The sequence below is a fragment of the Streptomyces sp. NPDC060035 genome (genome assembly GCF_042736635.1).
Taxonomy (GTDB): domain Bacteria; phylum Actinomycetota; class Actinomycetes; order Streptomycetales; family Streptomycetaceae; genus Streptomyces.
The window spans coordinates 196,468-307,918 of record NZ_JBHWVO010000002.1; the positions used below are offsets into that span (position 1 = coordinate 196,468).

The following is a 111,451-nucleotide window of genomic DNA, read 5'->3' on the forward strand; positions in this document are numbered from 1 at the left end:
GCCTGGCCGAGCGCTGACCCTGGCCGAGCGCTGCGGGCCGCCGCCCGACTCGGGGTTGACGGCGTCGCGCGGAAACCCCCATACGCCAGACACCGGCGCCGTCGCCGCGTAACCCCCCGCGGCGACGGCGTCGGCGCGCGCGCCCGGGACCGGTCCCGGGGCTCCCCGGCGCGGATGCCCCGGGGACTGATGGTTTCGGTTCCGATGGGCGACCCCACACGCCTCACCTGCCCCACAGGCACCGGGGTGACCGCCGAGCGCCCCCCAGGGCCGCCAGGAAGACGTCACAGGCTCCGGCGACACGCCCGACCGCCAAAGGTCCTCCCGCTCGCCGGCAAGCCCGTACCGGGCCCGTGGCGCCTTCGCCGAGCCAGTAGAGTCACCCGGCATCGGCGGGCGCCCGCCCGCCGGAGGCCAGGGAGCGAAGCGTGCTGATCCCACACGACACCCGGATCGCCCTCGACACGGTGGTCGATCTGGTGAACACCGCGCCGGAGAGCGAGCCGGCCGACGGGCTCCCCGACGTCGATGCGCTCTACGACTTCGCGGAGCGCCATCTCATCAGCGGCGTGGGCGAGCTCGGCGAGAAGGACCTGCGCGCCGTGCAGGACGTACGGAGCCGGTTCGCCGAGATATTCGCGGCGCCCGATGCCCGTACCGCGGCCGATCTCGTCAACCGGCTGGTGGCCGCCGCGGGCACCACCCCGCAGCTCACGAACCACGACGGCTACGACTGGCACGTCCACTACTTCGCGCCGGACGCCTCCGTCTCGGACCATCTCGCGGCCGACTGCGGCATGGCGCTGGCCTTCATCGTCGTGGCGGGCGAACAGGAGCGGCTGCGTCGGTGCGAGGCGCCGGACTGTCGGCGCGCGTTCGTCGATCTGTCCCGCAACCGCTCCCGTCGCTACTGCTCCAGCCGCACCTGCGGCAATCGGCTCCATGTCGCCGCGTACCGGGCCCGGCGCAGGGAAGCGGCGCGCTGACGATCGCCTCGCACGCCGGACGGGCCGCCTTCGCACCGAGCCCCTCCGGACCGGCCGTCGACAGGACGGCCCTCCGCAGGGGACGGCCCTTTGCAGGGTCGGCCCTTTGCAGGATGGCGGGCGGAGCGGCGGGCCCGGGGCCGATGCCCGCTCACAGCAGAAAAAGATCATGCAGCGCGGCCATCAGCAGCAGGCTGCCGATCACCGTCAGAAAGATCATCAGGGGTGGCTGGGACAGCGCGAAGAGGCAGCCACGCGGCTCTTCGGCAGGGGGTGCAGGGGCCTCGCCCCGGAATGTGTCCACCATCTCGAAGCGATCATGACGCAGAGGCACCCCTGTTGGCGATCAACACGCTTTTTCGCGCGGGGAGTTCACCCCCCACCCACTGGGGGGATTCGCTCCCGCGTCCGATCCGCCGTCACACATTCGCACCGGCCGGCCACGGCCCGTAGACCCCGCTCCGGGCGCGGTGCGGGGGTCAGCGCGGAGCGGCGCTGGAAGCGCGTACGACGAGCTCCGGCTGGAGCACCACACTGCGGTGCCGGTGACTGCCGTCCCCGTCGTCCGCCTCCTCGAGGAGGAGCTCCGCCGCCATCCTGCCCATGACCACGGCGGGCTGCCTGACCGAGGTCAGCGGCACGGCGGCGGCTGCGGCGAACTCGATGTCGTCGTAACCGACGATGGCGACATCCTGCGGCACCCGGACACCCGCTGCGTAGAGCGACTGAAGGACACCGAGCGCCAGCAGGTCGTTGGCGCAGAAGACGGCGGTCGGCCGCGGCACGAGACCGAGCAGCCGGGCTCCGGCATCCCGGCCCGCCGCCACGTCCAGTCGGTCGGACGGGATCTCGACGAGCGCCTCGGGGCCGAGTCCGGCCTCGGCCAGGGCGGAGAGGGCTCCCTCGCGGCGGTCCCTGATCTGGTGCAGGTCGCCGGGGCCGCTGACATAGGCGACGGAGCGGTGTCCCGCGGAGACGAGGTGCCCGACGGCAAGCTTGCCGCCGCGTACGTCGTCGACGGAGACGGCGCAGGTCTCCGCGCCCGGAGCCACCCGGTCCACGAGCACGTACGGAATCCGGTGGCGGGCGAACGCCTCGAGGTTGCCGCCGGTGGCGTCGGCCGGGGTGACGAGCACCCCGCAGACGCGCTGTTCGGCGAAGAGCCCGAGGTACTCGGCCTCCTCCTCCGGGCTCTGGCCGCTGTTGCACACCATCACGCCGAGGCCGGCGTCCCGGGCCGCGCGTTCCGCACCGCGGGCGATGTCGACGAAGAAGGGGTTGCCCATGTCGAGGACGAGCAGGGCCATGATCCGGCTGCGGCCGGCCCTCAGTTGCCTGGCCGACTCACTGCGTACGTAGCCGAGCTCCTCGATCGCCGCCAGCACCCGGGCGCGGGTGTCCGGAAGCACCGCCTCGGGGCGGTTGATCACATTGGAGACCGTACCCACCGAGACTCCGGCCTGCCGGGCCACATCCTTGATCCCTGCCACACGCCCCACTTGCCCTGCCCCACTGATGCGTCCGGCCGCCGCGCATCGGCGCGGCGTATCCCTGTCCTGCCGACGGCAACCGGCGTGTTCCGCCGGCCTGTCGTCCTTACCCTGCGGCCCAGGAATGAATTGTTTCAATCCGTCCGGGACGCTAGCTCCATCCGCCACATACCGTCAAGATCGGATCGAAGCAACCCCGAATATACCGACGCCCGAGTCCGGCACGAGCGGCTCGCGTACGGTTCCCGCGCATGAATCGATTCATATTGCAGCCATCTCACCGCGCCCGGCACGCCCTGTCAGATGCCGTGCTTCTTCAGGATCGCCTCGATATCGCTGAAGTCCTCACCGGGCGCGGCGGACGGCTGGGGCTTCTTCGGCCGGTCCTGCGGCTGCGGGCGGGCAGTCGTATGCGCGGACGTCAGCGAGGGCGTCGACGCGGCCGGGGACACGGCGTCGCCCCGCGACGCAGCCCGCGCAGCCTTGCGTTCCTTGCGGGTGGATCCACCACGGCGCTCCACGGACCGCGTGGTCATGAAGAGCAGCCACGCCAGCGCGAGCAGTGCGAAGCCGATCCAGACGCTGGGCTTGAACACGATGTCGGACACCCACTCGACGACACCGGTCATCACGAGGCCGACAGGCACCAGCGAATAGGCGGCGATCCTGGTCGCCGCGAGGAATCGCTTGCGGTACGCGGTGATCGCGGCGATGCCCAGGCCTGCCGCCGACACCGCGGAACAGATGGTCTCGGCAAGCATCGGTGCCTCCAGCGCATCGGGAAACGTCCCTTCCATCCTGCACCGGTCACCGGCTGCGGGGCCACGGCCCCGGGCCACATCAGGGACTTTTCAGGGCTGCGGTCCTCCCCAGGTCCCGATTGGGAAGCGCGGGTCCGGCCTGAAAGACTGATCCCATGAGCGATTCCACCCCCGCAGCCCCGGTCGTCCTGGACATCTGGTGCGAGCTCGAGTGCCCCGACTGCCATCAGGCCCTCTCCGACGTCCGTGCCCTTCGCGCCCGCTACGGCGACCGGCTGGAGATCCGGCTGCGCCACTTCCCGCTGGAGAAGCACAAGCACGCGTACGCCGCGGCGCAGGCTGCCGAGGAGGCCGTCGAGCAGGGCGAGGGATGGCCCTACATCGAGGCCGTATTGGCCCGTACCGCTGATCTCGCCCGCGCCGGTGAGCCCCTGTTGCTCGACGTGGCACGCGAACTGGGACTGGACGCCGAGGAGTTCGACACGGCACTGATCGACGGCCGGCACATGCTGATCGTCGACGCGGACCAGGCCGAGGGCAAGGCGATCGGAGTCACCGGGACCCCGACGTATGTGATCGCTGACGAGCGGCTGGACGGCGGCAGGAGCCAGGAAGGGCTGCGCGAGCGGATCGAGGAGATCGCCGACCGCCTGCTCGCCGACCGCGACTGACCACAGAGGTCGCGATGGCCGCGAGTGACCACAAGGGTCGCGATGGCCGGAAGCGACCGGCCTACAACGCCTTGGCCAGGTTGTACTGGGTCGGCTCGTAGCCGAGCGACTCGTACAGCCGCAACGCGGGCGTGTTGGACGCGAAGACATGCAGGCCGAGCCTGCCGAGCCCCACGTCGAACGTGATGCTTTCGGCACGGTGCATCAGCGCACGGCCGTATCCGTGTCCGCGGTGCTCCCCTTTGACCTCGACATCGAAGACGTAACCGATCGCCTCGCCCTGCGGCGTCTCGCGCCGCGCCACCCAGACATAGCCGATGACGTCGCCGCCGCGGACGAGGACGTGGAAGTGCGTGCCCTCGGTGGCCAGGCCGTCCGGCAGGATCGTGGCGATGTCGGTCTCCGACTTCCGCCGGGCCTGCTCCGCCGGGACGCCCCGCTCGATCCAGTCCTGCGCATACGTCTCGACGCTGGTGCCCGCCCACTCGGCGAATTCCTGGTCGCTCATGGGGCGTCCGGTGACCCCGTCCGGGAGTGAGGGTGCGGTCCGCCGGAGCTCCTTGATCATGTTCCGGCTGCGCTCGGTGTAACCGAGTACGGTCGCGAGCCCCCGGGCGGCCTCGTTGTCCGCGGGAGCCACCAGACGGACCTGGGTGCAGCCCCAGCTGCGCAGCACCTCCTCCGCGGCGAGGGCCGCGATGGTGCCCCGGCCCCGCCTGCGGTGCGGCTCTTCGATGCGCAGCGAATGGACGATGCCGGCCGACGCGCCGAACGCCGGATCGGTGGTGATCGCGACGGAACCGACGGGACGCCCGTTGTCGCACACGTCGTAGTTGCGTGCCCGTGCGCCGTCGGCGCCTTGCTGGATCGGCCCGGTCGGCCGGAGGGTCGTGGTCATCAGGGGTGTTCTATCCGCTGCGCCGCGGTCCGTCACCTGTTTTTGCCGGCCGGGCTCAGGGATCGAGGTCGTCCCCCGCGCGCTCGTCGAAGATCCGCATCGCCTTCGCGGTCACCGGTCCCGGCGCGCCCGGCAGCTCCCGTCCGTCCACCCGGTGAACGGCCTGGATGTCGCGGAGCGTGGAGGTCAGGAAGACCTCCTCGGCCTGCTCGAGGATGTCCAGCGGCAGGTCGGTCTCCTGCGCACCGGTCCACTCCACGGCCAGTGCGCGGGTGATGCCGGCCAGGCATCCGGAGGTGACGGGAGGGGTGTGGATATGGCCGTCGAGCACGACGAAGACATTGGATCCGGTGCCCTCGCAGAGCTGCCCGACCGTGTTGGCGAAGAGCGCCTCGGAGGCGCCCTGCTCGTGGGCGCGCGCGAGGGCGACGACGTTCTCGGCGTACGAGGTGGTCTTGAGACCGGTCACCGCGCTGCGTTCGTTGCGCGTCCAGGGGACGGTGATCACGGCCGTGCTGTCGGGACGGCGCGCGGTCTCGCCCAGCGCGACGATGAGGCTCGGACCCGCGTCGCCACGTTCGGAGCCGAGAGGCGAGAGGCCGCCGGTGTACGTGATCCGCAGCCGGCCGAGCGTCATGGGATTGGCCGCGATGACGGCCTCCGAGGCCCGGCGGACCTCGTCCGGGTCGGGGTCGGGCAGGCCGAGACCCCGTGCCGAGCGTGTCAGCCGGTCGAGATGCCGGGTGACGGCGAAGGGGCGGCCTCCGGCGACCCTGACCGTCTCGAAGATGCCGTCCCCCACGGTCAGCCCGTGATCGAACACGGACACCCGTGCGTCATCGGCGTCCCGGAGTTCACCGTTGACCCAAATTCTCATGACGCGGTCCTTCCTGTCTCCTCGTAGGCGCCCGACGCTACAGCGAGCAGCCGGGACGCCTTCAGCTCGGTCTCCGCCCATTCACGCTGCGGGTCGGATCCCCAGGTGATGCCGGCTCCGGTACCGAAGCGCAGCAAGGGTGCGCTGCCCGTGCGGTCGATCCAGAAGGTCCGTATGCCGACGGCCAGTCCTGCGGTTCTCCGGTCCGCGTCGACCCAGCCGATTCCTCCGCAGTACGGGCCGCGCGGCGATGTCTCCAGGGCGTCGATGATCCGCAGCGCACTGGACTTGGGGGCACCGGTGACGGACCCGGGCGGGAACGCGGCGGCGAGCAGCTCCGGCCAGCCTGCGCCTTCGGCCAGCCGGCAGCGCACCGTGGAGACGAGGTGGACGAGTCCGGGGTGCTTCTCCACGACGCAGAGATCGGGGACGCTCACGCTGCCGGTCGCGCAGACCCGGCCCAGGTCGTTGCGGACCAGGTCGACGATCATCACGTTCTCCGCGTGGTCCTTCTCCAGCAGGTCGCCCTCGGTTCGCCCGGTTCCCTTGATCGGCCCGGACTCGACGATCCGGCCCTCGCGCCTCAGGAAGAGTTCCGGAGAGGCCGTGGCGATCTCCACGCCCTGGGCCGGCAGCCGGATCGTGCCCGCGTAGGGGGCGGGGTTGCCGCGGGCCAGCAGGGCGGTGAGGGCATCGACGTCGGCGGCGGGGTCGGGTAGTCGTGCGGACAGGACCCGGCAGAGGTTGGCCTGGTAGACCTCGCCCGCCGCGATGTGTTCACGGATCCGCCGTACGCCGGCCAGGTAGGCGTCCTCGTCGAGCGATGAGGTCCAGTCCCGGGGTGCCGGCCCACGCCAGGCCCCGGGTACGGGAAGGGGTACCTGCTCGGTCCGTACGGTGGAGAAGCGGGCGCAGACGAGACGGCCTTCAAAATCAGCACATACAGCCCAGAAACCGGATGATTCGAGAGCCGCAGGATCGCTGGTCACATCCTGCAGGCCTGAGGCGATGAGGCCGCCGAAGCGGGCCATGGGGGCTAGGTCGTGCACTCTGGTGAGTCTAGAACGGTGCGCGGTCACCCGCGGCGGGGCGGAGGCACCGCAGCACGCTGCGCAAACGCGTTTTTGTGCTGGCCCGGGAATCCGCTAGAGTTCAACACGTCACCGGGACGCGCAAGCCGACCGGGAATGACAAGCGGACGTAGCTCAGTTGGTAGAGCGCAACCTTGCCAAGGTTGAGGTCGCCAGTTCGAACCTGGTCGTCCGCTCGCAGAAGGTGGGGGATTTTTCCCGAACCCCCATCCCTGGTGGAGTGGCCGAGAGGCGAGGCAACGGCCTGCAAAGCCGTCTACACGGGTTCAAATCCCGTCTCCACCTCCAAGGACGATTAGCTCAGCGGGAGAGCACTTCCCTGACACGGAAGGGGTCACTGGTTCAATCCCAGTATCGTCCACCGGTCCGCAAGGACCCCCGCGCGATTAGCTCAGCGGGAGAGCACTTCCCTGACACGGAAGGGGTCACTGGTTCAATCCCAGTATCGCGCACGCAGTACACGCAGGGTCACCCTGCGCGATTAGCTCAGCGGGAGAGCGCTTCCCTGACACGGAAGAGGTCACTGGTTCAATCCCAGTATCGCGCACCGTTCGAAGCCCCCGGTCGTCTCGACGACCGGGGGCTTTGTCGTGGTCCTGTGGGTCAGCCGGTGAAGAGCTGGGTGGCCTTGCGGGCCAGTTCGTACAGCCCGTAGCCGAACGGCACGGCGACCCAGAGCCAGACCAAGACCATGAGCGGCTTACGACTCCTGGTGTACACGGGGGCTCCCTTCCGGTGTCTCGTGGAAGCGCGAATGGACGGGGCGTATGCACTCGTTGGCGACGAAGCCGACGATCAGCAGCCCGATCATGATGGCCAGGGAGGTCGCGTAGAGGCTGGGACCGCTGTGGCCTGCGCGCTCCCCCGCGTCGGCGACCCTGTTGACGATCAGCGGACCGAGCACGCCCGCCGTGGACCAGGCGGTCAGCAGTCTGCCGTGGATGGCTCCCACCTGATACGTACCGAAGAGGTCCCTCAGGTAGGCGGGGGCGGTCGCGAACCCTCCTCCGTAGAAGGACAGGATCACCAGCGCGCAGCAGATGAAGAGCGGTTTGGAGTCGTTGCCGAGCTGGGCGATCATCACGTACATCAGCGCGCCGACACCGAGATAGACGCGGTACATGTTCTTGCGGCCGATCAGGTCCGAGGTGGAGGACCACAGGATGCGGCCGCCCATGTTGGCCAGCGAGAGCAGGGCGACGAAGCCGGCTGCCGCGGAGACCGAGACCGGGGTGGAGGTGTCCGCGAAGAAGTCCTGGATCATGGGCACGGCCTTCTCGAGGATGCCGATGCCCGCGGTGACATTCATGCAGAGGACCACCCACAGACACCAGAACTGCGGTGTCCGCAGGGCGTTGCGGGCGGAGACCTGGGCGCTGGTGACGAGTCTGCGGGTTTCCTGCTTCGGCTCCCAGCCGTCGGGGAGCCAGCCGTCCGGCGGTACCCGCACCAGGAGGACGCCGAGCGACATGAACGCCGCGTAGACGACGCCGTGGACGAGGAAGGCGGTCGCGATGCCCGAGCGGTCCGTACCGAAGCTCTCGAGCATGCCCGTGGACCAGGGCGAGGCGATGAGTGCGCCGCCGCCGAAGCCCATGATGGCGATGCCGGTGGCCATACCGGGGCGGTCGGGGAACCACTTGATGAGAGTGGAGACCGGAGAGATGTAACCGATGCCGAGCCCGATCCCGCCGATGAAGCCGTAGCCGAGAACGACGAGCCAGTACTGGCCGGTGGACGCACCGAGGGCGGCGACGAGGAAGCCGGAGGAGAAACAGACGAGGGAGACGAACATGGCCCAGCGGGGGCCGTTGCGTTCGACGAGCGTTCCGCCGAAGGCGGCGGAGAGGCCCAGCATCACGATGCCCAGCTGGAACGGGAGGGCACTTCCGGTGCCCGACAGCCCGAGAGCGGATTCGAGTGGGGGCTTGAACACGCTCCAGGCGTAGGCCTGTCCGATGGAGAGGTGCACGGCGAGCGCGGCGGGTGGCACGAGCCAGCGGCTCCAGCCCGGGGGTGCGACAGTTCGTGACCTGTCGAGGAAGTTCATGGCCCCGCACTCTAGGCAGCGATCATGGCCATGACTAGATCATGAACCGAACTTCGTCGACGGTATGCAATGCGGCACGCGACGGGCCCGGACGCAACGCGCCCGGGCCCCGCAGGTGTTCAGGACGAGAAGAGCATCCGGCCGAAGCTCTTCTGGCGGTGGTGTCCGTGGTGCCCGCCCTGGTGCGGCGCACCCCACGCGGGAGCCGGAGCCGCGGGATAGGCCTGCGGGGCGGCGGGATAAGCCTGGGGGGCGGGCGGGGCCTGCTGCGACCACTGCGACTCGAGGCGGGTGAGCGACTCCAGCTCGCCGTAGTCGAGGAAGATGCCCCGGCAGCCGCTGCACTGCTCGATCTGGACGCCGTTGCGGTTGTACGTGTTCATCTGGGCGTGACACTTGGGGCACTGGATCATCGGATCGGCTCCTCACCGTCGTTTCGATGTCGCCGGAATGCATGCCCGGCGGCAGTCGGTTCACCCTACGACGTGGTCTCGGCAGTCAACTCGGGCGGGAGGGACGCAATTCGGACACACGCGTCGATCATCAGCTGTTCCACCTCATCCGGACTTCGGCCCTCCGCGGCGGACTTGGCGAAGGCGAGCGCCGCCGTCTGCACCGTGAGTGCGCGCGCGGCGACGTCCAGCTCCGGCCACGGGTCCCCCTCGGCGCACACGGCGGGGCCGCCCTCGCTCCGGTAGGCGTCCAGGAAGCGCAGCCAGACCTCGGGCGGCAGCAGTCCGGCCGCGTACCAGGCAGCCGGGCGTGCCAGATCCCATGTGGGGTCGCCGAGGCCCGCGTCGTCGACGTCGATCAGCAGCCAGGGACCGTGCGGGGCCGGGTGGCGGACGAGCTGGCCGAGGTGCAGATCTCCGTGACAGACGAATCGGGCCCGGGGTCCGGTGGCCGGGGCCTCGTCCCGGGCCCAGGCAGGCAGGCTGCGCCAGGCGGCGAGCACCGGAGCGATGTCCGGGTCGCCCGCCCGGGCCGCGCACATCCGCGCGACGGCCCGGGCGGCCTTGGCAGGCCCGCGCATGGGCGGCAGCGGATGGGGCGGGGCAGTGCGGTGCAATCGGGCCAGGAGAACGCCTGCTTCCTCCCAGGGGGCGGCATCGGGGTCCGCGGGATCGACGGGTTCGCCGTGCGGCCAGAGGCTGACGGGACGGCCGTCGGGCGTCACCCCGGACAGGACGGCCGAGGGCACGCCCGCCGTGCGGCTCGACGCGGGGTGCGCTGCGGGGTGCGCTGCGGGGTGCGCTGCGGGGTCCGGCGCCCCGCGGGGTGCGGGGACCGGCAAGGGCGGGAGCAGGATGCCCGTGAGGAGCGGTGCCGCGGCCAGGGCGAGGCGGGCCGCCAGGCCCGGAGGGTCGGTGTCCGGGGCGTGCGCCTTGGCCACCACCGGCCCGCTACGGACCACCGTCCCGTCGGGCCGGTCCGCGAGCACCCGGGGCGGGGCGCAGTCGCACGCGGCGGCCCACGCATGACTGCCGGCATGGGCGAGGTCGCCCAGTACGCGAACGACAGGGGTGGTGGTGGTCATCGGTTCGGCTCCCCCGGCGGTGATCGGCCGGCCCAGTGGCAGGTCCCTGCGACGAGCGTACGGGGCACGGACCGAGAGGCTGCCGGGTGACCTCGGGGCAGTGGCCGCCCGGCAGTTCCAAGAGGCCCCGGACAGCGCGATGTCCGGCCAGCTCCCCAGCTGGCCGGACAAACGCTGCCGTCCGCCGCACCCCCGTCCCCACGGGGTTGTTGGCCGGATGTCCTGGCCCGGACCGCTCTTCCGGACCCGGGACGCCGCTCAGCGCCCCAGCATCACGCCCACGGACGACGCCTGTGTGACCACTGCGTCCCAGCCGCCGAAGACGACTACGAGCAGGGCCGCCAGAGGAAGAACCATGGCTGTCGCCACCAGGGGGTGGCGCGTACCGGACGGGCGTGCACCGAACGAGGCGTATGCCCTGCGTCCCTGTGCGCGGATCATGGTCCGCGTTGCCGTGTCCGCCATGGTTCCTCTCCTGACCTGATTCGGAGCGGCGGGCGTTTGACCTCGGGGGACGAGTTCTGCGCCCGCCGCTTGACTTCAACATTAGGGAGACGGGAGGCCTCGGGCGTCATGCCCGCGTACTGATTACCGGGCCTCCCGGAGGATGAGCCGTCGGCATTCGGTGTACTCCCCTGGGTGGAGATCCGGCGCTAAGCCTTGGGGTCATCCCGGAGGGGGCGCTCGGAGGCGTCCTCCCTGGGGACCGGTTGTTCGACCAGGGCGAGCACCCTGGTCGCCATGAAACGGGCGGTACGGACAACTGATCCACTTCGGGTGACTTCACTCACTTCCACCACCCCCCGACGGACTGCTGTCTCCACCCGGCGGCCTGCCCTGGAGGCCACCACCTCGTACGTCCGAGTCGTGTCTCCCGCGTCCACGACTATCTCCACGCGATCGCCCTTCATTGATCCAATCCCCCTTCTGCGACGGTCCTTTGAGATCTCGCACGGGTCACAGGGCCTGGATCTCCGGCTCCCTGACCACTCCTCAATTCTCCCACCGGGCACTGACAATCGATGGGCGGAGGAGGGCGCGGCCTCTGAGCGCGCCGCGCCACGGGTACGTAAGCTGTGCCTCGTCAGGCGGACCAGGCAGCGGGGATGGGCAGACGATGGCGATGATGCGGCTCCGGCGCGAGGACCCGCGTGTCGTCGGCTCGTTCAGGCTTCACCGACGGCTCGGTGCGGGCGGCATGGGTGTGGTCTATCTGGGTTCCGACCGCAGGGGCCAGCGGGTTGCCCTCAAGGTGATTCGGCCGGATCTGGCGGAGGACCAGGAGTTCCGTTCGCGTTTCGCGCGCGAGGTGTCCGCCGCACGCCGGATCCGCGGCGGCTGTACGGCGCGTCTGGTGGCCGCTGATCTGGAGGCGGACCGCCCGTGGTTCGCGACGCAGTACGTCCCTGGACCTTCGCTGCACGACAAGGTCGTCGAGGAGGGACCGCTGTCGGCGGCCGAGGTGGCCTCGATCGGTGCGGCCCTGTCCGAGGGCCTGGTGGCGGTGCACGAGGCCGGGGTCGTACACCGTGATCTGAAGCCGTCGAACATCCTCCTCTCCCCCAAGGGCCCCCGGATCATCGACTTCGGTATCGCCTGGGCGACCGGGGCGAGCACGCTCACCCATGTCGGAACGGCCGTCGGCTCGCCGGGCTTCCTGGCGCCCGAGCAGGTGCGCGGAGCGGCGGTGACGCCCGCCACGGACGTGTTCTCGCTGGGGGCCACCCTGGCGTACGCGGCGATGGCCGATTCGCCCTTCGGGCACGGCAGTTCCGAGGTGATGCTCTACCGCGTGGTGCACGAGGAACCGCATCTTTCCGATGTGCACGATGCGCTCGCTCCGCTGGTGCGCGCCTGCCTGGCGAAGGACCCCGAGGAGCGGCCCAGCACTTTGCAGCTCTCGATGCGGCTCAAGGAGATCGCCGCGCGCGAGGCGCAGGGTCTGCAGGAGCGCAGGCCGCCCGCGCAGCGGGCCGAGCAGGAGCTGGACAGGCCGACCGGCCTCCTTGACGGCCCGTACACCGAGCAGCACACCCGGCGCGCGGCGGCCGGCCCCACTCCGGCGCCCCGTCCTGCTGCCGGGCGCCCTTCGTCGTCGCGCTCGGCAGCGCCCCGTACCGGCGGCTCACGCCCCCAGACTGCGCGCGGCGCCGCCCACCCCGGGAAGCGTCCGCAGGGAACCAACGGAACGAACGGCCGTCCGGGCACCCGCCCCGGGGTCCGGACGACCTCCACCGGGAAGAGCGGCAAGCGACGGCCTGCAAATCCGCGGCTGCTGCGCCAGCGGCTCGTCGTCTTCGTCGTCGTCACCCTGCTCGTGGCGCTGGGGATCGCGGCCGCGCAGGGCTGCCAGGGCCCCGCGCAAGGGCTGGGCAGTACGCCGTCACGGACTCACGACGCGTACCGGGCCGTGGATCAGCAGGTGGCGCGGGCCGGTCAGGCGGAAACGGCGCGCGTCGCGTAGAAGGCGACGGCCGAGGCCGCGGCGACGTTGAGCGAGTCGACTCCGGCGTCCATGGGGATGCGGACGTGCTCGTCCGCCGCGGCGAGCGCCTCGGGCGTGAGCCCGTCCCCCTCCGTACCGAAGACGAGCGCCAGCTTCTCGTACTCACGTGCGGCCAGCGCGTCCAGGGTGATCGACTGCTCGCTGAGGCAGAGCGCTGCGGTGGTGAAGCCGGCCGAGCGGAGCAGCTCGACGTCCTTGGGCCATGACCCGAGCCTGGTCCACGGGACCAGGAAGACGGATCCCATCGACACCTTCACCGCCCGCCGGTACAGGGGGTCGGCGCAGCGCGGGGTGAGGAGGACGGCGTCGACGCCGAGTGCTGCCGCGTTACGGAAGGCCGCCCCGAGGTTGGCGTGGTCGACGATGTCCTCGAAGACGGCCACCCGGCGGACGTTCCCGGACTCCGGGACCACGAGGGAGCCGACGTCGGGCAGCGGCTTGCGCTGCATGGAGGCGAGGGCTCCGCGGTGCACGTGATAGCCGGTGACGCGTTCGGCGAGGTCCGGGGTGACCACGTACACCGGGGCCCGGGACCCGTCGATGACATCGCGCATCACGTCGACCCACTTGGCGGAGAGCAGCATGGACCGCATCTCGTACCCGGCGTGGCCGGCTCGCCTGATGACCTTCTCGCCCTCGGCGATGAAGAGGCCTTCGGCGGGCTCGCGGCGGCGCCGGAGTTCGACGTCCGTCAGGCCGGTGTAGTCACTCAGACGCGGGTCGTCGGGGTCGTCGAGGGTGATGAGTTCAGCCACGGGGCGAAGCTTCCTCACCGGTGACCGGGCCGGGGCCGACGGCGACGACGGCTCCGATGACGATCACGGCCGGCGGACGCACGTCCTCCGCGACGACCCGCTCCCCGACGTCTCCGAGGGTCGCGTCGACCCTGCGCTGAGCGGCCGTGGTGCCCTCCTGGACCAGGGCGACCGGGGTGTCGGGGGACTTCCCGTGGGAGATGAGCGCACGGGCGATGGCGCCGATCTTGTCGACGGCCATCAGGAGGACGAGGGTGCCGCGCAGCTGTGCGAGGGCCTCCCAGTCGACGAGCGAGCGCGGGTCGTCGGGGGCCACATGCCCGCTGACCACGGTGAACTCATGGGCGACGCCGCGGTGGGTGACGGGAATGCCGGCCGCCCCCGGTACGGAGATCGAGCTGGAGATGCCGGGGACGACGGTGCACGCGATGCCTTCGGCGGCCAGCGCCTGGGCCTCCTCCATACCGCGGCCGAAGACGAAGGGGTCGCCGCCCTTGAGGCGGACGACGGCCTTGCCCGCCTTGGCGTGGTCGATCAGCGCCTGGTTGATCGCCTCCTGCGCCATGTAGCGGCCGTACGGGATCTTCGCGGCGTCGATCACCTCGACGTGCGGCGGGAGTTCGTCGAGCAGGTCGCGGGGACCGAGCCGGTCGGCGATGACCACATCGGCCTCGGCCAGGAGGCGCCGGCCCCGGACCGTGATCAGGTCGGGGTCGCCCGGGCCGCCGCCGACCAGCGCGACGCCGGGGGCACGGGTGCGGTGGTGCGGGGCGGCGAGGGTGCCGTCGCGCAGGCCCTCGACGATCGCGTCGCGGACGGCGGCGGAGTGGCGGGGGTCCCGGCCCTGCGAGGTGGTGGTGAGGACGGCGACCGTGATGCCCTCGCTGCGGCCGGTGGCCGGTGTCCAGGCAGTTGCCGCCTCCGCGTCGTCACTGCGGACGCACCAGGTGCGGGTGCGCTCCGCCTCTGCGGACGCGGCGTCGTTGGCTGCGGCGTCGGTGGACGCGACCAGGGCGTACCAGGTGTCCGCGAGGTCACCGTCCTCGTACCGGCGGCGCTCCCAGCGGATCTCACCGGCGTCGGCCATCGCCTCGACGGACGGGGTGGCGGACGGGGAGACCAGGGTGATGTCGGCGCCGGCCGCGATGAGGGCGGGCAGCCGGCGCTGCGCGACCTGGCCGCCGCCGACGACGACGACGCGGCGCCCGCTCAGGCGCAGTCCGACGGGGTAGGCAGGGTGATCGTCGTGCTCGGCCATGGCGGTGCGGGCTCCTCGTGCAGGGGTGCAGGGTGCGGTGTGCTGCGGGCCGCTGCGGCGGTGGAGCGGCTGTGACGTGCGGCTGTGGCGTGCGGGACCACGATACGGGGTGGGTGGGGGCGGGGGTGGGGTGGCTGTGCGGGTGCGGGGCGGGAGCCTGCGGCGGTTCTGCCCCCTGCCCGCCGCGCGTGGGGCGCCTGCGGCGGGTCTGTTCCCCTGCCCGCCCGTTCCCGTGACCGGGGCTCCGTCCCGGACGCCGGACAGGCCGAGACACTCCCCCACAGGCGGCTCCGGTCCCACACGGGTGGGACCGGTCCTCCTGCGGTTCGGTGCCCGCTACTTCTCCGTCACTCCCGCCGAGTCGAAGGTCGCCACCTCGTGCATCGCGCGCGCCGCGCTCTGCACGATGGGCAGCGCGAGCAGCGCACCCGTGCCCTCGCCGAGCCTGAGGTCCAGGTCGATCAGCGGGCGCAGGCCCAGCTTGTTGAGGGCGGCGACATGGCCGGGTTCCGCGCTGCGGTGTCCTGCGATGCAGGCGGCGAGCGCCTCGGGGGCGATCGCCCGGGCGACCAGAGCAGCCGCGCCGGCACTCACACCGTCGAGGATGACGGGTGTACGGAGCGACGCGCCGCCCAGCAGGAATCCCGCCATCGCGGCGTGCTCGAGGCCGCCGACGGCGGCCAGTACGCCGATGGGATCGGCCGGGTCGGGCCGGTGCAGCTCCAGGCCACGCCGGACCACATCGACCTTGCGGGCGTGCATCTCGTCGTTGATCCCGGTGCCCCGACCGGTCACCTCGGCCGGGTCCATGCCCGTGTACACGCAGATCAGGGCCGCCGACGCGGTGGTGTTGGCGATGCCCATCTCTCCGGTGAGCAGGCCCTTGTTGCCCGCCGCCACCAGGTCCCGCGCGGTCTCGATACCGACCTCGATCGCCGCGAGGACCTCCTCGCGGGTGAGCGCGGGGCCCGTCGTGAAGTCGGCCGTTCCGGGGCGGACCTTCCGGGGAAGAAGGCCGGGTGTCGCGGGCAGATCGGAGGCGACTCCGACATCGACCACGCAGACCTCGGCGCCGACCTGGGCCGCGAAGGCATTGCAGACGGCCCCGCCGCCGAGGAAGTTGGCGACCATCTGGCCCGTGACCTCCTGCGGCCACGCGGTGACTCCCTGGGCATGCACCCCGTGGTCACCGGCGAAGATCGCGACTGCCGCGGGCTCCGGGACCGGCGGCGGACAGACCCGCGAGAGTCCGGACAGCTGGGCGGAGATGATCTCCAGCATGCCGAGCGCACCTGCGGGCTTCGTCATCCGCTTCTGGCGTTCCCAGGACTCACCGAGCGCCTTCGCGTCCAGCGGGCGGATGCTCGCGATCGTGTCCTGGAGCAGGTCGTGCGGCTCCTCGCCGGGCAGGGCACGACGGCCGTACGTCTCCTCGTGGACGACCCACGACAACGGGCGGCGCTTGGACCAGCCCGCCTGCATCAGCTCGGGCTCCTCGGGGAACTCGTCGACGTAGCCGACGCAGAGGTAGGCGACGACTTCGAGGTGATCGGGCAGGCCCAGTTCACGGACCATCTCCCGTTCGTCGAAGAAGCTGACCCAGCCGACTCCGAGGCCCTCGGCGCGGGCGGCGAGCCACAGGTTCTCGACGGCGAGCGCCGAGGAATAGGGGGCCATCTGCGGCTGGGTGTGGCGGCCGAGGGTGTGGCGGCCGCCGCGGGTCGGGTCTGCGGTGACGACGATGTTCACCGGGGTGTCGAGGATGGCCTCGATCTTCAGTTCCTTGAACTGCTTGGCCCGGGCCTTGGGGAGCGACTTGGCGTACGCCTCGCGCTGGCGCTGGGCCAGTTCGTGCATGGAACGACGGGTCTCCGCGGAACGGATGACGACGAAGTCCCACGGCTGTGAGTGGCCGACGCTCGGTGCGGTGTGCGCGGCTTCGAGTACGCGGAGCAGGACCTCGTGCGGGATGGGGTCGCTGCGGAATCCGTTGCGGATGTCGCGGCGCTCGCGGATGACCTTGAGGACGGCTTCGCGCTCGATGTCGTCGTACGCGGGGGCGGGCGGGGACGCGGGTGCCGGTTCGGTGGCCTCGGCAGGAGCGGTTTCGGTGGAGACGGCCTCGGCAGGAGCCGCTTCGACGGGAACTGCTTCGGCGAAGTCTTCCTCGGCAGGCGTCGTTTCGGCGAAGACCGCTTCGGCGGGAGCCGCTTGCGCGGAGACCACTTCGGCCTCGTGGTTCTCCATGTCCGTCGACGTCACGGTTTCGGGCGCCGCACTGTCCGGGAGCTCGGTGGGCTGCGTCCCGACGGCCGGGATCTCGAGGGCCGGAGTCTCGATGATCTCCGGTCCGGTGCCGGGTTCGGCCTCGATCGCTACGGGGAGGTCGGCCTGCGGTACGGGGACGGGCTCGGACACGGAGGCGGGCACCGCGACCGGCTCGGGCTCCGCCACAGGTGCCGACGTGTCGAGCGCGACGGGCTCGGGCTCCACCACGGGTACGGGCTCGGCAAGCGCGACGGGCTCTGCCACGGGCGCCGGTTCGGCAACCGCGACCGGCTCGGGCTCCGCCACAGGGTCCGGCTCCGCAACCGGCTCCGGGGCCTCCACCGGCACCAAAACGTCCGCCACCACAGGGGCAACGGGCTCCGGCGCAGTCGGCGCCACGGCTTCCGGGGCAGCCGGAGCCGCCTCGGGCGCGAACGTGAAGGGATCAGCCGGGGCGACCGCAAAGGGCTCCGGCTCGGCGGCCGGGGCCACGGGCGTCGGGGCGAGGTGCGGAGTCGTCGGCACGGAGCCTTCCACGGGCACGAACTGCCCCATGGTGGGCTCGGCTGCGGCAGCCTCGACCGGCACGTCGAGAGGCGTCGCGTCGGGAATCCCGTCAGGAATCCCGGCCGGGGCATCTGCCGGGGCCTCCGCCACCGCCTCGGCCACCGGTTCCGGGACGACCGTTTCTGCGGGGATCGCGGGGATCGCCGGGGCGGGTTCGGGCCGCAGAGCCTGCTCGGCCCACGGGTCGGCGGCCTGGTGCGGGATCTCGCCCAGCTGGGGGCCGGGCAGCGGGGCCTGGTCGTCGGCCGGGATGTCGAAGTACTCGGGACCGGTCGTCGGCGGCCCGGCATGCCGTGCGGGCATCGGGTTCTGCGGGGCGCCGGCCGGGCCCCGGTCGGCGAGTGAGCGCACGACGCCCCCGCTCGGCGTCCCTCCGTAGGAGGGCGCGTCGGCCGCGGAGGGCCCGCGGTGGAGCGGGCGGCGAGTAGGGGTGGCGGCCTGGGCAGCAACGGGAACCTGATGGGGATTCTGCGCAGGGGCGGGGGCCGGGATCCGTACCCCGTTGAGGTCGACAGAGCCGGAGTCACGGCCTCCGGACTCGTGTGTGCCGGTCCCGGCCGTCTGCGCCTCGGCAGCGTAAGCGGGACGGCCCTGCGCCGGAATGTGCGCGTAGGGCTGCGGCTGGAGGGCGGGCTGCTGTCCCGCCGTCTGCTCGGGCAGGCCCGACGGTGCGGGTGCCGGGGCGGCCGGTGCGTCGCTCCACGCGCCCTGGGGCGCGGGCATCAGCAGAAGATCTTCGTCCTCGGGTACGTGCTCGGAGGGGTCGAGGAAGGTGTACGCGTCCTGGGCGGGGATGCCCGGCTGCTCCACCATGCCTGCGTTCTCCGGCAGTCCCTCGCCCGGGATCTGGCCGGTGTCAGTCATGCGTACCCCTCGCCCATCGTCAGTGCTCCTACGGCCCTTCGCCCGGGATGCCCGAACCACGGCACGCCGGTGCTCGTCAACAAGAACGAGCGGGCTCGCCGCGCGGCACGAAACGCGCGCGGAGCTATACATTCTCGCGGTCGTTCGCCGCCGCGACAGGCAGTTCTGCCACGGCTTGCTGTGGACTGCGCCACGTTGCGCGTCCCCCGGCGGTGCCGTACCACATCGCGGACCAAAACGGGCCACTTTTCCGGACATTGACGAACGAAGCGACGAACGGCCGGGCGCGGTACAACAATCGGTCAGCCTACCTCGCGCTCCGTCGCGAGCAGGTCAGGGGGCGAGGTCGGAGCGAAGCGCGGAGAGCAGGAACACAACGGATCGTTCGCGCTCGACCCAGGCGGAGGTGTCCAGTTCGACGGACTGGAGCAGGGCACACTCGACGGTGTAGCCGTTCTCGGAGAGTGCTGCCCCGAGGGCCTCGGCCTCGTCCCGGTTCGAGGCATGGGTGACGATGCGTTCCGGCCGCCGGGCGGCGACGGCGGTGACCACAGGAACGCCGCCGCCCCCTATCCGTACGACATCGGGCTCGGGCAGGCGTTCGAGAACATGCGGGGCCCGGCCCCGGACGACCTGGACCGGGACCTGGAAGGTCCGGGCCGCCGCTGTCGTACGGGTACAGGCGTCCGGGTCGCTGTCCACGGCCAGTACCGCCGCGCCGAAGCGGGCCGCCTCCACCGCGAGGGCGCCGCTGCCACAGCCGATGTCCCAGACCAGGTCGCCGGTGCGCGGGCCGAGGCGGGCCAGCTGGGCGGCCCGCAGGCCGGGCGACTCGCCCTCGCCGGGCTCCGCCGCAACGGGTCCGTAGGTGCCTGCCGGCAGGGCCCAGCCGCGGGCTCCCCGGGGGTGGACCGGCTCGCGGCCGGCGATCCAGGCGCCGGTGGCGGCGGTCTCGGGCCCGCCGCCGATGACGATGACGACGTTCGGGTCGCGCCAGGTGTGGTCGGCGGTCTTGTCGGAGGTGAGGACGGTGACCCGTTCGCGTTCGGTGCCGAGCTCCTCGCAGATCACGAAGGTGCGGTGGACGCCTTCCATGAGCAGGGCGAGCTCGGCGGGTCCCGCGCCCGGGGAGGTGAGGACAGCGACCTTGTGGTGGGCCCGGCATACGTTGACCGCGCGGCGCAGGGTGCGCGGGTGGGCCACGACGACCTGGGCGTCGTCCCACGGCATTCCCGCGCGGGCGAAGGCGGCAGCGACCGAGGAGACCGCGGGGACGACTTCGACCTCGAGACCGTGCTCGGGTGCGTGCAGGGTGCGTACGACCCCGAAGAAGCCGGGGTCTCCGTCGGCGAGGACCACGGCGCTGCCGCGGTGGCCGGCGATCCTGCGGGCGGCCAGGTCGATACTGCCGAGGCGGATGCGTTCGGCGGCCTGGGGGACTTCGGGGAGCGCCAGGTGATGGGCGGCTCCGGCGACGAGCGTGGCGGCCGAGAGCGCGGCGGTGGCCGCTCTGGTCAGTGGCGAGCCGTCCCAGCCGATCACCGTGACCCGGTCGGCCATCGTCGTCAGTCTCCTGGTGTGTCGCAGGCGTGGGCTCTGCGCGGGAATGGCGGAGCAAGGGTGAGCGTATCCGGTCCGTACCAGGGTCCGACCAGCGGCTTCCTGGAGCACGGAGGAGGCAGTCAGTTCCAGTCGTTGTAGGTCCCGTAGCCGCCCGCGTCGGCCAGCTGCTCGGCGACGCCTTCGAGGTCCTCCGGGAGGAGGCCCCAGACGATCAGGTCGGTCCTGATGTCGGTCCAGCCGCCGACCGTGCCGTTCTCGGTCCGGGTGCGCGCTATCCGTGCGTTGCGCAGCACTCCTTCGCTGATGCAGCCCAGTTTCTGGGCGACCTGCTGGGAGGCGGTGTTGTCGGCGGCCGTGCGCAGCTCGATGCGCTCGAAACCCTGGTCGCGGAAGAGCCACTCGGCGAGGGCCAGCACGGATTCGGTGGCGTATCCCTCACCCCGCGCCCAGGGGGCGGTGATGTAGCCGACCTCGGTCGCCAGGTTCCGCCAGTCGGTGTTGAGGAGCCGGACGGAGCCGACGAGGCGCTGGGTGAGGAATTCGGTGACGGCGAAGACGATGCCGTTGCCCTGGGTGCGCTCGGCGGGAGCGATCCTGCGGACCCACCGTTCCGCGTCGACCTGGGTGTAGGGGTGCGGTGCATCGGTCCAGGCGGTGACCAGCTCGTCGTTCATCATCTCGATGTACGCGGGGATGTCCGCCATGTCGAAGGGGCGCAGCACCAACCTGTCCGTGCTGATGGAGATGGACGGGAAGGTGGTATTCATGCGCAGCTCCATGCCGAAGACCGTGTAAAGGCACAGCATGCAGCATCGGGCCGTTGATGTGCATGGCCGGGTCCGCACGGCGGAGCCCCGCACACCCGGGTGGGGCGTGCGGGGCTCGTCGTGCAAGTGGCCCGGGAGCGTCAGGACTTGGCGGGCACTCCGAAGGCGGTGACGATCGAGCCCTGGTAGGTGTCCTCGATGAACTTCTTGACCTCGTCGGAGTTGAGGAGCTTGACGAGCTTCTGGACGCGGGCGTCCTTCTCGTTGCCTTCCTTGACGGCGAGGAAGTTGGCGTACGGGTTGTTGTCGGCGCTCTCCAGCGCCAGCGAGTCCTTGCCCGGCTTCAGGTCGGCCTCGATGGCGTAGTTGCCGTTGATGACGGCGGCGTCGACGTCGTCCAGGGCGCGGGGCACGGTTGCGGCCTCCAGCTCCTTGAACTCCAGGCCCTTCTTGTCCGTGATGTCGCTGAGCTTGGCGTTGGTGCCGACGCCGTCCTTGACGGTGATCAGCCCGTTCTCGGCGAGCAGCTGGAGCGCGCGGCCCTCGTTGGTGGTGTCGTTGGGCACGGCGATGGTCTGGCCGGCCTTGATGTCCTTGAGGTCCTTGACCTTCTTGGAGTAGAGGCCGAGGGGCTCGAGGTGAACGTTGACGACCGGGACGATGTGGGTGTTGTTCTTCTTGTTGAAGTCGTCAAGGTACGGCTTGTGCTGGAAGAAGTTGGCGTCGACCTGACCGTTCTCGGTCGCGGTGTTCGGCAGGACGTAGTCCGTGAACTCCTTGACCTCCAGCTTGAGGCCCACCTTGTCCGCCAGGTTCTTCTTGACGAAGTTCAGGATGTCGGCGTGCGGCGTCGGGGACGCGGCGACGACGAGGGCCTTGGCGGTGTCCGCCTCGGCGCCGGTCCCGCTCTTGGCGGCCGGGTCGGAGTCCGTCCCGCAGGCGGTGAGGCCGAAGGCGAGGGCGGCGGTGGCGGCGGCTGCAGCGGTGATCTTGATGTTCTTACGCACGAAGAGTGCCTCTTTCAGGTGGTGATGGTGGTGCGCCCGGACAAGGAGTTCGGGCTTCTTGGGGGAGAAGAAAGTCAGGAGGTGGTGCGGCCCCGGCGGGCCAGCAGGCGTACGGCTCCGTCGCCGACCAGCTGGATCAGGGTCACCATGACGATCAGCAGCGCGACGGTGATGAGCATGAACTGGTTGTCGAAGCGCTGGAATCCGTAGGTGACGGCCTTGGAGCCGAGCCCCTCGCCGCCGACCGCGCCGGCCATCGCGGAGTAGCCGATGAGCACGATGACGGTGGTGGTCACACCGGAGACGATCGAGGGCAGCGCCTGCGGAAGCAGGACCTTGCGGACGATCGTGGGGATCGATCCCCCCATCGACTGGACGGCCTCGACGAGCCCGTGGTCGACCTCGCGGATCGCCGTCTCGACGAGGCGGGCGAAGAACGGAATGGCGCCGATGGCGAGCGGCACGATCATCGCGGACGGGCCGATGAAGGTACCGACGACCCAGGTGGTGAACGGGATCAGTGCGATCAGGAGGATGATGAACGGCAGCGAGCGGCCGATGTTCACGATCACGCCGATGACCTTGTTGACCACGGTGTTCTGGAGCAGGCCGCCCTTGTCGGTGAGGACCAGCAGAACACCGAGCGGCAGTCCGCCGAGAACGGTGACGACCGCGGACCACAGCACCATGTAGAGGGTGTCGATGGTTCCCTGGGTGAGCAGTGGCTGCATTTCGGACCAGGTCACTTCGCCACCTCCTTGGTGAGCGGGGCGGGGGTCTGTGCGGGGATGTCCGCGGGACTGCTGTCCACGATCTCGGCCTGGAGGCCCTGCTCGCGCAGGAAGCCGATCGGTACGACGTTCTCCTCGAACCGGCCGGGCAGTTCGATGCGCATCCGGCCGATCTGCCTGCCGCCGACGGTGTCCATCGCGGCGCCCAGGATCGAGATGTCGACGTTGTACGTACGGGAGAGCTGCGAGATGAGCGGCCGGGCAGCGGCCTCGCCGTGGAAGGTGACGTCGACGACCGTACGGTCGGGACCGGAGGCCGTGCCCCCTACGGGGAAGAGCTCGTGGGCCAGTTCGGAACCGGGCGTGGCCAGCAGCGTGCCGACCGTGCCGGACTCGACGATGCGGCCCTTCTTCATCAGCGCGGCCGAGTCGCAGATCGTCTTGACGACGTCCATCTCGTGCGTGATGAGCAGGACGGTGAGGCCGAGCTCCCGATTGAGGTCGCGCAGCAGCTGCAGGATGGAGCGGGTGGTCTCGGGGTCGAGCGCGGAGGTCGCCTCGTCGGAGAGCAGCACCTTCGGGTCGCCGGCCAGGGCGCGGGCGATGCCGACGCGCTGTTTCTGACCGCCGGAGAGCTGGCCCGGGTAGGCCTTCGCCTTGTCGGCGAGTCCGACGAGGTCGAGGAGCTCGCGCGCCTTGCGGGTGCGTGCCTGGCCGGAGACACCGAGGATCTCCAGGGGCAGCTCGACGTTGCCCAGAACGGTGCGTGAGGCCAGCAGGTTGAAGTGCTGGAAGACCATGCCGATGCGACTGCGCGCCTCGCGGAGTTCCTTGCCTGCCCGGCGGCCCCGGCCCGCGAGGGCGGTGAGGTCCTGGCCGGCGACTGTCACGGTGCCGGTGGTGGGGCGTTCCAGCAGGTTGACGCAGCGGATGAGAGAGGACTTTCCGGCGCCGCTCTGTCCGATGACGCCGTAGACCTCGCCTTCGCGGACATGGAGGTCCACGCCGTCCAGGGCGGTGACCTCACGGCCGCGTGACTGGTAGACCTTCGTGAGGCCCGAAGTGGTGATCACAGGGGGTTTCCGTCACTGTCGAGTGCACGACGCGGTGTCCGCCGGGCACGGGGCATTCGTCTGATGAGACTGTTCTCGGTGGTCTCGTGGTCGACCGGTGGGAGTCTCGGCAAGGCTGGGCCCGTCGGTGGACCGGGGCGCAGCACATGCCCGGGCGGGCTCGATCCGTTGGGAACGGACGGCGCGGGCTCGGTCTCGCTTCGGGGCGCGAGGCTCAGGCGGGGGCCCTCAGAAGGCGCGCATTCGACACATACAACGAGCACCGGGCGTGGTGATCGCCTCGGTCGCAGGGGTGCGGTAGCTCGTCGTGGTCATGGGCCCCAGTAAAACAGACGTAACGTTCCGGCAGATCCAGCTGTCCGCATAGCGGACAGCCGTGGATGGTCGCTCGATGTCGGCCGCCCTCCTGCTCCGTCTCCTTCGCGCACCGCCCTGACCTGCGACGATACCGGCCGGTTCACACCGCCTCCGCCGCACCGGGTCCCTTCGCGGTGGGCGCGCTTCTGTGGTCAAGGCCACGATGCCCGGACGCCCGGCCGGTCCGTACCCCGGTGCCCGGCCGGGGCCGGGCCCGCACGCAGCGGGTCCTCGGGGCCGTAATACCCTCACTGCATGCTTGACGCCCTGACGGTCGCGGTCGCCGTGACCGCGCTCGCCCTCGCCGCCTGGTGCGGATACGCCGCCTACCGGGACCAGCCCACGAAGGACTGGCACTTCATCGGGATGGCCGTCGTCTCCGTGCTGGCGCTGGCCCAGCTGCTCGTGGGAATCGTGCAGCTGGCCCGGGGCGAGCGGCCCGACCAGGGCATGACGATCTTCATCGCCTATCTGATCGGCGCCTTCGCGGCCGTGCCCGCGGCGGGCTTCCTGTCGCTGAGCGAGCGGACCCGCTGGGGTTCGGTGACGGTGGCGGCGGGCGCGGTCGTGCTGGCCGTGCTCGAAGTGCGGCTCTACGACATCTGGGGAAACTGACCGTGACCGACACCGACCGCACCGAGGACTCCGGCATTTCCCCCTCGCCCGCAGGCCCGAAGCAGCAGTTCGAACTCGGCACCGGGCCCGGGCGCGTACTGGTCTGGTTCTACGGGGTGTTCACCGTGGCCGCCGCGTCCCGCTCCCTCGTCGAGATGATCCTGGACTTCGACAAGGCGCCGCTGGCCTACGTGTTGTCCGCCGCTGCCGCCCTCGTATACGGCTTCATCACGTACTCGCTGGTGCGGGGCGGAGAGAAAGCGCGCAGGGCGGCGCTGGTGTGCTGCGCCGCCGAGCTCGCCGGGGTGCTGGTCATCGGCACCTGGACCCTGGTGGAACCGTCCGCGTTCCCCGATGCCACGGTGTGGTCGGACTTCGGCATGGGCTACCTGTTCATCCCGGTGATCCTGCCGGTCACCGGGATGATCTGGCTGCGCCGCGCGCGGAACGCATGATTCTCAGGCCTGCTGCGGCCCTTCAGGCACTGGCCACATAGGCGGGTGCGACAGCGTCCTTCTCCAGCAGGATCAGACGGACGCCGTCCTCGCCGGTGGTGTCGCCCACCCTGGAGTAACCGGCCTTGCGGTAGAGCCGCAGGTTCGCCTCGCTGCGCTCTCCTGTGTGCAGCCGGAAGCGCTGGGCCGAACGCCCGTCGGCCAGACCCGATTCCGCGGCGCGCAGCAGCCGTGCGCCGAGGCCGTGCCCCTGGAGCCGGGGGTGGACGCAGAGTTTGCCGATGAGGCCGGTGCCGTCCCCGTCGGTGAAGCCGCGCACCGAGCCGACGACTTCCTCACCGAGCCGGGCCACGAACACCAGGTCCGTGGCGACTTCGCCGCGTACCGATTCGAGGGTCTGGATGAGTGGGTCGATCCGGTAGTTGTCGTAGAGCTCTGCCTCGCTCTGGAAACAGAGGTACTGAAGCTTGAAGATCTGCTCGACGTCCTGTGCTGTCGCCGCCGAGATGGTCACGCTCATGCCCATGTGTGCATGCCTCCCGCTCACCTGGTCCGCCGGTTGTCTACCCCTCCTATCCCCGCACTTCAGGAGCTACAACCTCCGCCGCGAGCATTCTGCGCAGACATCCAAGGCATCGGGAACGCATCGGGCCCAAACTGCCCTGTGACATACCCAACTCCCCTGCGATTTCCCGGTAGGTCGGATCGTGGGGAGCGAGCATCGCCGCCAGCAGCCGGGGGCACCGCCCGGGCAGCCGGTCCACTGCCGCACGCAGCGACCGACGTTCGTCCGCACCCAGAGCCAGGCGCTCCGGGCAGCCGCTCCAGTCTCCCGGGGGTTCGCCCGCGGGGTACGCGCACTCGCGCCGGGCTCTGCGGCGGGCGCGGCGCACTTCCGCCCGTACGGCAGCGCGGACCCAGCGGGCCGGATCGGCGGGCGCTCCGTGCTCTGCCGGTCGCTCCAGCAGCCGCAGCCACACGGCCTGTTCCAGGTCCGCGGGATCGATCGCGGCGGCCGGGGCCTCGGCCGCCGCCTCCGCACGCACCAGCGGGAGCAGGGCCCGGACGACAGCGGCCGGGGCGAGCGGGCCCCGGGCCGCGGGAGCATGATCGAGGAGCGTCATGCCCCGTCAACGCTCCCCGCCCGCAGCCGGTTGCCGTGCACGGGGAGCTCCACCCGACCGGGGCATCCCGGCCGGGCTGCTGACGGCAGTTCCTCAGTGGCCGGCGGCGTCCTCGGCGAAGTCGGCCGCCGCGAGCAGCGCGGTGTCCGGGTTGTCCGAGAAGACCCCGTCGATACCGGCCGCGAAGTACGCACGGAAGGCGCCGAAGGCATCGCCGTACGCGTTCGGGTCCGTACCGCGCCGGAAGTCCGCCGGCAGGAAGGTGTTCTCGTTGCGCATCGTGTACGGGTGCAGGATCAGGCCGCGCGCGTGCGCGTCCCGGACCAGAGTGGTCGGCGTGGTGAGCCGGCCCGCCCCGTCCTTGGGGATGACCAGGTCCAGCGTCGGACCGATGCCCTGCGCGAAGGACGCGATCCACTTCAGCCCGGCGGGCTTCACGAGATCGGCGACGGTGCGCGGGTCACCCGTCTCCACGAAGTCCCAGGGCCGCTCCTTCGGCCCGGACAGCAGGACGACGCGCGGGGTGGCGACGAGCTTCGACAGCCGCTGCATGGAGGTCGGCTCGAAGGACTGCAGGATCAGCGGAGAGTGTGCGCGGTGCCGGTTGTAGCGGCGCAGCAGCCGTGCCAGTGGCTCCTCGAGACCGAGCCCGAGGCCCCGGAAGTACGAGGGGTGCTTGGTCTCGACGTACAGCCAGACAGGCTTGTTGCGCCTGCGTCCTTCCTGGTCCGCCCAGCGCAGGACCTCCTCGAAGGTGGGTATCTCCCAGCGGCCGTCGTACAGGGTGTTCTCCTGGCGGTTGCCGGCGATCCGCTCCTTGGCGCGCAGTGTCTTCAGTTCGGCGAGGGTGAAGTCCTCGGTGAACCAGCCGGTGAGCGGGACCCCGTCGACCGTCCTAGTGGTTCTGCGGCCCGCGAACTCGGGGTGGTCCGCGACGTCCGTCGTGCCGGTGATGTCGTTCTCGTGGCGGCAGACGAGGTGGCCGTCCTTGGTCGGCACCAGGTCCTGCTCGACGATGTGCGCTCCCATGTCCAGGGCGAGCTGGTAGGAGCCGAGGGTGTGCTCGGGCCGGTAGCCGCTGGCGCCGCGGTGGCCGATGACGGTCGGCACGGGCAGGTCCCGGTAGGAGCCGTGGCCGCTGCTCCGTCCGCCCTTCCCGTGCTCGGCCGCGTTCGCCGTACCGATCGGTCCGAGGGCCGCCGTGCCGAGGACGGCCGCCCCCAGCAGGGCCCGCCGGCCGGGACCCGTCTGCGCACGCTCTGTCATGAATACTCCTCGCATGTGATGTCTGGCACCTGTCGAGCCGGGGTCTTCCGTTTGGATCAGGCCGGATCGGGGACAGAGTCCGGTGCCGTGGATCGCAGGGCGGAGGAGCTGCCCGACGACAAGGAGGCGAGGTACCGGGCACGCGAGCCCGGCCCGATCCGGACGAGAGGCTCCAGTGGCTTGATCGTAGGCAGCTACGCCATCGGTGGGGCGGCCCGTGGACGAACATGGCGGAAACACACGTCAACACTGCGTATCCGCTCCGTGAACCCGATGTGCGATCTGGCGGTACCCGCGAGTATCGTCCTCACCTGCACAGACCCTTAGAATTCCTGACCCGGCCGGCCCGGCCACGACACCGGAGGATGCGTTGTCCCGACTCACGGTCATCAAGGCAGTGCTCGGACCGATCCTGCGCCTGATGTTCCGCCCCCAGGTGGAAGGCGCCAAGAACATTCCGGGGACCGGGCCGGTGATTCTCGCGGGCAACCATCTGACGTTCATCGACTCGATGATCATGCCGATCTGCTGCGACCGGCCGGTGTTCTACATCGGCAAGGACGAGTACGTCACCGGCAAGGGCCTCAAGGGGCGGCTGATGGCCTGGTTCTTCACGGGCTGCGGAATGATCCCGGTCGACCGGGACGGGGGCCGCGGAGGCGTCGCCGCCCTCATGACGGGCCGCCGGGTGCTGGACGAGGGCAACGCCTTCGCCATCTACCCCGAAGGCACCCGCTCCCCCGACGGCCGGCTGTACCGGGGCCGTACGGGCATCGCGAGGCTGACGCTGATGACGGGTGCGCCGGTGGTGCCGTTCGCGATGATCGGCACGGACAAGCTGCAGCCGGGCGGCGCCGGGCTGCCCCGTCCGGGCAAGGTCACGGTCCGGTTCGGTGAGCCGATGGAGTTCTCGCGCTACGAGGGCATGGACCGCGACCGCTATGTGCTGCGGGCGGTGACGGACTCGGTGATGGCCGAGGTGATGCGGCTGTCCGGCCAGGAGTACGTCGACATGTACGCAACGAAGGCCAAGGCCGCCTGATCCGGCCACGCTCGGCGTGAAAGGGCCCGTACCCCCGGATGGCGGGGCACGGGCCCTTTCGTGTGTCCGCCGCTCGGGTGGACCCTGCGTCACGCCCTTAGTCCTCCACAATGCCTTCCTCCAGCTTCTGGCCGCGCAGCAGGAACCACGCGGCGAGGGCGGTCGCCAGCAGCACTCCGGCGCCGACGCCCGCGGCGACCCTCAGCCCGTTGACGAACGCCTCCTGCGCGGCCCAGACCAGCGCGTCCGCCTGCTCGGCGGGGAGCGCGTCGGCCGATTCCACGGCACCGCCGAGTGATTCGTGGGCCGCCTCGGAAGTGGCCGCCGGGACTCCCTCCGGGGTGGCGAAGCCCTGGTAGACGCTGGTGACGATGGAGCCGAGCAGCGCGATACCGAGGGCCGCGCCGAGCTCGTACGCCGTCTCGGAGACGGCGGACGCGGAGCCGGCGTGCTCCTTGGGGACGCTGCCGAGGATCACGTCGGCGGTGACGGTGAAGGAGAATCCGGCGCCGACGCCGACCACCAGGAGCACCGCTCCGAGCAGCGGATACGCGGTTTCCTTGTGGATGAGGGTGACCACCGCGAGCGCCAGCCCGATCGCCCCCAGCCCGCCCGCGACAACGGACCGCACCGAGAAGCGCCGGGCCGCCCTGCCCGCCAGCAGCCCCGCGGTCACCGCGCCGATCGCCGCAGGCAGTTCGGCGAGCCCGGCCTCCAGCGGACTGCGCCCCTGGACGAGCTGCAGGAACTGCGAGAGGAAGAAGACCAGGCCGGAGAGGCCGAGGATGGTCAGCAGGTCGGCGAGGACCGCGCCCGAGAAGCCCCGGTGGTGGAAGAGCCGCATGTCCAGCAGGGGCGCGGGGAGCCGGAACTGCCGACGTACGAACCAGACGAGCGCGAGCGCACCGCCGACGGCCGCGAGGGCGACGGCCCAGCTGGCCCCGTGCGCCGCCAATTCCTTGACGGCGTACACGACGCCGACCATGCCGATGAGGGAGAGCCCCACGCTGGGCAGGTCCCAGGGCCCCGGCGCGGGGTTCTTCGACTCCGGGATCATCTTGATGCCCACGGCCACGAGGACCGCCATGACCGGCAGGTTGATCAGGAAGACCGAGCCCCACCAGAAGTGCTCGAGGAGGACACCGCCGATGACGGGGCCGACCGCCGCGCCCGCGGACGCCATGGCACCCCAGATGCCGATCGCGAAGCTTCGCTCACGCGGATCGTGGAAGAGGTTCCGGATCAGGGCGAGCGTGGACGGCATCAGGGTGGCGCCCGCGACACCCAGCAGCGCCCGGGCCAGGATCATCATCTCGGGACTGTTCGCATAGGCGTTGAGCACGGAGACCGCGCCGAACGCGACGGCTCCGGTCAGCAGGAGTTTCTTGCGGCCGATGCGGTCGCCGAGGCTGCCCATGGAGACGAGGAGTCCGGCGATGACGAAGGAGTAGACGTCACCGATCCAGAGCAGCTGGGTCCCGGTCGGTTCGAGGTCCTCAGTGAGGAACGGGGTCGCGAGGCCGAGGACGGTGGCGTCGACGGCCACCAGCAGGACGGCGAGGACGAGGACCGCCAGGGCGATCCACCGCCCCGGATGGTACCGGCCGTTCGAGGTGCCGGGGCGGTGCTCGGTGCTGGTCATTTCTCCACGCTCCGGCGTGCTCCGCCGAGCAGCAACTCGACGATCATGTACTGGAAGTCCTGTCCGGCGACCCGCCCGGCCTGTACGGCCCATGCGCCGGTGCCGATGAGCCCGTACAGGGCTTCGGTCAGCCAGGCCGGTGTGAGGTCGATCCGGAATTCGCCGCGCTCCTGGCCGCGCCGGAAGAAGGCGGACACCCGGGCGTCGAGCCGGTTCCACCCCTCGTTCACCTGATCGCCCTCGAAGAGCTGGTTCTCGTTGACGAGGAAGGACAGCAGTCCGGCAGCGGGCTCGACGGCGGCGACGAGGCGCCGCAGGCCTTCCTCGGCGGTTCCCTCGTCGAGCTCGGCGGCGTCCAGTGCGGCCTCGAATTCCTGGATACCCAGGTTTTCCAACGCCCTGACCAGCGCATCCCGCCCGGCGAAGTGGCGGTGCAGGGTGGCGCGGCCGATGCCCGCGGCCTTGGCGACCTCGTCCATGGTGGCGGTCGATCTACGGGTCAGCAGTGCGGCGGCGCTGCGCAGCACCTGCTCGCGGTCGAGAGTCATGAGACGACACTAACCCATATGAGACACGAATGTCTCATTCTGAGGGCTGGGCGCGTCGCAACCCACGACCGTGCCGTGCATCATGAAGAAATTCTCGAATCCGTCGCCGCATCCGTAGGCTAACGGGAGACCCTCCTGGGCCGACGGCACCGGCGTACGCGGCGCACCGCGGATTCGCGAGGGTGGTCCGTCCGGAGCGGACGGACCAGGAAAAGAGGAGTATCCACTCCTTTCCGCTCTCAACGTATAGCGCATGGGGGGACTTGCGGCAAGGCCCCCGTCATGCCGCAGAATCATCCGCCGAAGCCAGTACCTGCGGAAATGGGGGAGCCACGACGTGCGCGTGCTGTCGTCTGCCTGCGGATCGTGCGGGGATGCCGAACCGCCGGCGGTACCCCGGCCGCCGGGCCGGCCGTACTGGGCCGGACGGGTGGCCACCGAGGGGCCGCCCGGTTCCGCGTGAGCCACGCGGACACGGGCGGCCCAGGAGCCCGGAACACAAGACCTCAACACCCCCGGTGGCCGTTGCCCGCGACGGCCACCAGATTCTTCACGCCGGTCCAGACACCTTGCTGCGCGCAATGGTTGCAGGCGACCTCAGATCGGAGCCAACGCCGTGAACCCGCTGACCACCAGCGCCTTTGACCTTCCCGACCGCCTCTCTCCCAAGGCCGACCCGGCACTGATCGCCGGCGACGAGCAGCACTTCGCGGCCATCGCGGAGTGCCTCGAGCAGTCGATCGCCGACCTGTCCGACCGCCTCGCCGCCGAGCGCAGGACTCCCGGCGGGGTGGGCCGGCAGGCCATGGACCGGGACTCCGAGATCCACCGGCTGACCGCCCGTCTGCGCACACTCCGTCGCTTCGGCATGGACCTGTGCCTCGGGCACATGGTCGGTGCGGACACCTCCGAGCCGGTGTACGTCGGACGCCTGGGCCTGACGGACAGCTCGGGCCGCCGGCTGCTCCTCGACTGGCGCTCCCCCGCGGCCGAGCCGTTCTTCGGGGCCACCCACGCCAACCCGATGGGGCTGGCAAGCCGCCGCAGGTATCGCTGGACCCGCGGCCGGATCAGCGACTACTGGGACGAGGTGTTCACCTCGGAGGGGTTTGCCGGGCACGCCGCGCTCGACGACCAGTCCGCCTTCATCGCAAGCCTGGGCAGCAACCGGTCCCCACGGATGCGGGACGTGCTCGGCACCATCCAGGCCGACCAGGACGCCATCATCCGCGCGGGTTCCCGCGGTGCTCTCGTCGTCGACGGCGGTCCGGGTACGGGGAAGACCGTTGTCGCGCTGCACCGCTCCGCCTACCTCCTCTATTCCGACCCCCGTCTCGGTCACCGCCGGGGCGGCGTGCTGTTCGTCGGTCCGCACCAGCCCTACCTCGGCTACGTCGCCGACGTCCTGCCCAGCCTCGGGGAGGAGGGCGTGCAGACCTGCACCCTGCGGGATCTCGTCACCGAGGGAGCCGCGGCAGCCGTGGAGACCGACCCGGAGGTTGCCCGCCTGAAGTCGTCCGCGAACCTGGTGAAGGCGGTGGAGGCGGCCGTCAGCTTCTACGAGGAGCCGCCGACCGCGGGGATGACGGTCACGACCCAGTGGTCCGACATCCGGCTGAGCGCCGCCGACTGGGCCGTGGCGTTCGAAGCGGCAGGACCCGGTGCCCCGCACAACGAGGCTCGGGACCAGGTCTGGGAGGAACTGCTCACGATCCTGATGGACAAGTACGACGGCGAAGGCTCGGAGTACCTGCTGCGCAGGTCGCTGCTGAGGAACAGGGAGCTGCTCACGGCCTTCGACCGGGCGTGGCCGCTGCTCGAAGCGGCCGACCTCGTCGGAGACCTGTGGTCGGTACCCGCCTACCTGCGCAAGTGCGCTCCCTGGCTCGGCCCCGATGACATCAAGCAGTTGCAGCGCAGGGACGCCCAGGCCTGGACCGTGTCCGACCTGCCGATCCTGGACGCGGCACGGCAGCGGGTCGGGGACCCCGAGGCGGCGCGGCGCAGGCGTCGGAACGAGGCCGCTGTCGCCGACGAACGTGAGCGCAGGGCCGAGTCCATCACCAGCCTGCTGCAGAACATGGTGATCGACGAGAGCCAGGGCGCACTGGCGATGCTGCACGGACGGGACCTGCAGGACACCCTGATCGACGGGAGTGCACTGCCGGGCACCGAACCGGACCTGCTCGCCGGCCCGTTCGCACACGTCGTCGTGGACGAGGCCCAGGAACTGACCGACGCGGAGTGGCAGATGCTGCTGCTCCGGTGCCCGTCCCGGAGTTTCACCATCGTCGGGGACCGTGCCCAGGCCAGGCACGGGTTCACGGAGTCGTGGCAGGAGCGGCTCGAGCGGATCGGACTCGACCGGATCAACCTGGCTTCCCTGAGCATCAACTACCGGACGCCGGAAGAGATCATGGCGGAAGCAGAGCCGGCCATCCGGGCCGTGCTCCCGGACGCCAACGTGCCGGTCTCCATCCGCAGCAGCGGCGTCCCCGTCGTACACGGATCTGCTGCGGACCTGAGCTCGGTCCTCGACACCTGGCTCGCCGCACATGCCGACGGGATCGCCTGCGTCATCGGCGATCCCACGTTCAGGTCGACGTCCCGCGTCCGGTCGCTGACCCCTGAGCTGTCGAAGGGGCTCGAGTTCGACCTGGTCGTCGTCATCGACCCGGAGGAGTTCGGCAAGGGCATCGAAGGAGCGGTCGACCGCTATGTCGCGATGACCCGGGCGACCCAGCAACTCGTCGTCCTCACGAGCTCCTGACATCGGCCGGACGGGAGGAACCGACGCCACCCCGCCCTGCCGGACGGTGGCAGCGGGCACCATGAGGCGATGAAGCCGCTGCTGCTGATCGACATCGACGGCCCGCTCAATCCGTACGTGGCGCTGTCCCTCCGCAGGACGCCGAAGGGCTACCGGCGGCACCGCATGCGGCCGACGGGGTGGGCGGTGGGGCCGCCGCTTCCGGTACTGCTCAACCCGGAGCACGGCGACGAGCTGCTGGCCCTCACCGACCGGTACGAACTCGTCTGGGCGACCACCTGGAAGAACGAGGCAAATGAGTGGATCGGCCCGCACCTGGGGCTGCCGCCCCTGCCGTACATCGACTGGCCGGCGATGCACGGCGCGACCGGGGACGGGACGTACTGGAAGACGCGGTACGTCGTCGAGTACGCGGCCGGGAGGCCGTTCGCCTGGGTCGACGACGAGATCACGGATCTCGATACGGACTGGGTGGCGGGGCACCACCCGGGGCGGGCGCTGCTGCGTCCGGTCGACCCCCGGGTGGGGCTGGTGCGGGCGGACTTCGACACACTCGCCGCCTGGGCCTGACCCGGGCTCAGCTCCAGGGCAGCGAGGAGCGGTGCCTCCAGTACGCCTCCGGCTCCTCCACCAGGGCGTCCAGCCGGTCCAGCCGGTCCGCGTCCAGGTCGAGGAGGGGGGCGTGCAGGTTACCGGCGAGCTGGGTGACGGTGGCCGCTCCTGACAGCACGACGCCCGCCCACGGCCGGTGGAGCACGAACGCCAGGGCGACCGCATCCGCACCCAGTTCGGCCTCGGCCGCGATCTCCTGGACGACAGCGGGTGATTCGGTCCCGGCAAGCCGCCCGTTGGCCATGGCCTCCTTGACGATCACGGTGAGCCCCGCGTCGTGCGCCTCGGCGAGTGCCGGTCCCGCCGAGGTCTCCAGCGCGTTGTAGGTGGCCTGGACGGTACGGAAGAGGGGCTCGCCGTCCACCGTGACGGCGAGGGCGGCCCGGATGGCGTCGGCCTGGGCGGGGCCGCTGGTGGAGAGCCCGACGGTGGTGCCCTCCGCGGCCAGTGCGGCGAGGCGCGCGTGCAGGTCCTTGTCGCTCAGCACCGGGCTGTCGGCGGTCACCGAGTGGATCTGGTAGAGGTCGAGCCGTTCGCCGAGCAGTGCGGCCGTTTCGGCGCGCTGGCGTTCGAACGTGGCGAGGCTGTGGTCCTTCACCTCGTGCGCCTCGGCGGCGACGCGCCAGTCGGCGGTGTAGGTGTAGCCCCATTTGCTGCCGATGACCACGTCCGTCACGTCGGGGCGGGCGGTCAGCCAGTCCGCGAGGAACTCCTCGGAACGGCCGTAGGAGCGGGCCGCGTCGAAGTAGCGGACGCCCTGCGCGTAGGCCGCGTCCAGGAGTTCATGGGTGCGGGCGCGCAGCGCGTCCGCACTGCGGTCGGCGGGAAGGTCCCGGTCGCGGTGCAGATTGATGTAGCCGGGCCTGCCTACGGCGGCCAGGCCCAGCCCGATGTGGGCGGTCGGGGTAGTCGCTCGGTTCAGGCGGGCGAAGGGCATCGCGGGCTCCTCTGGGTCGGTTCCGAACGCCTTCCCGTCAACGTAGCCCGCGATGCCTGCGAATCACCCGCGCGCGGTCGCCCAGGCGTGCTGCGTCACCAGGTCGGCCTTCACCTCGGCCAGCTGGACGGCGACGGCCGAGGGGGCGGTGCCGCCGCGGCCGTTGCGGGAGGCGAGCGCACCGGGCACGTTGAGTACCGTGCGCACCTCGGGCGTGAGGTGCTCGGAGATCTTGGCGAACTGCTCGTCCGTCAGTTCGTCGAGCTCGATGCCCTGCTGCTCACAGACCTTGACGCACTCGCCCGCGACCTCGTGCGCGACCCGGAACGGGACGCCCTGCTTGACCAGCCACTCGGCGATGTCCGTGGCGAGCGAGAAGCCGGCCGGGGCCAGCTCCTCCATGCGCTCCCGGTGGACGGTGAGCGTGGCCATCATGCCGGTGAAGGCGGGGAGCAGGACCTCCAGCTGGTCGCAGGAGTCGAAAACGGGCTCCTTGTCCTCCTGCAGGTCGCGGTTGTACGCGAGCGGGAGGGCCTTGAGCGTCGCCATCAGGCCCGTCAGATTGCCGATGAGGCGGCCGGACTTGCCGCGGGCCAGCTCGGCGATGTCCGGGTTCTTCTTCTGCGGCATGATCGAGGACCCGGTGGAGAAGGCGTCGTGCAGGGTGACGAAGGAGAACTCCTTCGTGTTCCAGATGATGATCTCCTCCGCGATCCGGGAGAGGTTGATGCCGATCATCGCGGTGATGAACGCGAACTCGGCGACGAAGTCCCGGGACGCGGTTCCGTCGATGGAGTTGGCGACGGAGCCGTGCTCGAAGCCGAGGTCGGCGGCGACCGCCTCCGGGTCGAGCCCGAGGGACGATCCGGCCAGCGCGCCGGAGCCGTACGGGGACACCGCGGTCCGCTCGTCCCACTGCCGCAGCCGCTCGGCGTCCCGGATGAGGGGCTGCACATGGGCCAGGATGTGGTGGGCGAACAGGACGGGCTGGGCGTGCTGGAGGTGTGTGCGGCCCGGCATGGCCACGTCCGCGTGCGCCTCGGCGAGCCCCACGAGGGCGTCCTGGAGCTCGGCGATCAGCCCGCCGATGATCCGGGCGTGGTCGCGCAGGTACATCCGGAACAGTGTGGCGACCTGGTCGTTGCGGGACCGGCCGGCCCGCAGCTTGCCGCCGAGGTCCGGACCGAGACGCTCGATGAGGCCGCGCTCCAGCGCGGAGTGGACGTCCTCGTCGGCGACGGTGCCGGTGAACGAGCCGTCGGCGACGGCGGCTTCGAGCAGGTCGAGGCCGGCGATCATGCGATCGAGCTCGTCCTCGGTGAGCAGACCCGCCTTGTTGAGCACACGCGCGTGGGCACGCGAGCCGGCGATGTCGTACGGGGCGAGCCGCCAGTCGAAGTGGACGGAGGCGGACAGCCTGGCCAGGGCCTCGGCGGGGCCGTCGGCGAAACGTCCGCCCCAGAGGCGTACGTCGCTGTTGCCGGTGCCGTTGCTCACTGCGTGCTCCTCGGGAGTGCAAGGGTTGGATGTGCGACCGCCTCCGCGCACGCGTACGCAGGAGGCGGCGGTGACGCTGGGGACAAGGTCGCGCTCTTCGAGGAAGGACCGAAGATCCGACGAAGCATAACTATGCAGTCCACCGTATGTTTTGTCAAAGCTGCTGGTGGGAGGCGCGCGCAATCCCTAGGCTGAACGTATGCGTCACCTGATCCCCCTGTCCCCCACGCTGTACCTCCCTCCGCGGGACCGACTCCTGCTGGGCAAGCCCTTGGCCGCAGCCCTGGACACGGCCGATCCGGAGGCGTGGGTCGACCTCGACCGGCGGATACCGTCGGCGACCGCGTGGCGGATCGGGGTCCGGTCGCTCCGGTCCCTGCTGCGGGAACAACATGCCGACGGACACGGATCGGTCGACTGGGCCGCCGCTCCCCGCTGGGACGAGGAGGCCCGGGACGTCACCTGGTCGCAGTTCCCGCCCTCCGAGGCGGAGATCGCACTCGTCCTCTGCCACGACCGGTGGCAGGCACGGGAGGCAGCGCTGGCCTTCACTCAGGGCCGGCCGGCCCTCCTGCCACTGCTCCTGGTGCGCTGCGCCGACCGTCGGACGCAGGTACGGGAGCGGGCCCGCCTCATGATGGGTGCGGCCCTGCACGGGCCGGAGGCGGAGCCCTCGGAGCTGGTGCCCCTGGCCCTGCGCCTGAGCCTGCGCCCGCACGGCGGCTGGGCCCTGGAACGGATCCTGGCCGCCGCGGAACCCCTGCCGGCCGCACTGCCGTCCCGGCTCTGCGCGAGCCCGCTGGCCCGGGTCCGGATCCTCGGGGCGCGGCTGTCGCTGGAGCGGGGGCTCCTCACACCCGCCGGGCTCACGGAGCTCGCCCTCACCGCCCGGGACCGGGCCGTACGCCATCTGTGCACCGGCGCGCTGCTGGCCCGGGTCTCCGCCGGTGACCCGGAGCGGCTCCTGGACCCCCTGCTCACCGCTTCCTCGGCCGTGGCACGCTCCTCCGCGGTGACGGCACTGCACCGGGCGGGCCGTGGCCCGGAGGCCGCATTCCACCTGGCGGATCCGTCGGCCAGGGTGCGTTCCGCCGCCCGCCTGGTCCTGCGGATGGAGGGCCGGGATCCGCAGGAGCTCTACCGCGCACTGTGCGCCGACCCCGTCGCGCCCGGCCTTGCGCCGGGGGCACTGTTCGGCCTGGCCGAGTCCGGAGAGCCCGGTGCGACGACCCTGCTGCGACCGCTGACGGCACACCCGGAAGGCCGGGTGCGCGCCGCGGCAATCGCCGCGCTGCGCATGCTGGACGCGATCTCCCCCGATGAGCTCATGGCCGCCATGGACGACCCGCATCCGCCGGTGGTGCGCACCGCCTGCAAGGCGCTCGTGCCGTACGTCCTGCTCGTCCCGGAGGCGTGGCTGGCCTCCCTGGTGGCCCCGGGCCGCCCCCGCCACGTGCGGCGGTCCGGCCTCCGCCTGCTCTGCGCGCACAGCCTCGCCCTGCGCAAACGCGTGCTGGCCGCGCTGGAGGAGGACGAGGACCCCGAGGTCGCCCACGAGGCGCAGCGCGCCCGCTACGAACCGCTGCCGCCCGCCGGTTCCGGTGGATGAAACACGCTACGCGCAACGGCATTCGGCGACGGATACTTCACCCCATGGGAAAAACGTATGAGCGCATCGACGGACGGTTGCGCACCTTCATCGAAGAGCAGCACATCTTCTTCACCGCCACCTCCCCGCTGGACGCCGATGGCACGGTGAACCTCTCCCCCAAGGGCGTCAGCGGTTCGTTCGCCGTCGTCGACGAACGGACCGTGGCCTACCTCGACTTCGCGGGGAGCACCGCCGAGACCGTCGCCCACCTGCGCGAGAACGGGCGCATCACGCTGATGTGGTGCGCCTTCCAGGGGCCGCCGAACATCGTCCGGGTGCACGGCCGCGGTGAACCCGTCTTCCGCGACGATCCACGGTTCCCCGACCTGCTCGGCCACTTCCCCTCGGTCGACCCGACTGCGCACGGTCTGCGCGCCGTCATCGTGGTGACGGCCGAACTGATCCGGGACTCGTGCGGATACGGCGTGCCCTTCATGGCATACGACGAGGACCGGTCCCTGCACGCCGACCGCTTCCGGCGCGAGGACGACGCCAGTCTCAGCGCGTACTTCGAGAAGAAGCCGGACATCGCGACGAGCATCGACGGGCTGCCGGGACTTCCCCTGCCGCTGCCCGCCCTGCCGGTGCCGCCCGCGGGGTGAGGCGCTGGGCCGTACGGAGCAGGCCCGGTGGGGCCGTGCCGCCGCGGGTCGTACGGTCCGTAGCATGCGCAGATCCCTGGTGACCATGTCGGTTCTGCTGGCGCTGGCGTCGCTCGCGGCACGGCCGGCAGAACCGCCGCCCCTTCCGGAACGGCTGGCCGACACGGGCGGCGGCAGCCAGCTGATCACTGCCGAGGCTCCCGGCACGGACGCCACCACGGGCACGGTCACCTGGTGGGACCGGCGGTCGGGGAAATGGGTCGAGGCCGGTTCGGCGCCGGCCCGCTTCGGCGCGAACGGCCTGACCGAGGGCGCCACGCGTACACAGGGCACGAACACCACACCCACCGGCCTGTACGACCTGCCGTACGCCTTCGGCGTCGCTGCCGCCCCCGCCGGGACCCGCTATCCCTACCGCCGGGTCAACGACCGCTCGTGGTGGTGCCAGGACAACGCGTCACGCGCGTACAACCGCTGGGTGGAGCCGCTGTCCGCGGACTGCCGGGCGGACGAGGCCGAGCATCTGGTGACGTACGGCACGCAGTACGCGCGTGCGCTCGTGATCGGCTTCAACTACCGCCGGCCGGTGCAGGGCCGGGGTGCCGGCATCTTCCTCCACGTCAACGGCAAGGGTGCGACCGCCGGTTGCGTCTCCGTACCGGCCGCCGCCATGGACCGGATCCTGGCCTGGGCGGACCCGGCCCGGCGTCCGCACATCGCGGTCGGGACCGAGTCCGGCCCGACCGCGATCACCCGCTACTGACGGGCAGCCGCTCAGCGCTCGTTCTGTGCGAGCCGCAGCAGGTGGTCGGCCAGCGCCTGGCCGCCGTTCGGGTCGCGGCTGATCAGCATCAGCGTGTCGTCACCCGCGATCGTGCCGAGGATCGCCTGGAGTTCGGCCTGGTCGATGGCCGAGGCGAGGAACTGGGCGGCACCCGGCGGCGTACGCAGCACCACGAGGTTGGCCGAAGCCTCCGCGGAGATGAGCAGCTCGGAGGAGAGCCTGCGCATCCGCTCCTCCTTCGCGGACCCGCCGAGCGGCGCCTGCGGGGTACGGAAACCGCCCTCGCTGGGCACCGCGTAGATCAGCTCGCCGCCGGTGTTGCGGATCTTCACCGCGCCGAGCTCGTCCAGGTCCCGGGAGAGCGTCGCCTGGGTGACGCTCAGCCCGTCGTCGGCCAGGAGCTTGGCCAGCTGGCTCTGTGAGCGCACCGGCTGCCGGTTCAGGATGTCCACGATCCGGCGGTGGCGTGCGGTGCGGGTCTGTGGAACCGACGGCCCGCCGTGCTCGGGTTCCTGCGCCTCGGTCATCGTCGTCGCCTCATTCTCCGGTTCGTCACTCTCCGGATCGTCCGTCCCCGTAGGCCGCGTCGAGAGCTCCCGGCAGAATCCGCAGGAACGCGTCCACCTCGGCGTCACCGATGATCAGCGGCGGCATGAGCCGTACGACATCGGGGGCGGGCGCGTTCACCAGGAGTCCGGCTCCCTGAGCCGCCTGCTGCACCTTCGGTGCGAGGGGCCCGGTGAGCACGATACCCAGCAGCAGGCCGGAGCCGCGGACGTGGGAGACCAGCGGGTGCCCCAGGCCCTCGACACCGTCCCTGATCTTCTCGCCGAGCCGCTTCACGTTGTCCAGGGCGCCGTCGGCGGCAAGGGTGTCCAGAACGGCGAGACCGGCGGCGCAGGCGACCGGGTTGCCGCCGAACGTCGTGCCGTGGTGGCCCGGCTCCAGCAGGTCGGCGGCCGCACCGAACGCGACGGTGGCGCCGATCGGCAGTCCGCCACCGAGGCCCTTGGCCAGCGTGATGAGGTCGGGCTCGACACCCTGGTGGGCCTGGTGCTCGAACCAGTGGCCGCACCGGCCGATCCCGGTCTGCACCTCGTCCAGGACCAGCAGCGTGCCGGTGGCCCGGGTGATCTCCCGGGCGGCCTCCAGATAGCCCTTGGGCGGCACGACGACGCCGTTCTCACCCTGGACGGGCTCGATGATCAGCAGTGCCGTGTCGGTCGTCACCGCGGCCCGGAGCGCCTCGGCGTCGCCGTACGGCACGTGCGTGACATCGCCGGGCAGCGGCAGGAAGGCCTCGCGCTTCTTGGGCTGGCCGGTCAGGGCGAGCGCGCCCATGGTCCGGCCGTGGAAACCGCCGTCGGTCGCGACCATGTGGCTGCGCCCGGTGAGCCGGCCGATCTTGAAGGCGGCCTCGTTGGCCTCGGCGCCGGAGTTGGAGAAGTAGACCCTGCCCGTCCGGCCGGAGAGCTGCAGCAGCCGCTCCGCGAGCGCGATGGGCGGTTCGGCGATGAAGAGGTTGGAGACATGGCCGAGGGAGGCGATCTGGGCGGAGACGGCCTCGACGACGGCGGGGTGCGCGTGACCGAGCGCGTTGACCGCGATACCGCCGACGAAGTCGAGGTACTCGGTGCCGTCGGCGTCCCACACGCGGGCGCCGGCGCCGCGGACCAGGGGCAGTTGCGGGGTCCCGTAGTTGTCCATCAGCGCACCCTGCCAGCGCTGCAGGTACTCCTCGTTGCTCATGACTCCCCCTGTGCGTGCGGCTGTGTCTCGGTCTGTGCGTCGGGCACGACCATCGTGCCGATTCCCTCGTCGGTGAAGATCTCCAGCAGGATCGAGTGCTGGACCCGGCCGTCGATGACCCGGGCGGTCTCGACGCCGTTGCGTACGGCGTGCAGGCAGCCCTGCATCTTGGGCACCATGCCGCTGGAGAGGTCGGGCAGCAGCTTCTCCAGCTCGGTGGCGGTGAGCCGACTGATCACGTCGTCGCTGTGGGGCCAGTCCTCGTAGAGGCCCTCGACATCGGTGAGGACCATCAGCGTCTCGGCGTTGAGCGCGGCCGCGAGGGCCGCGGCGGCGGTGTCGGCATTGACGTTGTAGACGTGGTTGTCCTCGGCGGAGCGCGCGATGGAGGAGATGACCGGGATCCGGCCGTCGTCCAGCAGCGCCTGGATGGCTCCGGTGTCTATGGCGGTGATCTCGCCGACCCTGCCGATGTCGACGAGCTCGCCGTCGATCATCGGGCGGTGCTGGGTGGCGGTGATGGTGTGGGCGTCCTCGCCGGTCATGCCGACGGCGAGCGGGCCGTGCTGGTTGAGCAGGCCGACGAGCTCGCGCTGGACCTGGCCGGCCAGCACCATGCGTACGACGTCCATGGCCTCGGGTGTGGTGACCCGGAGGCCGGCCTTGAACTCGCTGACCAGGCCCTGTTTGTCGAGCTGGGCACTGATCTGCGGCCCGCCGCCGTGCACGACGACGGGCTTGAGACCGGCGTGCCGCAGGAAGACGACGTCCTGGGCGAACGCGGCTTTCAGCTCCTCGTCGATCATGGCGTTTCCGCCGAACTTGATGACGACGGTCTTGCCGTTGTGCCGGGTCAGCCAGGGCAGCGCCTCGATGAGGATCTGCGCCTTCGGCAGCGCGGTGTGCTTCCTCGCGGCACTCATGAGCTGTACGCGCTGTTCTCGTGGACGTACTCGGCGGTGAGGTCGTTGGCCCAGATGACGGCCGTCTCGGCGCCGGCGGCGAGGTCGGCGGTGATCTTGACCTCCCGGTAGCGCATGTCGACGAGGTCGCGGTCCTCGCCGACGCCGCCGTTCCTGCAGACCCAGACGTCGTTGATGGCGACGTTCAGCTGATCGGGGTCGAAGGCGGCCTTCGTGGTGCCGATGGCGGACAGGACACGGCCCCAGTTGGGGTCCTCGCCGTGGATGGCGCACTTGAGGAGGTTGTTACGGGCGATACTGCGGCCCACCTCGACGGCGTCGTCCTCGGTCGCGGCGTTGACGACCTCGATCCGGATGTCCTTGGACGCGCCTTCGGCGTCACCGATCAGCTGACGTGCGAGGTCGGCGCAGACGGTCTGCACGACCGCCGCGAACTCGGCCTGCCCGGGGGAGATTCCGCTGGCGCCCGAGGAGAGCAGCAGCACGGTGTCGTTGGTCGACATGCAGCCGTCGGAGTCGACCCGGTCGAAGGTGGTCCGGGTCGCGTCGCGCAGCGCGGCGTCGAGACCCGCGGCGTCCACATCGGCGTCGGTGGTCAGGACGACCAGCATGGTGGCCAGGCCGGGGGCGAGCATGCCCGCGCCCTTGGCCATCCCGCCGACGGTCCAGCCCTCGCCGCCCGCGACCGCGGTCTTGTGCACGGTGTCGGTCGTCTTGATGGCGATGGCGGCCTTCTCACCGCCGTGCTCACTCAGGGCCGCTGCGGCCTTCTCGATGCCGGGCAGCACCTTGCCCATGGGGAGCAGCAGGCCGATCAGTCCGGTCGACGCGACCGCGATCTCGCCCGCACTGTGACCGGTGAGGACCTCGGCGGCCTTCTCGGCGGTCGCGTGGGTGTCCTGGAAGCCCTGGGGGCCCGTACAGGCGTTGGCACCACCGGAGTTGAGGACGACGACGGTCACTTCGCCGCCCTTGAGCACCTGCTCCGACCAGAGGACGGGGGCGGCCTTGACGCGGTTGGAGGTGAAGACGCCCGCAGCGGCGCGACCGGGCCCGTTGTTGACCACGAGGGCCAGGTCCGGACCACCGCTCTCCTTGATTCCGGCGGCGATGCCCGCCGCCGTGAATCCCTTGGCTGCCGTGACGCTCACGGTGCGACTCCGATCGTGGAAAGACCTGTGTCCTCGGGCAGTCCGAGGGCGATGTTCATGCTCTGCAGAGCGCCCGACGCGGTACCCTTGGCGAGGTTGTCGATGGCGCTGATCACGACGATCCGGCCGGCCGCCTCGTCGTACGCGACCTGGATCTGGACGGCGTTGGATCCGTACACGGCCGCGGTGGCGGGCCACTGCCCCTCGGGCAGCAGATCGACGAACGGCTCGTCCGCGAAGGCCTTCTCGTAGGCGGTACGGAGCGACTGGGCGCTCACGCCCGGCTTCGCCTTCGCGCTGCAGGTGGCGAGGATGCCGCGGGGCATGGGCGCGAGGGTCGGTGTGAAGGACACGGTGACCGGCTCACCGGCTGCGGCGCTGAGGTTCTGGATCATCTCGGGCGTGTGCCGGTGGACACCGCCGACGCCGTACGGGGACATGTTGCCCATGACCTCGGAGCCCAGGAGGTGCGGCTTGGCCGCCTTCCCCGCCCCCGAGGTACCGGAGGCGGCGACGATGACGGCCTCGGGTTCGGCGAGCTGGGCCGCGTACGCCGGGAAGAGCGCCAGGGAGACGGCGGTCGGGTAGCAGCCGGGCACCGCGATGCGCTTGGACCCCTCCAGCGCACTGCGGGCTCCGGGCAGCTCGGGCAGGCCGTAGGGCCAGGTGCCCGCGTGCGGTGAGCTGTAGAATTTCTCCCAGTCGGCGGCGTCCTTCAGCCGGAAGTCGGCGCCCATGTCGACGACGAGCACCTCGTCGCCGAGCTGTTCGGCGACGGCGGCCGACTGCCCGTGCGGCAGGGCCAGGAAGACGACCTCGTGCCCGGCGAGCACCTCGGCCGTGGTCGGCTGGAGCACCCGGTCGGCCAGCGGCCTCAGATGGGGCTGCAGGGCGCCGAGCTTCTGCCCGGCGTTGGAGTGGCCGGTGAGGGCGCCGATCTCGACCTGTGGGTGGGTGAGGAGCAGGCGGAGCAGTTCCCCGCCGGCATATCCGCTCGCCCCTGCCACTGCCGCACGTACCACCATCGAATTCCTCCTAGTCGATGGCATGACTATACGCTGGCCTGCACTTTTATGCAAAGATCTTTGCTGATTGAGCCCTGTCCTATGGTGACCGAGTTCTTGAGGTGGCCCGTGAGCGGTTGAGCCGGCCGGCAGGTGGGCCGAGACCCCTCGGCGGACCTGCCCGGCTTTCGGGACCGGGCCGATGCGCCCCCGCGTACCCTCTTCCCCGTGCCTGCCCCCTCCCCGCATCACGTCGCCGTCCTCGTGCTCGAGGGTGCGAAGCCTCTCGATGTCGGTATTCCCGCGCAGGTGTTCACGACCCGCGCGAGCATGCCGTACGAGGTGCGGGTGTGCGGCGCGGAATCCGGTCTCGTGACCGGCGGTGACGGCCTGTCGTACTACGTCGCCCACGGCCTCCACGCACTTGAGTGGGCCGACATCGTCTTCGTCCCCGGCTACCGGTTCCCGGACCGCGACGACCCGCCGCAGGCCGTCGTCGATGCGCTGATCGGCGCCCACGATCGGGGCGCGCGGCTCGCCGCCATCTCGACGGGCGCCTTCGCGCTCGCTGCCACGGGCCTGCTCGACGGCAAGCGCGCCACAACGCACTGGCATTACACGCGGGCACTCGCGGCGAAGCATCCGCTCGTCTCGGTCGACGAGAACGTTCTGTTCGTCGACGAGGGCAGCGTGCTGACGTCGGCCGGCGCCGCCTCGGGCATCGACCTGTGCCTGCACATTCTGCGCGGCGATCTCGGGGTGGCCGCGTCGAACCACGCGGCCAGGCGCCTGGTGGCGGCCCCCTACCGCAGCGGCGGTCAGGCGCAGTACGTGCCGCGCAGCGTGCCCGAGCCGCTCGGCGAGCGGTTCGCCGCCACCCGGGAGTGGGCGCTGCACCGGCTCGGCGAGGCCCTGACCCTTGAAGCGCTCGCCCGGCATGCGGCGGTGTCGCCGCGCACGTTCTCGCGACGCTTCGTCGAGGACACGGGGTACACGCCGATGCAGTGGGTCATGCGCGCCCGCATCGACGTGGCCCGCGAACTGCTCGAGCGTTCGCAGCGGAGCGTCGAGCAGATCGCCGCCGACGTCGGTCTCGGCACCGGTACGAATCTGCGGCTGCACTTCCATCGCATCCTCGGCACCACGCCGAGCGAGTACCGGCGCACCTTCGCCCAGGGCGAGTAGCCCGCCACCACCACGTGGCGCGATCCTTTCGGACCGTGGCGATCACGCCGCTGTCACCGGCGGACGCCGCACGCGAACCTGATGGCGAACCCGAAGGGACACCACTCATGACTCGCATCGCCATCAACGGATTCGGCCGCATCGGACGCAATGTGCTGCGCGCGCTGCTCGAACGCGACAGCGACCTCGAGGTCGTCGCCGTCAACGACCTCACCGAGCCCGCCACCCTCGCGCGGCTGCTCGCCTACGACACGACGGCGGGCCGGCTCGGTCGCCCGGTGACCGTCGACGGGGACGCCCTCGTCGTCGACGGCCGTCGCATCACGGTGCTCGCCGAGCGCGAACCGGCGCAGTTGCCGTGGGCCGAGCTCGGCGTCGACATCGTGCTCGAGGCGACCGGCCGCTTCACGTCGGCCACGGCCGCCCGCGCCCACCTCGGCGCAGGCGCGAAGAAGGTGCTCGTCGGTGCGCCGTCGGACGGCGCCGACGTCACGCTCGCGTTCGGGGTCAACAACGACGCGTACGACCCGGCGGTGCACACGATTGTCTCGAACGCCTCGTGCACGACCAACGCGCTTGCGCCGCTGGCCGCGGTGCTCGACGATCTTGCCGGCATCGAGCACGGCTTCATGACGACGGTGCACGCCTACACGCAGGAGCAGAACCTGCAGGACGGCCCGCACCGCGACGCCCGCCGCGCCCGCGCCGCCGCTGTCAACATCGTGCCGACCACGACGGGCGCCGCCAAGGCGATCGGCCTCGTGCTGCCGAACCTCGAAGGCAAGCTGACGGGCGACTCGATCCGCGTACCGGTTCCGGTGGGCTCGATCGTCGAACTCAACACGACTGTCGCCCGCGACGTGACGCGCGACGACGTGCTGGCGGCGTACCGCGCCGCGGCGGAGGGGCCGCTCGCCGGCGTCCTCGAGTACTCGGACGACCCGCTCGTGTCCTCCGACATCACGGGCAATCCGGCCTCGTCGATCTTCGACTCGGCCCTCACCCGCGTCGACGGCCGCCACATCAAGGTGGTCGCCTGGTACGACAACGAGTGGGGCTTCTCGAACCGCGTGATCGATACGCTCCAGCTCCTCGCCACCAGCTGACCGGACGCCGGGGCGGCCCTGCTTCGGAGGCCTCGCCGCCCAGCACCTCCTGTGAGCGCTCCGGTTGGCCGGCCGGACCAACCGGAGCACTCAGCCACACCCGGTGCTGCGCCTGCTCCGGCCGGCCCGCCCCCGGCTGACGCTCCGGTGGGTTCGAGCGTTCCCGCTTGCCGGGGCCGGCGCCGGTCCGGCTGCTCCGTGACCGACACCGGTCCGCCCCACGCTGAGCGTTGTTTGCCCAGAGGTGCCAGGCAGGGCGCTCAGTCGCACGTATGCGGGCTAGCGATCCGTCGTGTCGTCAGGCCAGATTCCTATGTGGTCGGGTTCCAGTTCCAGCATCACCCGGTCACGCATGCCCAGGGCATCGGTGTACTCCGCGGGCAGCTGAAGGCGGCCTGCGCGGTCCAGCATCGCGTACTCCCTGGCCACCACCGATTCCTGGCCCGTCGTCGCGTCGACCTCCGTACGCCGCAAGGTTTCCGTGGAGGTGCGGCCGTCGCGGATGGCCACCGTGCGGCGGACCTCGTCGGCCACCGACTGGTCGTGGGTGACGATGAGGGTCGTCGTGCCGAGTTCCTCGTTCGCCGTACGCAGCGCAGCGAAGACCTGCTCGGCCGTCTGGGAGTCCAGCTCGCCCGTCGGCTCGTCGGCGAGCAGCACCGACGGCTCGTTCGCCAGCGCCACGGCGATGGCAACGCGTTGCTGCTGGCCGCCGGACATCTGGTGCGGGCGGCGGTCGCGGCAGTCGGCGACGTCCAGCAGGGAGAGCAGCGATTCGGCCCGCTCGGCCCTCCCCTTCGTACGGCCGCGCAGCTGCATCGGCAGCGTCACGTTCTGCACGGCGCTCAGATACGGCAGCAGATTGCGTGCCGTCTGCTGCCAGACGAAGCCCACCACCTCGCGCCGGTAGCGCAGCCGGTCCTTCGCGCCCATGGTCAGCAGATCGCAGCCGGCCACCTTCGCAGCGCCCGCCGTCGGTTCGTCCAGGCCGGCCAGGATGTTCATCAGGGTCGATTTTCCGCTGCCGGACGCGCCGACCAGGGCCATCAACTCGCCCTCGCGGACCAGCAGATCGAGCCCCTGCAGCGCCTGCACCTCGACTCCGTCCGCGGAGAAGATACGGACCAGCCGGTCGCAGGTGATCAGCGCGTCGTGGCCGTACTCGGGCCGGTCACGCCGGGCCGCCGCCCGGCGCTCCAGCTCGCCGAGGGTGATCCCTGTGGAGGACTCGGTCGTGGAGGACTCGGTCATCGCGTGTCTCCTGCCCTGAGTTCGGTCGTTGTCGTACGCCGGGTGGTCACCCAGGCCTGTGCCGCGGCCACCGCCGACGCGATCACCACCACGGCGAGCGCGGGCAGCAGCAGACTCACCGGGTCGGCACGCAGCTGTACCGGGCCGAGCGAGGCGAAGCGTCCCTGCGAGGCCAGGGCAAGGCGGCCGAGATCTATTCCGGGAGCGAGCAGCAAAATCGCCACCCAGCCGACCAGCGCACCACCCACGGCGGCCAGCAACGCCTGCGGGAGGTTCTCCAGGATCAGCAGACTGCGCCCCTGACGGCGGGTCAGACCCATGGTGCGCAGCCGGCCCAGCAGCGCGGCCCGCTCGGGGGCGGTCTGCAGCAGTGTGAGTACCAGCGCGAGGACGGCGTATCCGGCGCCTGCAGCTGCGGCCACCCCGTAGATCCGTTCGGCGCCGCTCTGCACGGGTGACTCCGTGAAGCTGTCCCGTTCGGCGGAGCGCAGCGTCACGGTGGCGGAGCCCGCCGTGCGGGCGGCTGCCTCGAGATCGGCGCCGGCCACCGAAGGGCCGGAGATCAGCAGCGTGGTGGCGGGGCGGCCGCCCGGCAGGCCCGCCGCATCGACCACCAGGAAGTCGCCTTCGGCCACGGCAGGGGTGGCGCTGCGCACGACGTCCACGCGGACCGTGAACAGGCCGCCCGCCGGGCCGATCGCGGTCGTCCGGCCGCGCAGCCGCTCGGCGACGGCGGGGGAGGCGAGCGCGGGCAGCACTCCGGAGGACTTCCGCAGCCCGTCGGCCCGGAAGGCGCCGAGGCCGGTGCGGCGGGCGAGACGCGCGTACGAGTCGGGTTCGACGGCGAGCAGCGTGACCCTCTCGGTGCCGGCGTCCCGCAGGTCCAGGTCGAACTCGCTGTGGACGGGCACGACATCGCGTACCCCGGCCACCTTCCGTATCTTTCCGGCCAGCGCGCCCGGCAGCGCCTCGGCCGAATCGATCCGGGCATCGGCGCCGACCGCGACCAGGGACGCCCGGTCCCGGGCGTCGGCGACACCGGAGAGTACCGAGCCGCCGTACGCCGCCGTCGTCAGAGCCACGAGCAGCGCCAGCAGCGGAAGCGCGGCGGTGGCCGGGGAGCGGCCCGCACGGGCCAGTGACAGAAAGCCGATCGCACCACGCCGACGCGCCACCGGCAGCGCAGCGAGCCGCAGTGGCAGCGGATACAGCCGTACGAGCAGCAGTGCGGCGACCACCCCCACCAGCACCGGGGCGGCGCTGACCAGTTCGTCCACGTCGCCGTCCGAGGTACCCCGGCGGCGCAGTGCGGCGACCGCTGCCACGGTCAGCACCAGCAGTGTCAGTTCGGCCACGGTCCGACGGCGCGACGGTCTGGCCCGTACGAGATCGTCCCGTTCGCCGTGCAGCCGCGGCCGCCGGTGCAGGAACGCGGCCCTCAGCGGCAGCGCGGCACAGGCGACCAGCGCGACCGCCGCCGAGGCCAGCAGCGGCGGCAGCATCCGGCCCTCGGGGACGATGACGAACGCGAGAGCGCAGCCGACGGCCGCGGCGGGCAGCGCGGGAACGGCGACCTCGGCCAGCAGCCGCCCCGCGATACCGCGGACCGAACCGCCGCGCGAGCGCAGCAGGGACAGCTCGGCGTGCCTGCGGGCGGCGGCCAGGCCGCCGGCCATCAGCAGGACGACGCCCGCGACGCTGCCGACACCGAAGGCCGCGACCGCGACCACAGGGCTGATGGCGGAGAGGATGACGTCGAAGTCGATGAGGACGTCGTCCAGACCGGAGTCGGTCTGCAGCTGGGGCGAGACCGTGGTGCGCAACGTGCTCTGCAGCGGGCCGTGTTCGAGGGAGGCTATCGTTTGCGTGATCCGTGGCAGATCACCGACGCCGACACCGGCCGGGTCGGGGGCGATACGCCAGTAGGCCTCGGTCTCCACGGTCACGGACAGCAGCGCCGGTGCCGCTTCGGGGGCCAGCAGCAGTGCGCCGTGCCAGTACGGCTGAGGGATGGTCTGCGCCGTGTAGAGCCGCGTCGGCGTACGCAGGACGGGATCGACGGACCAGTAGCTCAGCCGTGGCCGCAGAGGTTCGACGATGCCGGTGACGTGGATGGCGGCGAGGGCCACGCCGCCGGGCTGCGGCGGCACGTGGATGGTCGAACCGACCTTGATGTGGAGGGACTTGGCAGTGGCCGAGGTGACCGCGGCCTCCACGGCAACGGCGGCCGGGGTGACGGAGTCCGCGGTGGCTCTGGGCAGCCGTCCCGAGGTCAGTGTGGAGTGCTCGGCGATTCCGGCCTGGGCGAAGAGCGTGAACACCGGGCTCCCGCCGTCCAGTTGGGGCAGCCACTCGTCGGTGGCCGCCACGGGCTTGAGGATGCGTGCTCCGTAGGCGGACTGTCCGGTGTCGGCGCGCAGCGGATTCGGCAGGGCAGCCAGGATCTGTCGGTAGTGCTCGGTCAGCCGACGGAACTGCAGCGAATCGGCCCAGTCGCTCGGGCCGCTGTCGTCGTGCTGCAACGGTTCGTCGGTCAGCTGGATGGCGCTTCGCTCCGGCGAGGCGCCGCTCATCTCATGGCGCAGGCCCTGGCTCCCGTACGTGTCCACTGCGCGCGGGAAGGCCGCGGCGAGGAACGAGGTGACCAGGACGAGCAGCAGCAGTGCGACGGCGGGCCCGGGCGCTGTACGCAGCCGGGTGCGGACCCAGGGGGCGGCGGCCTTCATGTCACTCGCCTCCCTGGACGCGCAGCGCCGTCGCAGGATCGCCCCGGCGCAGCGCCAGCGCCGCCACGATGAGCACGGGCGCGGCGGCAACTCCCGCGATCAGCAGGGCGACGCGGCCGGCCGGCAGCTCCACCAGCACACCCGGAACAGGCAGTGTGGCCTGTCCGGTCAGCACGATCAGCGGTACGACGGCACGGGTGAGCACCGCGCCGAGGGCAAGCCCGATCAGCAGCGCGAGCCCGATCAGCAGCGATTGTTCGGCGGCAAGCAGCCGGGCCAGCTGGCGCCGCGGGGCACCGAGCGCCCGGAGCACCGCGAACTCCGCCGAGCGTTCCCGCAGCGCTCCCACCGTGCTCACCGCGAAGCCGACCGCGGCCAGCGCCGCCGCGACGAGAGCCACCGCGAGCAGCGCCGACTGCGGTCCCGCGCCGAGCGGATCGTCGTGCAGGCCCTCGGCGATCTCGTCACGCACCTGGACCTGGGTCGGGTCGATCTCGGCCCTGTCCCGCAGGGCCGCAGCGACCCGATCCGCCGTGCCGGGCTCGGTGAACAGCCACCATTCGGTGGGCGGGAACGCCGAGTCGGGGCGGGCGGCGAGCACCCGGTTGACGGCCCGCAGATCGAGCAGCAGCGCGCCGCCGTCGGTCGCGGGGGTGGCGGCCGGATCGGGTCCGCCCGCACCGGGCCCGGTGGTCGGGATGCCACGGAGGACGCCCGCGATCTTCACCTTGACGGGGCCGCCGGGCATCGGGATGTCGATCACGGAGCCGGGCTTCGCGCCGCTGGACTCGAGGAAGCGATCGGTCGCCAGCGCGGCCGGCAGGGCCGGGTCGGCACGCCGGGCCGCGACCCGGACGGTGACCGTGCGCTCGGCACCCCACTCGCTGTCGAACACCGCTCTGCCCGTCTGGTACGAGACGTCGAGGGGCGTCCGGGCCGACGAGCCCACGGCGGTGACCGCGGGCGCACGCTCGTTCCTGGACGGGTCGGGTTCGGCACTCACCGTTGCCTCCGCCTCCCAGACCAGCCCCTTCGGCACGGTGACCCGCCGGGTGGCGCCATCGGCGGTGATCGGGCGCATCCCGCCGATCGTGAGCCGCTTGGACGCGATCCGGTCCGGATAGCCCGCCTCGTCGAATTCCACCGCGGTCAGCGCCAGCGGACCCGCCGGCCTCCCCACCGGGGCATCGGCCGCCCCGGCGAGGTCCACGGTCATCGCGTGCGGCTTGCCGTCCGGCGCAAGTGTGTCCAACTGCAGCCGGTACGGCACTCCGTAGCGGTCCTCGAAGGTAAGGGTGATGATCGTGCCCGCTTCGTTGTACGGGCCGTCCTCGGCGGCGCGCAGGGTGACGTCGAGAACAAGGCGCGCGGTGTCGTCGGGCAGCAGCACCCCGGTGCGTGCGGTCTCCTGCGGGCGCAGGGCCGCCAGCAGCCTCTCGGGGCCGGCGTCCGCCAGATCGTCCCGCAGCTGCAGTTCCGTGCCGGCGAGTCGGGTGTCGAGCGCCAGTACGGTGGCCTGGCGTCCGCCCGAGAGACCGAGACCGGTACGGGCGGCCGGCACCGCTGCCCGTACGCCCGGCATCCCGTCGTACACCCCGCCCTGGCCGAACTGGACGGTGCCGCTGCCCAGTACGCGTACCGGGGCACCGGAACGGAAGTCCGCCTGGTCGTCCTGCGAGCGGTCCCAGGACGCGCCCTGGCCGATCGCCAGCATGCCCATCGCGACCGCGAGCACCAGCAGCAGCACCGGGCCCGCGCCGCGCAGCGGTCTGCGGCTGAGCTGCCAGCCGGCGAGCGAGACGGTCAGACCCCGGCCCGCGGCCGCGCGCCTCTCGGCGAGCTTTGCGGTCGGCGGCAGCAGCCGCAGGGTGAGCACGGTCCCGGCCAGCAGCGCCAGCGCGGGCGCCACGACGAGCAGCGGATCGATGCCCAACTGCCCCTCGCGGTCACCGCTGAGCGCACCGCCGCCCGAGGTGCGCCGGTCCAGCTGCCAGTACGCGACGGCGGCGACGACAAGGAGTCCGACATCGGCGCCGGCCCGTAGCGGGGCGGGCAGCGTACGGGCGCGGCCGCGTACCGCCGCGGCCGCGGTGAGCGCCGGGGCCACCACGGCCGCGGCGCAGGCCAGCGCCGCCACCGCGCCGACCAGCCAGACCTCTGCGGTCAGGCCGGTGTCGATGTGCAGCCCGATCCTGGCCAGCAGTCCCTGCCCGGCCAGCAGCCGGGTGAGCGGACCGGCGAGCAGCGGTGCGCACACGGCGGCAGGCAGCGCGAGCAGCAGCGCCTCCAGGGCGGAGAGCGCGGCAAGACGGCCCCGCGATGCGCCGCGGGCCCGCAGCACCTGGGTCTCGCCCGCGCGTTCCGTGCTCAGCAGCCGGGCCACCAGCAGCAGCGCGTACGCGGCAAGCAGCACCAGCTGCAACGAGACGATCAGCAGCGTCGCTCTGGACACCAGCAGTGCCCGCTCCAGCTGGCCGAGGACGTCGGGCAGCGAGGTGCGGGCCATGACGCCGCCCTTCAGCCCGGGTTGTGCGGCGAGGAACTTCTGGCTGTTCTTCGCGGCCGTGCGCAGAGGGCCGATCCGATCGGCGCCGAACGTGCCGAAATCAGCGGTCGCCAGCCAGGACAGACCGTCCTGAGTGATACGGCCGGATCCGAAGGTCGCGGGGTCGGTGAGCAGCGGCCCGTACGTCATGAACGAGTCCTTGCGCACACCGCGCCCGCCCAGCTCGTCCAACTGCCAGTACGGATCGTTCCGGTCGACGGGACGGTAGGTGCCGGTGACGCGTATCCGCACCGCGGGACCACCGAGCCGGTCGGCGAGGGTCAGCACCCGCGGACCCGGGACGAGCTTCAGCTGCTTCGCGGCGGCCTCGGGCACGGCGACCCCGATCACGTCGCCCGGTTCTGCCGTGGGCCAGTCGCCCTTCGACAGGCGGACCCGTGAACGGTCCGCCACGGCGAACTCGGTGAGGTCCGGTTCGCCCTTGCGGGCTGCGGGTGGCTGCAGACTGCGCGGCAGCGCGTACGGCCCCGAGCGGTCGAACTGCCACAGGGTCACCGGCAGCCCGTCGAAGGACTGCTCCGCCCCGCGCCGGGCGGCCCGCATGGCCGCAGCACGGTCCGCGCCGGGACTCTCCGCGGTGATGACCAGCGAGGCGGCAGCCGCGTCCCTGGTCTGCAGAGCGTGACGCAGCCCGGCGTCCCCGACGGAGCCTGCGAAGGCGGCGAGGGTGGCCAGTACGGCGGTGGTCAACAGGACGGCGAGCAGTGCGGCCGTGAGCAGCAACCGGTGTCCGCGTACACGGAGAAACACAAACCCCGTCACCGGTCTCCCCCCGAAGTGCCCTGTGTACGTCCCCGAAAGCCGGAACAGATGCTTTCAGAGGCGCTGCGGGGATAGCACCGCTCTCACACAGGACTTGATCGGATTGTGACCGGAATCCGGCACGAGAACACCGGAATGCGGGACTCCGGCCGACGGATCAGACCTGCTCGACGATATGGCCGTCGTTGAGTTCGAGCACCCGGTCGGCCAGGCCCAGCAGTTGGGCGTCGTGCGTGGCGACCAGTGCCGTCACACCCTCGCCCCGCACCACGGCACGCAGCAGCTCCATCACTGCGAGCCCGGTCTCCGCGTCCAGCTGGCCCGTCGGTTCGTCGGCGATCAGCAGGGCGGGCCGGTTGGCGAGCGCGCGGGCTATGGCGACACGCTGCTGCTGGCCGCCGGAGAGTTCGCCGGGCCGCTGCGCCGCGTGATCGGCGAGTCCGACCAGGGCGAGGAGCAGCTCGACCCGCTCGTCGCGCTCCTTCGGGTCGGTTCTGCGCAGGCGCATCGGCACACCGACGTTCTCGGCAGCTGTCAGGATCGGGATCAGGCCGAAGGACTGGAAGATGAAGCCGATCCGGTCGCGGCGCAGCTCCAGCAGGCCGTCCTCCCCGAGGCCGGCCAGATCGGTGCCGCCGACGGTGATGCGGCCCTCGTCGGGGGAGTCGAGGCCGCCGACCAGGTTGAGGAGTGTCGTCTTCCCTGAGCCCGATCTGCCTTTGAGGGCGACCAGTTCACCGCGCGGGACATCGAAGGAGACGCCTCGGAGCGCATGGACGGCGGCGGCCCCGGAACCGTAGGAACGATGCAGGTTCTCCACCCGCACCATGGCTTCCCCGTCCCGGTCCGCTGCGACGGTCGTGCCGGAGTGCGAGCTGATGCTCTCGGTCATGAAGAGTCCCCCGTACGGAATCGGTCCGGCTCAGTATGTGCAGGGGCATGCGGCCGGGCAATGGCCAGGAGCCTCGTGTCGAACGCATGGGCGGGGCGGGGAAGGGTTCATGGTGGTTGCGTGGACACAACCACTCGCCGGGACGGCTCAGGGCCAAGGATCAGGGCATGATCAGCTCGGATTTGCCGGCAGATGCGTTCGGGACGGAGCTCGCGCGGGACAGGCGCGAGCACAGACCGACAGAGGAGGTGAGTGGCCATGGGTGAGATCCTCGACGAGATCAACCGGGTGCACCGCGAGGTCGGCACGCGGAAGGCCGGGGCGGAAGAGGCCGGCACGGTGCTGCTGCGACGCACCTATGACGCGGAGGTCGCCGACGTATGGGACGCGGTGACCTCGCCCGAGCGGATCGCGCGCTGGTTCCTTCCGGTGAGCGGGGAGTTCACGGCCGGCGGGCACTACCAGCTGGAGGGCAACGCCGGTGGCGAGATCCTCGAGTGCGTCCCGCCGGAGCGGCTGCGGGTGTCCTGGCTGTCCGGGCCTGAGCCGGGGTTCAGCGAGGTCGAGGTGCGGCTCGCGCCGGAGGGCGACGGCCGGACGGTGTTCGAGCTGGAACACGTGGCCGTGGTGCCGGAGGAGTTCCGGGCACGGTTCGGGCCTGGAGCGGTCGGGATCGGCTGGGACCTGGCCCTTCTCGGGCTCGCCACGCACGTCGCCGGGGGTGAGATCACCCCGGAGGAAGCCGCCGCCTGGCAGACCTCGCCCGAGGCCACAGCAATCGTGACGCGCTCGGCCCAGGAGTGGGGCGCCGCGTATGCCGCGTCGGGCGCCGGCCCGGAGGTCGTGGCCACCACGACGGCGGCGACGATCGGGTTCTACACCGGGGCGTAGAGCGGGCCCTCACGGTCCGGGGACGCTCACCGCCCGGGGGGCCTCGCGGGTCCGGTGGCACTCACCGTCCGAAAACCACCGCAGGACCGGCGGCACTCACCGTCCGAAGACCCTCGCAGGTCCGGTGGCACCGACCGCCCGAAAATCCCCGCAGGACCGGCAGCACCCACCGTCCAGGTCCGAGGGGGGCACCCACCGTCCGAAGTCCCTCGCGGGTCCGGTGGCGCCGACCGTCCGAAAACCACCGCAGGTCCGGTGGCACTCACCGTCCGAAGACCCTCGCAGGTCCGGTGGCACCGACCGCCCAAAGCCCCTCGCGGGTCCGGCAGCACTCACCGCCCGAAGACCCCCGCGGGTCCGGCAGCACTCACCACCCGAAGACCCCCGCAGGACCGGCGGCACTCACCACCCGGACATGCGTCAGGAGCGCGCGTCGCCTGATTCGTCGGCCCGCGCCGCGTTCTTCTCCTTGATCCGCACCGCTTCCTTGCGGACCTCGGCCTGGGTGGCGCGCTCCTTCTGCAGCCACTCGGGGCTCTCGTTCTTCAGCTCGTCGATCTGCTCGGTGGTGAGCGGCTCCGTGACTCCGCCCCGCGCGAGGCCGGCGATGGAGATGCCCAGCTTCGACGCGACCACCGGCCGGGGGTGCGGGCCGTTGCGCCGCAGCTCCTGCAGCCACTCGGGCGGATCGGTCTGGAGGGCGTTCAGCTCGCTGCGCGAGACGACGCCTTCCTGGAACTCGGCGGGGGTGGCTTCGAGGTACACACCCAGCTTCTTCGCCGCGGTGGCGGGCTTCATTGTCTGGGTGGTCTGGTGCGACGTCATGGTGCCAAGGGTATCGAGCATGTGCGCCGCCTCCGACCACGGCCGGTAACCTGGCGGAGTGACAGGCTCGGAAACCCCCTCTTCGTTCCGGCTCGCCTACGTCCCGGGCGTGACCCCGACCAAATGGGTGCGGATCTGGAACGAGCGGCTGCCCGGCGTCCCGCTGACCCTCGTGGCCGTACCCGCCGCCGAGGCGGCCGGTGTGCTGCGCGGTGGCGACGCCGACGCCGGTTTCGTACGCCTCCCGGTCGACCGTACGGATCTCAGCGCGATCCCCCTCTATACCGAGACGACCGTGGTCGTGGTCCCCAAGGACCATCTCGTGGCGGCCGTCGAGGAGGTGTCGGCCGCGGATCTCGCCGACGAGATCGTGCTGCACCCCCTCGACGACACCCTGGAATGGGACCGCCCGCCGGGCATGCCCGCGCTCGAGCGCCCCGCGACGACGGAGGACGCCGTCGAGCTGGTGGCGGCAGGGGTGGGGCTGCTCGTCGTCCCGCAGTCGCTGGCCCGTCTGTACCACCGCAAGGACCTCACCTACCGGCCGCTCTCGGACGTTCCCGAGTCGCGCATCGCCCTGTCGTGGCCGGAGGAGAGGACCACCGACCTGGTGGAGGAGTTCATCGGGATCGTCCGGGGACGGACCGTGAACAGCACCCGGGGCCGCCCCCCGACACCCCCGCAGCCGAAGGCCAAGCGCCCTGAGAAGAAGGGCGGCGCACCGCGCAAGCCCGCAGCCGGCAAGGCGACCGGCAAGAACCCCCGGGGCGCGTCCGGCGGCGGCAAGCGCGGCAAGCCCCGGCGTCGGCCGTAGCGGGCGTCGAGAGGCCGGGCACCCCCTACCCGTAGTACTCCAGAGCTACGTGACAGGTGCGCTCCTCAGCGGGACGCCGACCACACGGGGCGGTCCATAGCTTCAGTACCGGATTCATCAGGAACATCCGGTACGGAAGGACCACCCCATGGCGTCCCGCCCACGCAGCAGCCGTCTGCGTCGCGCGCTGTTCACCGCGCTCGTCACCGCGTCCGTGGCACTGCCGGTGTCGGGGGCTGCCCGCCCCGCTGCTGTTCCGGCGCCCGCCCCGGCGGCCCTCGGCCCGCTGGGCGCCGCGACCCCGGGCGCGCTGGCCGACCGGTACGAGGCCAACCGTGACGGCATCAGGGCGGCCGAGCGTATGGCCGCCCGGCACGGAGACCGACAGCGGGCCGCGTCCCTGCGGGCCCTGGCCGGGCCTGCCCGGCGCTTCCTCGCGTTCGACGGGCGCGACGGCGGCCGCACCGCCGAGGTCTTCGGGGATCTGTCCCGGGCCGGCCGGATCGCCGTACTGGTGCCGGGCGCGGGTGTCGACCTCGACCACTACTGGCGTTTACGGCGCGACGCCGAGGCGCTCATCGGGGAACTGGGCAGCGGGTCGGCCGTCGTCGCCTGGCTCGGGTACCGGACACCGGTCACGCTGAGCCCCGGGGCACTCACATCGGGACGGGCCGCCGAAGCGGCACCGCGACTGGATTCCTTCGTACGGGAGTTGAGCGCGGCACAGCCCGCCGCCCGGGTTTCCGTGCTCTGCCACTCCTACGGTTCCGTCGTCTGCGCCCGGGCAGCGTCCCGGCTCGATGTCGCGGAGATCGTGCTGTACGGCAGCCCCGGCACCGGCGCCGACAGCGCCGCCGCGCTGCACACCCGGGCCACGGTCCGGGCCGGCCGGGGCGGTGACGACTGGATCGCGGACGTACCGCACCTGCAGGTGCGACTGCCGTTCGTCACGGTCGGGTTCGGTACCGACCCCGTCTCGCCGGAGTTCGGCGCCGAGGTCTTCGACGCGGGCGACGGCGGTCACAGCGAGTATCTGAAGCCGGGATCCGTCTCGCTGCACAGCATCGCCCGGATCGTCGCGGGGCCGGTGGGCCGTCATGCGTGAGCTCGTGCGGCGTATCGAATCCGCGACGCCTCCGGACCGCGACCGTGCGGTCGACGCCCTGCGCGGCCTCGCCATCCTGGGCGTGGTGTGCGGCCACTGGCTGGTGACCGCACTGGTCGCCGACAGCGGCACGGTGCACGGTGCGAGTCCGCTCCAGTACATGCCGCAGCTCACCCCGGTCTCCTGGGTGTTCCAGACGCTCGCGGTCTTCTTCCTGGTGGGCGGGCACGTGGGAGCGAAGGGCTATGCCTCCGCCAGGGCGAGGGGCGAGTCCTACGGCCGGTGGCTGCGGGCCCGGATGGGACGGCTGTTCCGGCCGGTCGCCGTCGTCCTGGTGGTGTGGGCCGTGGCGGCGTGCGTGATGCTGGCCTCCGGGGTGGATCAGGACACCGTGCGCGCGCTGGGCAAGCTGGTGTGGTCGCCGCTGTGGTTCCTGCTGGTCTTCGCGGCGCTGACGGCGGCGACCCCGCTCGTGGCGCGGCTGCATCCGCTGTGGCCGCTCGCCGTGGTCCTCCACGTCGACCTGATCCGCCTGGGCCTCGACGGCCCTGCCGCCCTCGGCCGGATCAACGTGGCGGCGGGCTGGCTGGTCCCGTACTGCCTGGGCGCCGCGTGGGCGCGGGGCGGGCTGCGCAGCCGCCGGACCGGTTGGGCGTTGCTGCTCGGGGGTGCGGGGGCCACGGCGGGGCTCGTCCTGCTCGCCGGCTATCCGGCGTCCATGGTCGGGGTGCCCGGCGGCGAGCTGTCCAACCTCGATCCTCCGACCCTCGCGGTCGTCACCTTCGGCCTCGCCCAGTGCGGAGCGGCTCTGCTGCTGCTCGGACCGCTGCGCCGGGTCCTGGCGCGTCCCGCCGTCTGGGCGGCCGTGGCGCTGATGAACCTGTCCGCGATGACCGTGTTCCTGTGGCACCAGACCGCGATGATCGTGGTGACCTCGACCGTCCTGTTCCTCGGCGGCCCGCTGCCCGGCCTGCACACCGTGCCCGACGGCCCGGTCTGGGTCCTTGCACGACTGGCCTGGCTGCCGGTCTTCGCCCTGGCTCTGCTGGTGCTCCGGCACGCCTTCGGTGCGTACGAACAGGGGCGGGGCAGCGGATCGACGGTCGTACGGAAGAACTCCCCTGCCCGGATCCGGGAGTCGCGACGTGCCTAAGGTGGAGAACATGACGGGGTGGGCGGGGGCCATGGCGGCCGGACGGCGGCCGGTGGCTGCTCTGCGGAGGCTGCCGCGCACGCTGCGCGAGGATCTGTGGACCACGCCCGTCGATCCGGTACCGCCCGCGGGCCGACCGGACGCACCGATCTGGCGGCCGGTGTTCGGAATGCTGCTGGCGACCGTTGCGTCGGCCATCACCCTCTTCCACGTCTACGACCTGATACCGCACGGCTCCGGCATCCCCGCCTACGCGGTTCTTCTCGCCGTGCTCCAGTCGGCGGCGCTGATCACCGGGATGTCCCGGCCGTTGTACGCCTGGTGGGCGTCGCTGGGTCTCATGGTCGTCAGCGTGCGGCTCGCGGAGCCCGCGCTGGCGCCCGACGAGCTGTTTCCGTGGACGATGCCCGAAATCGCCCTGCAGAGCGGGGCGTTGTTCCTGCTGGCGCTCCGGGTCCATCCGCGCCGGGCCATCACCGCGCTCGTTGTCAGTCTCCTGACGGGGCTGGCCACCACCGCTTTCACCACGCAGGCCCACAACTACGCCCTCGACCGCGCCGCCCTCGTCGTCATCGCGGCCGTCGTGATCGGCATCGCGCTGCGCGCCCTGCGAGTGGCCCGCACGCAGTTGGTGGAGCAGTCGGAGCTGACGGAGGAGGAACGGGCCCGACGCACGCTCCTGGAGGAGCGCAACCGGATCGCGCGCGAACTGCACGACGTGGTCGCCCATCACATGTCCGTGATCTCCATCCAGGCCCAGGTCGCCCCGCACCTGGTGGAGAACCCGTCGGACGAGCTCAAGGAGAACCTCGCGGGCATCCGGGAGAACGCCGTGGAGGCGCTCGCCGAGCTGCGCCGCGTGCTCGGCGTACTGCGCTCCGAGGACGCCCTGGCGGACGGCGTACGGCATGCCCCGCAGCCCACCCTCGACATGCTGCACGAGCTGATCGGGAAGGTACGGGGGGCCGGCATCACCGTCACCACGGAAACGACGGGCACCCGGCGGCCGTTGCCGCCCGGCGTCGAACTGTCGGCGTTCCGCATCGTGCAGGAGGCGCTCAGCAATGTGATGCGGCACGCTCCGGGGGCACGCGCCCGGGTGGAGGTCGGCTACCACACGGCAGCCGTCACGGTCCGGGTCACCAACACCGCCCCGGATGCCCCGCCCGCACGCTCCGGCAGCGTCGGGCACGGGCTGCTCGGAATGAACGAACGCACCGCCATGCTGGGCGGCGAACTCACCCACGGCCGCACCCCCGGCGGGGGCTACGAAGTAGTGGCGACGCTTCCCCTGGAGGAATCCGCATGACCATCCGCGTGCTGATCGCCGACGACCAGATGATGGTCCGTCAGGGATTCACGGTGCTGCTGAACGCCGAGCCCGGCATCGAGGTCGTCGGCCAGGCGCTGGACGGTGTGGACGCGGTCGAGAAGGTCGCCGAACTGGCTCCCGACGTCGTCCTGATGGACATACGGATGCCCCGCCTCGGCGGGATCGACGCCACCCGCCGCATCACCGAAGCGCCCGGAGCCACCGTCAGGGTCCTCGTCCTGACCACCTTCGACCTCGACGAGTACGTGTACGAGGCGCTGCGCGCGGGCGCCTCCGGTTTCCTGCTGAAGGACGCGTCGGCTGCCGAACTCGCTCAGGCGGTACGGGTGGTGGCGGCCGGCGACGCGCTGCTCGCCCCGAACATCACCAAGCGCCTGATCGCCGAGTTCTCCCGGGTGAGCACCGCCCCGCGCGCCCCGAGCAGGGACCGCGTCGGTGATCTCACGGAACGCGAGACCGAGGTTCTGTTCCTCGTCGCGCAGGGGTTGTCCAACGCGGAGATCGCCGGGCGGCTGATCGTGGCGGAGCAGACCGTGAAGACCCATGTGAGCCGGATCCTGGTCAAACTGGGCCTGCGCGACCGGACGCAGGCCGCGGTGTTCGCCTACGAGTCGGGGCTGGTGCGCCCGGCCGGCTACTGACCGGACGCCGCCGCAGGCGACGGGGCCCTCCGTTCGACCCGTCAGAGGGACGCGTACACCGCGTCGATCAGCGCCATCTTGCGGGGGTCGTCGGCGATGTTCGCGCCCATGCGGTTCATGACGTAGCCGAGCGCGATCCCGGCCTCCGGGTCGGCGAGGCCGCAGGAACCGCCCGCCCCGTCGTGTCCGACGGCGCGCGGGTTGGGGCCGTAGGAGGCGTTCGCGCCGCTCAGCCAGAGGCCGAGGCCGAGCTCGGTGTCGTGGGCGAAGCCCGCGCCGAGCACCAGGTCCCGGCAGCTGCCCTGCCCCTCACGGACCCGTTCCGCGGCCTCCTCGGAGAGGATCCGCCGGCCGTCGATGCTGCCTCGTCCGGCGAGGATGCCGTAGAGCGAGGCGACCGCGCGGGCGGTTCCGTGGCCGTTCGCGGCGGGGATCTCCGCGGCCCGCCACTCGGGGGTGTTGGCGGCGGCCGTGCCCGTACCGGGGTTGAGCAGGGAGGCGATGGCCACCGGCTCCATCCGGGCGAAGAGCGCGGCCTGTTCGTGCGAGACCGTCTTCGGCTGGACGAGCTCGGCGACCCGGTCGGCGTCCTTCTCCGGGAGTCCGACGGTGAAGTCGATGTCCAGCGGGCCGGTGATCTCCTGCCGCAGGAACTCCCCGGGCAGCAGGCCGGTGATCCGGCGGACGACCTCGCCGATGAGGAAGCCGTACGAGAGGGCGTGATATCCGGAGCGGGTGCCCGGCTCCCACCACGGTTCGGTCGCGGCGAGGCGGGCCGTGGTCAGCTCCCAGTCGTACAGCTCGGCCAGGGTGTGCGGATCCCGCAGGCCCGCGACGCCCGAGCGGTGCGAGAGCAGATGGCGTACGGGCACGGACTCCTTGCCGGCGGCAGCGAATTCGGGCCAGTACGCGGCTACGGGAGCGTCCAGGTCGAGGAGGCCGCGGTCGACGAGTATGTGGGCGCAGAGCGCGATGGGGCCCTTCGTCGTGGACCACACGTTGACGAGGGTGTCCCGCTCCCACGGACGGGTCCGGTCCTTGTCGGCCCAGCCGCCCCAGAGGTCCACCACCGGGGAACCGTCGACGAGGACGGTGACAGCCGCACCCAGTTCGTCGCGCTCCTCGAAGTTCGCCGCGAACGCGTCGCGGACCGTGGCGAACCGGTCGTCGCAGTGGCCATGGAAGTGCGGCACGGATCACTCCTCGTCTCGGGAGCCCTCACCGTACCGACTGGTCGGACTGGCGGGAAGAAGCCGTACTCGGGGTTCCTTCGACCGAGAGGTTCTGTCAGTGCGGAAGCGCTTCGAGGCTCAGGCTCCAGCGGCCGGGCGCTCCGGTGAGCGTGACGGTGGAGAGCGGGCGGACGTCGACGTTCCAGTACGTCGACGGCGGGGCCTTGAGCGCGTAGACCAGGGCGGCACGGACGACGGCGGGTTCGGCGACGGCGACGATGGAGCCGTCGCACGCCGGACGGGTGTCGAGCCAGCCGCCTATCCGGGAGATGAAGGCGAGCAGCGGTTCGCCGCCGTGCGGGGCGGAGCGCGGGTCGGCGAGCCAGGCGTCGACGGCGGCGGGCTCCCTGGCGGCCACATCCGCGAGTGTCAGGCCCCGCCAACGCCCCATGTCGCAGTCGCGCAGCGCGGGCTGGGCCATGGGGGCGAAGCCGAGGGCGTCACCGGTGGCGCGGCTGCGCGGTGTGGGCGAGCAGTAGCGCAGCTCGGCCGCGGCGAGCGGCACCAGGGCGTGCGCGGCGAGCTGCACCTCGTGCCAGCCCGTGTGGTCGAGCGGCCGGTCGTCGTCGAAACGCTCGGCGAGCAGGGCGGAGCTGCGCGCTGCGGCGACCAGTGAGACGCGAACACTCATGGGCGCGATCGTGGAGCCGAACGCCGCGCCGGTCAAGAGGGCGGCGCGGCGGATACAAGCGCTTCCGGTCAGCTCAGCTGGAGGGCCATCCACTTTCCCGGCACTTCGAGCGGGGCGAAGCCGACCTTCGCGTAGACCCCGTGGGCGTCGTCCGTGGCGAGGAGGAACCTGCGCACACCCGCCGGGGCCAGCCGGTCCCGGACCTCGGTGACGAGCCGGGTGCCCAGTCCGCGGCCTCGGGCCGCGCGGTCGACGTACACGTCGCAGATCCAGGCGAACGAGGCGTGGTCGGTCACCACCCGGGCGAAGGCGGCCTGTTCACCCGAGGTGACGTCGTACGCACCGAAGTTGAGGGAACCGGCCATCGCACGGTCCTGCTGCTCGCGGGTGCGGCCCAGGGCCCAGTAGGCGTCCGTGGAGAGCCAGTGGTGAATGCGGGCAGGGTTCAGCCGGGAGGGGTCGCTGGAGATCTCGTAACGCCGCTCGGAGGTGTCGGCAAGGGCGGCGTCGGCAACGGAGGCGTCGGCATCATTCATGCGCGCAGGCTATCCGCCGGGCTCCGGCGGTCGAACAGCTCGTCGCAGGCGGTACGCAGTCTCCGTACGCCTTCGGCGATCTCCGCGGGGCCGGCGACCGCGGCGAAGCTCAGCCTGATGTGACCGGCCGGGGGCTCGGCGCAGTGGTACGGGCGGCCGGGGGCGACGGCGACGCCGGCCCGCAGGGCGGCGGCGACCAGGACGGCCTCGTCGGCCCCCGGCCCGGGGAGTCTGAGCCAGAGAGTGCCGCCGCCCGACGGCACGTGGGGCAGGGCGAGCTCGGGCAGCCGGCTGCGGACCGCGGCGGTGATCGCGGTGCGGCGGCTGCCGAGCTCGGCGGCCACCGCACGCAGATGACGCCCCCAGGCCGGGGAGCCGACCAGTTCGAGCGCGGCCTCCTGGAGCGGGCGGGGCACGAAGAAGCTGTCGACGACCTGGATGGCCCGCAGGCGCTCCAGGACGGGACCGCGGGCTGCCAGCGCACCGACGCGCAGACTCGGCGAGGTGACCTTGGTGAGGGAGCAGACGTGGACGACGACACCGTCCTGGTCGTGTGCCACCAGGGGGGCGGGCAGCGGGCCGGCGTCCTCGTGGGCGAGGCGGCGGGCGAAGTCGTCCTCGACGACGAAGGCGCCCGCATCCCGGGCTGTCCGCACGATCTGCGCGCGCCTCTCCGGCCCGAGGACCGCGCCGGTCGGGTTCTGGAAGAGCGGCTGGCAGACGAAAACCCGCGCCCCGGTGGCACGGAAGGCGGCGGCCAGCAGGTCGGGGCGTACGCCGTCGGTGTCCACGGGCACGGGCACCGGCCGCAGCCCGGTGGCGCGGGCGGCGGCCAGCATGCCGGGATAGGTGGGGGATTCGACGAGAACGGGGGCGCCGGGTGGGGCGAGAGCCCTCAGCGCGGTGGCCAGCGCACTCTGGCCGCCGGCGGTGATCAGGACGTCGGCACCGGTGAGCGTGCCGCCGATCTCGCGGGCGAACCAGGCGCGGAGATCGCTCAGCCCGTCGGTGGGCGGTCTCCCCCAGGCTCCGGGGCGGCGGCCGGCCCTGGCCAGCGCGTCGGCCATGGCCCGCTCGGGCTGGAGCGAGGGATGGAGGTAGCCGCCGTTGAACTCGATGATTCCGGGCCGCGGTGCGGCGAGCGTGACGAGGACTCCGGAGGCGTCGACGGTGCGCGGCACGACTTCGGGTCCGCTGTCGCCGCTGAGCGAGACCTCCTGCCAGGACGTGTCGCCCGGCGCGGGGACGTCGGTGCGGGGCTCGGCCCGGAAGGCGCCGGAGCCGGGCCGGGTGACCACCAGGCCTTCGGCGGCGAGCTGGGCGACGGCCCGGGAGACGGTCACGGGGCTCACCCGGAAGCGTTCGACGAGAGCTCGGCTGGATGGGAGCTTTCCACCAGGTGAGTAGCGGTTGAGCTCCTCCCGCAGAGAACTCACCAGCTCTGCCACACTGCTACGCTCGTGCATGACAGCACAGGATAGCGCTATTGCGCCCACCACGATAGCGGCCGCCGGACGTACGGGCCGTGGCGGCGTCCTGCTCGCCGGGCTCGGCGTCCTCGCCTTCTCGCTGACCTTTCCGTCCACCGCGTGGGGGCTGGAGAGCTTCGGCCCCTGGTCCCTGGTCGCGCTGCGCAGCCTGCTCGCCGCGCTCATCGCGGGCGGCTTCCTGCTCGCGGGCCGGGTCCCGGTGCCGGACCGCCGCCACTGGGGCGGCCTCGCGGTCGTCGCGGGCGGTGTGGTGGTCGGGTTCCCCCTGCTGACGACGCTCGCCCTGCAGACCTCCACGACCTCGCACGCGGCCGTGGTGGTGGGGCTGCTGCCTCTGACGACCGCGCTCCTCGCGTCGCTGCGCACCGGCTCCCGTCAGCCCCGCGCCTTCTGGGTCGCCGCGCTCGCCGGTGCCGCCGTGGTGATCCTCTTCACGGTCCAGCAGAGCGGCGGGGTCCTCTCGCGCGGCGATCTGTACCTGTTCGGCGCACTGCTGGTCTGCGCGGCGGGGTACACGGAGGGCGGCAGGCTCGCCGGTGTCATGCCGGGCTGGCAGGTGATCGGCTGGGCGCTGGTCCTCTGCCTGCCGCTCACCGTGGCGGGCGTGGCCGTGGCGCTGCCCTTCGAGCCGGTGCGGATCACCGCGCACGGGGTGATCGGACTGGTGTGGGTCGCGACGGTGTCGACCTTCCTCGGCCTGTACGTCTGGTACCGCGGCATGGCGGAGATCGGGGTCGCGCGGGCGAGCCAGCTCCAGCTGGCACAGCCGCTGCTCACCCTGGTCTGGTCGTTCCTCGCGCTCGGCGAGCAGGTGCCCGCCGCCGCCCCGGTGGCGTCGGTGGCCGTGCTGGTGTGCATCGCCGTCACCCAGCGCGCGGGCAGGGGTGCGGGCCGCTCCGGGGCCCGCGGGGCGGTCCGTACGAGAGGCGGCTCCGGCATCCGGTCATAGACTTGTCGACATGGATCGCCACCCCTGAGGAGGTCACTCCCGATGGAGGCACATGCGGGCGACCGGCTGCTGACGCACGGCAGGACCGTGGGACAGCACGACCGGGTCGCAGAGATCATCGAAGTGCTCGGTGACGGAGGCAACCCCCCGTACCGTCTGCGCTTCAAGGACGGGCATGAGTCGATCATGTCCCCCGGCCCCGACAGCGTCGTCCAGCACACCGCCCCCGAGGACCGGGACCGGTAGCCGAGCCGTGCGCGTGCTCCGGAGACCTGTGCGGGTCTCCGGAGGACGCGTCCGGGTTCAGCACGGTGGGCGGACCCGCACCTGGTAGTGGTCGGCGACCACGCGGGCCATGGCTCCGATCGTGTCGGCCTTCACGTGCCGCGCGGAGAAGTAGACGTGGCCGCCCACCTCCGGGTGGCCGGCGTCGAGGTCGAGGTGGCGGGAGAGTTCGGCCGGGTCCTGCCAGGCGGCGGGCTGGGCAGGGTCGCCGGCCTTGTAGAGCGCCTCCCCCACGTACAGACCGACACCCGTGCCGCGGACGGTCTCGGCCCACCAGGGCAGCAGCTTCGCGTAGTCGGCGGCGGCGAAGCCGATGTTCCAGTAGATCTGCGGGCAGATGTAGTCGATCCAGCCCTCCTTCACCCACTTCCGGGTGTCGGCGTGCAGATCGTCGTACGTCTGCACACCGGCCCTGGTGTCCGAACCCAGCGGATCGGTCGCGGCATTGCGCCACACCCCGAAGGGGCTGATCCCGAAGCGGACGGCCGGCTTGATCTCCTTGATCCGTTCGGCCGTTCCGCTGACGAGCCGGTCGATGTTGTCCCGGCGCCAGGAGGCCCTGTCCGGGAAGTCCGCGCCGTACTGCTCGTACGCGGCGTCGTCGGCGAAGACCTGTCCCGCCACCGGATAGGGGTAGAAGTAGTCGTCCCAGTGGACCCCGTCGATGTCGTAGCGGCTGACCGCATCGAGCATCGCGTCCTGGACGAACTCCTGGACCTCGGGGAGCCCCGGGTTGTAGTAGAGCTTCCCGCCGTAGGGCAGGACCCAGTCCGGATGCAGCCTGGCCGGGTGGGTGGCAGCGAGCCGGGAGGGGTCCGTGTGATTCGCCACCCGGTACGGGTTGAACCAGGCATGCAGCTCCAGACCGCGGGCGTGCGCCTCCCGCACCGCCGTCCCCAGCGGGTCCCAGCCCGGATCCTTGCCCTGCACCCCGGTGAGGCACTGCGCCCACGGCTCGTAGGGAGAGGGCCACAGTGCGTCGGCGGTCGGCCGCACCTGAAGGACCACGGCGTTCAGCCGCAGCTCGACCGCACGGTCCAGATGGGCGGTCAGTTCCGCCTGCTGGGCCGCGGCGGTCAGGCCGGGGGCCGAGGGCCAGTCCAGATTGGCGACCGTGGCGATCCACACACCGCGCAGCTCGCCCGCAGCGGCCCTGCGGCGCCTGGGTGCCGAGCCCGGCCGGGGCGTCGCGACCGCGGCACCCGCCGTCACCAGCGCGGCCACCAGCGCGGCCGTGCTCATCGCAAAGGATCTTCGACCTGTATGCCGCATTCCTCACACCTTTCGTCCGCCTGTTCCCGGTCTCACTCCGGCAATGGTCAGTGACGCAGATCATGCCCGCCCCCGGAGCTCCCGACCCGCAGGTCACGGCGCCCGGATCGCGGAGTAACGTCGTGGGGTCGAGGCGGGCACCGGAATCAGACGGGAACTGCCGCACGAAGATCAGCGAAAGGCACGAGGTGACGGACTCTATGGCCGACATTGCACGCGTCGGAGTGGTGGGCTGTGGCCAGATGGGCGCAGGCATCGCGGAGGTGTGCGCCCGCAGCGGCCTCGAGGTCATGGTGGCCGAGACCACCGGCGAGGCGCTGGAGATAGGGCGTACCCGGCTCCACAACTCCCTCTCGAAGGCCGCCGAACGCGGCAAGATCACCGAGGCGGAGCGCGACGAGACACTCGGCCGCCTCAGCTTCACCACCGACCTCGGTGAGTTCGCGGACCGCGATCTCGTCATCGAGGCCGTCGTGGAGAACGAGCAGGTCAAGACCGAGATCTTCCAGGTGCTCGACCAGGTGGTGACCCGGCCGGACGCGATCCTCGCCTCGAACACCTCCTCCATCCCGCTGGTGAAGCTGGCCGTGGCGACCTCCCGGCCGGACCAGGTCATCGGCATCCACTTCTTCAATCCGGCCCCGGTGCAGCGGCTCGTCGAGCTGATCCCCGCGCTGACGACGTCCGACGAGACGATAAAGCGCGCCGAAGCCGTGGTGCAGGACGTGCTCGGCAAGCATCCGATCCGCGCCCAGGACCGGTCCGGTTTCGTCGTCAACGCCCTGCTGATCCCGTACCTGCTCTCCGCGATCCGGATGTTCGAGTCGGGCATCGCCAGCCGCGAGGACATCGACAACGGCATGGAGATGGGCTGCGCCCACCCGATGGGCCCGCTGAAGCTCGCGGACCTGATCGGCCTGGACACCGTGGCCTCGGTCGCCGACTCGATGTACGCGGAGTACAAGGAGCCGCTGTACGCCGCTCCCCCGCTGCTCCAGCGGATGGTCGACGCGGGCCGGCTCGGCCGGAAGACGGGCTCGGGCTTCTACCCGTACGACTGAAATTCCACGGCGCCGCGCCCGTGCGCGAGGCTCGGTGCGTGTACGTGAAAAGGGCCGGCCGGGACGTCCCGGCCGGCCTTTCGCGTGTCCGTACGTACTGCTCAGCCCAGCTGCATGTGATGGAGCAGCAGCAGACCGGCGGCCATATTGGCAGCCGGGATCTCGCCGCGCGCGATCATGTCGGGCACGAGCTTGAGCGGTATCCACTCACGGCGCGAGGACTCGAAGCCGTCCTCCGGGGGGCCGGTGTACGTCGCCTCCCGCGTCCAGAAGAGATGGTGCCGGGAGTCGATGAGGCCGTTGGCCGGCTCCACGGTCATCAGCGGGCGCAGCTCGCCCGGGCGCCAGCCGGTCTCCTCCTCCATCTCCCGGGCGGCCCCGGCGGCGATGTCCTCACCGTCCTCGACGACACCCGCGGCGAGCTCCCAGCCCCAGCTGTCGGTGATGAACCGGTGCCGCCACAGCAGGAGTACCTCGTTCGCCTCGTTGACGACCGTCGCTGCGGCAACCGGCCGCAGCCGGATGAGGAAGTGTTCGAGATGCCGGCCGTCAGGGAGGACGACATCTGCCAGATTGACCCGGAACCAGCGGTTCTCATACACAGTCTGTTCGCCTAAGTTCATCCACTGCACAGTTTTGCCACCTTCCGACTGGTCGATGGCAACATCGGAGCAGGGTCAGCCCCGCAAGGGAACGTGCGGAGGCACCTCGGGCGAAGCTCACAGAGGCACGCGCAGCGCCCCGTCGATGAGGCCGGCCGCCGCTTCGGCGTCCGCGCAACCGCTCGCGGCCAGATGTTCCCGCACGGAGCGCAGCCGGTCGCGCAGCCGCCGGGATTCCATGCCCCGGGCGCGTTCGGCCATTTCCGAGGCGGTGCCGGCGGCCTTGTCCGCCTCTCCCTGGAGCAGTTGCAGATGGGTGAGCATCGCCAGCCTGTGCACGGTGCCGCGGTCGTGCGCCGGGGAGCGTACGGCCGCCGTGGCGTGCTCCCTGGCCCCGGCGAGATCCCCGAGACGGAGCAGCGCCTCCGCCACCTGGATGTTGACGAGGCCCGGCTGCACGTATCCGGTCTCGTCCGGTTCATGGCCGGGGTGGATGCGGCCGTCCTGGGACTCGGCGCGGCGGATGCATTCCAGGGCGCTTCGGTGGTCGCCGAGCTGTGCGTAGGCCTTGGCCTGCATCGCGTACAGGTCGGCTGCCAGTGCCGGGGTGATGTGTGAGCCCGCGGCCCGCAGCGCCGCCTCGGCGAACGCGACGGACCGGCGGTAGTCGGCCAGGAACAGCGACTGGTTGACCAGCAGCGCGATCACATAGCCACCGAGCCCCCGGTCCCCGCTGGCCTTTGCGAGGCGCAGCGCCTGGTGGAAGTAGCGCTGCGCGAGTCCATGGGCGTCGGAGTCGTAGGCGCAGATACCTGCGACGGCCACCAGCCCGCCCGTCGCACGGTGCAGTTGGCGGCCCATGGCGTCGCTGTACCCGCCGCGCAGCAGCGGTGCGGTCTCGGCGTTGAGGAAGCCGACGATGCGGGCCCTGGTCGCGATGCCGCCCGCTTTTCGGTACATCTGTTCGTAATGGGCGCGGGCCGCACGGAGCATCGCTATGTCGGCCATGCTCACGCGGGACGGCCCGGGGCGGGACACATCGGCGTCCTCGGGCGGGTTCTCCCACTCCCAGACCGGCATCACCGCTGTCGTACCGGTGACGGCGGGAGCGCTGACGAGATGCGGGCGCTGCTGTTCGTCGGAGCGCCACAGGGCGGTGGCGTGCTCGACGAATCCCGGGAGGGTCGAGCTGTGCGCGACCGTGTGCATCCCGCTGATCCCCATACCGATGTCGTCGAGCGTGACCGGCCGGTCCAGCCGGCTGCCGAGGACTTCGCAGATCAGGTCCGGCACCTGACCGCGCGGGCGCTGGCCCTTGAGCCAGCGGGAGACCGCGGTGTGTTCGTACCGCAGGCACAGGCCGCGGGTGCGGCCGGCCTGGTTGACATGGCCGGCGAGCCCTGCGCGGGACACACCCGCCTCGTCGATCAGGGATTCGAGCAGGACGTTGGGCTCCATTGCCCCCCCATGTGCGCGTCGCAATGACCCTAGTGGAGCACGATTCACACGGGGTGTGAACGGAATGCCCGAACCATCCTGCTGTGCGCTCTGCCGCGCCGGGGCACCGGTCGCTTGAATGAGTGCCTCGCAAGAGGCGGCCGGGTCGTCGGCTCCCCCTCGTAAAGTTCGACGACCCGCACCCGCGCCGTCCGTTCTGCCGACCTGCCCGACACTCCGTGGCAGGGCGGACGGCGCCGGATCGCACGACCTACTGCCCCGATGAAGGAGGGTGGCTGCGGGTCCGGCCGGACCGGGGTTCCCCCCGGCGCCGTCCCGGGGCCCGCGTGCGGTCCTCGTGTCGCCGGGCGAGACAGAAGAAGGGGCGTATCCGGTGGCCGGATACGCCCCTCCTCACTGTGCGCGAGTCGTCCCGTCCGCGAAGGCCGGGCGCGTCGGGTGCTACGCGCCGCGCAGCACCGCGCCCGTGCGCTCGGCGGCCAGGGCAACCGCGGTGTCGCGGGCCGCGGAGGCCTCCTCGACGGTGAGCGTGCGGTCGGTGGCGCGGAACCGCAGCGCGTACGCCAGGGACTTCTTTCCCTCGCCGAGCTGGTCACCGGTGAAGACGTCGAACAGCCGCAGCGATTCGAGGAGGTCACCGGCGCCTTCGCGCAGCGCCTTCTCGACCGCGTCGGCGGACACGTCCTGACCGACGACGAGCGCCACGTCCTGGGTCGCCACCGGGAAGGTGGAGATCCGCGGCGCCTGGAGGGCACCGTCGACGGCCTGCTCCAGGACGTCGAGCTCGACCTCCATGGCGCAGGTGCGCTCCGGCAGGTGGAGCCCCTTGATGACGCGGGGGTGCAGCTCGCCCGCGTGTCCGAAGAGGGTCTCCTCGCCGTTCACCGTGACGTACAGCGCGGCACAGCGGCCGGGGTGCCACGGGGCGTGCTGATCGCCGCGGACGGTCAGCTCGACGCCCGCCTCACGGGCGATCGTGCGTGCCGCCTCGACGGAGTCCGCCCAGTCGGCGGGACGGCCCTTGCCCCACCAGCCGGCCTGCTCGCGGGCGCCCGCGAGGACGACGGCGGCGCGGCGCGGCTGGCGCGGGAGTGCCGCGTCGAGACCGGCGATCTCCTCGTCGGTGGGACGGCGGTCGACGGGCAGCCGTACGGCCTTCGTCTCCTCGCCGGACGGCCTGAAGACCAGGCCCGTCTCGAAGAGCGCGAGGTCGTGGCTGCCGCGTCCGTCGTTGCGCCGCAGTGCGCCGAGCAGGCCCGGCAGCAGCGTGGTGCGCAGCGCGGGCTCCTCGTCGGACAGCGGGTTGACGAGCGTGACCGTACGGCGGCGTGCGTCGTCCTTGTCCAGGCCGAGCTGGTCGAGGGCGGCGTCGCCGATGAACGGGTAGCTGAGCGCCTCGACGTAACCGGCACCGGCAAGTGCCCGGCCGATGCGCCGGTGCAGCCGCTGGCGGTCGGTGAGCCCCCGGCCGGACGGCGGCGTCGGCAGCGTGGACGGGAGGTTCTCGTAGCCCTCGAGCCGGATGACCTCTTCGGCCAGGTCGTTCGGAGCGGCGAGGTCGGGGCGCCAGGACGGCACCGTGACGATCAGCTCGTCCTGCCCGTAGACATCGCAGCCGACCTGCTGGAGGCGGCGTACGACGGTCTCGCGGCCGTAGGCGACACCGGCCACCCTGTCGGGGTGATCGGCGGGCATGGCGATGGTGCGGGGTGCGGACGGGGCGCTGATCTCGGTGACGCCCGACTCCGCGGTGCCGCCCGCGAGCAGGACCAGCAGGTCGACGGTGCGCTGTGCGGCAGCGGCTGCGGCCTGCGGGTCGACGCCGCGTTCGAAGCGCTTGGACGCCTCCGAGGACAGCTTGTGGCGGCGCGCGGTCCGGGCGATCGAGATCGCGTCGAAGTGCGCGGCCTCGATGACGACCTCGGTCGTGCCGGCCTCCTCGGCCTGCACGTCGGCGATCTCCGTGTCGGCACCGCCCATGACGCCCGCGAGACCGATCGGCCCGCGGTCGTCGGTGATGACCAGGTCCTGGGCATCCAGGACGCGCACGGTGCCGTCGAGCGTGGTGAGCTTCTCGCCCTGCTGGGCGCGGCGCACCCCGATCGTGCCCTCGACACGGGTGCGGTCGTAGGCGTGCAGCGGCTGGCCGAGCTCGAGCATCACGTAGTTGGTGATGTCGACAGCGAGCGAGATCGGGCGCATCCCGGCCTTCTGCAGCCTGCGCTGCATCCAGATCGGGGAGCGCGCCTCGGGCTGCAGACCGACCACGGTGCGCGCGGTGAAGCGGGAGCAGCCGATCGGGTCGGCGACCTTCACCGGGTAGCCGTACGCGTTCGGCGCGGGCACGTCCAGGAGCGCCGGGTCGCGCAGCGGCAGGCCGTAGGCGATGGCGGTCTCGCGGGCGACGCCGCGCATCGAGAGGCAGTAGCCGCGGTCGGGCGTGACGGCGATGTCGAGGACCTCGTCGACGAGCTGGAGCAGCTCGATCGCGTCGGTGCCGACCTCGTGCTCCGGCGGGAGCACGATGATGCCGTGCGTGCCGTCGTCGCCCATGCCGAGCTCGTCGGTGGAGCAGATCATGCCGTGCGAGGTCCTGCCGTACGTCTTGCGCGCGGCGATCGCGAAGTCCCCGGGCAGGACGGCACCCGGGAGGACGACGACGACCTTGTCGCCGACGGAGAAGTTACGGGCGCCGCAGACGATCTCCTGCGGCTCACCCGTGCCGTTGGCGGTGCCGACGTTCACCGTGCAGAAGCGGATGGGCTTCTTGAAGTCCTCCAGCTCCTCGATCGTCAGTACCTGTCCGACGACCAGGGGGCCCTTGAGGCCCGCGCCGATCTGCTCGACGGTCTCTACCTCGAGGCCCACGGCGACGAGCTTGGCCTGTACGTCACGGCCGGTCTCGGTCGCCGGCAGGTCGACGTACTCCCGCAGCCAGGAAAGCGGGACGCGCATCAGATCTCCATCCCGAACGGCCGGGTGAACCGGACGTCACCCTCGACCATGTCTCGCATGTCTTCGACGTTGTGGCGGAACATCAGCATCCGCTCGATGCCGAACCCGAAGGCGAATCCGCTGTACTTCTGGGGGTCGACACCGCAGGCGACGAGCACCTTGGGGTTGACCATGCCGCAGCCGCCGAGCTCGATCCAGCCCTCGCTGCCGCAGGTGCGGCAGGGGCGGTCCGGGTTGCCGACGGACTCGCCGCGGCAGACGTAGCAGACCATGTCCATCTCGGCGGACGGCTCGGTGAACGGGAAGAAGTTCGGCCGCAGCCGGGTCTTCATGTCCGGACCGAAGAGTGCCTGGACCATGTGGTCGAGGGTGCCCTTGAGGTCGGCCATGGTGAGGCCCTCGTCGACGGCGAGCAGCTCGATCTGGTGGAAGACCGGGGTGTGTGTCGCGTCGAGCTCGTCGGTGCGGTAGACCCTGCCGGGGCAGACCACGTAGACGGGGGGCTTGCGGCTGAGCAGGGAGCGGGCCTGGACCGGCGAGGTGTGCGTACGCAGCACGACACCGGACTCGTCGCTCCTGGCACCGTCGGCGCCCTGGACGAAGAAGGTGTCCTGCATCTGCCGGGCCGGGTGGTCGGGCACGAAGTTCAGGGCGTCGAAGTTGAACCACTCCGCCTCGACCTCGGGGCCTTCCGCGATCTCGTAGCCCATGGCGACGAAGACGTCGGCGACGCGCTCCATGATGGTCGTGAGGGGGTGGCGCGCACCGGCCGGGATGCGGTCGTAGGGCAGCGTGACGTCCACGGCCTCCTCGACGAGCACACGGGCGTCACGCTCGGCCTCCAGCTCCGTCTGGCGGGCGGCGAGGGCCTTGGAGACGGCGCCGCGGGCCTGGCCCACGCGCTTGCCCGCCTCGGCCTTGGCCTGCGGCGGCAGGGCGCCGATCTCGCGGTTGGCGAGCGAGAGGGGCGAGGTACCACCGGTGTGCGCGGTCTTCGCCTGGGCGAGCGCGTCGAGGTCGCCGGCAGCGGCGAAGGCGGCGAACGCCTCGTCCCGCATGCGCTCGATCTCATCCGGTTTCAGTGCCTCGACCTCGACTGGGTCGTACGACTTGTTCGGTGCCGACATCTCTTCCCGTGCTTCCGATTGGCTGATACTGCGCTGAACCGGGGAAACCCCGGACCCTGCGGCCCCTGGCTCGACGACTGAGGACGCAAAGGTGCCAAAAGTCGAGTCTAAGGCCGGGGAGAGGCGAAGAAGCCCGTGGGCCGCTCAGGCCAGGTAGGCCGGGGCGCTCACAGGCAGGATAAATCGGAACTCGGCGCCGCCGCCGGGCCCCCGGTCGACGGTGATCGTGCCACCGTGCGCCTCGACGATGCCCTTGACGATGTAGAGGCCCAGACCGGTCCCGCCGCGCTTGCTTCCCCGCCAGAAGCGGGTGAAGACGCGGCCCATCGACTCCTCGGGGATGCCGGGACCTTCGTCGCTCACGGTGACTGCCGTTCCGCTCTCGTCGCTCTTCCCCGGTGCGGGTGCAGGGGCGATCTCAATAGTGACGGTTCCCTCTCCGTGGCGCACCGCGTTTTCCAGGAGGTTGCCCAGGACCTGGTCGACCTTGTCCGGGTCGGCCCAGAGGTCGGGCAGCGGCTGCCGGGTGCGTACGAGGAAGCGGTCCGGCGCCTGTCCGTTCGCGGTGAGGGCCTGGACGTGGCGTTCGACGGCGGCGGAGATGTCCACGGGCTGACGGCGCAGCTCCAGCCGCCCGGAGTCGATACGGGAGATGTCGAGCAGCTCCGCGATGAGCCGGTTGACGCGGTTGGCGTCGGCGTCGACGGTCTCCAGCATGAGCCGCTTCTGGTCGTCGGTGAACCGCTCCCATTTGGCCAGCAGCGTCGCTGTGAACCCTTTGACCGAGGTCAGTGGGGAGCGCAGCTCGTGGGCCACGGTGGCGATCAGCTCGGCGTGGCTGCGCTCGGTGCGGCGGCGGGCCTCGGTGCCGCGCAGCGAGACGACCAGCCGGCGGACCGGGCCGGTCGGGACGTCGCGGACATACCGCGCGGAGACCAGGACCTCACGGCCGCCCGGGAGCAGCAGATTCCGCTCGGGCTGTCCGACCCTGGTGGCGAGGCCTCCGTACGGGTCGGTCAGGGTCCACCAGCGGCGGCCCTTGAGGTCTTCGAGGGGCAGTGCGTTTTCGAGGGGGTGGCCCAGGGCTGCTGCCCGCGGTGTGGCGGTGATCCTGGCCGCGGCCGAGTTGAAACAGATGATCCGGCCGCTCTCGTCGGCGACGACGAGACCGTCGGGCAGGTCGTCCGGATCGATGCCCGTCGCCGCGTCCCCGATGATGCCGCTCGTACCGTCCCCGTCGTCGATGGCGCGCACGGCGGCCGTGTGTGTCTGATGCGGCCTGCTCATGCCGACAGCCATATTCCCGTACCCCACCTCTCGAACCGGTGCAGTGGGCCCCCGAGTTCGTTACCCTACTAGGCGCCGGACGGCGAGCGACACCCCGAGGGAGCGCACCGGCGGGTGTGGCTTGGATCGATCGGTGGAGGTCCGGTACCCGGTCGGCTCAGCCGGTGTGCCGCGGGCGCTGGGCACGTGCGGAGGCGTAGAGGCACACGGCGGCGGCCGTGGCGAGATTGAGGCTCTCCGCCCTGCCGTGGATCGGGACCCGGACGACGGCATCGGCCAGTGCCCGGGTCTCCTCCGGCAGGCCCCATGCCTCGTTGCCGAACACCCAGGCGGTGGGCCCGCCCATGGTGCCGGCGTCGAGCTCGTCGTCGAGGTCGTCCGCGCCCGCTCCGTCGGCCGCCAGGATGCGCACGCCGGCGTCCCGCAGCCCCTGAACGGCCTGCTCGACGGGAACACCGACGGCGACCGGCAGGTGGAAGAGCGAGCCGACGGAGGCACGGACGGATTTGGGGTTGTACAGGTCCACGGACGCGTCGGTGAGCACGACGGCGTCTGCACCCGCGGCATCGGCGCAGCGCAGCACCGTACCGGCGTTCCCGGGGTCACGTACGTGGGCGAGTACGGCGACCAATGTGGGCTTCGCGGCGAGGATCTCCTCGAAGGGCGAGTCCAGGAAGCGGCAGACACCGATCAGGCCCTGCGGGGTGACGGTCTGGGAGACGTCGGCCAGCACGTCGCTGTCCGCGAGATGCACCCGGGCGCCCGCCGCGTGGGCGGCGTCGATGATGTCGGCGTACCGGTCGGCGGCTTCGACGGTGGCGAAGAGCTCGGTCAGCGTGGGCTCGCCGTCGCTGCCCCGGTGCGCCGCGGCCTCCCGCACGGCCTGCGGCCCCTCGGCGATGAACCTGCGCTCCTTGCCGCGGAAGTTGCGCCTGGCCAGCCGTCGTGCGGCGGCGACGCGCGGCGACCGCGCGGAGATCAGTTCGGGGGTGCCCATGGTCGGCGGCGAGCCTCTCTGCGTAACTCTGCTTCTCTGCGTACGTTTCTCTGCGTACGGATGACTACGTACACAGAGCCTCCTGCAACGCACCGGACCCGCAGACGGCTAGCGCCTGCGGGTCCGGCTCATACACCTGGAAGAACTGCCTGGATCAGGCGGCCTTCGGGGCGTTGACGTCGCTCGGGAGGGCCTTCTGAGCGACCTCGACGAGGGCGGCGAACGCGTTGGCGTCGTTGACCGCGAGCTCGGCCAGGATCTTGCGGTCCACCTCGATGTTGGCGGCGTTCAGACCCTGGATGAGGCGGTTGTACGTCATGCCGTTCTGGCGGGCAGCGGCGTTGATGCGCTGGATCCACAGCCGACGGAAGTCGCCCTTGCGCTTCTTGCGGTCGTTGTAGTTGTAGACCAGGGAGTGGGTGACCTGCTCCTTGGCCTTGCGGTACAGGCGCGAACGCTGACCGCGGTAACCCTTGGCGGCCTCGAGGATCGCCCGGCGCTTCTTGTGGGCGTTTACTGCCCGCTTGACGCGTGCCACTTTTAACTCCTTACAGCGGGGCCGTGGTTGGACTCACACGGCCCGGAAACGAATTGGTCCCGGTCGGATCGAGGTCGGCCCTCCGGATTCACCGGAGGCCGCGTCCTCACTTGCCGAGAAGCTTCTTGACCTTCTTGACGTCGGCCGGAGCCACGACGACCGTGCCGGACAGCGAGCGGGTCTTCTTGGACGACTTGTGCTCGAGCAGGTGGCGCTTGCCGGCCTTCTCACGGAGCACCTTGCCGGAGCCGGTGATCTTGAAGCGCTTGCTGGCACCGCTGTGCGTCTTGTTCTTCGGCATCGCGCCGTTCTCTCCTCGTCAGTGGCGCCCCTCTCGGTGCGGGCACCGGACTGCAGGGGCGTCAGATCTTTGGGTGGTTCCCGAGGGACCCGGGGGCGCCTGGATGGCAACCCCCAGAGGTCACGCCTCGGAAGGTGTCTCTGAAGGTGTCTCGACCGGAGCCTCGGCAGCTGCGGCCGGGGCCTCAGCGACGTCACTCTCGGGCTCGGCGTCGTCGTGGGCGTAACCCTGACGCTCCGCCTTACGGGCGGCCTGGGCCTCGCGGGCCTCGGCCATTGCTTCGGTCTTCTTCTTGTGCGGGCCCAGAACCATGATCATGTTCCGGCCGTCCTGCTTCGGGTTGGACTCGATGAAGCCGAGGTCCTCGACATCCGAAGCGAGACGCTGGAGCAGTCGGAAACCCAGCTCGGGACGGGACTGCTCACGACCACGGAACATGATCGTGATCTTGACCTTGTCCCCCTGCTTGAGGAACCGGACGACGTGACCCTTCTTGGTGTCGTAGTCGTGCGGGTCGATCTTCGGCCGGAGCTTCATTTCCTTGATGACCGTGTGCGCCTGGTTCTTGCGCGCCTCACGGGCCTTCATGGCCGACTCGTACTTGAACTTTCCGTAGTCCATGAGCTTGCACACGGGGGGACGGGCTGTCGCCGCCACCTCGACCAGGTCGAGGTCGTACTCCTGTGCGAGCTCCAGGGCCTTGGCAAGCGGAACAATCCCGACCTGCTCGCCGCTGGGACCGACAAGTCGCACCTCGGGAACGCGAATCCGGTCGTTGATGCGGGGCTCGGCGCTGATGGATCCTCCTCGGTAGCGCCACGCGACCGCCTGGCGGACAGCCGCGTAACGTCTGTTGCGTAAGACCAACCGAGCCGGGAAAAGGAAAAAAGCCCCGGACGGGACACAGGCGGGGCTCCTGGAAATACCGGAACACCGCCGCGGTCAACCGCGGGGCGCATCGGGCAGCCCCATCGTCCGTACGGAACGATGGCCGCTGCCTGACCGGTGACCCGCCATCCGTGAGGACGGCCAGGTGGGAGATCGGAGCCTCCACTTGTGGGCCGAGCACATAGGTGTCCGGCCGGTCGTTACACAAGGTTAGCAGCTTCACCGGGCCGCGGCCAACGCGCTGCCCCGCAGTGCTCCGCAGGTGCTCCCGCAGACAGAGCCGTGCGGACGTGGCCTTATCGTGTGGGGCATGAGTGACGCGACCCCCAGCACCGAGAACCCCGGCTTCGACGACATGGCCCGCGACATCGCGGAGGTCCCCGCGGTCGAGGTGATCGTGACCGTCGCCGTCAATCTGATGAGCGCGGCCGCCGTGAAGCTCGGTCTGACCGAGGAGGGCGAGCAGCACAAGGACCTGGACGAGGCCCGCAAGCTGGTCCAGGCACTGGCCGGTCTGCTCGACGCGAGCACCACCGAGATCAGCACCTTCCACGCCTCGCCGCTGCGCGACGGCCTGAAGTCGCTCCAGCTGGCCTTCCGCGAGGCCTCGCTCGTACCGGACGAGCCCGGCCAGGGTCCCGGCGAGAAGTACACGGGGCCCGTCTACGGCTAGGCCTCTTCCGCACACACGGACGCGCATACGAAAACGCCATACGTATCTGAGCCCGCTGCCTGCGACAGGCGGCGGGCTCTCGCGTGTCAGCGGGTGAAGAGCGGCTCGCCGGGCGCTTCGGCCCCGGCCGGCAGGAGTGCGAGGTCGATACCGCGCACCAGCCTGGCGCGCAGGACCTCGCTGGCCGACAGTGCGTCGGCGACCCGTCGGGCGGCTTCGGCCACCACCGCGTCCGGGGCGAGGACCAGGGCGAGGGTGCCGTCGGCCTGCCCCGGGCCGAGATGGGCTCGGATCACCGCAGGTTCGGCGGCGACCGCCTCCCGTACGGCAGAGACCACGGCCGGATCGTCGAGCGGGTCCGTGCTGGTGCGGTTCTCGGCCAGGGCGAGCAGCGCCGGGCCGGAAAGTTCGAAGGCGACGGGCCCCGCGAGGTCCAGGACCACCGTGTCCGCCTTCTCGTGCGCGGCGGCCTGCAGGGCCTGGTGCAGGGGTACGGCGACGGGGCGGGCCTGCGGGTCCCAGCGGGCCAGCGAGGCGGTGGAGGTGAAGGCGGGCAGGGCACGCCGGTCACCGGCCTGCAGGGTCGGCACGGCCATGTCGCTGGTCTTCTCGCGACGCAGCCCGTTCTCGTCCTCCTCGGCCTCGCCGAGGACGGCGACGACCGGGACGAGCAGCCTGGCGCCGCGGAGCGCCGCCAGAACAGGGCCGACGGCCGTCCGGTCCTCGGCCCACACGGCGAGCGCCGCCGTCAGTTCGGGGGCGGCCGTGCCGTCGTCGTCGGAGAAACCGGGGTCCGGAATGTTCTTGAGCGCCACACGACGAGCGTAGTGGACGGGTTCTCTCATCCGGGCGACAGGTCGGGCACAGGCTGCTGCCAGCTGCCGTTCCTAGCGTCCGGACCATGTCCCGCCACAGAATCCGCAGGTCCGCGTTGTCCGCCTCCGCGACGGCCGTCGTACTGCTGGCGGGTTCCGCCGCCGGGGGCGCGTATCTGGTGGGTCGCTCGCCGGATCGTGCGCCCGCCGCCGCGGCATCCGTATCGTCCGCGTCGAGCCCGCCGGCTGCGGCGGGCACGAGCGAGGAGCCCGAGGTGGATCTCGACGCGGAGCTTGCCGACGCGCTGGCGCCCCTGACCGGCGACGCCGATGTGTCGGTGGCGGTGCTGGACCCGGAGAGCGGGGCGGGCGCGGTGTACGGGGACGGGGCGTACGACACCGCGAGCATCGTCAAGGTCGACATCCTGGCGGCGCTGCTGCTCCTCGTCCAGGACGAGGGGCGGGAGCTGAGCGGCGCCGAGCACGCCTGGGCGGACGCCATGATCCGGCGCAGCGACAACACATCGGCCACCGAGCTCCTGAAGGTGATCGGCGGTGCCGGGGGGCTGGACGCGGCGAACGAGCGGCTGGGGCTGTCCGGGACGACGGCCGCCCATGCGTGGGGGCTGACGCAGACGACGGCCGCCGACCAGGTGCGTCTGCTGGAGGCGGTGTTCGGTACCGATTCGGAGCTGTCGAAGAGCTCGGCCGCGTATCTGACGGAGCTGATGGGCCAGGTGGAGGCGGACCAGCAGTGGGGGGTGTCGGCGGCGGGCAGCGGCTGGGCCCTGAAGAACGGCTGGATGCCCCGCACGACGACCGGTCTGTGGGACGTCAACAGCATCGGGCGGGTGGAGAGCGGCGGGCGCACCTACCTGGTGGCCGTGCTGTCGCGCGGGCACGCGACGAAGGAGGCCGGTGTCGCCCTCGTCGAGTCGGTGGCGAAGGCCGCTGTCGGCGTGGTCAGCGGCGCCGGCTGAGGCCCACCGGGGTGTTGTTCCTGCCGGTGTGGGCACCCCTGCCACGCCACAGGACCACGGCCAGGGCCAGCAGTGCGGCGCCGAGTGCTCCCGCGGAGGGGGCCAGCCAGCCGGCCGGTCCGTCGTCCTCGCCCTTCGGGGTGGGGCCGGGGCCGAAGTACTGCTTGCGGTAACCGGCCGCGGCGGACTTGGCGCCCAGATTGTCGGGGCGGAGCTTCTCCCCGGCCTCGATCGCGGCGGCGGGGTCGACCAGCCCGTAGCCCCGGGCGTCGTCGCGGCCGCTGGCCGGGGAGTTGCGGGCGGTGTCCGCGAGCAGCGTCTTGATCTGGGCCGGAGACAGCCCGGGGTGCGCGGCGCGTACGAGAGCGACGGCCCCGGATGCGAACGCCGAGGCGGCGGAGGTGCCCCACTCCATGTAGTAGTGCCGGTCGGGGTTGGCGACGACGATGTCGACACCGGGCGCGCTGACGGTGGCATACCAGCGGCTGGTGGAGAACGCGGCGTGGGTGCCGTACTTGTCGACGGCGGCGACGGCGATCACACCGGGGTAGGCGGCGGGGTAGGAGACGCTGTCGCCCTTCTCGCCGCTGTTTCCGGCCGAGGCGACGACGGAGACGCCCTTGCCCAGGGCGTACTGGACGGCTGCGTCCTCACCGGGCTCGGGGTGCGCGGACTTGCTGTCGTCGCCGAGGGAGAGGTTGATGACGTCGGCGCCGTGATCGGTGGCCCAGCGGATGCCGTCGGCGAGAGCGGTGCCGCGCGATTCGCGGGCCTTGGTGCGGGACGGGTCGTTGGACTCGAGGATCACCCGCACGGGCAGGATCTTCGCTTCCGGAGCGACTCCGAGGACGCCGTCGCTCTGTCCGGGTCCGTTGCCGTGGCCCGCGATGATGCCGGCCATCGCGGTGCCGTGCACGGCCCAGGACCGGTCGCCCTGTTCGGCGCCGAAGCCGATGAGGTCCTTGCCCGGGAGTACCTGGCCCTGCAGATCGGGGTGGCTGCCGTCGACCCCGGTGTCCAGGACGGCGACGGTGACGCCCTTCCCCTTCGTGGTCTGCCAGGTCCGGTCCGTGTGGAGGGCCTCCAGGGCCCATTGCTGGTCCCGGAGGGCGTCGGCGTGGGCGGGGGCTGCGGGCAGCACTGCGAACGCGGTGGCTGTCGTCACCGCGGCGAACGCGCGGAGCCGGCGGGGGCGGGTCATTCCGGCTTCTCCGTGAGGTCGGTGACGGTCCTGCGCAGCGTGCGCTCCACCCGGTCCGCGACGCCCATCGCCTCGTGGCCGAGTCCGGCCTCGGCGGGTGCCGTCGTGGCACCTGCCGCCATGGCTGCGGCGGCGGGCTGCGGGTCGGCGACGGTACGGCCGTCGGCGAAACCGGAGACGGCGAACACGACGACGGGCACCTCGGTCAGCACGTTGACCGTCCAGCTGGCCCGCTGCCGGTCACCGAACGCGGCGGCTGCGGTGCCCTCGGCGGGGTAGGTACGGGGCATCAGGTCGGTCCGCGTGTCGAGGTGCTGGCCGGTGAACCGGGTGCTGAGCGCGAGCATCCCTTTGCTGTCCGCCTCGGTGAAGACCAGGCCCACCGTGGTGACGCTGCTGCGCGTCGCGTCGGTGTAGGTGGCACGCACCATGCGCTCGCAGCCGACCGGGCGGAGCGCCTTGAGGAGCAGGGGGTCCAGGCCCGCCGCGCAGTCGCTGTCGGTGGCGACGGCGACGCGTGTCCAGACCCGGTCGGTGGACCCCGGCCCCGCACCGTCGCCCTTGAGAGTGCGCGGGAAAAGGGTGTCGACGGGGACGCTGTGCCAGGCGGAGCGGCCGACCGTGTACGCGGTACCGGCTCCGGGTTCGGCCGCGGAGTCCTCCGTGAGCCAGGTGCCGGTGACCGCGCCGCCTATCAGCCCGAGGCCGAGTACGACGCAGGCCACCGCGGCCGCGGCCTTGGCGGGGTGCCGGGTCTTTATGGGGCGCAGCCGGGTGGTGGTCTCGACGGGCGTCTCGGCGTACGCGTAGTACGCCCCCGGCGGGGCGGGGGTCGCTCCGGGGCGCGGGGTGAGATCCACCGCGCCGACGGGCCTGCGCCTGGTCGCGGGCGGCGGAGGCGGTGGGCCAGGGGGTGCGGGCGGTACGACACGCAGTTGGGTGGTCGTCTCCACGGGCGGGGGCGCGTCGTCCGCAGGACGGGGGGCGGGAGCCGCCGGGCGGGTTGCGGGGGCATGCGTGGGCTGTGCGCCGACGGGCGGAGCGGAGGGCCGGTCAGGGACGGGCGGTGGGGTGGTCGGGCGGGGCGGCACAGGAGCGCGCTGCGCTTCGGTACTCATCCGGCCCCCTGGTTCACGTCCCCGTACCGCCCGCGGATCACCGTCCCGGACACCGGCCGCCGGTCATCCGCGTGACCGTCACTCTACGGGGTGAAGGACGCTCCGTGGGCACGGGGCGGAAGGCACGGGGGGATCTGCACCGAACGTCCCCCTACCCAGTGATACGGCCGTCTGGCAAGCTGCGGCCATGACTGCCCGCGCCGCTGACCGGACCCGTTACAACCGGGCCACCGCCCATCTCGACGCCCCTGTGGCCGTGGTTGACCTGGAGGCTTTCGACGCCAACGCCGACGACCTCGTGCGCCGGGCGGGCGGGAAGCCCGTCCGGGTGGCGAGCAAGTCGGTGCGCTGCCGCGCTCTGCTGGAGCGGGTGCTCGCACGTCCCGGGTTCGCCGGGATCATGTCGTTCACCCTGGCGGAGTCGCTGTGGCTGGCCCGGGCCGGTTTCGACGACGTACTGCTGGCCTATCCGTCGGCCGACCGGGCCGCGTACGCCGAGCTGGCGGCCGATCCCAAGCTGTCGGCGGCCGTCACCGTGATGGTGGACGACCACACACAGCTGGAGCTGATCGACGCGGCGCGTGCGGGCGGTACCGAGGAGATCCGGATCTGCCTGGAGCTGGACACCTCGCTGCAGATGCTCGGCGGCCGGGTCAGGATCGGCGCGCTGCGCTCCCCTCTGCGCTCGCCCGCCCAACTGGCCGAGCTGGCCCGCTCGGTGGCCCGCAGGCCGGGCTTCCGGCTGGTGGGGCTGATGGCGTACGAGGGCCATGTCGCGGGAGTCGGGGACTCGATCGCCGGCCGGCCACTGCGGTCGCGTGCGGTCCGGCTGATGCAGGCTGCGGCCCGCAGGGAGCTGGCAGCCAGGCGGGCGGACGTCGTGCGGGCCGTCCGGGCGGTGACGCCGGACCTGGAGTTCGTGAACGGCGGCGGCACCGGCAGTGTGCAGCACACCGCGGCCGAGCCTGCGGTGACCGAGATCGCGGCCGGTTCGGGGCTGTACGTACCGCGGCTGTTCGACAACTACACCTCGTTCACGGGCCGTCCGGCCGCCCTGTTCGCACAGCCCGTCGTCCGGCGGCCGGGCGTGGGCGTGGTGACGGTGCTGGGCGGCGGTTATCCGGCGTCCGGGGCCGCGGGCGCGGACCGGCTTCCGGTCCCGTACCTGCCCGAAGGGCTGCGCTACGACCCGCAGGAGGGCCCGGGAGAGGTACAGACGCCGCTGCTCGGCTCGCCCGCCGACGATCTGCTGATCGGGGACAAGGTGTGGTTCCGGCACGCCAAGGCCGGTGAGCTGTGCGAGCGCTTCGAGGAACTGCAGCTGATCGAGGGCGACCGCATCACGGCGACCGTGCCGACGTACCGCGGCGAGGGCCGTACGTTCCTCTAGCCCGTCAGAACCCGGGGCCGGTCAGCTCGTGCGGCTCACCCAGCGGCTGTCTACCGGAGGTCCTGCGTCATCGGGCGGACGGTGAAACGTTCTTCCGGGAAGAGGGCCATCACGGCGATCCGGGAGCCGGGCGTCTTGCGGGTCCGGCCGGAGGCGGGGGCCGTTCCCGGTGAGGTCTCCTCGATACGGAGGTGGCTGACCTTCCGGTCCATGAGCAACGCGTAGAAGCGCAGCAGCTCGTATCCCTCCTCCGCCTGGGGCCGTCCGGTGAACAGCAGTGTCTCGGACTCCCCGAACAGCACCGACGGTCTGCCGTCGAGGACCTAGGCGATGTCGCGGACGCCGGTCGGCTCGATTCCCAGGAGGCCTCCGGAGAGGTGGTCCGCGGCGGCCCGGGAGCCGTCTTCCTGGCGGTGCGACGCGTAGATCTCCTCGGCGACGAGACCGTCCTTGCGCCGGTGCAGCAGCAGGGCGAAGCCGAGGTCGCCACGGACGCACAGGTCGGCGACGGCAGCCCCGGACGCGCTGTCGAGCCGGGTGGGCACGGCCGGGGCCGCGCCGGTGTCCCGCGTGGAACCGGCCGTCGGGGCGGCATGCGCGAGTTCTGCCGGATTCATACGGTCCCGGCCTCTGTTGTCCGCGAAGGAACGTCGATCCCGGCGAAAGGCCTCAGGGCCCCACGGAGCTGCCGACGCCTCCGCCGGTTGCACTGTCACCGAGCGGGCGGATGCTCCGGGTGATGGTGTCCATGAGGGAGACCGGCAGCTCGTCCTGGCCGGCGTCGAAAGCGAAGCGCACAATGACCGGTGTTTCGCTGCCGACCGAGGAGGGGAAGACGAGCGACTGCACGAATCCGCCGGGGCCCTTGCCCGTGGTGACCTGCCGGCGCACCAGATATCCGGTCCGCCCGGCCACGCTCACGGACGTGGACGCCAGTTCCTTGTGCGACGTGATACCGCCGTGGATCGAGTCCCCGACGAAGTCCTCCCCGTAGGCGTTGTCGGCGGCGGTCTCGATGTCCTGCTTGGCCAGGGCCTCGACGGACGTGACGTCGGTGCCGCTCGCGGTGCGGACGGTGACCGTGCCGTGGTAGCAGTAACTGCCGGAATCGCCGGGGCATTTGTAGGAGTCGACCGTACGCATCGTGGTCGCGTCGTCGAGAGTGCTCTCCGGCTTCTCCCAGCCCCCGGGGACCGGCAGGGTGATCCCGTTGAGCTGGTCGACGAGCACCTTGGGGTCGTCCGCCGGGGAGCCGTCGGCCGACGGGGTGTCCCCGCTCGGGGTGTCGGTGACACCGGTCGCCGGTGCGGAGCTGCTGGGCCCAGGACCTGCCTGCGTGCCTGGGGCGTCGTCCTTGCCCAACACCAGGATTCCGGTGACGACCGCACCGGCGATCACCAGGACCGCCAGCGCGACCGCGACGGCCGGGGCGGTACCGCCCCGGCCCGGGGCGGGAGCGGGAGCGGGAGCCACCTGCGGTGCGAACTGCTGCTGGAACATGGCGGGTTGCGCGACGGCGAGCGGCCGGGTGTGCCCGGTCCAGGCCGTGCCGTCCCACCAGCGCTCGATGCCGGACGTACTCACATCCGGGTACCAGCCGGGAGGTGTCGCGTTGCTCATGGCTCCACTCTAGATTCCGGCCCGAGGGGGTGTCCGCACAGTCCCGCCGTGCGCCCGAGGGGCGTGGCCCCCAGCCTCCGGTGCGTGCCGTCGCAGGACGGAGGACCGGCCTCGTACTGGACGTACTCGGCCGGTGCGACAACGCGGCGCGTGTGCGTCCCCAGGCGTCGGAGGCCGGGCGGGACTGTGCGGACATCCCCTAGAGGGGCGTCACGTACGCCCCCGAGATTCCGCCGTCGACAAGGAAGTCGGTGGCGTTGACGAACGAGGAGTCGTCGCTCGCCAGGAAGGCGACGGCTGCCGCGATCTCCGTCGCCTCGGCGAACCGGCCGACGGGAATGTGCACGAGTCTGCGGGCGGCCCGCTCGGGGTCCTTGGCGAACAGTTCCTGGAGGAGTGGGGTGTTGACCGGCCCCGGGCACAGGGCGTTGACGCGGATCCCCTCCCGGGCGAACTGCACACCGAGCTCGCGGGACATCGCGAGAACACCGCCCTTGGACGCGGTGTACGAGATCTGGGAGGTCGCCGCGCCCATCCGGGCCACGAAGGAGGCGGTGTTGATGATCGAACCGCGTCCCTGGCGCCGCATGTAGGGAAGGGCCGCCTTGCAGCAGAGGTAGACGGAGGTGAGGTTGACGTCCTGGACGCGCTTCCACGCCTCGAGTCCGGTGGTGAGGATGGAGTCGTCGTCGGGCGGCGAGATACCGGCGTTGTTGAAGGCGATGTCCACGGAGCCGTAGGTGTCGTACGCGGCCTTGAAGAGCGCCTCCACCTGCTCGGGGTCGGTGACGTCGACCCGTACGAAGATACCTCCGGCCTCCTTCGCGGCCGCTCTGCCCGCGGCTTCGTCGATGTCGCCGCAGACGACGTGGGCCCCTTCGGATGCCAGCCTGCGGGCGGTGGCACGACCGATTCCGCTGCCCGCTCCGGTGATGACGGCGGTTCGGCCGGCCAGGCGGCGGCAGATGTTCCCGGTGTCGGTGGTCATGCGTGTTCAGGCCTCCGTGCCGATGAAGACGTTCTTGGTTTCGGTGAATGCCGCGAGGGCGTCGGGCCCCAGTTCACGGCCGAGTCCGGATTGCTTGTAGCCGCCGAACGGGGTCCAGTAGCGGACGGCGGAGTGGGAGTTGACGGACAGGTTCCCGGCCCGCACCGCCCGGGAGACCCGCAGGGCACGGCCCACGTCGCGGGTCCAGATCGAGCCGGCCAGGCCGTAGTCGGTGGCGTTCGCCAGCCGGACCGCGTCGGCCTCGTCCTCGAAGGGCAGCACGACGGCGACCGGCCCGAAGACCTCCTCGGTGGCGACGCGCGCGTCCGCGTGGACGTCGGTGAGGACGGTCGGCGGGAACCAGAAGCCGGGGCCTTCGGGGGCGTTGCCCCGGATACCGGCCGCGCCCTCGGGGAGGTACGAGCGGACCCGCTCCAGCTGGGTGCGGGAGATCAGCGGGCCCATCATGGTCTTCTCGTCGGAGGGATCGCCCACCACCACCGAGGCGACGGCCGGGGCGAGGAGTGCCAGGAAGCGCTCGTGGACCGAGCGCTGGACGAGGATGCGGCTGCGGGCGCAGCAGTCCTGGCCGGCGTTGTCCAGGAAGGACATGGGGGCGGCGGCTGCGGCCGCCTCGATGTCGGCGTCCGCGAAGATGATGCTGGGGCTCTTGCCGCCGAGTTCGAGGGTGAGCCGCTTCACGCGGTCGGCGCACGCGGCCATGATCTGCTTGCCGACACCGGTGGAGCCCGTAAAGACGATCTTGGCCACTCCGGGGTGTTCCACCAGGGCTCTGCCCGCCACGTCACCCGCGCCGGGCAGCACCTGGAAGAGGTGCTCGGGCAGACCCGCTTCCCGGGCGAGCCCGGCCAGGTGCAGGGCGGTGAGCGGGGTGGTCTCCGCCGGTTTGAGGAGCACTGCGTTGCCTGCGGCGAGGGCCGGGGCGACGCCCCAGGCGGCGATCGGCATGGGGAAGTTCCAGGGGGCGATCACCCCGATGACGCCGAGGGGTTCGAGGAAGGTGACGTCGATGCCGCCGGGCACCGGGATCTGACGCCCGGTCAGGCGCTCCACTCCCCCGGCCGCGTAGTCCAGCAGATCACGGACGTTGCCGGCCTCCCAGCGGGCGCTGCCCAGGGTGTGGCCCGCCTCGGTGACCTCCAGCCGCGCGAGCCGTTCACCGTGTTCGTCGACGAGGACGGCGAAGCGGCGCAGCAGCCGGGCGCGGTCGGCGGGGGCCAGGGCGGCCCACACCTGCTGCGCTGCCGCTGCACGCGTGACGGCGGCGCCCACCTCGGCGACGCTCGTGGCGGGGACGGTGGCGACGAGCTCTTCGGTCGCCGGGTTCAGTACTCGGTGCTCGGTGATCACAGGTGCCTCACAGGCGTTCGAAGGAGCGGCGGAGCTCCCAGTCGGTCACCGCGGCGTCGAAGGCCTCGAGTTCGACACGCGCCATGTTGCGGTAGTGCGCGACGATCTCGTCGCCGAAGGCCTCTCGGGCCACGTCGCTGCTCTCCCAGAGGGCCGCCGCTTCGCGGAGTGCGGTGGGGACCTGCTCGTATCCGGCGGTGTAGGCGTTGCCCTCGCACGGTGCCTCAAGTTCGAGTTCGTGCTCGATGCCGTGGAGTCCGGCGGCGACGAGGCCTGCGACGGCGAGGTACGGGTTGACGTCTCCGCCGGGGAGCCGGTTCTCGAAGCGCATCGAGCGGCCGTGCCCGACGACGCGCAGGGCGCAGGTGCGGTTGTCGTGGCCCCAGGCGACGGCGGTCGGGGCGAAGGAGCCGGGCTGGAAACGTTTGTAGGAGTTGATGTTCGGCGCGTAGAGCAGGGAGAAGTCGCGCAGTGCGGCGAGCTGCCCGGCGAGGAAGTGCCGCATCACGGGGGACATCGTGCCGTCCTCGCCCGCCATGACGCTCTGCCCGTCTTCGTCCTGGAGCGAGAGGTGGATGTGGCAGGAGTTGCCCTCACGCTCGTTGAACTTCGCCATGAAGGTGAGCGCGACGCCCTCCTGGGCGGCGATCTCCTTGGAGCCGGTCTTGTAGACGGCGTGCTGATCACAGGTGACCAGTGCCTCGTCGTACCGGAAGACGATCTCGTGCTGGCCGGGGTTGCACTCGCCCTTGGCCGACTCGACGGTGAGGCCGGCGGCGGCCATCTCGTTGCGGATACGGCGCAGGAGGGGCTCGATGCGGCCGGTGCCGAGGACGGAGTAGTCGATGTTGTACTGGTTGACCGGGGTGAGGTCGCGGTAGTTGCGGTCCCAGGCCTGCTCGTAGGTGTCCTTGAAGACGATGAATTCGAGCTCGGTGCCGACATGGGCCGTCAGGCCGTGTGCCGCGAGCCGCTCCAGCTGGCGCCGGAGGATCTGGCGGGGTGCGGCGACGACGGGCGAACCGTCCTCCCAGGCGAGATCGGCGAGAACCATGGCCGTGCCCTCGTGCCAGGGCACCCTGCGCAGGGTGGCCAGGTCGGGGTGCATCGCGAAGTCGCCGTAGCCGTTGGCCCAGGAGGACATCGCGAATCCGTCGACGGTGTTCATGTCCGTGTCGACGGCGAGCAGGTAGTTGCAGCCCTCCGTGCCGTGTTCCAGCACCTCGTCGAGGAAGAACGACGCCGCGAACCGTTTGCCCTGCAGCCGGCCCTGCATGTCGGGAAAGGCAAGGACGACGGTGTCGATCTCGCCGCTCGCGACGAGCACACGCAGCTCCTCGGCCTGGAGCGGGGGTGTTCGGTCTGCCACGGGGTACTCCTCGTTCGGTCAGCCGGAAGGCTTAAGGTATGGGAAGGAACCATTGAGGGGAAGGGGATCGGGACGTGGCGGAAGAGACCGAGGAGACCGGGCCCTTCGACCGCCTGCTGCCCGTACTGAGACCGGTCCGCGCGGGCAACGGCTTCGAGGAGGCGCTGGAGCAGGTCCTCCAGGTGGTCCGGCTCGGCCTGGTGCCCAGCGGCGGACGGCTGCCCGCCGAGCGTGAACTGGCCGAGCTGCTGGGCATCAGCCGCGTCACCCTGCGCGAGGTCCTGAAGGTGCTCCAGGACCAGGGCCTGGTCGAGGCCAGAAGGGGCCGGTACGGCGGCACATTCGTGCTCCCCCGCACCGGCAGGGCCGACGGCGGCGAGCTGCGCCGCCGGGTGGAGGCGGTCGACATCGAGGACGTCCTGCGCTTCCGCGAGGTGCTGGATGCCGGAGCAGCCGGGCTGTGTGCGGCGCACGGCCTCGACGCCGAGGGCGTGGACCGGCTGCGTACGGCACTGATGGCGACACACGAAGCACCCCTGCCCGACTATCGCAGGCTCGACACCCTGTTCCACCTGACGCTGGCCGAGCTCTCCGGCTCCCCCTCGCTCACCGCCCAGTACGCCGCCGTCCGGGCGACCGTGAACGACCTGCTGGACTGCATACCCCTGCTCGTGCGGAACCTCGAGCATTCGCAGCACCAGCACACGGTGCTCGTCGACGCGGTGCTCGACGGCGACGAGGAGGCGGCGCGCGCGGTGATGCGCGAGCACTGCGCCGGGACGGCGGCACTGCTCCGGGGATTCCTGGCTTGATCCCACCCTTCCGGATCATCTCTCTTGCGCACCGAGTCGGCAGATACAAAGGTATGACGCAACACCATTGCACCGGGCGGTCCTCAGACCGCCCGCCGGAGGGACCGCACCATGCACGAACCGCTCATCGGCGTCACCACCTATCTGGAGCCGGCGGCTCGCTGGGGTGTCTGGGAGCTCCCCGCAGCGGTGCTCCCCTCGGCGTATCCCCGGCTGGTCCAGCGGTCCGGCGGCCTGGCGGCACTGCTCCCGCCGGACGCACCTGAGCGGGCCTCGGCCGTCGTGGCCCGGCTGGACGGGCTCGTGATCGCCGGCGGCGCCGATATCGATCCCGGGCTGTACGGCGCGGAGCGCGACTTCAGGACCGGGCCGCCGGCGCACGAGCGCGACGCCTGGGAGCTCGCTCTGCTCCGCGCGGCGATGGAGTCCGGTACCCCGGTGCTCGGTATCTGCCGCGGCATGCAGCTGCTCAACGTGGCGCTGGGCGGCACCCTGACCCAGCATCTGGACGGGCACACCGGTCCGTTCGGCAAGGCGGGGGTCCTCGGCGAGCATCCGGTGGCCCCGGTGCCCGGGACGCTGTACGCCTCGCTCGTGCCGGAGGAGGCGTGCGTACCCACCTACCACCACCAGGCCGTGGACCGGCTCGCCCCGGGTCTCGTGGTGTCCGCACGCGCGGCGGACGGCACGGTCGAGGCGGTCGAGCTGCCGGGCGCCCAGTGGGTGCTGGGCGTGCAGTGGCACCCGGAGATGGGCAAGGACCTCCGGATCATGCGCGCGCTGGTGGAGGCGGCCCGTGCGGGCGCGGAAGCGGCACACCCGGCCGCGACCCGTTAGGACGCGTCGGACGGTGTCCGGCGGGAATCCGTGATGCGCGACGCCTGGGGCGAAGACCCGCCAGGCCTCCACCGATCGCGTCGGCCGGTGTCTCAGCAGCCACCGAACACCCCCCTGCCTTCTTCGATGATCCGGTATCGACCGGACCCCCGACGCATAGGCACGCCCCGGTACCGGTGACGGCCTCTCAGCCGTGAGCCGGACCCGAGGGGTGCGCGGTCAGGGAGAGGAGGTCGCGGGCCGGACCGGTCGGGCGGTGGCCGGCAGGCCAGACCGCGCGCAGCTGCCGGCGCAGCCGGACGCCCGCGACCGGGATCTCCACCAGGCGCCGGGCCGACAGCTCCTCGCCGAGGGCCAGCTCGCTCAGCACACAGGGACCGGCCCCGCTCTCCGCCGCCCCCTTCACCGCCGTGGTCGAGGAGAGCTCCAGCAGCGGCCGCGCGAGTCCGCCGTGCACGGCGAGCGCGGCGTCCAGGACCTGCCGGGTGCCGGAGCCCTGCTCCCGCAGGATCAGAGGTGTCGCCGCCAGCTCCTGCGGAGTCAGCAGGCTGCGGCGGCGGGCCCACGGGTGGGCGGGGGCGACCACGACGACGAGGCGGTCGTGCGCGATGACCGTCCCGTCGAGCCCCTCCGGCACCGACAGACCCTCGACGAAGCCGAGATCGGCCTCACCGGCGAGCAGCCGCAGAGCGACCACGGCCGAATTGCCCGCGGTCAACGACACGGCGGTGCCGGGACGCCCGGCGCGCAGCGCGATCAGCCAGCCCGGCAGCAGGTACTCGGCGATGGTCATGCTCGCCGCGACCCGGAGCCGGGAGTCGCGCCGGTCCCGCAGCGCCTGCGCACCCGCGTCGAAGGCCTCGGCGGCCTCGACGACCCTGCGCGCCCAGTCGGTGACCAGGGCGCCCGCGTCCGTCAGTCGGGAGCCTCTCGGGGAACGGTCCAGGAGCGCGACCCCGAGCTGCCGCTCCATCGACCGGATGCGGCTGGAGGCGGCGGGCTGGGTGATGCCGACCTCCCGCGCGGCCCGGCCCAGGCTTCCGTGCCGGGCGACGGCCAGCAGCAGCACCATCGCCCCGAGATCGGGGACCCGGTGGGACAGGGGGCCGTGCTCGTCACCGGGGCTGGACATCACACTGGACATAAGGCCAGCTTATGACGCCATAGGTCCGGGCTCTCTGGTGGGCAGAGGCTCTCCCGCCGAGAATCGTGGCATGGCCATCTTTCCGCAGGTCCAGTCCCGGGTGTTCGCCCTCGCTCCCGCCCCTCAGCGGATCCCGTCCCTGCGGCACCTGGGCCCGAACTGGTACGCGACGGTCATGGGCACCGCGATCGTCGCCACGGCCGGGGTGGCTCTTCCCGTCCATGTGCCGTGGCTGCGAAGCGCCTGCGTCGTGGTGTGGGCCCTGTCGGCGGTGCTGCTCGGGGTCCTGCTCGCCGCCCGCGCCGGGCACTGGATCCTGCACCGGGACCAGGCACGTGACCACCTCCTGGACCCTGCCGTCGCCCCGTTCCACGGCTGCCTCTCCATGGCGCTGCTCGCGGTCGGCGCTGGCACCCTGCTGGTCGGCCGGGACGTCATCGGGCATCCGGCGGCCGTCGCCGTGGACGCGGTGCTGTTCACGGCAGGCACGGTGACCGGACTCGCCGCGGCGGTCGCGATCCCGTATCTCATGGTCGTACGGCACCGGCCGGCACCCGGCACCGCGTCGCCGGTCTGGCTGCTTCCCCTCGTGGCGCCGATGGTCTCCGCCGCTGTCGGTCCGCTGCTCGTGCCGGAACTGCCCGCGGGCCAGTGGCGCGAGGCGCTGCTGCTGGCCTGCTACGCGATGTTCGGGCTGTCGCTGCTGGCGACCCTGGTGGTCGTGCCGCTCGTCTTCGCGCGGCTTGTGCACCAGGGCCCCCTGCCGCTCGCGCTGACCCCGACGCTCTTCCTCGTGCTCGGCCCGCTGGGTCAGTCGACGACCGCGGTCAATCAGCTGGCCGATGTGGCGCCGGGTGCGATCGGGGCGCCGTACGCCTCGGCGTTCGGTGCGTTCGCCGTGCTGTACGGGGTGCCGGTGATGGGGTTCGCGCTGCTGTGGCTGGCACTGTCCGTGGCCATGGTGGTGCGGGCAGTGCGGCGCGGTATGCGGTTCACGATGACGTGGTGGGGGTTCACGTTCCCGGTCGGTACGTGTGTCACCGGCGCGGCGGGGCTGGCCCGGCACACCGGGCTGACCGCGTTGACCTGGCTGGCGGTGGCGCTCTACGCGCTGCTGGTGGCCGCCTGGGCGTTCGCGGGCGTACGGACGCTGCGCGGGCTGTTCAGCGGAGTGCTGCTCGCAGCGCCGCAGCCGCTTCGGTCAGCGACGGTCCGTACCACGTGAGGTGGCGGCCGTCGACGAGCGCGGCGGGCAGTCCGGGAAAGGCCTCGGGGCCGTCGGTGGCGGTGAAGCGGTACGGCTCGTCGGGCAGGACGACCAGCTCGGCGCCTGCCGCGTTCAGCTCGGCCGGCGCGATACGGGGGTAGCGCTCCGGGTGGTCCGCGTAGACGTTGCGTACACCGAGCCGTGCCAGCAGGTCACCGGCGAAGGTCTCGCGGCCCAGCACCATCCAGGGCCTGCGCCAGACCGGAACGACCGCGGGTCGCAGGGTGGCGGGAGCCGGCAGCGCCGCCCAGGCGGCCTCGGCCTCGTCCAGCCAGTGCGGCCGGCGCAGGCCGCATCCGGTGACCAGGACCCGCTCCAGTTCGGTGAAGGCCTGGCCGAGCGTGCGGACCTCGGTGACCATGACGTTCAGTCCGGCCTCCCGCAAGGCGGCCAGGTCGGGTTCCCGGTTCTCCTCCTCGTTCGCGACGACGAGGTCGGGACGCAGTGCCACCACGGCCGCCACGTCGGGATTCTTCGTGCCGCCGATCCGGGCGGCGGCGAGCTCCGGCGGGTGGGTGCACCAGTCGGTGGCTCCGACCAGCAGGCCGGGGGCGGTGACGGCCACGGCTTCGGTCAGGGAGGGGACCAGGGACACGACACGCACGGCGGAACCCCTTTCAGCGACGCGAGTCGTACGTCGCGTCGATGTGCTCGGCCACCGCGACGACGAGCAGCCGGGTGCCGGGCACGGTCGCGCGCCACCGGTGGCGGACCCCGCCGGAGAGGAAGAGGGTGTCGCCACGGCCCAGCCGGTAGGCCTGGCCCTCGGCCTCGACCTCGACGGCGCCCTCCACGACGTACATCACCTCGTCGTTGCGGTGCTGGAACTCGCGTCCGAGATCCTGCTCGCCCACGAATTCCAGGACGCTGAGCTGGTGGCGGCCGCGCACCAGTCTGCGTACGCCGTCGTCGTCACCCGCCCGCACGACGTCCACGGCACGCGCCGAGTCCGCTGCGGCCCGCAGCCGCTCGGTCGTGGTTTCCAGTGCTTCGGCCACCCGGTCCAGGGAACGGGCGCTGGGTCTGGCCCGCTCGTTCTCGATCTGGCTGAGGAACGGCACGGACAGGCCGCTGCGCCCGGCCACCGCGGCCAGTGTGAGACCGAGGGTTCTGCGCCGTCGGCGAACCGCGGCACCCACTCGAAGGGCTTCCTTGTCGTCCATGTCCGGCTCCCTCCCCGGATCGCCATCCTCCCGGTTGCCAGCACCCTACGCATGTCGTTTGCGGTTTGGAGCCGAAGTGAATGGTCGGAAAACCTTCCTGGACTGCTCCGAACAGCCCGAAGGGGACGGCCCCGGCTCGCTGCCGGGACCGTCCCCTTCAGAGGATCGACGACTGCTGGATCAGCTGCCGACAGGGGCCAGCTTGTCCACGACGTCCGGATTGGCATCCATCCAGCGACGGGCGGATTCCTTCTCCTTGCCCGCCCCGCCCTTCTGGATCTCCACCTCGAGCGAGGCCAGCTGCGCCTCGCTGAGCTTGAAGTCCTTCAGCCATCCGGTGAACTCCGGGAAGTCCTTGGCGAAGTCCTTCTTGGCGACCGTGTGGATCTGCTCGCCCTCGCCCCAGGCACCCTTGGGGTCCTTGAGCTTCTTCAGGTCGTGCTTGCCGTAGGCCCAGTGCGGCGACCACAGGGTCACCACGACCGGCTCCTTCTTCTTGATCGACCGGTTCAGCTCGGCCAGCATCGAGGAGGTGCTGGAGGAGACGACCTTGTACTCGCCCTCCAGGCCGTACTCCTTGAGCACCTTCTCGTTCAGCGTGCCCATCATCCCGGCGCTCGACTCGATGCCGATGATCTTGCCGTTGAACTTCTTGCCCTGGCCCTTGAGGTCATCGAGGGAGTCGATGCCCTTGACGTACGAGGGGACGGACAGCTCCAGCGAGGTCGGCCCGTACCAGGAACCGAGATCGGTGAGGTTGTCCTTGTACCGCTCCCAGTAGTCCTTGTGCGTGGTCGGCAGCCACGAGTCGAACTGGACGTCCAGCTGCCCCTGCGCCAGGCCGGTGTAGAGCGGGCCCGGGTCGAGCTGCTTGACGGTGGTCCTGTATCCACGGTCCTCCAGCATGTTCTGCCAGAGGTAGGTGGAGGCGATGGCCTCGTCCCACGGGAAGTACCCCATGTTGACGGTCTTGCCGGCGTCCTTGCCCTGCTTCGCGCCGCCCGCACCGCCGGGCACGGGCGCCAGCTTGTCGACGAGGCCGGGGTTCTTCTTCAGCCAGCTGCGTACGCCGTCCTGCTCCTGGCCCTGGCCGGCGTCCTGGATCTCGTTCTCCAGGCTCGTGAGCTGCTTCTCGGTGAGCTTGAACTTCTTCAGCCAGTCGGCGACGGCGGGTGCCTTCTCGGCGAAGCCCTTGTGGGCGACGGTGTGGACCTCTTCGCCCTTGCCCCAGGCGCCCTTAGGGTCCTTGAGCTTCTTCAGGTCGTGCTTGCCGTAGGCCCAGTGCGGCGACCACAGGGTCACCACGACCGGCTCCTTCTTCTTGATGGAGGCGTTCAGCTCGGCGAGCATCGAGGAGGTGCTGGAGGAGACGACCTTGTACTCGCCCTCCAGGCCGTACTCCTTGAGCACCTTCTCGTTCAGCGTGCCCATCATCCCGGCGCTGGACTCGATGCCGATGATCTTGCCGTTGAACTTCTTGCCCTGGCCCTTGAGGTCATCGAGGGAGTCGATGCCCTTGACGTACGAAGGAACGGTCAGCTCCAACGAGGTCGGCCCGTACCAGGAACCGAGATCGTCCAGCTGGTCGCTGTACTTGTCCCAGTAGTCCTTGTGCGTGGTGGGCAGCCAGGAGTCCGTCTGGAAGTCGATGTCCCCGCGGGCGACGCCGGAGTAGAGCGGGCCGGCGTCGAGCTGGGTGATGCCCGTGGTGTAGCCGCGCTGCTCCAGGAGCTCCTTCCACAGGAAGGTGGAGGCGATGCCCTCGTCCCAGGGGATGTAGCCCAGGTTGATCTTCTGGCCCTTGCCGACGTTTCCGCTGTCGGCCTGGGCGGTCCCGGAGTCGCCCGAGCCGGAGCCGGCGATGTTCAGGCCGCCCGCGACGAGCGCGAGCACGACGACACCGGTCATCGCGACAGCGGTTCCCGGCTTGTAGTGCGTGAACTTCAGACGCCGCGCACCGGCGGCGACCTTGGCCGCGGCGCGGCGGCCCAGCGGCGAGACCCGCTCGTTGAGCGCTCCGGTCATCCGGTCGAGGTACATGGCGAGGATGACGACGGCGATCCCGCTCTCGGCGGCGAGGCCCACCTGGAGCTGGGTGATCGCGGCGTACACCTTCTCGCCGAGGCCTCCGGCGCCGGCCATACCGCCGATGACGACCATCGACAGGGCCAGCATGATGACCTGGTTGATTCCGGCCATGATCGTCGGCAGGGCGAGCGGAAGCTGTACCCGGGTCAGGGTGTCCTTGGGCGTGGTGCCGAACGCCTCGGCCGCCTCGACCAGTTCGCTGTCGACCTGGCGGATGCCGAGCTCGGTCATCCGGACGCCGGGGGGCATCGCGAAGACGATGGTGGCGATGACACCCGGGGTGACGCCGACGCCGAAGAACATGACGCCGGGGATCAGGTAGACGAAGGCCGGCATCGTCTGCATGACGTCGAGCACCGGCCTCAGCGCGGCGCTGACCTTGTTGTTGCGCGCGGCCCAGATACCCGTGGGCACCGCGATCACGATGGTGATGACGGCAGCCACCACGACCAGCGAGAGCGTGGCCATCGCCTCGTCCCACAGGGCGAGGGAGTCGATGAGCGCGAAGCCCACGAAGGTGGCCACGGCCGGGACGATGCCGCGCAGCCAGAAGGCGATCACGGCGAAGATCGCGGCCATCAGCAGCGGCTCGCCGCCGCCTAGCACCGCGTTGACACCGTCGTACATGCCGCCGAGGACGGCCTTGATGGCGTCGAAGATCCAGGTCAGGTTCGACTGGAGCCAGTCGACGGCGCTCTCGACCCATTCGCCGAAGGAGAACCTAGGCACCGGCGTTCACCTTCTTGATCTCACGCTGGGCCGGCAGCACGTTCTCGACCTTCGGTTCCTCGCCGAGCGCGGCGAGCAGACGGTTGCGCGGCACGACGCCGATGACGCCGCCGTCCCCGTCGGTGACGGCGACGGCGACCCCGCTGGTGGAACAGGGGGTGAAGAGCTCGGCGATGGGCGTCTCGGCGGACACCGTCGCGGGGGCCTCGGCCATCAGGTCCTCGTCGGAGCGGCCCGCTTCGGGCTTCTCCATGATCGAACCGGCGGTGAGCACCCGGGAGCGGTCGACGTCCTGGATGAAGGAGGCCACGTAGTCGTTGGCCGGCCGGACGAGGATGTCCTCGGCGGTGCCCTGCTGGACGATCCGGCCGTCCCGCATCACGGCGATACGGTCACCGAGTCGCATGGCCTCGTTGAGGTCGTGGGTGATGAAGACGATGGTCTTCTTCAGGCGCTTCTGCAGTTCGAGGAGCTGGTCCTGCATATCGCGGCGGATCAGCGGGTCGAGCGCGCTGAAGGACTCGTCCATCAGCAGCAGATCGGCGTCGGTGGCGAGCGCGCGGGCCAGGCCGACACGCTGCTGCATGCCGCCGGACAGCTCGTCGGGCCAGGACTTCTCCCAGCCGGCGAGGCCGGTCATCTCCAGGGCGTCGGCGGCGCGCCTCTCACGCTCGGCACGCGGTACTCCCTGCACTTCCAGGCCGTACGCGGCGTTCTCGAGGACGCTCCTGTGGGGGAAGAGCGCAAAGTGCTGGAAGACCATGCTGATCTTCCTGGAGCGGACGGCGCGCAGGTCACGGGAGCTCAGGGCGGTCAGGTCCTGACCGTCGAACAGCACACGTCCGGCGGTGGGCTCGAGCAGCCCGTTGAGCATCCGCAGCAATGTGGACTTCCCGGAGCCGGAGAGCCCCATGACGACGAAGATATGGCCCGGTTCCACGGTGAACGAGGCGTCGATCACCGCTGCGGTCGTTCCGTCGGCGCGCAGCTCGTCGCGGTGGGTACCGCTCTCGAGCTTCTGCACGGCTTGATCGGGTCGTCTGCCGAACACCTTGTACAGGTGCTCTGCTTGCAGCCTTGACACATACACCTCACGCGTTGAACCAAAACGGTCTGCCACCCCCTCCGGCAGACCGTGGAGCAGTGCGGATTCGGTCCGCAAAGCACGCGCATCAGTTGAAAAATGGACGTGGTCCGCTCCGGTGGCGCGCCTTCCCTCACTTACGCAACCCAAACACGTGTGTGATCCAGTTCACCTCCGGGGGAGGTCGGCCACGGGACGGCAGGCGTCGGCGCCGGGCGGTGTCAGTGCGGTGCGGCATCATCGGGGTGTGACGCGACGCCTGATGCTCCTCGACACCGCCTCCCTCTACTTCCGCGCCTACTTCGGCGTCCCGGACTCGGTGCGCGCACCGGACGGCACCCCGGTCAACGCCGTGCGCGGGCTCCTCGACTTCATCGCCCGGCTGGTCCAGGACCACCGGCCGGACGACCTGGTCGCCTGCATGGACGCGGACTGGCGACCGCACTGGCGGGTCGAGCTGATCCCCACCTACAAGGCGCACCGGGTGGCGGTCGAGACACCCGCGGGGGTCCCGGACGAGGAGGAGACCCCCGACACCCTTTCCCCGCAGGTCCCGATCATCGAGGACGTCCTGGACGCCCTCGGCATCGCCAGGGTGGGCGTCGCTCCGTACGAGGCGGACGACGTGATCGGCACGCTCGCGGGCCGGGCCACCGGCCCGGTGGACATCGTCACCGGCGACCGCGATCTGTATCAGCTGGTCGACGACGCCCGCGAGGTGCGGGTGCTGTACCCGCTGAAGGGCGTGGGCACGCTCCAGATGACGGACGAGGCCTGGCTGCGGGAGAAGTACGGCGTCGACGGCGCCGGCTATGTCGATCTCGCGCTGCTGCGCGGAGATCCGAGCGACGGACTGCCGGGAGTCCCCGGCATCGGCGAGAAGACGGCGGCGAAGCTGCTGGACGCCTTCGGCGATCTGGCCGGGATCATGGCCGCGGTCGACGATCCGGCCGCCCGGCTGACCCCGTCGCAGCGCAAGCGCCTTGGCGAGGCACGGGACTACGTGGCAGTCGCACCGAAGGTGGTCCGGGTCGCCGACGACGTACCGCTGCCCGATTTCGATGCCGCGCTGCCCGACGAGCCCCGCGACCCCGCAGCGCTCGAGGCCCTCGCGGCCCAGTGGGGTCTGGGGGGCGCCCTGCAGCGCCTGCTCGTCACGCTCCAGGCGTGAAGGTGCTAACTTAGGCAAACCTAAGTACATCGGTCTCAGGCACATCCAGAGCAGGGAGTCCCTTGTGGCAGAGCAGCAGGCACGCCGGGCACCGAAGGCGCAGGGGGCGCAGGTCGTGCGCACCGAGCAGATCACCCCGCACATGGTGCGGGTAGTTCTCGGCGGCGACGGCCTGGCAGGCTTCGAGCTCGCCGGATTCACCGACCATTACGTCAAGCTGTGCTTCGCGCCCGAGGGCGCGGACTACGCGCACCCCTTCGACATCGCCAGGATCCGCGAGGAGTATCCGCGCGAGCAGTGGCCCACCACCCGTACGTACACGGTGCGTTCCTGGGACCCGGCCGCCCGTGAGCTGGCCATCGACTTCGTGGTGCACGGCGACGAGGGGCTCGCGGGTCCGTGGGCGAGCCGGGCGCGGCCCGGCGAGCAGGTGACGTTCCTGGGCCCCGGCGGCGGGTACGGGCCTCAGACCTCGGCCGACTGGCACCTGCTCGTCGGCGACGAGAGCGCGCTGCCGGCGATCGCCGCGACCCTGGAGCAGATGCCGACAGGCGCGCTGGTGCATGCCTTCGTCGAGGTCGCCGACGCCACGGAGGAGCAGAAGATCGTCACGCCCGACGGAGTGGTGGTGACCTGGCTGCACCGCGGCGAGCGTCCCGTCGGAGAGGCTCTCACCGAAGCGGTGACGGGTCTCGAGTTCCCCGAGGGTGAGGTACAGGCCTTCGTCCACGGCGAAGCGCGCTTCGTGAAGGAGATCCGCCGCCACCTGCGGCTGGAGCGAGGGATCCCGGCCGGTCAGCTGTCGATCTCCGGTTACTGGCGCCTCGGCCAGAACGACGACCTCTGGCGCGCGGTCAAGCGCGAGTGGAACGAGCAGGTGGAGCGCGAGCAGGAGAACGCCGCCTAGCGCCGCTCCCCCGCACCCCGCCGGAGCCCGGTCACCGTCCTGGACGGCGACCGGGCTCCGTGCCTTTCCTACTCCTGTTCACCCTCGTCCCCGTACGCGCGCGCGGACGCGTCCACGTGCGCGAGGCGCCGCAGAGCCGCGAACATGGCCTCCCCGAGCACCGTGCCGACGACCACGCTCTCCACCAGGTCCTCGCGGGCCACCCGCCGTCCCACGTAGTCGAGGTCCGCCCGGGCGACCGACTCGGCGGCGTCCGCGTAGACGTCGAGCAGCTCGACGAATCCGCCGTGCCCGGCCCTGCGCAGTGCGGCCAGCACGCCCGCCAGCGCCCTGCCCGCCGGGCTGTCCGGCCCGACCTGCCAGCCGCGCCGGTCCAGCAGCGCGGCCACCTCCTCGCGGGCGTCCTCCAGCTCGGGTCCCATCTCGCCGCCGTCCGTCGGAGCGATGCGCTTCGCCGCGGTTCCGAGCACCTCGTGCACCGGCTGCGCCGGATCGTCGACCGCGCCCAGCACGTCCGCGATGGCCGAGAGCGGAAGTCCGCCGACGTCGAGCAGAGCGCGGATCAGCCGCAGCCTGCGCTCGTGCCCGTCGTCGTAGCTCGCCTGGTTCGGGCTGGTCAGCCTGCCGGGGGGCAGCAGCCCCTCGCGTACGTAGTACTTGATCGTCGGCACCGAAACCCCGGATCTGCGACTCAATTCACCGATGCGCACTGTGCGTTCATCCCTCCGGACCTTGCCAAGCCGACCCCCCATCATAGATAGTACCCCTATCGGATAGCGGAGAGCTCTACTATCCATAATTTTCCTGGGGGGTTTCCATGTCTTCATGGCGCACGTGGCACCGGCCATTAGTTCTCTTCTCCGCCTCGATGGCCGTGACGGCCGTCGTCGCAGTGGTGGGGATCCTGGTCGACGACCGGGTCGTCGCGGGGGCGCCGATCTGGTCCAAGCCGTTCAAGTTCGCTGTCTCGTTCGTGCCCTACACGCTGACCCTCGCCTGGATGCTGACGCTCCTCACCCGTGGCCGGCGCACGGGCTGGTGGGCCGGCACCGTCGTCGCGCTGGCCTGCCTGGGAGAGATGGTGATCATCACCGGGCAGGTGGTCCGGGGAAAACGCAGCCACTTCAACAACGAGACACCGTTCGACGCGATGCTCTACAGCACGATGGCCGTCACCGTCGTGATCCTCTGGGCCGGCACCCTCGCCATCGCGGTCCTGCTGTTCCGTGCGCGGATCGCCGACCGCGCCTCGGCCTGGGCGGTGCGGTCCGGGGTGCTCATCGCCCTGGTGGGCGCCGGCTTGGGGTTCCTGATGTCGCAGCCCTCCGCCCAGCAGAGGGCGGCCGGCGATCTCGACACCGCCGACGTGATCGGCGCGCATTCCGTCGGCGTACCGGACGGCGGACCGTCGATGCCGCTCACGGGCTGGTCGACGACCGGCGGCGATCTGCGCATCCCGCACTTCATCGGCATGCATGCGCTCCAGGCGCTCCCGCTGTTCCTGCTCGCCCTGATCGTCCTGGCACCCCGGATCGCCCGGCTGCGCGACCCGCGCGCGCGGCTGCGGCTGGTGCTCGTCGCCTCCGGCACGTACGCCGCCGTCGTCGCCCTGGTCGCCTGGCAGGCGCTGCGCGGCCAGCCGCTCATCCATCCCGACGGGGCGACGCTCACCGCAGCCGCCCTGATCCTCGCCGCAGCCGCGGCCGGCGCCTACGCGGCGCTGCGCCCGGCCGTACCCCTCACGGCAACCGACGCGTTCGACAAGGAGTTTGTGTCATGACCGGTGCCCTCTTCGAGATCACCTTCATCCTGGCCGCCCCGTTCTGGCTGCTCATGATCTTCGCGCCGGGCCGGCGCGTCACCGCCCGCCTCGCCGCCTCGCCGCTGACGGTGCTGCCCCTGCTGGCGCTCTACGCGGTGATGGCCGTTCCGGTGTTCCCCGAACTCTGGGCTGCCGTGAGCAGCCCGGACATCGATACGTTCCGCGACCTCACCACCCTGGCGAACGGCGCCGGCGCCGTCTGGGCGCAGATCATCGCCTGGGATCTGCTGCTCGGGCAGTGGATGTTCCTGGAGGCGCGGCGGCTGAAGGTGTCCCCGTTCGTGATGGGGCCCCTGCTGGTGCTGACCATCCTGCTCTCGCCGGTCGGCCTGGTGGTCTTCCTCGCCATCCGCGCGTCCCGGAAGCCCGGCGCCCCCTCCGTTCGACGACACACGGACGACGGCGCGGCGGTGCCCGGCTGACGGTGTTCCAGGGGGCCGAACCGTGCGGAGTCCGTGCGAGCATTTCGGCCCACCGACCAATCCGCAGGACCGCCGGCTCCGAATCAATTCAGGAAGCCGATGCGTGCCCCGGGAGGAACGTCCGCGTGAAAGAAGCCGTACACATCAGTGGGGTCCCCTCGCCCGGGCCCGATCTGCAGGAGCTGCTCGTCCTGGTCGCCCGCGGTGACCAGGATGCCTTCACCCAGGTGTACGACCAGGTCAGCGGTCCTGTCCTCGGCCTGGTGCGGAGCATCCTCCGCGACCCGGCCCAGTCCGAGGAGGTGGCACAGGAAGTGCTTGTCGAGGTGTGGCGCACTGCCCCCCGCTTCCAGCCGTCCCGCGGAAGCGTCATGAACTGGGTGCTGACGCTGGCCCACCACCGGGCAGTGGACCGGGTCCGGTCGGCCGAGGCCACGGCGGCGCGGGAGCACAGGGCCGCGCTGCTCGACCGCGCGCCGGACTTCGACGAGGTGTCGGAGCAGGTCGAGACCCGCCTCGAAAGAGAACAGGTCAGACGCTGTCTGCGGACGCTCTCCGAACTCCAGCGGCAGTCGGTGACCCTGGCGTACTACCGCGGACTGACCTATCGCGAGGTCGGCGAACTGCTGTCGGTACCACTGGGAACCATCAAGACCCGGCTGCGCGACGGGCTGATCCGGCTGCGCGACTGCCTGGGGGTGAGCGCATGAGCACGGCCGAGCTGCATACGCTGACCGGGGCCTACGCCCTGCATGCGCTGCCGGAGGACGAACTCCTCGCGTTCGAGCGTCATCTGGGGGCCTGCGAGGCCTGCGCCCAGGAGGTACGGGAACTGTCGGCGACCGCCGCCCGGCTCGGGCTCGCGGTGTCCGCCGTCCCGCCGCCCGCGATGCGCGGCCGGGTGCTGCGGGAGATCACGACCGTACGGCAGGAGGCGCCGTCCCACGCCCGGGACGCTCGCGCCGGCACATCCCCCGGGCGGGCCGGCCGCTGGTCGTCCTACGCCCTCGCCGCGTGCATCGCCGCCGCTGCCGCCTTCGGCGGGGTCGCCGTGTGGCAGAACCAGGTCGCGCAGGACGCCCGGCAGGAGGCGCTCCAGGCCCGGCAGCAGAACGAGCAGCTGGCCCGGGTGCTGGCGGCTCCGGACGCGAAGACCGGCTCGGGGGCGCTGGAGGGCGGCGCCCGGGGCACGGTCGTCGTCTCGCAGAGCGTGGACCGGGCGGTGTTCCTGGCCTCCGATCTGGCCCGGCCGCCCGGCGGCAAGGTCTACCAGCTGTGGTTCAACGACGACGGGAGCATGCGCTCGGCGGGGCTGATGGACCCGTCCACGACGCACGACACGGTGCTGCTGGACGGGCCCGTGGACGGCGCTTCCGGCGTGGGCATCACCGTCGAACCCGCGGGCGGATCGAAGCAGCCGACCACGCAACCGCTGGCTCTGGTGGACTTCCCGGACGCCTGAGCCGGCACGACATGGGTGTGCCCCCGGTCTGCAGGGCCGGGGGCACACCCATGTCGTGCACACCCGTGGCCGGCCGTGCCCGGCCGCAGTCATTCGGTGCAGGTCGGCCCGCGGATTGGCCGATCGGCGAACTTCCTCCGATCGGGTGAACGACCAATCCGCCGGGCGCCCGGCGCCGAACTCCTGGTGTGAGCACAGACCGATACGTTTCGCAGAACCACGGGTCCTCCGGGGCCCGGGGACCCCGCTGGGCATGTACCGCGTTCGCCGCGCTCAGCGGTCTGATCGCCGGGTTCACGGCCCTGTGCGTGGCCGAACTCGTCGCGGCAGCCGTACGTCCCGAGGCGGGTCCGGTCACGGCGGTGGGCGGCGCGGTCATCAACCGCACTCCCTCGGCCGTCAAGGACTTCGCCGTACGGAATTTCGGCACCGGCGACAAGCTGGTGCTGCAGCTCGGGATCCTCGTACTCCTGGCGCTCTTCGCCATGGCGGTCGGAGTCCTCGCGCTGCGGCACCGGCGGAGCGGTGCTGCGGCCGTACTGGTCTTCGGCGTGGTCGGCGCAGTCGCGGCGGCCGGCCGGCCGGAGGGCCGCCCGAGCGACGCGCTGCCGTCGGTCGTGGGCGCCGTGGTGGCCGCGGGGGTGCTGTATCTCCTGGCCGGACGGCTCGCCCCGGAAGCCGGCCCGTCTCCCGCGGCTGGAGAGACGGACGGCCCGGCGCGGGGGTCCTTCGACCGCCGCGGATTCGTGATCGCGGCGACCGCTGCCGCGGCGGCCTCGGCCGGTGCCGGACTCCTGGGCCGGCGGCTCCAGGCGTCCGAACTGGCCGGGGTCTCCGCCTCACGCGGCGAGATCACCCTCCCGGCACCCGCCTCACCGGCTCCCGCGGTACCCCGGGGCACCGATCTGGAGATCCGGGGCCTGAGCTCCTTCGTGACCCCGAACAAGGATTTCTACCGGGTGGACACCGCCCTGGTCGTCCCGCACATCGACGCCGACCGATGGCGGCTGCGCATCCACGGCAAGGGGGTGGCGCGACCCGTCACCCTCAGCTTCCAGGATCTCCTGGGGCGCGGGCTCGTCGAGCGGGACATCACGCTGACCTGCGTGTCCAACCAGGTGGGCGGGCCGTACGTGGGCAACGCCCGGTGGATCGGCGTACGCCTGGCCGACCTGCTGAGCGAGGCCGGGGTGAAGCCCCCGTCGAAAGGCGGGCCCGCGGATCAGATCGTGGCGCGTTCCGTCGACGGCATGACGATCGGCACTCCGGTCGAGACGGTCATGGACGGCCGCGACGCACTGCTCGCGGTCGGAATGAACGGCGAACCGCTGCCGTTCGACCACGGCTTCCCCGTCCGGATGATCGTTCCCGGTCTGTACGGCTACGTCTCGGCCTGCAAATGGATCCAGGACATCGAGCTCACGACGTTCGACGCGTACGACGCCTACTGGGTCGAGCGCGACTGGGCACGCAAGGCTCCCGTCAAGACGCAGTCACGCATCGACACCCCCCGCCCCTTCGCTTCCCCGCGCGCGGGGACCGTGCCCGTCGCCGGCGTCGCCTGGGCCCAGCACCGGGGCATCGCCCGGGTGGAGGTCCGGGTGGACGGCGGCGCATGGCACACCGCACGACTGGCCGCCGAGGCCGGTCATGACACCTGGCGCCAATGGGTGTGGGAATGGCCCGCCACGAGCGGCCACCACACCCTCGAGGTCCGCGCGACGGACCGTACCGGCATCACCCAGACCGACAAGCGGGTCGGCACCGTACCCGACGGTGCGACCGGATGGCACTCGGTGGTGGTCGACGTGACCTGACCACCCGGCCCGTCCACCGTCCCTCTCTTCGCCTCCCATCTGTTGATCAACGACCCTCCCAGGAGAACATCATGAACACCCGTCACCTTCGTCGCGTCGCTGTCGCCGTGTCCGCCGCCGCCCTGCTGCCGCTGGGCCTGACCGCCTGCTCCGACGACTCCGACACCGCCGCGTCCGGATCCGGCTCCGGCGCGGACAAGGCCGCGTCGAGCGCTCCGGCCCAGGAGACCGCGCCCATGGACGAGCCGTTCGGCCCGGCCTGTGCGACGGTCCCGAAGGACGGTGCGGGCTCCTTCGCGGGCATGGCACAGGACCCGGTCGCCACGGCTGCGTCGAACAACCCGGAGCTGTCCACACTGGTCGCGGCCGTCAAGCAGGCCGGCCTCGTCGACACCCTGAACAGCGCCGAGAACATCACGGTGTTCGCCCCGACCGACGACGCCTTCGCCAAGATCCCGAAGGCCGACCTGGACAAGCTGCTCGCCGACAGGGCCGCGCTCACCAAGGTGCTCACCTCGCACGTCGTGGGCGAGAAGCTGGCGCCGACGCAGCTGGACAAGGGCTCCTTCGACACCCTGGCCAAGACCGGGCTGACGACGTCCGGTTCGGGCACGACGTACACCGTGAACGACTCCTCGAAGGTCGTCTGCGGCAACGTCCCGACCGCCAACGCCACGGTCTACATCGTCGACACCGTCCTGATGCCGGCCGCCTGACGTTCCGCCCTGCTCGTACGCTGATCCCATGAGCCGAACGAGTCCCGAAGGCCGCGTCCCCGAACAGAACAGCCCGGGGAACGCGGCCCGCAGGGACCGGGTGACGGGCGCTGTCGTCGGCTCGGCGGCCGGCGACGCTCTGGGCGCCCCGTTCGAGTTCGGGGCGCCCGGGGTGTTCACCGCTCGCTTCCCCGACGGCGTGGGGACGCTGAGCGGGGGCGGCGGCTGGGAGCCGGGCGAGGCAACGGACGACACGCAGATGGCCGTTCTGGCCGGGGAGTCCCTGCTGGAGAACGGCGGGCTCGAACTCCCCGACATGTTCGACCGGTTCAGGCGCTGGGCGGCGGGCGGACCCAAGGACATCGGACTGCAGACCAGGGACGTCCTGACGAGCGGAGACCCCTGGGACCTGGCGGCCGCGCTGCACTTCCAGGTCAACGGGCGGGCGGCCGGCAACGGTTCACTGATGCGGGCGACCACCTCAGCGGTGTACTTCGCACGACAGGGGCGGGCGGCGACCATGGAGGCCGCCCGCCGTATCGCGGCCCTGACGCATGGCGACCGGGCTGCGTGGGAAGGCACCGCGGTCTTTCACGAACTGGTACGCGTCGCCCTGGACGGAGGCGACCCGTCGGCCGCCGTCCGGGGCGCCCTGGACGAGGTGCACACCGATGACAGAGCGCGCTGGGCGACCGTCCTGGGGCCGGACTGGCATCCCGACGACGCGACCGAGTTCAACGGCGCGGTGTGGCCCTGCCTAGGCACCGCCCTCTGGGCCCTGCGCACGACCACCGGCTTCGAGCGCGCGCTCGCGGCAGCCGTCGACGTGGGCGGCGACACCGACACGGTGGCGGCTGTCACCGGCGGACTCGCAGGTGCCGTGTACGGGCTGGGCGCCGTCCCGGAACGCTGGACGCGCACCCTGCACGTGCCGTTGCCGGGGTACGGGGACCGTGTGCTGCGGGCCGCCGACCTGGTGTCACTGGCGGACCGGCTCGACGGAAACGCAGGATTTCACCGCCAGAAAACCTACACATAAGGGATATGTAAGAGCACACTGGGCTGGAGAGACGATGACCGCGTAATCAATACCGCGGTCGCCCCTCCAAAGTACGAAGGAGACGATCTCATGAGTAACGTCTCGCACAGGAGCGACCTCTCGGGGCATCCCGATGTCGATGAGATGCGGGAGCGCCATGACCGCGTGATGAGCGGCGGCGGCCGCAGTACCGCTCTCGCCGACGCGCCTGTGTTCCTTCTCGGTCTGTACTGTGCCGTCTCGCCCTGGGTGCTGCACTTCACGGCGAGCCAGCCCGCCCTGGTGACACACAACCTCGTCATCGGCATCGCGATCGCCGTACTGGCGCTCTGCTTCACCGCCATGCCGGAGCGGATGACCGGTATGAGCCTGGCCATCTGCGCCCTGGGCGCCTGGCTCATCGTGTCGACCTGGATCGTGGGCACGAGCCCCGATACCGGCGTCATCCTCAACAACGTGATCGTCGGAGGCCTGGCGGTCGTGCTGGGGGCGATCTGCGCGGGAGTCGCGGTGATGAACAAGAAGGCGTAGGAAGAGAACGCACAGCAGTGGCCACAGGCACGGACACCCGGCCTGCGGCCACTTGGCTGTTCACCCCGCCGGGATCACCCCACGGAGCTGTACGCCACCACACCCCGCAGCACCGCGTCGACGGCCTTGTGCGCGTTCTTCGCCACCGAACTCCCGTCCCGGGGCGCGGCGGCCGCGATCTGGCCCAGCACGTCGATGACCTGCTTGCACCAGCGTACGAAGTCGCCCGCCGGCATCTCCGCCTCACGGAGCACCTCGTCCAGCGTCCGCCCCGAGGCCCACATGAAGACCGCCCAGGCGAAACCGAGGTCGGGTTCGCGCTGGCCGACCCCCTCCGTCTGGCTGATCTTGAAGTCCTCCTCCAGGGCGTCGAGCCTGCCCCAGATCCGGACCATCTCACCCATCGCCTTCTTCGCCGGGCCGGTCGGCAGTTTGGGCGCCACCGCGTCGTCCGCCTGACGCGACTCGTAGACCAGCGCCGAGACGCACGCGGCAAGCTCGGCAGGGTTCAGCCCTTCCCAGACCCCGTCGCGCAGACACTCGCTCGCCAGCAGGTCGAGCTCGCCGTAGAGCCGTGCCAGCCGCCTGCCGTTGTCGGTGACTTCGCTGCCCCGCAGATAGTCGAGCTCGGTGAGAAGAGCGACGATCCGGTCGAAGGTGCGGGCGATCGTGTTCGTCCGGCCTTCGATGCGGTGCTCCAGCTGCCGGGTGTCGCGCTGCAGCCGGTGATACCGCTCCGCCCAACGCGCGTGGTCCTCACGCTCGTCGCACCCGTGGCACGGGTGTGCGCGCAGCTCCGTACGCAGCCGGGCGATCTCCCGGTCGTCGGCCGCGGCGGCCCGCTCCTTGCGGTGGCGTCCCGGATCGATGTGCCCGGCCTTGCTGCGCAGCGCGGACGCCAGATCCCGGCGCGACTGCGGAGAACGCGGGTTGAACGACTTGGGTACCCGCATCCGCTCCAGCGCCTCCACCGGCACCGGGAAGTCGATCTGGGCCAGCCGCTTGACCTGACGCTCGACGGTCAGCACGAGAGGACGCGGCCCGTCGTGGTACTCCAGCCCGCGGTGCCCGTCGGTGCGCCCCGCCGGCAGCCCCGGGTCCAGCACCAGAGCCAGTCCCGCGAACTTTCCGGTCGGCACATGGATGACGTCACCGGGCTTGAGCTTCTCCAGCGACGACGCGGCGGCCGCCCGCCGCTGCGCCGCACCCTGCTTGGCCAGGTCCGTCTCCCGGTCCTTGAGGTCGCAGCGCAGTCCCGCGTACTCCTCGAAGTCCCCGAGATGGCAGGTCATGCCCTCGCGATAGCCCTCCAGGCCCTCCTCGTTGCGCTGGACCTGCCGGGAGATACCGACGACCGACCGGTCCGCCTGGAACTGCGCGAAGGAGGTCTCCAGCAGCTCGCGCGAACGGTGCCGCCCGAACTGCTGCACGAGGTTCACGGCCATGTTGTACGAGGGCCGGAAGCTGGAACGCAGCGGATACGTACGCGTACCCGCGAGTCCGGCGAGCGCGCCGGGGTCCATGCCCCGCTGCCACAGGACCACCGCATGGCCCTCGACGTCGATGCCGCGGCGCCCGGCCCGTCCGGTCAGCTGGGTGTATTCGCC

At 71.3% G+C, this 111,451-nt stretch carries 104 protein-coding genes and 5 tRNA genes (1 of these 109 cut by a window edge); 43 read left to right on the forward strand and 66 right to left on the reverse strand.

The features are described from left to right. The first annotated feature begins 428 nt into the window (after positions 1-428). On the forward strand, positions 429-986 hold the full coding sequence (locus ACFWBQ_RS03480) for a CGNR zinc finger domain-containing protein (RefSeq protein WP_385483435.1): 558 nt from the start codon (positions 429-431) through the stop codon (positions 984-986). Positions 987-1,137: 151 nt separating this feature from the next. Here ACFWBQ_RS03480 and ACFWBQ_RS03485 read toward each other — a convergent pair whose 3' ends face one another. The 3 genes from ACFWBQ_RS03485 to ACFWBQ_RS03495 all read right to left on the reverse strand — a co-directional run bounded on the left by ACFWBQ_RS03485 (position 1,138) and on the right by ACFWBQ_RS03495 (position 3,237). Next, entirely contained in the window at positions 1,138-1,293 is a 156-nt protein-coding gene (locus tag ACFWBQ_RS03485; RefSeq protein WP_385483437.1) for a hypothetical protein, read from the reverse strand. Positions 1,294-1,465: 172 nt separating this feature from the next. Further along, a complete protein-coding gene (locus tag ACFWBQ_RS03490; RefSeq protein WP_385483439.1) occupies positions 1,466-2,485 on the reverse strand; it encodes a LacI family DNA-binding transcriptional regulator in 1,020 nt (339 codons plus the stop codon). A 290-nt stretch (positions 2,486-2,775) separates the two neighbouring features. Continuing rightward, entirely contained in the window at positions 2,776-3,237 is a 462-nt protein-coding gene (locus tag ACFWBQ_RS03495; RefSeq protein WP_385483441.1) for a hypothetical protein, read from the reverse strand. Positions 3,238-3,392: 155 nt separating this feature from the next. Between ACFWBQ_RS03495 and ACFWBQ_RS03500 the strand changes: the two genes are divergently transcribed. Beyond that, a complete protein-coding gene (locus tag ACFWBQ_RS03500) occupies positions 3,393-3,908 on the forward strand; it encodes a DsbA family protein (RefSeq protein ID WP_385483443.1) in 516 nt (171 codons plus the stop codon). A 61-nt stretch (positions 3,909-3,969) separates the two neighbouring features. Here the strand turns inward: ACFWBQ_RS03500 and ACFWBQ_RS03505 are convergent, their stop codons facing one another. Genes ACFWBQ_RS03505 through ACFWBQ_RS03515 form a run of 3 tightly spaced genes read right to left on the reverse strand, consistent with a single transcriptional unit; the run spans position 3,970 to position 6,714 of the window. Beyond that, entirely contained in the window at positions 3,970-4,806 is an 837-nt protein-coding gene (locus tag ACFWBQ_RS03505) for a GNAT family N-acetyltransferase (protein ID WP_385483444.1), read from the reverse strand. A gap of 55 nt (positions 4,807-4,861) precedes the next feature. Continuing rightward, positions 4,862-5,683: an aminotransferase class IV gene (locus ACFWBQ_RS03510; protein ID WP_385483446.1), complete on the reverse strand. Its 822-nt coding sequence runs from the start codon at positions 5,681-5,683 to the stop codon at positions 4,862-4,864. After that, positions 5,680-6,714, reverse strand: a complete 1,035-nt coding sequence (locus ACFWBQ_RS03515; protein ID WP_385483988.1) for a chorismate-binding protein — start codon at positions 6,712-6,714, stop codon at positions 5,680-5,682. The genes ACFWBQ_RS03510 and ACFWBQ_RS03515 overlap by 4 nt, the downstream gene beginning before the upstream one ends. A gap of 163 nt (positions 6,715-6,877) precedes the next feature. Between ACFWBQ_RS03515 and ACFWBQ_RS03520 the strand changes: the two genes are divergently transcribed. The 5 genes from ACFWBQ_RS03520 (at position 6,878) to ACFWBQ_RS03540 (ending at position 7,321) form a co-directional block, all read left to right on the forward strand. Further along, positions 6,878-6,950 (forward strand) — tRNA-Gly (locus ACFWBQ_RS03520). Positions 6,951-6,988: 38 nt separating this feature from the next. Then, positions 6,989-7,062: transfer RNA gene (locus tag ACFWBQ_RS03525), tRNA-Cys, on the forward strand. A gap of 1 nt (position 7,063) precedes the next feature. Further along, positions 7,064-7,135: transfer RNA gene (locus ACFWBQ_RS03530), tRNA-Val, on the forward strand. Between the two features lie 19 nt (positions 7,136-7,154). Continuing rightward, positions 7,155-7,226 (forward strand) — tRNA-Val (locus ACFWBQ_RS03535). Between the two features lie 23 nt (positions 7,227-7,249). Then, positions 7,250-7,321, forward strand: a tRNA-Val gene (locus ACFWBQ_RS03540). A 153-nt stretch (positions 7,322-7,474) separates the two neighbouring features. Here the strand turns inward: ACFWBQ_RS03540 and ACFWBQ_RS03545 are convergent. From ACFWBQ_RS03545 to ACFWBQ_RS03565, 5 genes are all read right to left on the reverse strand, one after another. Beyond that, the gene (locus ACFWBQ_RS03545) at positions 7,475-8,824 is read right to left on the reverse strand and encodes an OFA family MFS transporter (RefSeq protein ID WP_385483448.1); all 1,350 of its coding nucleotides are present in this window, start codon (positions 8,822-8,824) and stop codon (positions 7,475-7,477) included. 119 nt (positions 8,825-8,943) lie between these two features. Beyond that, entirely contained in the window at positions 8,944-9,237 is a 294-nt protein-coding gene (locus tag ACFWBQ_RS03550) for a zf-TFIIB domain-containing protein (protein ID WP_385483449.1), read from the reverse strand. Between the two features lie 65 nt (positions 9,238-9,302). After that, positions 9,303-10,361 carry a phosphotransferase enzyme family protein gene (locus tag ACFWBQ_RS03555; RefSeq protein ID WP_385483451.1) on the reverse strand — a complete coding sequence of 353 codons (1,059 nt, stop codon included), beginning with the start codon at positions 10,359-10,361 and terminating at the stop codon, positions 9,303-9,305. A gap of 258 nt (positions 10,362-10,619) precedes the next feature. After that, positions 10,620-10,826: a hypothetical protein gene (locus ACFWBQ_RS03560; RefSeq protein WP_329212877.1), complete on the reverse strand. Its 207-nt coding sequence runs from the start codon at positions 10,824-10,826 to the stop codon at positions 10,620-10,622. Between the two features lie 188 nt (positions 10,827-11,014). After that, positions 11,015-11,272 (reverse strand): hypothetical protein, encoded by a 258-nt coding sequence (locus ACFWBQ_RS03565; RefSeq protein WP_385483453.1) that lies wholly within the window; start codon positions 11,270-11,272, stop codon positions 11,015-11,017. A 206-nt stretch (positions 11,273-11,478) separates the two neighbouring features. On the opposite strand from ACFWBQ_RS03565, the gene ACFWBQ_RS03570 reads away from it, so the two are divergent. Continuing rightward, positions 11,479-12,825: a protein kinase gene (locus ACFWBQ_RS03570; RefSeq protein WP_385483454.1), complete on the forward strand. Its 1,347-nt coding sequence runs from the start codon at positions 11,479-11,481 to the stop codon at positions 12,823-12,825. Here ACFWBQ_RS03570 and ACFWBQ_RS03575 read toward each other — a convergent pair. From ACFWBQ_RS03575 to ACFWBQ_RS03610, 8 genes are all read right to left on the reverse strand, one after another. Continuing rightward, positions 12,798-13,622, reverse strand: a complete 825-nt coding sequence (locus ACFWBQ_RS03575; protein ID WP_385483456.1) for a TrmH family RNA methyltransferase — start codon at positions 13,620-13,622, stop codon at positions 12,798-12,800. The genes ACFWBQ_RS03570 and ACFWBQ_RS03575 overlap by 28 nt on opposite strands. Beyond that, positions 13,615-14,880 carry a uroporphyrinogen-III C-methyltransferase gene (cobA, locus tag ACFWBQ_RS03580; protein ID WP_385483457.1) on the reverse strand — a complete coding sequence of 422 codons (1,266 nt, stop codon included), beginning with the start codon at positions 14,878-14,880 and terminating at the stop codon, positions 13,615-13,617. The genes ACFWBQ_RS03575 and cobA overlap by 8 nt, the downstream gene beginning before the upstream one ends. Positions 14,881-15,216: 336 nt before the next feature. Further along, entirely contained in the window at positions 15,217-18,579 is a 3,363-nt protein-coding gene (gene cobT / locus ACFWBQ_RS03585) for a nicotinate-nucleotide--dimethylbenzimidazole phosphoribosyltransferase (protein ID WP_385483459.1), read from the reverse strand. A gap of 333 nt (positions 18,580-18,912) precedes the next feature. Further along, positions 18,913-20,139, reverse strand: coding sequence for a precorrin-6y C5,15-methyltransferase (decarboxylating) subunit CbiE (gene cbiE / locus ACFWBQ_RS03590; protein ID WP_385483461.1), 1,227 nt, complete (start codon positions 20,137-20,139; stop codon positions 18,913-18,915). Positions 20,140-20,261: 122 nt separating this feature from the next. Continuing rightward, on the reverse strand, positions 20,262-20,948 hold the full coding sequence (locus ACFWBQ_RS03595; RefSeq protein ID WP_385483463.1) for a GNAT family N-acetyltransferase: 687 nt from the start codon (positions 20,946-20,948) through the stop codon (positions 20,262-20,264). 101 nt (positions 20,949-21,049) lie between these two features. After that, positions 21,050-21,916: a MetQ/NlpA family ABC transporter substrate-binding protein gene (locus ACFWBQ_RS03600; protein ID WP_385483465.1), complete on the reverse strand. Its 867-nt coding sequence runs from the start codon at positions 21,914-21,916 to the stop codon at positions 21,050-21,052. Positions 21,917-21,990: 74 nt separating this feature from the next. Then, positions 21,991-22,662 (reverse strand): methionine ABC transporter permease, encoded by a 672-nt coding sequence (locus ACFWBQ_RS03605; protein ID WP_385483467.1) that lies wholly within the window; start codon positions 22,660-22,662, stop codon positions 21,991-21,993. Next, positions 22,659-23,720: a methionine ABC transporter ATP-binding protein gene (locus tag ACFWBQ_RS03610; RefSeq protein ID WP_385483469.1), complete on the reverse strand. Its 1,062-nt coding sequence runs from the start codon at positions 23,718-23,720 to the stop codon at positions 22,659-22,661. Before ACFWBQ_RS03610 ends, ACFWBQ_RS03605 begins: the two co-directional genes overlap by 4 nt. A gap of 612 nt (positions 23,721-24,332) precedes the next feature. Between ACFWBQ_RS03610 and ACFWBQ_RS03615 the strand changes: the two genes are divergently transcribed. Continuing rightward, positions 24,333-24,692, forward strand: a complete 360-nt coding sequence (locus ACFWBQ_RS03615; protein WP_385483471.1) for a hypothetical protein — start codon at positions 24,333-24,335, stop codon at positions 24,690-24,692. 2 nt (positions 24,693-24,694) lie between these two features. After that, positions 24,695-25,147: a hypothetical protein gene (locus tag ACFWBQ_RS03620; protein WP_385483473.1), complete on the forward strand. Its 453-nt coding sequence runs from the start codon at positions 24,695-24,697 to the stop codon at positions 25,145-25,147. A 22-nt stretch (positions 25,148-25,169) separates the two neighbouring features. Here the strand turns inward: ACFWBQ_RS03620 and ACFWBQ_RS03625 are convergent, their stop codons facing one another. The 3 genes from ACFWBQ_RS03625 to ACFWBQ_RS03635 all read right to left on the reverse strand — a co-directional run bounded on the left by ACFWBQ_RS03625 (position 25,170) and on the right by ACFWBQ_RS03635 (position 27,537). Next, entirely contained in the window at positions 25,170-25,673 is a 504-nt protein-coding gene (locus tag ACFWBQ_RS03625) for a GNAT family N-acetyltransferase (protein WP_385483475.1), read from the reverse strand. Between the two features lie 46 nt (positions 25,674-25,719). Beyond that, positions 25,720-26,271, reverse strand: a complete 552-nt coding sequence (locus tag ACFWBQ_RS03630; RefSeq protein ID WP_385483477.1) for a sigma-70 family RNA polymerase sigma factor — start codon at positions 26,269-26,271, stop codon at positions 25,720-25,722. A 93-nt stretch (positions 26,272-26,364) separates the two neighbouring features. Continuing rightward, entirely contained in the window at positions 26,365-27,537 is a 1,173-nt protein-coding gene (locus ACFWBQ_RS03635; RefSeq protein WP_385483479.1) for a glycerophosphodiester phosphodiesterase, read from the reverse strand. A gap of 370 nt (positions 27,538-27,907) precedes the next feature. Here ACFWBQ_RS03635 and ACFWBQ_RS03640 point away from each other — a divergent pair, with 370 nt between their 5' ends. Then, positions 27,908-28,579: a lysophospholipid acyltransferase family protein gene (locus tag ACFWBQ_RS03640; RefSeq protein WP_385483480.1), complete on the forward strand. Its 672-nt coding sequence runs from the start codon at positions 27,908-27,910 to the stop codon at positions 28,577-28,579. Positions 28,580-28,676: 97 nt separating this feature from the next. Here ACFWBQ_RS03640 and ACFWBQ_RS03645 read toward each other — a convergent pair whose 3' ends face one another. Together ACFWBQ_RS03645 and ACFWBQ_RS03650 are read right to left on the reverse strand one after the other, a co-directional pair. Further along, positions 28,677-30,221, reverse strand: coding sequence for an MFS transporter (locus tag ACFWBQ_RS03645; protein WP_385483482.1), 1,545 nt, complete (start codon positions 30,219-30,221; stop codon positions 28,677-28,679). Beyond that, the gene (locus tag ACFWBQ_RS03650; protein ID WP_351170711.1) at positions 30,218-30,769 is read right to left on the reverse strand and encodes a helix-turn-helix domain-containing protein; all 552 of its coding nucleotides are present in this window, start codon (positions 30,767-30,769) and stop codon (positions 30,218-30,220) included. The genes ACFWBQ_RS03645 and ACFWBQ_RS03650 overlap by 4 nt, the downstream gene beginning before the upstream one ends. Positions 30,770-31,385: 616 nt before the next feature. On the opposite strand from ACFWBQ_RS03650, the gene helR reads away from it, so the two are divergent. Beyond that, positions 31,386-33,539: an RNA polymerase recycling motor ATPase HelR gene (gene helR / locus ACFWBQ_RS03655; protein WP_385483484.1), complete on the forward strand. Its 2,154-nt coding sequence runs from the start codon at positions 31,386-31,388 to the stop codon at positions 33,537-33,539. Positions 33,540-33,608: 69 nt separating this feature from the next. After that, positions 33,609-34,109 carry a hypothetical protein gene (locus ACFWBQ_RS03660; RefSeq protein ID WP_385483485.1) on the forward strand — a complete coding sequence of 167 codons (501 nt, stop codon included), beginning with the start codon at positions 33,609-33,611 and terminating at the stop codon, positions 34,107-34,109. Positions 34,110-34,116: 7 nt separating this feature from the next. Here ACFWBQ_RS03660 and ACFWBQ_RS03665 read toward each other — a convergent pair whose 3' ends face one another. After that, on the reverse strand, positions 34,117-35,088 hold the full coding sequence (locus ACFWBQ_RS03665; RefSeq protein ID WP_385483487.1) for an aldo/keto reductase: 972 nt from the start codon (positions 35,086-35,088) through the stop codon (positions 34,117-34,119). Positions 35,089-35,151: 63 nt separating this feature from the next. Beyond that, entirely contained in the window at positions 35,152-36,585 is a 1,434-nt protein-coding gene (argH, locus tag ACFWBQ_RS03670; RefSeq protein ID WP_385483489.1) for an argininosuccinate lyase, read from the reverse strand. Between the two features lie 199 nt (positions 36,586-36,784). Between argH and ACFWBQ_RS03675 the strand changes: the two genes are divergently transcribed. The 3 genes from ACFWBQ_RS03675 (at position 36,785) to ACFWBQ_RS03685 (ending at position 39,601) form a co-directional block, all read left to right on the forward strand. Further along, positions 36,785-38,194 (forward strand): HEAT repeat domain-containing protein, encoded by a 1,410-nt coding sequence (locus ACFWBQ_RS03675; protein ID WP_385483491.1) that lies wholly within the window; start codon positions 36,785-36,787, stop codon positions 38,192-38,194. 44 nt (positions 38,195-38,238) lie between these two features. After that, positions 38,239-38,838: a pyridoxamine 5'-phosphate oxidase family protein gene (locus ACFWBQ_RS03680; RefSeq protein WP_385483493.1), complete on the forward strand. Its 600-nt coding sequence runs from the start codon at positions 38,239-38,241 to the stop codon at positions 38,836-38,838. A gap of 64 nt (positions 38,839-38,902) precedes the next feature. Further along, positions 38,903-39,601: a L,D-transpeptidase gene (locus tag ACFWBQ_RS03685; RefSeq protein WP_385483495.1), complete on the forward strand. Its 699-nt coding sequence runs from the start codon at positions 38,903-38,905 to the stop codon at positions 39,599-39,601. Positions 39,602-39,612: 11 nt separating this feature from the next. Here the strand turns inward: ACFWBQ_RS03685 and ACFWBQ_RS03690 are convergent, their stop codons facing one another. Genes ACFWBQ_RS03690 through argC form a run of 5 tightly spaced genes read right to left on the reverse strand, consistent with a single transcriptional unit; the run spans position 39,613 to position 44,470 of the window. Further along, complete coding sequence (locus ACFWBQ_RS03690; protein ID WP_385483497.1) at positions 39,613-40,149, reverse strand: arginine repressor; 537 nt, start codon at positions 40,147-40,149, stop codon at positions 39,613-39,615. A gap of 25 nt (positions 40,150-40,174) precedes the next feature. Beyond that, complete coding sequence (locus ACFWBQ_RS03695; RefSeq protein WP_385483499.1) at positions 40,175-41,371, reverse strand: acetylornithine transaminase; 1,197 nt, start codon at positions 41,369-41,371, stop codon at positions 40,175-40,177. Next, positions 41,368-42,294, reverse strand: a complete 927-nt coding sequence (gene argB, locus ACFWBQ_RS03700) for an acetylglutamate kinase (RefSeq protein ID WP_385483501.1) — start codon at positions 42,292-42,294, stop codon at positions 41,368-41,370. The genes ACFWBQ_RS03695 and argB overlap by 4 nt, the downstream gene beginning before the upstream one ends. Then, entirely contained in the window at positions 42,291-43,445 is a 1,155-nt protein-coding gene (argJ, locus tag ACFWBQ_RS03705) for a bifunctional glutamate N-acetyltransferase/amino-acid acetyltransferase ArgJ (RefSeq protein ID WP_385483503.1), read from the reverse strand. Before argJ ends, argB begins: the two co-directional genes overlap by 4 nt. Continuing rightward, positions 43,442-44,470 carry an N-acetyl-gamma-glutamyl-phosphate reductase gene (argC, locus tag ACFWBQ_RS03710; protein WP_385483505.1) on the reverse strand — a complete coding sequence of 343 codons (1,029 nt, stop codon included), beginning with the start codon at positions 44,468-44,470 and terminating at the stop codon, positions 43,442-43,444. The genes argJ and argC overlap by 4 nt, the downstream gene beginning before the upstream one ends. 207 nt (positions 44,471-44,677) lie before the next feature. Between argC and ACFWBQ_RS03715 the strand changes: the two genes are divergently transcribed. Together ACFWBQ_RS03715 and gap are read left to right on the forward strand one after the other, a co-directional pair. Continuing rightward, on the forward strand, positions 44,678-45,634 hold the full coding sequence (locus ACFWBQ_RS03715) for a GlxA family transcriptional regulator (RefSeq protein ID WP_385483506.1): 957 nt from the start codon (positions 44,678-44,680) through the stop codon (positions 45,632-45,634). 107 nt (positions 45,635-45,741) lie between these two features. Further along, positions 45,742-46,740, forward strand: a complete 999-nt coding sequence (gap, locus tag ACFWBQ_RS03720) for a type I glyceraldehyde-3-phosphate dehydrogenase (protein ID WP_385483509.1) — start codon at positions 45,742-45,744, stop codon at positions 46,738-46,740. 279 nt (positions 46,741-47,019) lie between these two features. Here gap and ACFWBQ_RS03725 read toward each other — a convergent pair whose 3' ends face one another. From ACFWBQ_RS03725 to ACFWBQ_RS03740, 4 genes are all read right to left on the reverse strand, one after another. Beyond that, positions 47,020-47,991 (reverse strand): ABC transporter ATP-binding protein, encoded by a 972-nt coding sequence (locus ACFWBQ_RS03725; RefSeq protein ID WP_385483511.1) that lies wholly within the window; start codon positions 47,989-47,991, stop codon positions 47,020-47,022. Beyond that, complete coding sequence (locus tag ACFWBQ_RS03730; protein ID WP_385483513.1) at positions 47,988-50,717, reverse strand: FtsX-like permease family protein; 2,730 nt, start codon at positions 50,715-50,717, stop codon at positions 47,988-47,990. Before ACFWBQ_RS03730 ends, ACFWBQ_RS03725 begins: the two co-directional genes overlap by 4 nt. A 1-nt stretch (position 50,718) precedes the next feature. Continuing rightward, complete coding sequence (locus tag ACFWBQ_RS03735) at positions 50,719-54,045, reverse strand: FtsX-like permease family protein (protein ID WP_385483515.1); 3,327 nt, start codon at positions 54,043-54,045, stop codon at positions 50,719-50,721. Between the two features lie 157 nt (positions 54,046-54,202). Beyond that, a complete protein-coding gene (locus ACFWBQ_RS03740) occupies positions 54,203-54,937 on the reverse strand; it encodes an ABC transporter ATP-binding protein (RefSeq protein WP_385483517.1) in 735 nt (244 codons plus the stop codon). Between the two features lie 258 nt (positions 54,938-55,195). Between ACFWBQ_RS03740 and ACFWBQ_RS03745 the strand changes: the two genes are divergently transcribed. After that, the gene (locus ACFWBQ_RS03745) at positions 55,196-55,828 is read left to right on the forward strand and encodes an SRPBCC family protein (protein WP_385483519.1); all 633 of its coding nucleotides are present in this window, start codon (positions 55,196-55,198) and stop codon (positions 55,826-55,828) included. Positions 55,829-56,248: 420 nt separating this feature from the next. On the opposite strand, the gene ACFWBQ_RS03750 is transcribed toward ACFWBQ_RS03745, so the two are convergent. Next, entirely contained in the window at positions 56,249-56,653 is a 405-nt protein-coding gene (locus ACFWBQ_RS03750; protein WP_385483521.1) for a DUF5997 family protein, read from the reverse strand. Positions 56,654-56,711: 58 nt separating this feature from the next. On the opposite strand from ACFWBQ_RS03750, the gene ACFWBQ_RS03755 reads away from it, so the two are divergent. The 5 genes from ACFWBQ_RS03755 (at position 56,712) to ACFWBQ_RS03775 (ending at position 61,699) form a co-directional block, all read left to right on the forward strand. Then, positions 56,712-57,467, forward strand: coding sequence for a LysR family substrate-binding domain-containing protein (locus ACFWBQ_RS03755; protein ID WP_385483523.1), 756 nt, complete (start codon positions 56,712-56,714; stop codon positions 57,465-57,467). A gap of 148 nt (positions 57,468-57,615) precedes the next feature. Further along, positions 57,616-58,572 carry an alpha/beta hydrolase gene (locus ACFWBQ_RS03760; RefSeq protein ID WP_385483525.1) on the forward strand — a complete coding sequence of 319 codons (957 nt, stop codon included), beginning with the start codon at positions 57,616-57,618 and terminating at the stop codon, positions 58,570-58,572. Further along, on the forward strand, positions 58,565-59,725 hold the full coding sequence (locus ACFWBQ_RS03765) for an acyltransferase (protein ID WP_385483527.1): 1,161 nt from the start codon (positions 58,565-58,567) through the stop codon (positions 59,723-59,725). The genes ACFWBQ_RS03760 and ACFWBQ_RS03765 overlap by 8 nt, the downstream gene beginning before the upstream one ends. Positions 59,726-59,735: 10 nt before the next feature. Beyond that, positions 59,736-61,034: a sensor histidine kinase gene (locus ACFWBQ_RS03770; RefSeq protein WP_385483529.1), complete on the forward strand. Its 1,299-nt coding sequence runs from the start codon at positions 59,736-59,738 to the stop codon at positions 61,032-61,034. After that, complete coding sequence (locus ACFWBQ_RS03775; RefSeq protein WP_385483530.1) at positions 61,031-61,699, forward strand: response regulator; 669 nt, start codon at positions 61,031-61,033, stop codon at positions 61,697-61,699. The genes ACFWBQ_RS03770 and ACFWBQ_RS03775 overlap by 4 nt, the downstream gene beginning before the upstream one ends. 41 nt (positions 61,700-61,740) lie before the next feature. Here ACFWBQ_RS03775 and ACFWBQ_RS03780 read toward each other — a convergent pair whose 3' ends face one another. The 4 genes from ACFWBQ_RS03780 to ACFWBQ_RS03795 all read right to left on the reverse strand — a co-directional run bounded on the left by ACFWBQ_RS03780 (position 61,741) and on the right by ACFWBQ_RS03795 (position 65,564). Further along, positions 61,741-62,892 carry a serine hydrolase domain-containing protein gene (locus ACFWBQ_RS03780; protein WP_385483532.1) on the reverse strand — a complete coding sequence of 384 codons (1,152 nt, stop codon included), beginning with the start codon at positions 62,890-62,892 and terminating at the stop codon, positions 61,741-61,743. Positions 62,893-62,986: 94 nt separating this feature from the next. After that, a complete protein-coding gene (locus ACFWBQ_RS03785) occupies positions 62,987-63,562 on the reverse strand; it encodes a histidine phosphatase family protein (RefSeq protein ID WP_385483534.1) in 576 nt (191 codons plus the stop codon). 68 nt (positions 63,563-63,630) lie between these two features. Beyond that, entirely contained in the window at positions 63,631-64,098 is a 468-nt protein-coding gene (locus tag ACFWBQ_RS03790; protein WP_385483536.1) for a GNAT family N-acetyltransferase, read from the reverse strand. Further along, on the reverse strand, positions 64,095-65,564 hold the full coding sequence (locus ACFWBQ_RS03795; RefSeq protein WP_385483538.1) for a PLP-dependent aminotransferase family protein: 1,470 nt from the start codon (positions 65,562-65,564) through the stop codon (positions 64,095-64,097). The genes ACFWBQ_RS03790 and ACFWBQ_RS03795 overlap by 4 nt, the downstream gene beginning before the upstream one ends. Between ACFWBQ_RS03795 and ACFWBQ_RS03800 the strand changes: the two genes are divergently transcribed. After that, entirely contained in the window at positions 65,563-66,537 is a 975-nt protein-coding gene (locus ACFWBQ_RS03800) for a DMT family transporter (RefSeq protein WP_385483539.1), read from the forward strand. The two genes, ACFWBQ_RS03795 and ACFWBQ_RS03800, sit on opposite strands and share 2 nt — an antisense overlap. Positions 66,538-66,579: 42 nt before the next feature. Further along, complete coding sequence (locus ACFWBQ_RS03805) at positions 66,580-66,783, forward strand: DUF1918 domain-containing protein (protein ID WP_385483541.1); 204 nt, start codon at positions 66,580-66,582, stop codon at positions 66,781-66,783. 57 nt (positions 66,784-66,840) lie between these two features. Here ACFWBQ_RS03805 and ACFWBQ_RS03810 read toward each other — a convergent pair whose 3' ends face one another. Next, positions 66,841-68,094 carry a glycoside hydrolase family 10 protein gene (locus ACFWBQ_RS03810; RefSeq protein ID WP_385483543.1) on the reverse strand — a complete coding sequence of 418 codons (1,254 nt, stop codon included), beginning with the start codon at positions 68,092-68,094 and terminating at the stop codon, positions 66,841-66,843. A gap of 200 nt (positions 68,095-68,294) precedes the next feature. Here ACFWBQ_RS03810 and ACFWBQ_RS03815 point away from each other — a divergent pair, with 200 nt between their 5' ends. Continuing rightward, positions 68,295-69,155 carry a 3-hydroxybutyryl-CoA dehydrogenase gene (locus tag ACFWBQ_RS03815; RefSeq protein WP_385483545.1) on the forward strand — a complete coding sequence of 287 codons (861 nt, stop codon included), beginning with the start codon at positions 68,295-68,297 and terminating at the stop codon, positions 69,153-69,155. 101 nt (positions 69,156-69,256) lie between these two features. Here ACFWBQ_RS03815 and ACFWBQ_RS03820 read toward each other — a convergent pair whose 3' ends face one another. The 9 genes from ACFWBQ_RS03820 to infC form a co-directional block, all read right to left on the reverse strand. Then, positions 69,257-69,787, reverse strand: coding sequence for an NUDIX hydrolase (locus ACFWBQ_RS03820; RefSeq protein ID WP_385483547.1), 531 nt, complete (start codon positions 69,785-69,787; stop codon positions 69,257-69,259). A gap of 87 nt (positions 69,788-69,874) precedes the next feature. Further along, positions 69,875-71,215, reverse strand: a complete 1,341-nt coding sequence (locus tag ACFWBQ_RS03825; RefSeq protein ID WP_385483549.1) for a transcriptional regulator — start codon at positions 71,213-71,215, stop codon at positions 69,875-69,877. A gap of 441 nt (positions 71,216-71,656) precedes the next feature. Further along, on the reverse strand, positions 71,657-74,170 hold the full coding sequence (gene pheT / locus ACFWBQ_RS03830) for a phenylalanine--tRNA ligase subunit beta (protein WP_385483551.1): 2,514 nt from the start codon (positions 74,168-74,170) through the stop codon (positions 71,657-71,659). Further along, positions 74,170-75,297: a phenylalanine--tRNA ligase subunit alpha gene (gene pheS, locus ACFWBQ_RS03835; RefSeq protein ID WP_385483553.1), complete on the reverse strand. Its 1,128-nt coding sequence runs from the start codon at positions 75,295-75,297 to the stop codon at positions 74,170-74,172. Before pheS ends, pheT begins: the two co-directional genes overlap by 1 nt. Before the next feature lie 144 nt (positions 75,298-75,441). After that, positions 75,442-76,596, reverse strand: coding sequence for an ATP-binding protein (locus tag ACFWBQ_RS03840; RefSeq protein WP_385483555.1), 1,155 nt, complete (start codon positions 76,594-76,596; stop codon positions 75,442-75,444). Between the two features lie 145 nt (positions 76,597-76,741). Continuing rightward, a complete protein-coding gene (locus tag ACFWBQ_RS03845; protein ID WP_385483557.1) occupies positions 76,742-77,581 on the reverse strand; it encodes a TrmH family RNA methyltransferase in 840 nt (279 codons plus the stop codon). Positions 77,582-77,735: 154 nt separating this feature from the next. Beyond that, positions 77,736-78,119, reverse strand: coding sequence for a 50S ribosomal protein L20 (gene rplT, locus ACFWBQ_RS03850; RefSeq protein ID WP_329212826.1), 384 nt, complete (start codon positions 78,117-78,119; stop codon positions 77,736-77,738). 106 nt (positions 78,120-78,225) lie between these two features. Beyond that, on the reverse strand, positions 78,226-78,420 hold the full coding sequence (gene rpmI, locus ACFWBQ_RS03855) for a 50S ribosomal protein L35 (RefSeq protein WP_382728978.1): 195 nt from the start codon (positions 78,418-78,420) through the stop codon (positions 78,226-78,228). Between the two features lie 120 nt (positions 78,421-78,540). Further along, positions 78,541-79,287 carry a translation initiation factor IF-3 gene (gene infC / locus ACFWBQ_RS03860; RefSeq protein ID WP_385483560.1) on the reverse strand — a complete coding sequence of 249 codons (747 nt, stop codon included), beginning with the start codon at positions 79,285-79,287 and terminating at the stop codon, positions 78,541-78,543. Positions 79,288-79,618: 331 nt separating this feature from the next. Between infC and ACFWBQ_RS03865 the strand changes: the two genes are divergently transcribed. Next, positions 79,619-79,981, forward strand: coding sequence for a DUF1844 domain-containing protein (locus ACFWBQ_RS03865; protein WP_329212824.1), 363 nt, complete (start codon positions 79,619-79,621; stop codon positions 79,979-79,981). 86 nt (positions 79,982-80,067) lie between these two features. Here the strand turns inward: ACFWBQ_RS03865 and ACFWBQ_RS03870 are convergent, their stop codons facing one another. Next, positions 80,068-80,796, reverse strand: coding sequence for an SseB family protein (locus ACFWBQ_RS03870; RefSeq protein WP_385483563.1), 729 nt, complete (start codon positions 80,794-80,796; stop codon positions 80,068-80,070). A gap of 86 nt (positions 80,797-80,882) precedes the next feature. Between ACFWBQ_RS03870 and ACFWBQ_RS03875 the strand changes: the two genes are divergently transcribed. Beyond that, entirely contained in the window at positions 80,883-81,776 is an 894-nt protein-coding gene (locus ACFWBQ_RS03875) for a serine hydrolase (protein WP_385483565.1), read from the forward strand. Here ACFWBQ_RS03875 and mycP read toward each other — a convergent pair. After that, a complete protein-coding gene (gene mycP / locus ACFWBQ_RS03880) occupies positions 81,760-82,977 on the reverse strand; it encodes a type VII secretion-associated serine protease mycosin (RefSeq protein ID WP_385483566.1) in 1,218 nt (405 codons plus the stop codon). The genes ACFWBQ_RS03875 and mycP overlap by 17 nt on opposite strands. Beyond that, a complete protein-coding gene (locus ACFWBQ_RS03885; RefSeq protein WP_385483568.1) occupies positions 82,974-83,837 on the reverse strand; it encodes a hypothetical protein in 864 nt (287 codons plus the stop codon). The genes mycP and ACFWBQ_RS03885 overlap by 4 nt, the downstream gene beginning before the upstream one ends. A gap of 445 nt (positions 83,838-84,282) precedes the next feature. On the opposite strand from ACFWBQ_RS03885, the gene ACFWBQ_RS03890 reads away from it, so the two are divergent. Beyond that, on the forward strand, positions 84,283-85,485 hold the full coding sequence (locus ACFWBQ_RS03890) for an amino acid deaminase/aldolase (protein WP_385483569.1): 1,203 nt from the start codon (positions 84,283-84,285) through the stop codon (positions 85,483-85,485). A gap of 50 nt (positions 85,486-85,535) precedes the next feature. Here ACFWBQ_RS03890 and ACFWBQ_RS03895 read toward each other — a convergent pair whose 3' ends face one another. The 6 genes from ACFWBQ_RS03895 to ACFWBQ_RS03920 form a co-directional block, all read right to left on the reverse strand. Continuing rightward, complete coding sequence (locus ACFWBQ_RS03895) at positions 85,536-85,787, reverse strand: hypothetical protein (RefSeq protein ID WP_385483571.1); 252 nt, start codon at positions 85,785-85,787, stop codon at positions 85,536-85,538. A 21-nt stretch (positions 85,788-85,808) separates the two neighbouring features. Continuing rightward, on the reverse strand, positions 85,809-86,102 hold the full coding sequence (locus ACFWBQ_RS03900) for a hypothetical protein (RefSeq protein ID WP_385483572.1): 294 nt from the start codon (positions 86,100-86,102) through the stop codon (positions 85,809-85,811). Positions 86,103-86,154: 52 nt separating this feature from the next. Beyond that, complete coding sequence (locus ACFWBQ_RS03905) at positions 86,155-87,105, reverse strand: DUF2510 domain-containing protein (RefSeq protein WP_385483574.1); 951 nt, start codon at positions 87,103-87,105, stop codon at positions 86,155-86,157. Positions 87,106-87,304: 199 nt separating this feature from the next. Beyond that, positions 87,305-88,093, reverse strand: a complete 789-nt coding sequence (locus ACFWBQ_RS03910; protein WP_385483576.1) for a 3-oxoacyl-ACP reductase — start codon at positions 88,091-88,093, stop codon at positions 87,305-87,307. Between the two features lie 6 nt (positions 88,094-88,099). Next, positions 88,100-89,464, reverse strand: a complete 1,365-nt coding sequence (locus ACFWBQ_RS03915; protein ID WP_385483578.1) for an aldehyde dehydrogenase family protein — start codon at positions 89,462-89,464, stop codon at positions 88,100-88,102. Positions 89,465-89,471: 7 nt separating this feature from the next. Next, positions 89,472-90,833 carry a glutamine synthetase family protein gene (locus tag ACFWBQ_RS03920; protein ID WP_385483580.1) on the reverse strand — a complete coding sequence of 454 codons (1,362 nt, stop codon included), beginning with the start codon at positions 90,831-90,833 and terminating at the stop codon, positions 89,472-89,474. A 74-nt stretch (positions 90,834-90,907) separates the two neighbouring features. Between ACFWBQ_RS03920 and ACFWBQ_RS03925 the strand changes: the two genes are divergently transcribed. Beyond that, on the forward strand, positions 90,908-91,645 hold the full coding sequence (locus ACFWBQ_RS03925) for a FadR/GntR family transcriptional regulator (protein WP_385483582.1): 738 nt from the start codon (positions 90,908-90,910) through the stop codon (positions 91,643-91,645). 111 nt (positions 91,646-91,756) lie between these two features. Next, positions 91,757-92,482 carry a gamma-glutamyl-gamma-aminobutyrate hydrolase family protein gene (locus tag ACFWBQ_RS03930; RefSeq protein ID WP_385483584.1) on the forward strand — a complete coding sequence of 242 codons (726 nt, stop codon included), beginning with the start codon at positions 91,757-91,759 and terminating at the stop codon, positions 92,480-92,482. A gap of 187 nt (positions 92,483-92,669) precedes the next feature. Here ACFWBQ_RS03930 and ACFWBQ_RS03935 read toward each other — a convergent pair whose 3' ends face one another. Further along, entirely contained in the window at positions 92,670-93,626 is a 957-nt protein-coding gene (locus tag ACFWBQ_RS03935) for a LysR family transcriptional regulator (RefSeq protein WP_385483585.1), read from the reverse strand. A 70-nt stretch (positions 93,627-93,696) separates the two neighbouring features. Between ACFWBQ_RS03935 and ACFWBQ_RS03940 the strand changes: the two genes are divergently transcribed. Further along, positions 93,697-94,851, forward strand: coding sequence for a TDT family transporter (locus ACFWBQ_RS03940; protein WP_385483587.1), 1,155 nt, complete (start codon positions 93,697-93,699; stop codon positions 94,849-94,851). Here ACFWBQ_RS03940 and ACFWBQ_RS03945 read toward each other — a convergent pair. The 4 genes from ACFWBQ_RS03945 to ACFWBQ_RS03960 all read right to left on the reverse strand — a co-directional run bounded on the left by ACFWBQ_RS03945 (position 94,790) and on the right by ACFWBQ_RS03960 (position 99,957). After that, on the reverse strand, positions 94,790-95,497 hold the full coding sequence (locus ACFWBQ_RS03945; protein ID WP_385483589.1) for a helical backbone metal receptor: 708 nt from the start codon (positions 95,495-95,497) through the stop codon (positions 94,790-94,792). The two genes, ACFWBQ_RS03940 and ACFWBQ_RS03945, sit on opposite strands and share 62 nt — an antisense overlap. Before the next feature lie 13 nt (positions 95,498-95,510). Continuing rightward, positions 95,511-96,056 (reverse strand): helix-turn-helix domain-containing protein, encoded by a 546-nt coding sequence (locus ACFWBQ_RS03950; RefSeq protein WP_385483591.1) that lies wholly within the window; start codon positions 96,054-96,056, stop codon positions 95,511-95,513. 180 nt (positions 96,057-96,236) lie between these two features. Beyond that, positions 96,237-98,873 (reverse strand): ABC transporter permease/substrate binding protein, encoded by a 2,637-nt coding sequence (locus ACFWBQ_RS03955; protein ID WP_385483593.1) that lies wholly within the window; start codon positions 98,871-98,873, stop codon positions 96,237-96,239. Then, on the reverse strand, positions 98,866-99,957 hold the full coding sequence (locus tag ACFWBQ_RS03960; RefSeq protein WP_385483595.1) for a glycine betaine/L-proline ABC transporter ATP-binding protein: 1,092 nt from the start codon (positions 99,955-99,957) through the stop codon (positions 98,866-98,868). Before ACFWBQ_RS03960 ends, ACFWBQ_RS03955 begins: the two co-directional genes overlap by 8 nt. A gap of 262 nt (positions 99,958-100,219) precedes the next feature. On the opposite strand from ACFWBQ_RS03960, the gene ACFWBQ_RS03965 reads away from it, so the two are divergent. Together ACFWBQ_RS03965 and ACFWBQ_RS03970 are read left to right on the forward strand one after the other, a co-directional pair. Further along, positions 100,220-101,128 carry a 5'-3' exonuclease H3TH domain-containing protein gene (locus tag ACFWBQ_RS03965; RefSeq protein WP_385483990.1) on the forward strand — a complete coding sequence of 303 codons (909 nt, stop codon included), beginning with the start codon at positions 100,220-100,222 and terminating at the stop codon, positions 101,126-101,128. A 64-nt stretch (positions 101,129-101,192) separates the two neighbouring features. Then, positions 101,193-102,035 (forward strand): siderophore-interacting protein, encoded by an 843-nt coding sequence (locus ACFWBQ_RS03970; RefSeq protein WP_385483597.1) that lies wholly within the window; start codon positions 101,193-101,195, stop codon positions 102,033-102,035. Positions 102,036-102,103: 68 nt separating this feature from the next. Here ACFWBQ_RS03970 and ACFWBQ_RS03975 read toward each other — a convergent pair whose 3' ends face one another. After that, positions 102,104-102,745, reverse strand: coding sequence for a MerR family transcriptional regulator (locus tag ACFWBQ_RS03975; protein WP_385483599.1), 642 nt, complete (start codon positions 102,743-102,745; stop codon positions 102,104-102,106). A gap of 158 nt (positions 102,746-102,903) precedes the next feature. Here ACFWBQ_RS03975 and ACFWBQ_RS03980 point away from each other — a divergent pair, with 158 nt between their 5' ends. The 8 genes from ACFWBQ_RS03980 to ACFWBQ_RS04015 all read left to right on the forward strand — a co-directional run bounded on the left by ACFWBQ_RS03980 (position 102,904) and on the right by ACFWBQ_RS04015 (position 109,844). Beyond that, positions 102,904-103,815: a hypothetical protein gene (locus ACFWBQ_RS03980; RefSeq protein ID WP_385483601.1), complete on the forward strand. Its 912-nt coding sequence runs from the start codon at positions 102,904-102,906 to the stop codon at positions 103,813-103,815. Then, positions 103,812-104,279, forward strand: coding sequence for an ABA4-like family protein (locus ACFWBQ_RS03985; protein WP_385483603.1), 468 nt, complete (start codon positions 103,812-103,814; stop codon positions 104,277-104,279). Before ACFWBQ_RS03980 ends, ACFWBQ_RS03985 begins: the two co-directional genes overlap by 4 nt. 125 nt (positions 104,280-104,404) lie before the next feature. Next, entirely contained in the window at positions 104,405-104,989 is a 585-nt protein-coding gene (locus tag ACFWBQ_RS03990; RefSeq protein WP_385483605.1) for a sigma-70 family RNA polymerase sigma factor, read from the forward strand. Then, positions 104,986-105,741, forward strand: a complete 756-nt coding sequence (locus tag ACFWBQ_RS03995) for an anti-sigma factor domain-containing protein (RefSeq protein WP_385483607.1) — start codon at positions 104,986-104,988, stop codon at positions 105,739-105,741. The genes ACFWBQ_RS03990 and ACFWBQ_RS03995 overlap by 4 nt, the downstream gene beginning before the upstream one ends. 281 nt (positions 105,742-106,022) lie before the next feature. Beyond that, entirely contained in the window at positions 106,023-107,558 is a 1,536-nt protein-coding gene (locus ACFWBQ_RS04000; RefSeq protein WP_385483992.1) for a molybdopterin-dependent oxidoreductase, read from the forward strand. Between the two features lie 71 nt (positions 107,559-107,629). Further along, a complete protein-coding gene (locus ACFWBQ_RS04005; RefSeq protein WP_385483608.1) occupies positions 107,630-108,274 on the forward strand; it encodes a fasciclin domain-containing protein in 645 nt (214 codons plus the stop codon). Between the two features lie 28 nt (positions 108,275-108,302). Beyond that, the gene (locus ACFWBQ_RS04010; protein ID WP_385483610.1) at positions 108,303-109,313 is read left to right on the forward strand and encodes an ADP-ribosylglycohydrolase family protein; all 1,011 of its coding nucleotides are present in this window, start codon (positions 108,303-108,305) and stop codon (positions 109,311-109,313) included. A gap of 90 nt (positions 109,314-109,403) precedes the next feature. Further along, the gene (locus ACFWBQ_RS04015) at positions 109,404-109,844 is read left to right on the forward strand and encodes an SPW repeat protein (RefSeq protein WP_385483612.1); all 441 of its coding nucleotides are present in this window, start codon (positions 109,404-109,406) and stop codon (positions 109,842-109,844) included. 74 nt (positions 109,845-109,918) lie between these two features. Here ACFWBQ_RS04015 and ACFWBQ_RS04020 read toward each other — a convergent pair whose 3' ends face one another. After that, a protein-coding gene (locus tag ACFWBQ_RS04020) for a DEAD/DEAH box helicase (protein WP_385483614.1) crosses the window boundary here: on the reverse strand, positions 109,919-111,451 show its 3' portion. Its footprint extends 1,296 nt past the window's final position; the window shows 1,533 of its 2,829 coding nt (coding positions 1,297-2,829); its start codon lies off the right edge, out of view — the gene reads right to left on this strand; it ends in the stop codon at positions 109,919-109,921.

What these genes read in the sequence shown, in the direction of transcription:
- ACFWBQ_RS03595 (WP_385483463.1), bottom strand. Translation starts at nt 20,948, where the DNA reads ATGCTGTGCCTTTACACGGTCTTCGGCATGGAGCTGCGCATGAATACC.
- ACFWBQ_RS03810 (WP_385483543.1), bottom strand. Translation starts at nt 68,094, where the DNA reads ATGCGGCATACAGGTCGAAGATCCTTTGCGATGAGCACGGCCGCGCTG.
- argB (WP_385483501.1), bottom strand. Translation starts at nt 42,294, where the DNA reads ATGAGTGCCGCGAGGAAGCACACCGCGCTGCCGAAGGCGCAGATCCTC.
- ACFWBQ_RS03485 (WP_385483437.1), bottom strand. Translation starts at nt 1,293, where the DNA reads ATGGTGGACACATTCCGGGGCGAGGCCCCTGCACCCCCTGCCGAAGAG.
- ACFWBQ_RS03740 (WP_385483517.1), bottom strand. Translation starts at nt 54,937, where the DNA reads ATGACCGAGAGCATCAGCTCGCACTCCGGCACGACCGTCGCAGCGGAC.
- ACFWBQ_RS03570 (WP_385483454.1), top strand. Translation starts at nt 11,479, where the DNA reads ATGGCGATGATGCGGCTCCGGCGCGAGGACCCGCGTGTCGTCGGCTCG.
- ACFWBQ_RS04010 (WP_385483610.1), top strand. Translation starts at nt 108,303, where the DNA reads ATGAGCCGAACGAGTCCCGAAGGCCGCGTCCCCGAACAGAACAGCCCG.
- ACFWBQ_RS04005 (WP_385483608.1), top strand. Translation starts at nt 107,630, where the DNA reads ATGAACACCCGTCACCTTCGTCGCGTCGCTGTCGCCGTGTCCGCCGCC.
- ACFWBQ_RS03900 (WP_385483572.1), bottom strand. Translation starts at nt 86,102, where the DNA reads ATGAATCCGGCAGAACTCGCGCATGCCGCCCCGACGGCCGGTTCCACG.
- ACFWBQ_RS03865 (WP_329212824.1), top strand. Translation starts at nt 79,619, where the DNA reads ATGAGTGACGCGACCCCCAGCACCGAGAACCCCGGCTTCGACGACATG.
- ACFWBQ_RS03550 (WP_385483449.1), bottom strand. Translation starts at nt 9,237, where the DNA reads ATGATCCAGTGCCCCAAGTGTCACGCCCAGATGAACACGTACAACCGC.
- ACFWBQ_RS03930 (WP_385483584.1), top strand. Translation starts at nt 91,757, where the DNA reads ATGCACGAACCGCTCATCGGCGTCACCACCTATCTGGAGCCGGCGGCT.
- ACFWBQ_RS03660 (WP_385483485.1), top strand. Translation starts at nt 33,609, where the DNA reads ATGAAGCCGCTGCTGCTGATCGACATCGACGGCCCGCTCAATCCGTAC.
- ACFWBQ_RS03545 (WP_385483448.1), bottom strand. Translation starts at nt 8,824, where the DNA reads ATGAACTTCCTCGACAGGTCACGAACTGTCGCACCCCCGGGCTGGAGC.
- ACFWBQ_RS03685 (WP_385483495.1), top strand. Translation starts at nt 38,903, where the DNA reads ATGCGCAGATCCCTGGTGACCATGTCGGTTCTGCTGGCGCTGGCGTCG.
- ACFWBQ_RS03765 (WP_385483527.1), top strand. Translation starts at nt 58,565, where the DNA reads ATGCGTGAGCTCGTGCGGCGTATCGAATCCGCGACGCCTCCGGACCGC.
- ACFWBQ_RS03500 (WP_385483443.1), top strand. Translation starts at nt 3,393, where the DNA reads ATGAGCGATTCCACCCCCGCAGCCCCGGTCGTCCTGGACATCTGGTGC.
- ACFWBQ_RS03760 (WP_385483525.1), top strand. Translation starts at nt 57,616, where the DNA reads ATGGCGTCCCGCCCACGCAGCAGCCGTCTGCGTCGCGCGCTGTTCACC.
- ACFWBQ_RS03985 (WP_385483603.1), top strand. Translation starts at nt 103,812, where the DNA reads ATGACCGGTGCCCTCTTCGAGATCACCTTCATCCTGGCCGCCCCGTTC.
- ACFWBQ_RS03995 (WP_385483607.1), top strand. Translation starts at nt 104,986, where the DNA reads ATGAGCACGGCCGAGCTGCATACGCTGACCGGGGCCTACGCCCTGCAT.
- ACFWBQ_RS03650 (WP_351170711.1), bottom strand. Translation starts at nt 30,769, where the DNA reads ATGACTCTCGACCGCGAGCAGGTGCTGCGCAGCGCCGCCGCACTGCTG.
- ACFWBQ_RS03745 (WP_385483519.1), top strand. Translation starts at nt 55,196, where the DNA reads ATGGGTGAGATCCTCGACGAGATCAACCGGGTGCACCGCGAGGTCGGC.
- ACFWBQ_RS03665 (WP_385483487.1), bottom strand. Translation starts at nt 35,088, where the DNA reads ATGCCCTTCGCCCGCCTGAACCGAGCGACTACCCCGACCGCCCACATC.
- cobT (WP_385483459.1), bottom strand. Translation starts at nt 18,579, where the DNA reads ATGACTGACACCGGCCAGATCCCGGGCGAGGGACTGCCGGAGAACGCA.
- ACFWBQ_RS03910 (WP_385483576.1), bottom strand. Translation starts at nt 88,093, where the DNA reads ATGACCACCGACACCGGGAACATCTGCCGCCGCCTGGCCGGCCGAACC.
- ACFWBQ_RS03950 (WP_385483591.1), bottom strand. Translation starts at nt 96,056, where the DNA reads ATGGACGACAAGGAAGCCCTTCGAGTGGGTGCCGCGGTTCGCCGACGG.
- ACFWBQ_RS03675 (WP_385483491.1), top strand. Translation starts at nt 36,785, where the DNA reads ATGCGTCACCTGATCCCCCTGTCCCCCACGCTGTACCTCCCTCCGCGG.
- ACFWBQ_RS03795 (WP_385483538.1), bottom strand. Translation starts at nt 65,564, where the DNA reads ATGCACGAGCGTAGCAGTGTGGCAGAGCTGGTGAGTTCTCTGCGGGAG.
- ACFWBQ_RS03785 (WP_385483534.1), bottom strand. Translation starts at nt 63,562, where the DNA reads ATGAGTGTTCGCGTCTCACTGGTCGCCGCAGCGCGCAGCTCCGCCCTG.
- ACFWBQ_RS03750 (WP_385483521.1), bottom strand. Translation starts at nt 56,653, where the DNA reads ATGACGTCGCACCAGACCACCCAGACAATGAAGCCCGCCACCGCGGCG.
- pheS (WP_385483553.1), bottom strand. Translation starts at nt 75,297, where the DNA reads ATGTCGGCACCGAACAAGTCGTACGACCCAGTCGAGGTCGAGGCACTG.
- ACFWBQ_RS03645 (WP_385483482.1), bottom strand. Translation starts at nt 30,221, where the DNA reads ATGACCAGCACCGAGCACCGCCCCGGCACCTCGAACGGCCGGTACCAT.
- gap (WP_385483509.1), top strand. Translation starts at nt 45,742, where the DNA reads ATGACTCGCATCGCCATCAACGGATTCGGCCGCATCGGACGCAATGTG.
- ACFWBQ_RS03840 (WP_385483555.1), bottom strand. Translation starts at nt 76,596, where the DNA reads ATGGCTGTCGGCATGAGCAGGCCGCATCAGACACACACGGCCGCCGTG.
- ACFWBQ_RS03905 (WP_385483574.1), bottom strand. Translation starts at nt 87,105, where the DNA reads ATGAGCAACGCGACACCTCCCGGCTGGTACCCGGATGTGAGTACGTCC.
- ACFWBQ_RS03565 (WP_385483453.1), bottom strand. Translation starts at nt 11,272, where the DNA reads ATGAAGGGCGATCGCGTGGAGATAGTCGTGGACGCGGGAGACACGACT.
- ACFWBQ_RS03615 (WP_385483471.1), top strand. Translation starts at nt 24,333, where the DNA reads ATGCTTGACGCCCTGACGGTCGCGGTCGCCGTGACCGCGCTCGCCCTC.
- ACFWBQ_RS03630 (WP_385483477.1), bottom strand. Translation starts at nt 26,271, where the DNA reads ATGACGCTCCTCGATCATGCTCCCGCGGCCCGGGGCCCGCTCGCCCCG.
- ACFWBQ_RS03505 (WP_385483444.1), bottom strand. Translation starts at nt 4,806, where the DNA reads ATGACCACGACCCTCCGGCCGACCGGGCCGATCCAGCAAGGCGCCGAC.
- ACFWBQ_RS03690 (WP_385483497.1), bottom strand. Translation starts at nt 40,149, where the DNA reads ATGACCGAGGCGCAGGAACCCGAGCACGGCGGGCCGTCGGTTCCACAG.
- ACFWBQ_RS03805 (WP_385483541.1), top strand. Translation starts at nt 66,580, where the DNA reads ATGGAGGCACATGCGGGCGACCGGCTGCTGACGCACGGCAGGACCGTG.
- ACFWBQ_RS03730 (WP_385483513.1), bottom strand. Translation starts at nt 50,717, where the DNA reads ATGAAGGCCGCCGCCCCCTGGGTCCGCACCCGGCTGCGTACAGCGCCC.
- cobA (WP_385483457.1), bottom strand. Translation starts at nt 14,880, where the DNA reads ATGGCCGAGCACGACGATCACCCTGCCTACCCCGTCGGACTGCGCCTG.
- ACFWBQ_RS03695 (WP_385483499.1), bottom strand. Translation starts at nt 41,371, where the DNA reads ATGAGCAACGAGGAGTACCTGCAGCGCTGGCAGGGTGCGCTGATGGAC.
- ACFWBQ_RS03555 (WP_385483451.1), bottom strand. Translation starts at nt 10,361, where the DNA reads ATGACCACCACCACCCCTGTCGTTCGCGTACTGGGCGACCTCGCCCAT.
- ACFWBQ_RS03770 (WP_385483529.1), top strand. Translation starts at nt 59,736, where the DNA reads ATGACGGGGTGGGCGGGGGCCATGGCGGCCGGACGGCGGCCGGTGGCT.
- argC (WP_385483505.1), bottom strand. Translation starts at nt 44,470, where the DNA reads ATGGTGGTACGTGCGGCAGTGGCAGGGGCGAGCGGATATGCCGGCGGG.
- ACFWBQ_RS03510 (WP_385483446.1), bottom strand. Translation starts at nt 5,683, where the DNA reads ATGAGAATTTGGGTCAACGGTGAACTCCGGGACGCCGATGACGCACGG.
- ACFWBQ_RS03515 (WP_385483988.1), bottom strand. Translation starts at nt 6,714, where the DNA reads ATGGCCCGCTTCGGCGGCCTCATCGCCTCAGGCCTGCAGGATGTGACC.
- ACFWBQ_RS03775 (WP_385483530.1), top strand. Translation starts at nt 61,031, where the DNA reads ATGACCATCCGCGTGCTGATCGCCGACGACCAGATGATGGTCCGTCAG.
- mycP (WP_385483566.1), bottom strand. Translation starts at nt 82,977, where the DNA reads ATGACCCGCCCCCGCCGGCTCCGCGCGTTCGCCGCGGTGACGACAGCC.
- pheT (WP_385483551.1), bottom strand. Translation starts at nt 74,170, where the DNA reads ATGCGCGTCCCGCTTTCCTGGCTGCGGGAGTACGTCGACCTGCCGGCG.
- cbiE (WP_385483461.1), bottom strand. Translation starts at nt 20,139, where the DNA reads ATGGCCGACCGGGTCACGGTGATCGGCTGGGACGGCTCGCCACTGACC.
- ACFWBQ_RS03495 (WP_385483441.1), bottom strand. Translation starts at nt 3,237, where the DNA reads ATGCTTGCCGAGACCATCTGTTCCGCGGTGTCGGCGGCAGGCCTGGGC.
- ACFWBQ_RS03815 (WP_385483545.1), top strand. Translation starts at nt 68,295, where the DNA reads ATGGCCGACATTGCACGCGTCGGAGTGGTGGGCTGTGGCCAGATGGGC.
- ACFWBQ_RS03980 (WP_385483601.1), top strand. Translation starts at nt 102,904, where the DNA reads ATGGCCGTGACGGCCGTCGTCGCAGTGGTGGGGATCCTGGTCGACGAC.
- ACFWBQ_RS03875 (WP_385483565.1), top strand. Translation starts at nt 80,883, where the DNA reads ATGTCCCGCCACAGAATCCGCAGGTCCGCGTTGTCCGCCTCCGCGACG.
- ACFWBQ_RS03625 (WP_385483475.1), bottom strand. Translation starts at nt 25,673, where the DNA reads ATGGGCATGAGCGTGACCATCTCGGCGGCGACAGCACAGGACGTCGAG.
- ACFWBQ_RS03635 (WP_385483479.1), bottom strand. Translation starts at nt 27,537, where the DNA reads ATGACAGAGCGTGCGCAGACGGGTCCCGGCCGGCGGGCCCTGCTGGGG.
- ACFWBQ_RS03560 (WP_329212877.1), bottom strand. Translation starts at nt 10,826, where the DNA reads ATGGCGGACACGGCAACGCGGACCATGATCCGCGCACAGGGACGCAGG.
- ACFWBQ_RS03940 (WP_385483587.1), top strand. Translation starts at nt 93,697, where the DNA reads ATGGCCATCTTTCCGCAGGTCCAGTCCCGGGTGTTCGCCCTCGCTCCC.
- ACFWBQ_RS04015 (WP_385483612.1), top strand. Translation starts at nt 109,404, where the DNA reads ATGAGTAACGTCTCGCACAGGAGCGACCTCTCGGGGCATCCCGATGTC.
- ACFWBQ_RS03965 (WP_385483990.1), top strand. Translation starts at nt 100,220, where the DNA reads ATGCTCCTCGACACCGCCTCCCTCTACTTCCGCGCCTACTTCGGCGTC.
- ACFWBQ_RS03790 (WP_385483536.1), bottom strand. Translation starts at nt 64,098, where the DNA reads ATGAATGATGCCGACGCCTCCGTTGCCGACGCCGCCCTTGCCGACACC.
- ACFWBQ_RS03890 (WP_385483569.1), top strand. Translation starts at nt 84,283, where the DNA reads ATGACTGCCCGCGCCGCTGACCGGACCCGTTACAACCGGGCCACCGCC.
- ACFWBQ_RS03845 (WP_385483557.1), bottom strand. Translation starts at nt 77,581, where the DNA reads ATGGGCACCCCCGAACTGATCTCCGCGCGGTCGCCGCGCGTCGCCGCC.
- ACFWBQ_RS03800 (WP_385483539.1), top strand. Translation starts at nt 65,563, where the DNA reads ATGACAGCACAGGATAGCGCTATTGCGCCCACCACGATAGCGGCCGCC.
- ACFWBQ_RS03725 (WP_385483511.1), bottom strand. Translation starts at nt 47,991, where the DNA reads ATGACCGAGTCCTCCACGACCGAGTCCTCCACAGGGATCACCCTCGGC.
- rpmI (WP_382728978.1), bottom strand. Translation starts at nt 78,420, where the DNA reads ATGCCGAAGAACAAGACGCACAGCGGTGCCAGCAAGCGCTTCAAGATC.
- ACFWBQ_RS03825 (WP_385483549.1), bottom strand. Translation starts at nt 71,215, where the DNA reads ATGGAGCCCAACGTCCTGCTCGAATCCCTGATCGACGAGGCGGGTGTG.
- ACFWBQ_RS03680 (WP_385483493.1), top strand. Translation starts at nt 38,239, where the DNA reads ATGGGAAAAACGTATGAGCGCATCGACGGACGGTTGCGCACCTTCATC.
- ACFWBQ_RS03935 (WP_385483585.1), bottom strand. Translation starts at nt 93,626, where the DNA reads ATGTCCAGTGTGATGTCCAGCCCCGGTGACGAGCACGGCCCCCTGTCC.